The organism is Paraliomyxa miuraensis, from assembly GCF_026337845.1.
GTDB lineage: Bacteria > Myxococcota_A > Polyangia > Nannocystales > Nannocystaceae > Paraliomyxa > Paraliomyxa miuraensis.
In genome coordinates this window covers 287,854-402,135 of record NZ_JAOVZF010000156.1, presented here as the reverse complement: position 1 = coordinate 402,135, position 114,282 = coordinate 287,854, and the positions used below count along the sequence as shown (strand labels likewise).

The window sequence follows — 114,282 nt, the reverse complement described above, 5'->3', positions numbered from 1 at the left end:
GATCGGACCTCGACGAGCGATCCGGGCCCGAGTCGGGCTCGGGCAGATCGGGCCCCTCGTCGGTGAACAGCCGCGCCATCTCGGCCACGACCAGCGAGCACGTCTCGCACTCGTCGAGGTGGGCCTCGAGCGCTGCCCGCTCGGGCTTGGGGAGCTCACCGCGCACGAAGTCGACGATGACGTTCTCTTCGGGGCACTCCATCATCGGGCCGAGCCAGCGGGCCTCGCACGGGATCGTCGCACGGGACGGGAATGGCAGCGAGGGGCCGAGCCAGCGGCAAGGCCCCCTCGCTCGTCAGTCGAACTTGCCGAACGCGCCGAGATCCTCGAAGGCCTGCACCAGGCGCGCCGCCATGCCCTTCTCGCCCAGGTGGACCCACGCGCGCGGGTCGATGACCTTCTTGTTGGGCTTGTCGTCGCCCTCGGGGTTGCCGATCTGCGACTGCAGGTAGGCGCTCTTGTCGTCCATGTACTTCTTGATCGGGTGACAGAACGCCCACTGCGTGTCGGTATCGATGTTCATCTTCACCACGCCGTAGGAGACCGCCTCGCGGATCTCCTCGGGCGACGAGCCCGAGCCGCCGTGGAACACGAAGTGCACGGGCTTTTGGTCGGACCCACCCCCGAGCCCACCCCCGAGCCCACCCCCGAGTTTGGCAGCGATCGCCTCCTGCGAGCGCGCGAGGATCTCGGGCCGCAGCTTGACGTTGCCCGGCTTGTACACGCCATGGGTGTTGCCGAACGAGGCGGCCACCGTGAACTTGCCCACCGGCTGCAGGGTCTCGTAGGCCTGCAGCACCTCGGACGGCTGGGTGTAGAGCTTGGCGTTGTCGACGTCGGTGTTGTCGACCCCGTCCTCCTCGCCGCCGGTCACCCCCAGCTCGATCTCGAGGGTCATGCCGATCTTGGTCATGCGCGCGAGCGTGGCGCGACAGATCTCGAGGTTCTCGTCGAGCGGCTCCTCGCTCAGATCGAGCATGTGCGAGCTGAACAGCGGCTCGCCGTGCTGCTGGTGGAATGCCTCGCCGGCCGCGATCATGCCTTCGACCCAGGGCAAGAGCTTCTTGGCCGCGTGATCGGTGTGCAGCACCACCGCCACGCCGTAGGCCTCGGCCATCGAGCGCACGTAGTGGGCTGCCGCCACCGCACCGGCGATCTCGGCCCGGTTGCCTTCGTTGGGCAGCCACTTGCCGCCGAAGAAGTGCGCCCCTCCATTGGACAGCTGGATGATGACCGGAGCCCTCGCCTCCCGAGCCGCCCACATCGCCGCGTTGGCGCTGTGCGACCCGATGACGTTGACGGCCGGCAGCGCACACTCGCGATCCTGACAGTAGTCGAACAGATCGGTGAGCGCGGTGCCCGTGACGATGCCCGGCTTGAGCTTGAAAGCGGCCATGCGGGTACGTCTACCAAGCCCCAGGGTCCGCGGGCGCCCGGCCCACGACACGGGCGTGTGAGGAAGCGCGGCCGGCTGGGGCCGACGCGTGGGCGGCTCGTCGTCCGGGACGCGGTGGCGGAACGGAAAGTGCCGATGTCACGGAGGACCGGGGAGGCGGCACGGCCTCACAGCTCGTGGCCCACGTAGACCTTCACCTCTGGGTGCTGCTCCACGAACGCGCGCAGGCGCTGCAGCACCTCGGCATTGAGCGCGTGGTCACCACTGGTGAACTTGCCCGGCTCCACCCCGTGCTCCCAGCCCCAGCGCGTGTGCGAGGAGTCGCCCACGAACAACGCGGGGCCCTCGGCCGCGTTGACCAGCCACGCCATGCTGCCCTTGGTGTGACCCTCGCAGAGGATCCCCCAGATCGAGCCGTCGCCCAGCAGATCGATCACCGCGGGGAACGGGTCGAGCGCGATCATGGTCGCGGGGTCGAGCTCCCGCACCGGATCGCGCCCGTCGAACAATCGCCGGTGGGTCGGTCGCAGCAGACCATTGAGCTTGCGGCGATCGGACAGCTCGCCAGGACCCACGTAGATCGGAACCTCCGGTGCGAGGTCGGGCAGGCCCAGGATGTGATCGACGTGCGAGTGGGTCAGCAGCACCCCGCGGACCTCCAGCTCCTCGCGGGCCACGATCGCGGCCAGCGGCTCGAGCGGCTCCATGGACTTGGTGAACGAGCGCAGCAGGCCTCGCACCGCGCCGTCACGGTCGCCCTGGGCCAGCGCGGTGTCGACCCCGGTATCGACGATGAAGTCGCCCGCGTCGGGATGCCGGATCACCCCCACGTGCAGCACGATGGGGATCGTCTCGTTCTTCAGGCCCGCTTCCTTGGCCACCGGGTGCCGCAGGTTCACCAGACCCTTGCGCTTGGCCTCCCAGCGTGCGGAGACCACGGTCCGGACCTCGAGGTCGACGGGCGCATCGAGCACCTCGTCCCAGCTCTTGGGGGTCGAAGCCGCGGCGGGAGGCGCGTGGGGCTCGGTGGGGTGCGAGGTGACGCGGCACGCGGGGAGGACTACGAGCCCGATCGCGGCGAGGCCGATCGCAGCAATGCAGGGGTCGAGGCGGCGAGCGGCGCGGGGGCGGGCAGCGGCAGCGGGCACGGGCGGCGACGGTAGCACGGGTTCTTCACGAGGAGACCCTGGCGTGGCGCTCGGACGAGCCCTCGTCGAGGCGCTCGCCGGTCACGATGGCCTTGGCCATCTTCAGCAAGTACCGCAGGCCCTTGGTGCCCGAGGTGTCCCAGTACGCCCCCTCGATCGGGACGAAGCGGATGGCCACCAGCTCGGGATCGTCGAGCCCGTCGGGGAACCACGCCTTGGCCGCAGGCGACCATAGCTCGATGAGTCGCTCGCGCTCGCGAATCACCGAGGCCATCCCGCTCAGGCTCGCGTAACGACCCTCGCCCTGCAGGGTGATCGCCGCTCGGATGTCCTCCGTGAGGTCTTCGGCCTGGGTCGACTCGCGGGAGGTCAGAAACCACATCTCACCATCGTCGCACAGCTCGGCGATGCGCATGGGTCGGGCCCGAATCATGTCGTCCTCGCTCGTGGTCACGAGCATGGCGGTGCCGAACCGGCCCACGATCTCGCTCAGTTTCTGTTGCTCGTCTCGTTCGGCGGTCATCTTGGGGGGCTACCACCTCGCCGGAGCCACGCAACCGGCCAGCGCGGCCACGATGCTCAGCGCCGCCACGCGCCTGCGCGATGTGCTCTGATCCCCCGCCGTCGCAGGCCCGTGAGCACCCGGCTCACCCCGACTCGGCCGCCGCGTAGAGCCCCGCCAGATCGTGCCACCGCTCGTGGTCGGCATCGACGGCCCGCGCGGGCTTCTTGCGCACGAACAGCCGCCGCATCATCGTCGCGCCCCGGCGGTTGGGCCACGCGGTCACCTTCTGGTCGAGCTCGCGCCGCAGGCCACTGGCCGAGCGCACGGTGCCCCAGCGGCACTCGCCCAGATCGGCCCAGCCATCGTCGCGCACACCCACCACGTCGATCTGCACCTTCTTGTCCCAGTACTCGCCGATGTCGAACCCGGCCGAGATCCCCTCGGCTCGGTAGAGGACCGGCAAGGCCTCGCGGCACAGGCGTTCGAAGCACAGCCCCTCGTAGGCCGGCAGCTCGGGGGCGATGCGCTCGCGAAACGCACGGCGCGGCCCCACCTGCTGGATGAAGCTCTGGTTGGGAAACACGAACCGAAACCAAAAGCGCAGCAGGGGATCCTCGAGCACGTAGCGCACCGTTCGCTTGGGCACGGCCGCTCCCGTCAGCGGGTGACGACGGGCGAGGTAGCCCAGCTCGTCGAGCTGCGCGATGTAGTAGTGCAGGCTTCGCTCGGGCAACCCGGTGTGCGCCGCGATCTCGGCCGCGGTGCGGCTTCCTGCCGCCAGCGCGCGCAGCACCGCGTAGTACCCGTCGATCTCGCGCAGCTCTTCGCGCAGCAGGAACTCGGGCTCGCGCGAGAGCGCCGAGAATTCGTCGAGGATCTGATCCTCGATGTTGTGCTCCACCGAGCGCGACGGATCGAAGCGCCGCAGATAGGCCGGGATGCCGCCGCACACGAAGTAGGCCCGGGCACGCTCCGAGAGCGACCAGCCGGGGTGGAAGCCCGCGGCCTCGTGGTAGGCGAACGGCCGCAGCTTGATCTGGCTCGTGCGCCGCCCGAACAGCGGGCTCTTGCGGCCGAGCACCTCGCGCTCCATGAAGCCCACGAACGAGCCGCACAGCACGAGCACGAGGTTGCCCGCGTCGCGCCAGTGCAGATCCCACAGCTCCTGCAGCACGCTGGGCAGCTCGGGGCTCGCTCCCGCCATCCACTGGAACTCGTCGAGGATGAGGATCAGCTTGCCCGGTCCGCGCCAGCGCGAGACGATGGCCGACAGCGCCTCCTTCCACGAGGTGGTGTGCAGCATGGCCAGCAGCGGCTCGTCGAGCACGCGCGCGGCCTCCTGCAAGAGCTCGCGCAGCTGCAGGGGCGCCGCCGCGGTCTTGCCCATGAAGTAGAGGCCACCCGGGTGATCGCTGAGCGAGTGCAGCAGCAGCTCGGTCTTGCCCACCCGACGGCGACCGTAGACGACCACGAATTCCGAGATCTGCGAGCGGTAGGCCTGCTGCAGGTGACGCAGCTCGGCGGCACGACCCACGAAATCGTCGTCGTCGAACACTGACAAGTCGTAACTTGCCTAGTCGTGACTTGTCAAGTCATGACTCGGCAAGTCGTGACCCGACAAACCACGCGGAAGTCGCGCCACCTCGGCTCGTGCTTCCCTTCCGCCATGCGCACGCTGGATCAGCTCGCCCACACCCTGGCCCAGCTCGATGGCCGCGGCTACCCCAGCTACAAGCAGGTGAGCGGCCCCTGGGGCGACGCCGACCTGATGCTCGCCCTCGACCACGTGCAGGGCGATCCCTTCGCCACCCCCTCGCGGCTGCGCGTTCGGCTGTCTCCGGCGATCCACGAGCTGCCGCGCGAGCTGTACGCCACCGCGACCCGTCGCATGGCCCTGTGCGACTTCCTGCTGCGGCGCTTTGCGGGCGCGGTGTCGGGGGCCACCGATCGCCATGGCAGCGGCAAGTCGGGCGAGATCTGGGTCGATGCCGGTGACGCCGAGATCCTGCTGCGCTCGGGCTGCGCGTTCGTGGGCGACGACCTCGAGCTGCGCTTGCGCGTGGGCCTGCCCGCGCAGGGCCGCCGCATCCTGGGTCGTCGGGCCGCCCGCCTGCTCACCGACGAGCTGCCCGCCGCCGCCCGGCGCGTCGCCTGGTCGCACGTCGACCAGGCCGCCGCCCAGCGCTTCGTCGAACTGGCCGAGGACCACGCGTACGTGCAGTCGCTGCTGCCCGAGCGCGGCCTGGTGGCGTTCGTCCGCGACGGCGCGCTCCTCCCCCGCGCCTCGGGGGTGTCCTCTCGACCGCTGCGCAACGCGGTGCCCTTCGAAAGCCCACCCTCGTTGCGCGTGACCCTGCCCACCCTGCACCACGGCGACGTCACCGGCATGGGCCTACCCGTGGGCGTCACCCTGATCACCGGCGGCGGCTTCCACGGCAAGACCACGCTGCTCGAGGCGATCTGTCACGGCATCGACCCGCACGTGCCGGGCGACGGCCGCGAGTGGGTGGTGACCTCGCCCGACGCCGTGGAGCTCCGCTCCGAGGACGGCCGCAGCGTGGTCGGCGTGGACCTGCGCCCGTTCATTGCAGACCTCCCCGGCGATCATGGTACCGAGCGCTTCTCCACTCCCGACGCCTCGGGCTCCACCAGCCTGGCGGCCTCGATCATGGAGGCGCTCGAGCTGGGCGCCACCGCGCTGTTGCTCGACGAGGACGGCTGCGCCACCAACCTGCTGATCCGCGACGCTCGCATGCAGGCACTGGTGGCTCGCGAGACGATCACCCCGCTCATCGATCGCGTGCGCCAGCTCCACGGGCAGGCGGGCGTGTCCACCGTGCTGGTGGTGGGCGGCAGCGGCGACTACCTCGAGGTGGCCGACACCGTGATCCTGATGCAGGACTACCGCCCGCTCGAGGTGACGGCACGGGCCAGGGAGGTGGCCGCCGCTCACCCCACCGGTCGGGCCGTGCTGCCACCCCGCGGGGAGATCGTGCCCACGCCTCGACATCCTCGGCTGCGCTCGTTCGACCCGCGCCGCGGTCAGCGAACCAAGGTACGGGCCCGGGGCCTGCGCGAGCTGCAGCTCGGCGAGCAGACCATCGATCTGGGCGCGCTCGAGCAGCTCTGCGACGACAGCCAGGCGCGGGGCATCGGCGCGCTGCTGTCCTGGCTGCACGCGCACGGTCGCGCGGGGGCCTCGCTGCGCGCGCTGGTCGACCAGGCCCTGGAGGCCGCGCAGGAGCACGGCCTCTACGCCATCGATCCCCTGCCCGAGCTGGCCGGGGTGCGCCGCCACGAGCTGGCGGCGGCCATCAATCGCCTGCGGAGCCTCGAGCTGGAGTAGCCAGCCCTGTCCACCCGCTCCGCCTGCTCACCCACACCGCCTGTCCACCCGCCCCCCTGCTCACTCGCCTCGCCTGGGCGCTTGTGCCGCCTGAACACTTTTGCAGAAAATTGGACTGGCCCCCCGGTACTGATCGAATGTGGGGTCACCATGATGCGAACCCCTGATTTCGCCGCCCTGGAGCTCTTGCGTGCGCTCTTCGATCTGGCCGAGGCGGACATCCGGCCCTCCGTAGACTTGCTGGAGCGTCTGCTGGATCTCGATGTCTCCCAGTCGCATGCGCTCGTTACGCAGCTCCGACGCGCCAAGCTGGTGCAGCAGGACCGGCTGGGCCTGACCATGGCCGGGTTGGCCGTGGCGGCCTCGATGCCCGAGACCGAGCCTCGGCCCATGCGGTCGCCCCTTCCGGCCCTGTGCGCCGCCTGAGCCACCGCGCTCACCGTCACGGCAGGCAGGCCTCGAAGCGCTGATACTGCTGCGACGCCCCCTGGGGCACGCCGGCGTTCAGGAAGATCACCGACGAGAGCGGCCCCCCGAAGTCGCCGCACGCATCGTCGGAGCCTTCGGCGATCGGGGTCCACGTGACCTCGTCCTGCGAGAACTCGAAGCGAACCTCGCCATCGGTGAGCACGCGGAGCTGCAAGGTGACCGGCAGGGTGGTCAGGTCCTCGCTCGCGATCGACGTCCCCGCTTGCATCGGAACGTTCCAGACGAAGGCGCCCACCGTCTCGGCGGTCGTGAAGATCTGCAGCTCGCACGTGCCGTTGCCAAGGGCGAGCCCCGCGTTGGCCTTGGGCTCACCGATCTCGTCGAGCCGGACCCTCGCCCATCCCCCGGCCACCACGCCGAGCTCGGTGGTCACGTAGGTCGCAGCCTGATTCATGCCGTTGGGGAGCGTGAGCAGCAGCTGGCCTCCGTCCACCGTCACGCTGCCTCCGGCCGTCGTCGTCTCGACCCACCTGCGGTCGAGCGCCGTGCCGTCGAACTCGTCCACGATCACCTGGCTGCAGCCGTCGGTGGAGCCTCCGCTGGAATCGGCCGACTCGGCCGACTCCGTCGGTGCGGTCGAACCTTCGTCGACCATCACCGTGGCCGATGCATCGGTCGCGCTGCTCGAGCTCGGGCCGCTCTCGCCAACGGTGGTCGAGCCCTCCGTACCACCGTGCTCGACGCAAGCGTTGGCCACTCCGGCTGGCGCTGCGTCGCCAAAGCGCTGACCCGAGGGGCAGTCCTCGTCGGGAAAGCTGCAGTAGCCGTTGCCCTGACACACGCCGGTCGCTGCGCCCGACTGACACTCGTCGTCGCTGGCGCACGCAAAGGCGGCGCCGCAGCTCGCGGTCACCGAGCCGAGCGCCCCCAAGGTGAACCCGAACACGATCCAGCCCTGACGCATGCAGCTCCATCATCGCCCACCTCACGGCCCGATGGGTACCGCGCACGCTACGCGACGCATGGACGCGGGCGGGGGCGACGTGCGACAGTGAAGCCCATAATGGGGGTGATCATGAGTAATGCACGCGTGCGGTGGGTTGGGTTGGGAGCCGCGCTGCTCGTGGCGGCCTGCGGCGGTGGCAGCGAAGGCGAGGAGACCGGCGTACCCCCCTGGACGACCACGGGGCTCACCTCTCAGCTCACCCAGTCGACCACCAACGTCACCGAGGGCGACGACATGGCCGACGAGACGGCGGGCAAGCTCGACGTGGGTGGAACGGACCTCGGGGGCAACGGCGGTGACTGCCCCGGCGGGGGCGGGATGATGGGCGGCGACGTGGAGTTCAGCTACATCTGGATCGCCAACTCGCCCCAGGGCACGGTCTCGAAGATCGACACCATGTCCGGCATCGAGGTGGCGCGCTACGCCACCGGCCCCGCCACCCAGGCCGAGCCCTCGCGCACCTCGGTCAACCTCTACGGCGACGTGGCGGTGAGCAACCGCGGCTCGCAGGGCGGCGGCGGCGGAGGTGTGACCAAGATCGCGGCGCGCCTCGAAGACTGCACCGACCTCAACGGCAACGGCACGATCGAGACCTCGAGCGGTCCCACCGACGTGCTGCCGTGGGGCACCGACGAGTGCGTGAAGTGGAACCTGCCGATCCCCTCCGATTCCTATGAGCACGGCGCCCGCCCGACCGCATGGGAGGGCTCGATCTCGCAGAACGGCTGCGCCTCGCCCAACCCGCGGCTGTGGGTGGGCTGGTACGACCATCCGACCCAGGGCGTGTTCCACCGCATCGACGGTGCCAGCGGCACCATCCAGGACACGGTCAACGTGCCCTGGAACGGGCTCAACTACGGGCCCTACGGCGGCGCGGTCAACAAGGAGGGCGACCTGTGGGTCATCGGCTGGCAGCTCGGCCCGCTCATCCGCATCGATGGCAGCACGCTCGCGGTGCAGAGCGTCCCCATGCCGTCACCACCGGCCGATCAGCAGTGGTCGTATGGCATGTCGCTCGACCAGTACGGCAACCCCTGGGTGGCCAGCGCGGGGGCGGCCGCCATGTACGACGTGGCCGCGGGACAGTGGCAGTTCATCAGCACGGGCAACCTGTCCATGCGCGGGGTCATGGTCGACGTGGAGGATCGGGCGTGGTTCGCGGTCGACTACTCGGGCTCGGGCGGCTGTGGCCTGGGCCTGGTCGACGTGGCCACCAAGACGCTGATGGCCCCCGCCATCACCCTGCCCGGCTGCTTCACCCCGGTGGGCGTGAGCATCGACGTGGAGGGCTACGTGTGGGTGGTGGACCAGGCCGCCAACCAGGCGTTCAAGGTCGATCCCGACACCTATCAGGTACAGCTGGCCGTCTCGGGGTTGGTCGCGCCCTACACCTACTCGGACATGACCGGCGCAGGGCTGAACCTGGTGGTCAACCCACCCGCGGGTTGACGCCGATCCCGTGCCCGGGCGAACCCGGGTGGCCAACCGTTGGCCGCCCTTTGGCCAACCGGTTGGCCACTGCGTGCTCGACGCGCGCGCAACGTCGCGAGATCACGAGGTCGAGCGATCGGCACGACTCTCGCTGATCGATCGCGGCATGAACGGCCGAACCGGTGACGATCATCAGCTCTCGCTTCCCATCGAGCCACGAACGGCGGACGTGTTCGCCCATGCATGGCCCGCGATGCCCGAACCCGTCCGCGACGTGCTCGTGTTCCTGCGCTGTCCCCAATGCCAGCAGCGCAAGACCGTGCTGGTGCCGCGGGCGAGCCGACGCCAGCTCCGGCTCGAGCGCATGCTGCCCGCACTGCCGCTGCGGCACTGGGTGTTCTCGCTCGGCGAGTCGGCGCAGCCCCGGCTGGCGGCCGAGCCTCGCGTGCGCACGCGGGTGGCCCGGGCCTGCGTGGCCGCAACGTTCGACTGCCTGCGACGCGTGGCCGCTCGGCACGGTGTACCCGGGCCCCTGCGCTGCGGAGCCGTGAGCGCGATCCATCGCGTGGGGGCGACGCTCGAGGCCAACGTGCACGTGCACGCGCTGGTGCTCGATGGCGTGCACGCCTGGACTCCGAACGGTGCGCTCGCCTTCCACCCGCTGCCCGCTCCACGCGCTCGGGATCTGCAACGTACGCTGGCCGAACTGCGCGGCACCCTCGATGGCCTCCTTGCCCGCATCACCCCTCGCCCCACGATCATGCGCACGTCCACCCCGAGGGCGCATCGCGTGGCACGGTCCGCTTCGAACCGTCCCCTCGTGCGTCCGGTGCTCGATCCCGCTACCGATGTGCTGATCCAGCGCCATGGCGAGCTCGACGTACGAGCCGGGCCCACGGTGGCCGCGGACGATCGAGCCCTGCGAGACCGGCTGTGTCGCTACGTGGCGCGAGCCCCCTTCGATCCCTCCGCGGTCGAGCCCGGCCCGCGCGGACGCCTGCACTATCGAATGCACCATCCGTTCGCCGATGGTTCGACCCACGTGGAGCTCTCGCCCGAGGTCCTGGCCGAGCGACTGGCCGCGCTGGCCGAGGGCGAGCTGCGGCCACCGATCGCCTTCCACGGCGTGCTGGCAGCCGCCGCGGCCGCCAAGGCCGCGGGCACGGGGCCGAGCCGACAGCTCGCGCTGCTCGAGCTGCCGCCTCGCGGCGGGCGCTCGCGCTCGCGCCCGCCGTCGCTACGGTGCCCCCGCTGTCGGAGTCCGATGGAGGTCGTGGGCGTCGAGCCCGCGTTGGCCCTTCGGGTGGCCTGAAACAGGACGACCGCAGCTCTTCCCAGCAACGGTAGAGGCCCGCACGGCTCTTGGGATTCCTCACGGAGCCGTGATCCTCCGAAGTTTTGCCATGGTCGTGGCCTGTACGACCATCATCCCTGCCCGAGGTCGAGCCCAGGACCTTCGTCGCCCCCCAGACGGCATGCGTCAACGCGTACGGCAGGTCCTCGTGATCGCCCTTCCGATCATCGGAGGGATGACATCACAGAACATCCTCAACCTGGTCGATACGGCGATGGTGGGGAGCCTGGGTGACGAGGCGCTCGCGGCCGTGGGGACGGGAAGCTTCGCCAACTTCCTGGCGATGGCCTTCATCACCGGCCTGTCGGCTGGGGTGCAGACGATCGCCTCGCGGCGCATGGGCGAGGGCCGCGACGCGGAGACGGCGGTCTCGCTCAACGGCGCGCTGCTCATCGCGCTGCTCATCGGCCTGCCGCTGTCGATCGTGCTGCTGCAGCTGGTGCCCTACGTGTTCCCCGTGCTCAACCCCGACCCCGCGGTGGTGGAGCAGGGCGTGCCCTATCTGCAAGCGCGCGTGCTGGCCATGGTCGCGGTCGGCATGAACTTCTCGTTCCGCGGCTACTGGAACGGGGTCAATCTCTCGCAGCTCTACCTGCGCACGCTGCTGGTGATGCATGCGGCCAACATCCTGCTGAACTGGGTGTTGATCTTCGGCCACCTGGGCGCGCCGGCCATGGGGGCCGTGGGTGCGGGCGTGGCCTCGGCCATCGCCACCTACGTGGGCACCGGGTACTACTTCCTCCTCGGCCTTCGGCACGCCCGCAAGGGCGGATTCCTGCGCAAGCTGCCCGACGCGGACGGCATGCGCACCATCGGGCGCCTGGCCCTGCCCAACGCGTTCCAGCAGCTGTTCTTTGCCGCGGGCTTCAACGTGCTGTTTTGGATCATCGCGCACACCGACGTGGCCGACCAGGCGCATGCCACCGCCGAGGTGGCCGCGGCCAACGTGGTGCTCAACGTGACCCTCGTGTCCGTGCTCCCCGGCCTGGGCCTGGGCCTGGCCGCCGCCTCGCTGGTGGGCCAGGCCCTCGGCCGCAGCGATCCCGAGGACGCCAAGGCGTGGGGCTGGGACGTGGTCAGGATCGGCGCCGCGGTGATGACGGTGCTGGGCCTGCCCATGCTGCTCTTCCCCGATCTGATCCTGGGGGTGTTCCTGCACGAGGCCGACACCCTCGAGCTCGCCCGGGGCCCGCTGCGGCTGGTCGGCGCCACCATCGGTGTGGATGCGGTGGGCATGGTGTTGATGAACGCGCTCATCGGCGCCGGGGCCAGCCGTGCCTCGATGGTGGTGTCGATTGCCACCCAGTGGCTCCTGTTCCTCCCGGTGGCCTACCTGCTGGGGCCCGGGCTGGGACTGGGCCTCATGGCGATCTGGACCGCGCAGGTGAGCTACCGTGGGCTCACGGCGTTGATCTTCGCGCACCTGTGGAAGCAGGGGCGCTGGATGAGCATCAAGGTGTAGCCCGCGATATCCTCCCGCCATGTCTCGCGTTCGCGGCTCGGTGGTGGTCGGGGCTTGGGTGCTCGGGGCTTGGGTGATGCCCGGAGCTTGCGTCATGATGGCCGCGTGCGGCCCCACCGTGGAGCTCGACACCGACTCGGGCACGGAAGGGACCACCCAGGGCTCGGCCGATGCGTCCGCCTCCGCCGACGAGACCACGACCCCGCCCTCGGGGCCGTGCGGGGAGAACGACACCGAGCTGATCGGTGGTGGCCCGCCTGGGCCTTCGGGCTATCCTCCGCCGTGCAATCCCCAGCAGGAGCCGGGCATCAACGGCTACCGCTGCTGCTCCGATGATCCCGCGGCGGTCGGCGGGGCGCTGCCCGCCTACCAGGGCAAGGGGATCGATGGCGACGTGCCCTACTTCTCCGAGATCAACAACGACCTCTCGCAATTCGGCCAGTGCGTGCGCGTGGGCGATCTGCAGGGCCAGGGCCTGCTCGCGGGTGGGGTCGAGGGCTGTCCCATCCCGTGCAACCCCACCTGGTCGGCCGACGAGGTCCAGACCGTCTGCGGCGCCTCGCGGGTGTGCTGTCAGACGGTGGAGCTGCAGGCCGACGACTGCGTGCAGGACTCGACGACCGGGCTGTTCCGCCCCGTCACGGGCGACGACATCGGCGTGCTGACCCAGTGGCGCCCCGTCGATCACGACACCCATCAGGATCCCAACGGCAGCGCCTGCCTCGCCCTGGCCGGAGGCGACGTCAGCGGCAGCGCGTTCCAGGACTGCGTGCGCCAGCTGACCGTGGCCAACCAGCGCGGCTATTGCATGGCGCTCGGCCCCGGTCAGCTCTGTCCGCTGGAGAGCCCCGGCTACGTCGACGCCTGCGAGGCGCTCAACGGCGGCTGAGCAAAGGCATCCCCGCGCCGCCGATTCCGCGCGGGCCGTGCGCCCTGCTTGCCGACCCCTCACGACTGCGACACGCTTGGCTCCCCCATGCTTCGCCGAGGCCAGCGCTTGGGCAAGTACCGCATCCGCGGTCGCCTCGCGCAGGGCGGCTTTGCGGACGTCTACCGCGCTCACGACACGGTGGAGGGGGTCGACGTGGCGCTCAAGGTCCCGCTGCCCAGCAGCCTCACGCCCACGATGATGGATGCGTTTCGCCGCGAGGCACGGATGGCCGCGCAGCTCGATCACCCGTGCATCCTGCGGCTCAAGAACGCCGACAACACCGATGGTCACTTCATCATCTCGTATCCGCTCGGCAGCGGGTCGCTCGACGATCGGCTCGCGCGGCGGCTGGCGGTGCCGCTGGCGCTCTCGTTTGGCGAGCAGCTGCTGTCGGCGCTGGCCTACGCGCACGAGCAGCACGTGATCCACTGCGACGTGAAGCCCGAGAACCTGATCCTGTTCGGCGAGGATCGCCTGCGGCTGGCCGACTTCGGGCTGGCCAAGGTGGCCGCGAGCACCATTGCCGCCTCGGCCTCGGGCACGATCGGCTTCATGGCCCCCGAGCAGGCCCTGGGCCGCCCCTCGGCGCGCTCCGACGTATTCTCGGCCGGCCTGGTCATCTATCGCATGCTCACCGGCGTGCTCCCCGAGTGGCCCTACGACTGGCCGCCCCCTGGCCACGACAAGCTCATGCGCATCGCCCCCGAGCTGTCCGAGGTGCTGCAGCGCGCGATCCAGGTCGACGCGCGCCGCCGCTATCGCGATGCCGGCCAGCTGCTCACCGCCTACCGCAAGGCAGAGCGCAAGGTGCTGCGGCGTCGCAAGGCCAAGTCCGAGGCCGCCGCCGAGCGCAACCGGAGCCTCCGCGACTGGCGATCGGTCCGGCTGCGACAGCTTCGCGGCATGCTCGACGGGCGGCTGGCGCTCACGCACACCTGCGGCGCCTGCCAGCAGCCAGTCGACGAGCGCATGCACGTGTGTCCCTGGTGCGGGGCCGATCCGCTCGGCCTCCAGGGCGAGACCACCTTCCCGGCCCAGTGCCCCCGCTGCGAGCGAGGCATCAAGCTCGACTGGAGCTACTGCGCGTGGTGCTACGGCCCCAAGGTCGGCCCGCAGTCCAGCCGACGCTTCACCGATCGACGCTACGCGGCCGCCTGCGGCTCGTGCGGGGGCAAGCTGATTCCGTTCTCGCGCTACTGCCCCTGGTGCCACGTGCGCGTGCGCGTGCGCTGGCCGCTGGTCAAGACGGCCCGCCGCTGCACCAAGTGCGAGCAGCCGGTGCTGCCGGGGTTCTGGGCGCACTGCCCCTGGTGCGGCGACGGGCTGCGCGAGCGAGGCCGCCAGCGATGAACGACCCGAGAGCCGAGCGCATCACCGGCGTGCTCGCCCCGAGCGTGGTGCAGATGGAGGGGGCCTTTGGCACGGTGGTGGCCCACGCCGAGCCGGCGCCCGATCGCGGCCCCAGCGACGCGTGCCAGGATGCCGTGGCCGTGATCCCCACCCCGCAGGCCCTGGTGCTCGCGGTGGCCGACGGCGTGGGCGGTACGCGGGGCGGAGCCGAGGCCTCGCAGCTCGCGATCGATGCGCTCCACGATGCCCTCGCCTCGATCACCAGCGACGACGAGAACGCGGTGCGCGGTGCGATCCTCGATGCGTTCGAGCGCGCCGATGCGGCCGCCCAGGCCACGCCCGCCGTGGGCAGCACCACCCTGCTCGTCGTGGAGATCCAGGGCGGCGTGCTGCGAACGTACAACACCGGCGACTCCGAGGCGGTGATCGTGGGCGGGCGAGGCAAGCTCAAGCTTCGCACCGTTGCCCACTCGCCGGTCGGCTACCAGGTGGCCGCGGGGGTGCTCGACCCCGCCGAGGCCCTTCACCACGACATGCGGCACTACATCACCAACGTGGTGGGCGACGGCAAGATGCGCATCGACGTGGGCCCCAGCTACACGATGGCCGATCACGACACCCTGCTGATGGCGAGCGACGGGCTGTTCGACAACGTGTCGCTCGAGGAGATCTCCATCATCTTGCAGCGTGGTCCGTTGACCGAGGCCACCCAGGTGCTGGTCGAGCTGGCGCGCCGACGCATGCAGTACCCCGAGCCCGGCGAGCCCAGCAAGCCGGACGATCTGTCACTGGTGCTCTACCGCCTGCCCCATCGCCAGTAGTCCTTCGCGGCCGCGATCGTGCTGGAGCGCGCAACAGCGTGTTGCAGGGCTCGGGCCCGCCCGCGCGCGGCTCGGGTGATAGGTTCACGTGCACCGTCATGCCCAACGTCGCCATCATCTACTACTCGTCCACGGGAACCAACGAAGCCACCGCCAGGGCCGTCGCCGAAGGGGCCGCAGCCGCCGGAGCCGAGGTGCGCGTGCGTCTGGTCGCCGAGACGGCCCCCGCGGCCGCGATCGATTCCAACCCCAAGTGGCGCGAGTTCGTCGACCGCACCGCCAAGGAGCCGCGCGCCACCGCCGACGATCTCTCGTGGGCCCACGCGATCGTGTTCGGCTGCCCGACCCGCTTCGGCAACGTGCCCTCCCAGCTCAAGCAGTTCGTCGACACGCTCGGTGGTCTGTGGTTCCAGGGCAAGCTGGCCAACAAGGTCTATGCCGGCTTCACCTCGGCCATGAACGCCCACGGCGGGCAGGAGAGCACCCTGCTGGCGCTCTACAACAGCATCTACCACTTCGGCGGCTACATCGTGACGCCCGGCTATACCGATCCCTCCGTGTTCGGTGCAGGCGGCAACCCCTACGGCGTGTCGGTGACCACCGGGCAGGCCGGCAACGGCCCCACCGAGGCCGACGTCGGCCATGCGAAGTACCTCGGCAAGCGCGTGACCGAGGTGGCGGCCAAGCTCGTGGGCTAGCGCCTGGACTGACGCCTGGGCTTGGGCTTGGGCGAGCTCGAACCCGAGCCCTGGGCCGGCGTGCGTCCGGCGATGAAGCGGCGCACGTGGTCCTCGACCACCAGGACGGGGGGACTCAGCGCCTCGTTGGTGCCGCGCACCAGCTCGAGCACCATCAGCGGCGCGAGCAGGCTCGCCACCGCCAGCAGCGGCGGCTCGGGCTCGAGCACCCCCTCTTGCTGGTAGCGGGCCAGCACGACGGCGACCGAGGCGATCACCCGCTGGGGGATCTCCACCACCTCGCGCAGCTCGGGCCAGCGCGGCAGCTCGGCCAGCAGCACCGGGATCAGCCGACCGCGGCGCTCGACGAGGCCCCGATAGAGCTCCACCACGCGACGCAGATCGGCGTGCACGTCACCCGAGTAGCGAGCCCCGCCTGCATCTTCGAACGCCGCGAGCTCGCGCACCATGGCCTCGCGCAGCAGGTTGGCCTTGGTGCCGAACTTGCGAAACAGCGTGACCTCGTTGACCTCGGCAACCGTCGCGATCTGGCGCGTGGTCGCGCCCGCGAACCCATGCTCGGCCACCGTGGCCACGGCGGCGTCGAGGATTCGGTCGTCGGAGATGAGCTTCGGCATCGGCGGGACGGTTCGGGGATCGCGGGAAGGAGCCCTGCGTCGACGGTGCCGGGAGCGTAGAGCCCCGCGGCGTTTGAAAGCAAGCGGGCGCTTTCAAACGCCACGGGGCCACGGCACTGCGCGTGTTCTCGTCGAGCCCCGCCAGCGACGACCGTGCCGACCGCCCATCGTGGATGCGGCGGGATGATCAGTGATGTACCGCGTGGGCTCCCCCCAGAACCTGACGAAGCATCTCCGCGCCAAACGTTTCACACCCGAGAAATCGTCGTAACGATGACCATGCTACTCGACATGTCCCACCATGATGTAGATCATGCCCGTCGACGTGCTCGGGGGAGCACGCCGGGGGATGACGACGTGACACGACGAATTACGCACTCACGACTACGACGCACTGGACTCTGCGCCGCCGGGCTCGGCACCGCGCTGTGCCTGGGCGCAGGGCCGGTGGTGGCCAACAACGGCAACGGCCACACCAAGTACAAGGGATCCGAGAGCCTGAACCTGATCTCGGTGGGGATCGATCTCGACCGCTGCGGCGACTTCCCGAACTTCGAGGCCGTCTTCGAAGGCCAGGGCATCGACACCGCCGGGGGTCTGTTCTCGGTGGTCTCTTCGGGCTGTCAGAACATCGAGACCGGCGAGGTGTTCGATTTGGTCGCGGTCGACACCTACGCCAACGGCGACTCGGTCACCATCGAGGCCTCGAGCTTCTTCTTGGAGTTCGATCCGCAGACCTGTGCCTCGGCCACCGTCGATCCCGTGCACTACACGATCGCAGGCGGTACCGGCTCGTTCGCCGGCGTCATGGGGCACGGCAAGTTCGAATTCGCCTCCAACGATTCCGCCTGCAATGGCGAGATCGCGCCGGCCTTCGTGTGGTTCCACGGCAAGTACAAGTGACTCCACGGGGAACCGTACGGCCCCGCTAAGGGCATCCACTACACGAGCCCATGGCTGCGCTCGCGGCCGCTCTCGGACCGCGGGCGCGGCTGCGGGCTCGTGCAGCGGCTCGTGCTCGATCCGCGTTCCACTCTCCGGGTTGCGATAGGATCCCAAGGAAAGCGGGGCACGATGACCACCGATCTCTGGATGTTGCTGGCCAGTGCGGCCCTGACGTGGGTCCTCATCATGCTCGTGGCCTTTGGCCAGCTGTTCGACAACGGGCTGGCGTGGGGGCTTGGCAATCACGAGGAGATCCCGCCGATGGGTGGGTGGCTGGCTCGTGCCAAGCGGGCCAGCAACAACATGAACGAGAACCTGGCGCTGTTCGCCATCGTGGTGATCGTCGTGCACCTCGCGGGCAAGGCCAACGAGACCACTGCGTTGTGGTCGCAGATCTACGTGCTCGCCCGCGTTGGACACGCGCTCGTCTACATCGCAGGCCTCACGGTGATCCGCACGGTGGTGTTCCTGGTGTCGATCCTCGCGGTGTTCATGATCACCTCGGCGCTGTTCTGATCGGCGAATGCCTCACGCACCCGCTGGGCTGGAGGCACGGGTGGAGCCGGCGCGCCGCTCGCATGGTCTCGTAGTGCGAAATTTCCAGGGTTCTCCGACCACGCAAGCCATTTGACGTCGCCCTCGAATCAGCTTGGCTGTAGGCGACGAACGATGGCGACGTCCTCGTTCTCGCTCCTCAACCGGCGTCGGCGAAACCATGTTGGTGGACGGTATCCCTCCGAGGTCTCCCATGAAGCAGCCCATGCGAACGAAGGCGAGCACCGCTCTCCTGCTCGCTGTGGTGGCATCGTCCTGCGAGATCGTCGACGATGACCAGCCGACCACGAGCGGCACAGCCGGCGACACCGACGGAAGCGACGCCCAGGCCTGCATCGATGGGTTCGCGGAGCTACTGAACCAAGGCTGTCCCCATGGTTCGTATCCTCAAGTCCACTATGACGGCGGCTCGAGCACCGTGGTGCAGCTCGACGATCCTGTTGTGGCGGCGAGTCTCGCACTGGGACTGCTCGTCGACTTCGGGGCCGGAACCGGCGCGGATTGGGTCGGCTACCATGTCTCCCAGAACGGCAACTGCACGCTGGGCTGCTTCGTTGCGGGCTGTGCGCTCGGGCAGTACGGCTGCTACGCCACCAACGCCGATGGCGAGCTGTGCTCTTATTGGTGCAACGATGTCCACGACCCCGAAGCGTGCGCGGAGCTGGCCGCCGTGTGTCTTGGGGATGGCTTGGATGACACCGGAACGGGCGCAGTGAACGAGGATGACGATGGATCGGAGGATGACGATGGATCGGAGGATGCGGAGCAGAGCCCGGCTCAGTACGACTGCGCCAGCTGGCATCCCGAGACCGTCCAGTCCTTGGGCAACGACCGCTACCTCGTGCCCCGGTCCCTGCTCGAGGCGCTCGTCCGCGACCACGCGGCTCCCCTGATCGAGTGCGACCGGGTTCGCCTGCGGCAAGGGTCGGAGGGGTACTGGCACATTTCGAGGATGGACGCCCCCGACGGGATGCTGGGTAGGCTGGGCTTGCAGGTGGGCGACGAGCTTCGCTCGCTCGACGGCGTCAGCCTCGGCTCGCTCGACGGCGTGCTGGTGGTCATGCACGACCTCATGCGCGACGATCGATCATACGTGCTGGGCGTGCACCGACGGCACGCGGATGTCGGCATTCGTTTCCGCGTCGTCTCCAGCGCGCCGAGTGGAGAGTAGCGTGCGCACGGCATCGCTCGCCTTGGCCTGGATGCTGGGTTGTGTACCCGACCACGACCACGACTCCGCGGCCGACGGTGGACGGATCCCACCCAGCGCCGCCGACCAAGCCGTCTGCGATGATCCCTCGTGGGCTCAGCTGGAGTGCCCTGCGGGCTATACCCCGCAGAAATTCACCGCAGACCTCGAGATCCTCGAGCTCGAGGACGTGGCCCATCCCGTATGCTCGGGTCGCGGGATGTTCGTCCACGCGGCCGAGCTCGAGGATGTAGATCATGCCGGCTTCCACGTCACGAAGAACTCGGTGTGTGCGTTCGGCTGCTTCGGGACGTGCGGCACCGGCTTGAGCGTCTGCGTGACAGAGCACGCCGACGGGTCTCCCTGCTCCCGCGTCTGCTCGATCCTCGACGAAGATGACTGCTTCGACGCGGCCCAGCGCTGCGATCCCGATCGAGCGTGCGAGCGCTGATCGTCCGGAGCGCGCGGGCGGCAGAACGTTCCGATACCGCAGGGACGATCGTAGCTCTCGCGGGTCAGCCCGCCCCGGCCAGCAGTCCCACGCGGCGGCGTACGACCATCGCGGCTTCGGACATCCACACGCGCATGAGGTCGGCCACCACCGGTGAGCGCGCGAGCAGGTCGGCGCCGCGCTCGGAGCCCAGCTTCTCGGTGCGCCGCACCACCTCGACCACGCCCACGAGGTCGTCGGCCACCAGCGCGGCCAGCCGCCCGGCGGTCTGATGCAGCCAGTGCACCAGCACGTTGGGATCGGGCACCAGCATCGTGGCGCAGGTCTGTGCGGTGGCGGTGAGCATGGGCTTCTTGCGACGCGGTACGCCGCGCGCCACCAGCCGCGCCCGGTCGTCGAGCAGCTCGGCCGGGGCCACCTTGCCGCCGTAGCCGGGCACCACGCTGCGGATCGACGCGATCACGGTGAGCGCCAGATCCTGCGGCGGCAGGAAGTGCACGGGATAGGTTCCGCGCGCGATGTGGGCCAGCGCTTGTGCCACCAGGAAGGTCTGCTGCGACTCGGTGAGCTCCGACAGCCAGATCGGCAGCAGCAGCGAGGGCTTGGGCGTGTTCTCGATGCCCACGCCCTGACCCGCGTGCCGATGCACGTAGACGTCGAGCTCCTCGAGCGCGAACGCAGCGCTGAGCCGATCGACGAGCATCCGCAGGGGGTGATCGGTCCGCGGCGGAATGCGGTCGCGGCTGGCCACCCCCCATGCGCCGAGATCGGGAGGCCGCAGCTTGCCCAGCCCATCGCATACGGCCGCGAGCAGGTTGGCGATCGCGGTCTGAGGATCGCCGCCGAGCTGCAGCTCCACCCAGGACGCGGGCACCAGCGCGGCCGGACGGATCGCCCGCGACGCGGGCCGCCATCCCGACAGGGGCTCGAGCTCGTCGGGGCGCGCCTCGCCCAGCGCGGCCAGACCGGCCAGGGCCAGGCCTTGCTCGCGCACCCGACCCAGATCGCCGAAGCAGCGCGACAACAAGCGCCAGGTCTCGCCTCGCGCGGAGTCCTCGACGGTGAGGACCTGCAGCTGGGGAATCGCGTCGGCGGGCCGATGCACGTGGACCAGGCGCTGGGCCAGACGCAGGCGCAATCCGGGATCGCCCTCGCTCTCCCTCAGACCTCGCACCAGCGTCGCCAGCGAGGCATTGTCGTCACCGAGGCGCTCGTGTTGGAGCTGGGCGATCTCCTCGAACAGCGCGATGCGAGCCCGGCCTCGCTGCGCTCGCTCGGCGAGATAGGCCTTGAGCGCCTCCACGTAGCGATCCCAGTGCTCGGGAGTGCTGGCGCGATCGGTCATCTCCTTGGCCGCCGGGCTGCGCGGACCCTGCACGGCCACCGCCTCGGACAGCGTGTCCATGGCCTCGTCGATCTTGCCCAGGCCCAGCTGCGCCTCGGCCACCCAGCGCAGCGCCTCCACCCGCTGCGCGGTCTCGGTGCTCAGCTCGAGCAGCCGCGCCGCCACGTCGGCCGCCGCCGCATGGTGCCCCTGATCGAGCTGCAGGCGAGCCACCCGGCGCAAGAGCACCACGTCGTCGGGGCGCGCCTCGAGGGCCGCCGCATAGTGCGAGAACGCCTCGTCGGCCCTTCCGGCCCGCTCCTGGGCCTCGGCCAGCAGCGAGTGCGCGGCGTGGGCGATCTCGCCGTCGGGCTGCGTCCCAAGGCAGCGCTCGAGCAGCGCGGCGGCCTCCTCGGCTCGACGGTCGGCCACGTAGAGCCGTCCCAGCGCCAGCATCGCGGCCGCGTGGTCGGGCTGCTCGCGAAGCAGCCGCTGCAACGACGACTGCGCCGCGCCCGGGTTGTCGAGCTCGCGCGCCTGCAGCTCGGCGAGCTCGAGCCACAGCGCCGCGATGCGCTCGGGCTCGGTCGCCGCCTCGGCGGTGCGGATGAGCCGCTCCACCAGCGATCGATGGCGCCCCAGATCGCGCATGGTGCCGATCAGCCACTGCGCCGCCTCGGCGTGATCGGGGGCGCGGGCCAGCGCGCGATCGAAGTCGCCCACCGCCCCGTCGCGGTCGCCCAGGCGCTCGGCCTTGAGCTGGCCCGCGCGAACCCAGGCATCGGCCGCGGCCACCGGATCGGTCGCGATCTCGGCCGAGCGCTCGGCTGCGTCGGCCAGGGCCTCGTCGTCGCGCAGCAGATCGGCCACGCGCGTCAGCCCGCGCAGCGCTCCGCGGGCTCGAGGATCGAGGCGCAGCGCCTCGCGGTAGACCTGCAGCGCCTCCGGGTTGCCGCCCACCTCCATCGCCTCGGCCCGACGGGTGAGGTAGGCCGCGCGCAGCTCGGCCTGCGGGGCCAGCCGCGCCAGCCGAGCATCCACCCCGGCCAGGGCCTTGGGCTTGCCGCTGCGCATGGCCAGCCGCTCCAGGGCCTCGAGCGCGCGCAGATCGTCGCTGCGCATGCCGAGGATCGAGGTGTAGACCTCGATGAGATCCTCGCCCGCGCTGGGTCGGTAGCGCTCGCACAGTCGCGCGCGCTCGTGCAGCGCGGCCACCTGGGCCCCCGGGTCCTGGAACTCGCTCACCTGGCGCTCGTAGAGCTCGATGAGCGCGTCGTGCTGGCCAAGCTGCTGCAGCAGCGGCTCGAGGCCCAGGAGCGCGTGCAGGTTGCTCGGGTCGCGCTCGAGCACGCCCCTCCAGCAGGCCACGGCCCCGCGAAGATCCCCGAGCCGCTCGCCGCGAACCTCGGCGGCAAACGAGAGATCGGCGATCGCCTGCAGCGGATCGCGCTGCTGGGACGCATCGTGCTCGAGCTCGTCGGCCAGCGTCGCCCAGTCGGCCATGCGCGCCCGAACCCGCCGCAGGGCCTCGGTCGCCGGTCGGTCGTCGGGGCGCAGCTCGTGGGCCAGCGCATAGGCGGCCGCCGCCCGCTCGAGATCCTCGAGCTTGTTCTCGCACAGCTCGCCCGCCTGCATGGCCAGGCGCGCCTCGTCGTTGGGATCGCTGGCCAGCTCGCGCTGCTGCTCTCGTAGCTGCACCAGGTCGTCCCAGCGCTGCTGCCGATCGAGGATGCGGGCCAGCCCCAGTGCGGCCACCGGAGCCCGGGCATCGACCTCCAGCGCCCGACGATAGCAATCGGCCGCCGCCGAGGGATTGGACAGCTCGCGCTCGTAGACGTCGCCCATGCGCTGGAGCACCGCCACCGCACTGGGGCCGCCGGCATCCAGCTCGAGCTGGCGCTCGTAGACGCGCACCACGTCGCCCCAGCGCTGCTCGGCCGTGTACAGCCGCGCCAGCGCAGCCAGGGTGCCGCGGTGGTGAGGATCGATCGCCTGGGCCTTGGCGTAGCGCTCGATCGCATCCGCCCGACGCCCCAGGCGGAGCTCGAGCACCTCCCCCGCGCGGCACCACAGCACCACCCGCTGGTCGGCGGCCTCGGAGATCTCGATCTCCTGCTCGATCGCCCGCAGCAGCGCGTCCCAGCGCTCGGCGGCCTCGGCCACGCGCTGCATCGCCTGCACCGCCCCCAGGTGCCGCGGCCGCAGCCGAAGCACGCGCAGGTAGGTGCGCTCGGCGGCCTCGGGATCCTCGAGGGGCCCGGCGTGGAGCGCCCCGATCTCCATCAAGCAGGCGACGCGGCGCTCCTCGTCCATGCGATCGATGAAGCGCTCGTAGAGCAGCACGCGCTTGCGGTGCGCCAGGGCGTGCGTGTAGAGGCGCTCGAGCGCCCGCATGGTGCCCAGCGGCTCGGGGTCGAGGTCGAGCGCGCGCTCGTAGTGGGGAATGGCGGCCGCCTGACGACCCATCCGCTCGAGCACCTCGGCCGCACGTGCGTGGGCCAGGGCGCGCTGCGGCGTCTCGGTGGCGGCCTCGGCCGCCGCCTCGTACATCGCCACCAGCTCGTCCCAGTGCTCGCGCGCCACGTAGAGCGAGCCCAGCAGGTCGAGCACGGTGGGGTCGGCCGGAGCGATCGTCCGCGCCGCATCGAGCGCCGCGATCGCCGACACGTCGTCTTCGAGGCGCTCGTGGCACAGCTGCCCGAGCTGCATCAGCAGGCCCAGGCGCTCGCGATCGTCGGGCACCAGCTCGACCAGCTCGGTGAGCGTGGTGGCCAGCGCCGCCTCTTCACCCCGACACGCGTGCAGCTCGGCCAGCGCCTGGAGCGTGACCGCCCGCGGCACCGATTGCGCCGACGCTTCGAGCGACGCCACCGCATCGGCCAGGTTGCCCAGGCGCTCGGCCTGTACCCGCCCCACGCGGTAGAGCGCCGCGGCTCGAGTCGTGGGATCGGAGGTGCGCTCGGCTTCGCGGCGCAGCGTCCTGACCAGATCGAGCCAGCGCTGCTGCTGCTCGTGCAGGCGTCGCAAGACCGGCAGCACGCTGGACGCCGCCCGCAGGTCGACCGACAGCGCCGACTCGTACAGCTCGACCGCCGCATCGGGGTCGTCGATGTGGATCTCGTGCAGTCGCGCCCGCTCGACCATCACCGCCGCCCGCAGCGGCGGATCGCCTTGCACGGCGTCGGCCATCGCCGCCAGATCGTTCGACAGCGCGCCCCAGTCGCGAAGCCCCCGGTCGGTGTGCTCGAGCGCCTTGATGATCCCCGGCTCGGCCTCGATGAGCCGCGCCGCCGCCTGGTAGGCCTCGCGGGCCTGGGCCACGTCGCCGAGCTGATCCTCGAGCACCCGCGCCTTGCTCAGCCACAGCGCCGCCTTGCGGGTGCGATCGGGGCACTGATCGAGCTCCCGATCGAACAGCTCGATCGCACGGCCATGGTCGCCCTTGCGCACCCGCACCCGGCGGCCGGCGACCACGATGGGCAGGTGCTGGGGCAGCACCGCCAGCGCCCGGTCGAGGTGCATGGAGGCCCGATCGAGATCCCCGAGCGCCGTCTCGTACAGGCGAGCGATCTCGTAGTGGAGCCGGCCGATCCGATCCGCGTCTCGCTCGCCCTCGAGCTCGCCCTCGTACTCCGCGATCGCCCGCATGGCGTCCTCGGCGTAGGCATCGAGCACCGCGGTCGGCGTGCGCAGCGGCGCGACCACGGCGATCGTGGCTCCATCGTCGTAGGGCATCGCTGCGCGATCGCCCTTGACCACCATCTCGCCCGCGGTCGCCCGGGGTCGATCGTCGCTCTCGGGCGGCGTCGACGGCTGGCGACGCCGCGGCGGCAGCCCCTTGATCCGACGCACCGGCGAGCCCTCCGGCGGGTAGTCGTCGTCGCTCGGCTTGGCCACGCGCGGCAACGGAGTCGTGCTCCGCGGTCGGCCTCCATCGGGGCCGCTCTTGGGCGGCGGCGGCCCGGGGCGAGGCCCCGACGCTTCCCTCGGGCGGGCGACCGAACCGTCGAGGGGCGGAGGAGTCACGGCGCGTGGACGAGGCGCCGACTCGGGCCTGGGCTTGGCGATCGGCCTGGGACCCGTGGCCTCCCGGCCCACGGGAGGAGGCGGCGGCGTGCCGCTCGACCGCGTGACCGGAGGCGGTGCCTTGACCCCAGCGCTGGTCGACTTCCTGGCCCGGATCTGATCGAGCAACGGGACCGGCGGTGGCGGGGTACCGTGGATCGTCGGCTGACCCCGTCGTTCACGACCGGCCTCGGTGGCCGGAGCGGGCGGCGGAGTCGGACGCCGCACCGGTGGCGGCTTGGGCGGGGAGGAATCGTCGTTCGACACGCGGTCGTGGGATCATACGGCCACGGACGACCCTCCGGACATCCCCGCAAGCCCCTCGAGGCGGGCTTTTTGGGGGCTCCGATGGCCACGTCCGTAAGCCCCTACCACGTGAGGATCAGCTGGATCACGCCCAGTGTCGTCAGGCTGGCCATGATCACGGCGGGCAGGGTTTGCTGCTCGAGCGTGGTGGCGCCTCTCAGCGACCGCTCCGAGACCCGTCGCACCGACAGCGTCGCCCGTTGCCGCGCCCCCTCCATCCCCAACGTTCGCTCACGCTCGACCCACCCCATGCCAGGCACCATGCATGGGCGGATCGGCCCTTCCAAATTTTCGACGGAAAACGAGCGGCCGAGGCGACGAGCAGGAGCGACGCTCGGCCTCACGACCGCGGGAGCTGCTGCCCCGCGCGTCAGCCCCAGGCCAACGCGAGCTGGATGGCGGCCAGGGTACCGAGCGCGGCCAGGATGACGCCGGGCAGCGCCACCGACTCCATGGTCCGGGCGCCGCTGAGCGCCGACGAGGGCAGACGCGAGAGCGGACCCGTACGGATGCGCGCCCCTCGACCCACTGCCAACGTCGCCTTGCTCGACATCATCTCCCCTCTCCCCACACTTGGTTTGAAGGGGACCCCGCGACTACGCAAGGTCCAGGGATGAAAAAAATTTGCGCGCGGGCACCTGGCTGTCGATCGCGTGCCGACGGGAACGGGGTCGACATCCGATGATGCCCCGATCGCGGCGAAATGCCCCGATTCCTAGGGCGTACGAAGGCGCAGCTGCACGAGCGGACCCGCGTCGTCGAGCGTTGCTTCGCTCCAGGCCGCCCAGCTCTGATCGGGCCGCTTGCCCAGCGCCTCGACGAGATCGAGCACGTCGCACGGTCGATAGAGCGGACGGCCCGACTCCACGCGCGGCGAGAACCGAGCCGGCAGTCCCAGGCCGATGTGCACCCCCAGCGCGTCGCCCCAGCTCGCGAGCTCGGCCAGCAGCTCGCGCGACAGCACCGGGATCCGTCGATGCACCTCGTCGAGCGGCAGCGGCGCGGCCGCGTCCCGAAAGGCCCGAGCGAGCGTGATCGCACGAGACCGCACGGCCTCCGCCTCGGGCAACGCGAGCTCGCCGATCACCGCCACCGCCGCGGCGCCAGCCTCGATCGCACGCCGACCCAGCTCGAGATCGAGCCCACCGATTGCGATCAGCGGCCGAGCCGCCACGCGACATCCATCGAGCAACCCCTGCCAACCGACCACCGGCTCGGGGTCGACCTTGGAGCGAGTGGGGGCAACGGGCCCCAGCGCCAGGTAGTCGGGGCCTCGCCGACCAGCCGCCCGAAGCTGCCCCAGGTCGTGCGTCGACAGCCCCACCTTCAGGGTCGGATGCCCGCGCTCGGCGGCTCGCGCCCGCACGCCCGCGACGTCGTCGGCTCCCTCGTCGCGCTGACCCAGGTGCACTCCGTCGGCCCGTCCCTCGATCGCCGCTTCGAGATCGTCGTCGACGATCGACGTCGTCCCCGCCGCCCGGCACAGCGGCACCAGCTGCTCGAGCCATCGCACGCGCTGCTCGGTGGTCGCGTGCTTGGCCCGCAGCTGGACCACCGAGGCACCGTCGCGCCCTCCCTCGAGCCGATCGCCCAGCACGGCCCGCGTCGCGTCCTCCACCGACAGGCCGTGGCGGTGTGGCACGTCGACGATCGCGTAGAGCCCCTGCACGCCCGGGGATGATGGTCTGCTGCCAGCGTTCTGTCAGCACCCGTGGCCAGGACCCCCGCCGTCGGCTTCCTGCGCCGAGCGCCGCTGCTACCCTGCCGCCACCATGCCCGCCACCCCCAAGGTCCCCGCCGCCATCGACCTGGGCGATGACTGGACCCCCGGTCAGTTCGAGCTGCCCAGGATCTCCGACGACCGTCCCTTCGAGCTGAGCGCGCCCTTTCCCCCCGCCGGGGGTCAGCCCGCCGCCATCGAGGGGCTGGTGCAGGGGTTGCTGGCCGGCGATCCGGCGCAGTGCCTGCTGGGCATCACCGGCAGCGGCAAGACCTATACGGTGGCCAACGTGATCGCGAAGGTGCAGCGGCCCACCATCATCCTCGCGCACAACAAGACCCTGGCCGCGCAGCTCTACAGCGAGTTCAAGGCGCTGTTCCCCCAAAACGCGGTCGAGTACTTCGTCTCCTACTACGACTACTACCAGCCCGAGGCCTACATCCCCTCGACCGACACCTTCATCGACAAGGACTCGGTGATCAACGAGCAGATCGACCGCATGCGGCACGCCGCCACGTTCTCGCTGCTGTCGCGACGCGACGTGATCATCGTGTCGAGCGTGTCGTGCATCTACGGCATCGGCGCGGCCGAGGCCTACCTGGGCATGACCGCGCAGGTCTCGGTGGGCGACGAGATCGACCGCGACGACCTGCTGCGCCGGCTGGTCCAGATGCAGTACGAGCGCAACGACGTCGACTTCCACCGCGGCACCTTCCGCGTGCGCGGCGACGTGGTCGAGGTGTTCCCCGCCTACGCCGACGACATGGCGATCCGCATCGAGTTCTTCGGCGACGAGGTCGAGGCGATCCGCGAGATCGACCCCCTGCGCGGCCAGCCGCGCGAGACGATCCGCCGCACCACCATCTTCCCCGCCAGCCACTACGTGACCCCCAAGAGCCAGCTGCGCCGCGCGCTCGAGGGCATCAAGATCGAGCTGGCCGAGCGCCTGCAGGCGCTGAACCAGGGCATGCGGCTGGTCGAGGCCCAGCGGCTCGAGCAGCGGACCATGTACGACCTCGAGATGCTCGAGGAGATGGGCCACTGCTCGGGCATCGAGAACTACTCGCGCCACCTCACCGGCCGCAGCGTGGGCCAGGCGCCCCCCACCCTGCTCGACTACTTTCCCTCGGACTACCTGATGGTCGTCGACGAGTCGCACCAGACGGTCCCCCAGGTCGGCGCGATGTACCGCGGCGATCGGGCGCGCAAGGAGACCCTGGTGGAGCACGGCTTTCGCCTGCCCTCGGCGCTCGACAACCGGCCGCTCAAGTTCGAGGAGTGGGAGCAGCGGGTGCGCCAGGTGATCTTCATGAGCGCGACCCCGGCCGACTACGAGCTGCAGCGCACGCAGGGGGTGGTGGTCGAGCAGATCATCCGCCCCACCGGCCTGCTCGACCCCACCATCGAGGTGCGCCCCATCACCGGTCAGGTCGACGACCTGCTCGACGAGATCAAGGCCCGCGCCGACCGGGACGAGCGCGTGCTGGTCACCACCCTCACCAAGCGCATGGCCGAGGATCTCACCGAGTACTACGCCGATCTGGGGATCCGCGTGCGCTACCTTCACTCCGACATCGACACGCTCGAGCGGGTGGAGCTGATCCAGGGCCTGCGGCGCGGCGAGTTCGACGTGCTGGTGGGCATCAACCTCTTGCGCGAGGGCCTCGACATCCCCGAGGTGAGCCTGGTGGCGATCCTCGACGCCGACAAGGAGGGGTTCTTGCGCTCGACCACCAGCCTCATCCAGACGATCGGCCGCGCCGCTCGCAACGAGAAGGGGTTGGTGGTGATGTACGCCGATCGCGTCACCGCCAGCATGCAGGCCGCCGTCGAAGAGACCGACCGCCGCCGCGCCGTGCAGGCCGCCTACAACCAGGAGCACGGCATCGTGCCCAAGAGCACGCGGCGGGCCCTGTCCACCCTGCACAACGAGAAGAAGGCTCCCGGCGAGGCCAAGCCCGGGCGCAAGAAGGCCGCGCCGCAGATGCTGCCGGTGGGGGTGGGCGAGCTCACCGACGCCGACCTGCTGCCGCTGGAGATCGGACCGCGGATCCAGGAGCTGAAGAAGGAGATGCAGGCGCTGGCCAAGGGGCTCGAGTACGAGCAGGCCGCGCGGGTGCGGGACCGGATCCGGGTGCTCGAGGCGCGGCAGCTCGAGTTCGTGGCGGAGGGGTGAGCGCGACAGGACGCATCGGGCTGCGAGCCTCTTGTTCGCGGCGTCGAGCGCGAGAGCGGCGAAATGCTGCCATCACCGCTCCTCCACGCAGCCGCGCGCGATGGTTTGCAGGAGCAACAGAGACGACTAAGATCGCTCCTCGTGGAGCACGAGTATGACCGCGAGCTCGCTTCGGCCCCGTCGCCATCCAGCGCCGAGAAGCTGCTCCAGGCGCTCGAGCTGATGGATGTCGGCTTGCGGCTCAAGCGCGCGGCGTTGACACGCCAACACCCGCATGCCTCGGCCGCAGAGCTCGAGCAGCTCTTTCGAGAATGGCTGCTCGGCGATGACTGAGCCGGTCGTCATCGAAGCGCTCGCTGCCGCAGCTCGAGCTCTGCGGCAGCGCCAGGAGCGGTTTGCGTTGATCGGCGGACTGGCCGTCTCTGTTCACGGAGAGGTCCGCTTCACACGGGATGTCGACTTGGCCGTGGCCGTGATGGATGACGAAGCGGCCGAGCGCCTCGTCTACGGCTTGCGTGCGGACGGGTTCGAGCCCTTCGCGAGCGTGGAGCACGGCGAGCGGGAACGCCTCTCGACGGTACGCTTGCTCTCACCCCAGGGCGTCAAGATCGACTTGATCTTCGCAAGCAGCGGGATCGAGACAGAGGCGGTGGAGCGGGCGACGGTCATCGACGTCCCTGGTACCGGACCCTTGCCCGTCGCGTGCGTCGAGGAGCTGGTGGCGATGAAGACCCTCTCGATGACCAACCGACGGCTTCAGGATCGGATCGATGCCCAGCGTCTGCTGGAACATACGAACGGCCTGGACCTCGACCGCGTTCGTGCGAACCTGGGCCTGATTCGACAGCGAGGTTACGACCGCGGTGAGGATCTCGAAGCCAAGCTCGCGTCGTTGCTCGCGGAGATTCGTCTGGGCTGACTCCCTCGTGTTGCTTCCTCGACGCGGGTGCTCGAGGCGGTGAGGCTATGACTCGCGCGGGTCGGAGCCGACTTCGCCTCCGAGCCGTCGCGCGAGCGTCTTGCGGTCGACGCCCAGGATCCGCGCGGCCACCGACTTGTTGCCTCCCGTGACCGCGAGCACGTGGCGTACGTAGCGACGCTCGAGCTCGGCAAGCGTCACCAGGTCGCCCTCGCCGATGATCGTGGGCACCGATGCCACGTGATCGCGCACCCGGGGCGGCAGGTCCTCCACGGTGAGCGTGGTGTAGCGCGTGAGGACCACGGCGCGCTCCATGCAGTTCTCCAGCTCGCGCACGTTGCCCGGCCAGGGATACGCCAGCAGCCTCGCGCCGGCCTGGGGCGTGATGCCGGTGACCGGACGCCCGTGCTTGGCCGCCGCCTGGTCGACGAAGGTCTGCGCGAGGAGCAGCACGTCGGTGTCGCGGCACCGCAGGGGCGGGATCTCCAGCGTGACCACCGAGAGCCGAAACAGCAGATCCTCCCGAAAGCGCCCGGCACCGACCTCCTGCTCGAGGTCCCGGTTCGTGGCGGCAATGATGCGCGCATCGAACGGCACCTCCTCGTCGCTGCCGACCGGGCGTACCGTTCGCTCCTGCAGGGCGCGCAGCAGCTTGGCCTGCAGGTGCCCCGGCAGCTCGCCGACCTCGTCGAGGACCAGGGTCCCTCCGTGCGCCCGCTGCAGCAGCCCGCGCCGGTTCGCCTTGGCGTCGGTGAACGCCCCGCGCACGTGACCGAACAGCTCGCTCTCGAGCAAGGGCTCGGGAATCGCCGCACAGTTGACGGCCTGCCACGGACCGTCGCGACGCGAGCTGCGATCGTGAATGGCCCGCGCCAGCAGCTCCTTGCCCGTACCGGTCTCGCCCGTGATCAACACGGTGACGTCGGAGCCCGCCACGCGGTCGACCAGGTCGAACAGCGAGCGCATGGCCGGGCTGCGGCCCACCATCCGCTCGAACGATGGGCGCGGCGCAGCCTCTCGCAGGCGAGCCAGCTCGAGGCGCATCGCCCGGCTCGTCACCGCCCGTCTCACCGCATGGGCCAGCAGCTCCACGTCGACCGGCTTGGGGATGAGGTCGTGGGCGCCCGCGCGGAGCACCTCGATCGCGGTCTCGAAGCTGCCGAACCCGGTGACCACCAGCACCGGGACGTCGGGTCGGGTGGCGGCGACCGCCCGGCACAGGTCCACGCCGCTTCGGCCCGGCATCCGCAGGTCGGTGACCACCGCCTCGAGGCTCGGATCGTGGAGCCGCCCCTGGGCCTCGGACGCGTCCGGGCACCGCACCACGTCGAACCCTCGCCGGCGGAGGCCACCGCCCAGCACGCGGCTGAGGGCCGGGTCGTCGTCCACCAGCAGGATTCGGGTCGGATTCGGACGGGGAGCCCCTCCCGCGCCTGGCACGCCGAGTGCATCATCGCGTCGCAGCTCGTCATGCGCCTCGTCTTGCGTCTCGTCCTGGCGTCGCTCAGCGCCACCGTCACGGTCCTGGCGATCTACGCCTACATCAGCATCAGCGCTCATCGGCAATCACTGGTCGCAGACATGCAGGTCGACCATCGCGCGGTGGTCGGGGTGCTGGTGGAGGCGATCGGGACCGTCGCCGAGCGGCACGGGCTCGAGCAGGCCCAGCACCTGGTCGAAGACATCAATCGCCGCAAGGACAACATCCTCATCGAGTGGCACTTGGAGGGCGGCCATGCCTCGCAGGCAGAGCAAACCACCCACCTCATTATCGACGAGGGCGAGCCCGGAGGCGAGCCCCGGCTCGAGACTCGTGCGCAAGTCTCGCTCGACGGCGGGGTCGCAGGAACCCTGGTGATCGTGGAATCCCTCGCGGCCGGAGAGCAGGTGCTGCAGGGAAGGGTCGTGCGGATCGGCGTGACCGCCCTCATCATGCTCGTCTCGGGCACGCTCGTGGGCGCGGCGGCCGGGGTGGTCCTCGTCGGCCGGCGGATCAACGCGATGGTGGACCACGCCCGCAGCGTGGCCGAGGGCGATCTCGATCGCCGGATCGAGCGCGTCGGAGGCGACGACGAGCTGGGCCGGCTGGGCCGCGAGATGAATGCGATGACCGACAAGCTCGCGGAGGCCCGCCGTCAGCTCCGGGCCGAGACCGCGGGTCGGTTGCGGGCCCAGGAGCAGCTGCGGCATGGCGAGCGCCTGATGACGGTGGGCAAGCTCGCCGCCGGCCTGGCCCACGAGCTGGGCACCCCGCTCAACGTGGTCACCGAGAGCGCCAAGATGATCGCTCGCAGAGAGACCACCGAGCCGGAGACCGTGGAGTACGCGCAGATCGTGGTGGAGCAGGGCGAGCGGATGACCCGCATCCTCGGGCAGCTGATGGAGTTTGCCCGCCGGCGAGCCCCGAAGCGAGAGGACGCCGAGCTGCAGGTCCTCGTCGAGTCGACGGCGGCGCTGCTGCGCCCCCTGGCCGACAAGCGGGCCGTGTCGATCACCGTCGAGGGATCGGGCCCCTTCACCGCCCACGTGGACGCGGGGCAGATCCAGCAGGTGCTCACCAACCTCATCGTCAACGCGATCCAGGCCTCACCCCGCGGCGGCCGGGTCGACGTGACGGTCGACCACGCCATGCTCCGGCACCCCGAGCGCCCCGACGAGCCCAAGTCCCGGTGGTTGTGCATCGACGTTCGCGACGAGGGCGAGGGCATCTCGAGCGAGAACCTGCCGCACGTGTTCGAGCCGTTCTTCACCACCAAGGACGTGGGGTCGGGCACCGGCCTGGGGCTCTCGGTCGCGTATGGCCTGGTCGAGGAGCACGGGGGGTGGATCGAGGCAGAGAGCCCGCCTGGTCGGGGCGCGACGTTCCGGCTCGCGGTGCCCATCGCGAATGCGAGCGCTCGCGCACCAAGCGCTTGACCTGCGGCATTCGTCCCCACCTGGCCCGATGCTCCCATGCCCATCGGGCTCAGCACGCCGAGTCCCTGTCGTACGGGGCGCTGGCCCGACACGTGCATCGAGCGTTGCCCGTGCAAGCCCAAGCCTCCGGATCCTGTGTGCTCGTTGCCGAGGACGATCCCAACCTTCGCCGCCTGATCTCGTGGCACCTTCGAAGAGAGGGTCACGAGGTCATCGAGGCTCGCGACGGCAACGATGCACTCCAGCTGCTCGCTCGCCACGCGCTGCGGGGGACCCACCTGACGGCCATCGTCATGGACGTCCGCATGCCGGGTCACACCGGCCTGTCGATCCTCCGCAACCTCCGCGACGCGGCCTCCACCACGCCCGTGGTGCTCATCACCGCCTTCGGTGACGACAAGACCCACCAGCGAGCCGCCGAGCTCGGCGCCCGGGCGGTCCTCGACAAGCCCTTTGCCATGGAGACGCTGTGCCGCGTCTTGAGCGACACCGTGCCGACCACGCGGGCCCAGGACTAGCTGCGGATGCGCCAGCCGGTCTTGAAGATCCACCACACGATCGCCAGGCACAGCGCGAAGAAGCCGAGGATCGCGAGGGCCGAGCCCATCAGGCTCACGTCGGCCACGCCGAAGAACGCCCAGCGAAACCCCGAGATCAGGTAGACCACCGGGTTGAACAAGGTCACCGTCTGCCACGCAGGCGGCAGCATCTTGATCGAGTAGAACGAGCCTCCGAGGAACACCAGCGGCGTGATCACCAGCATCGGGACCAGCTGCAGCTGCTCGAAGCTCTTGGCCCAGATCCCCAGGATGAACCCGAGCAGCGCGAACGACAGGCACGTCAGCAGCAGGAACGCGATCATCCACACCGGGTGCTCGACGTGCAGGTCCACGAAGAACGTCGCGGTCACCAGGATGATCGTCCCGATCACGAGCGACTTGGTCGCGGCCGCGCCCACGTAGCCGATGACGATCTCGATGAACGACAGCGGGGCCGAGAGCAGCTCGTAGATCGTGCCGATGAACTTGGGGAAGTAGATCCCGAACGAGGCATTCGAAACGCTCTGCATCAGCACCGTGAGCATGACCAGCCCCGGCACGATGAAGGCGCCGTAGCTCACCCCATCGACCGTGTCGATGCGGCTGCCGATCGCCGAGCCGAACACCACGAAGTAGAGCGACGTGGAGATCACCGGCGAGATGATCGACTGCAGGATCGTGCGGAAGAACCGCGCCATCTCGAACACGTAGATCGCCTTGATCGCGGGCAGGTTCATGTCACGTCCTCCTTGACGAGATCGACGAAGATGTCCTCGAGCGAGCTCTGGTGGGTGCGCACGTCGGCCACCGCGATCCCGGCCTCGTGGAGGTCGCGCAGCAGCACGCCGATGCCGCTGGTCTCGGCGTTGGCCTCGTAGGTGTACACGAGCGTGCGGCCGTCGTCGGAGCGCTGGAGCTGGTAGCGCGACAGGCTGGCCGGCAGCTCGCGCAGCGGGGTCGGCAGCTCGATCTTCAGCTCCTTGCGGGCGAGGCGGTGCATCAGCTCCGCCTTGCGCTCCACCAGCAGCAGCTCGCCCCTGGAGATCACGCCCACGCGGTCGGCCATGGCCTCGGCCTCCTCGATGTAGTGGGTGGTCAAGATGATCGTCACCCCCTCCTGCTTGAGCCCGTGGACCATCTGCCACATGTCCTTGCGCAGCTCCACGTCGACGCCGGCGGTCGGCTCGTCGAGGAACAGCACGCGGGGCTCGTGGCTGAGCGCCTTGGCGATCAGCACGCGGCGCTTCATGCCGCCCGAGAGCGCCTTGACCTGGGTGTCGCGCTTGTCCCACAGCGAGAGCTGCCGCAGGACCTTCTCCACGTGCGCGTCGTCGCGGCGCTTGCCGAACAGGCCTCGCGAGAAGCGAACCGTCCACATCACCTTTTCGAACGGCTCGAGCGAGATCTCCTGCGGCACCAGCCCGATGAGCGAGCGGGCCGCCCGGAATTCGGTGGTGACGTCGTGCCCGCCCACCGTGATGCGCCCCGAGGTCGGCGTGGTGATCCCGCAGACCGCCGAGATCAGCGTGGTCTTGCCCGCCCCGTTGGGCCCGAGCAGCGCGAGGATCTCCCCCTCCTCGATGTCGAGCGACACCCCCTTGAGCGCCTCGAACCCACCGGCGTAGGTCTTCCTCAGGTCGGTGATGGAAACGATGGCCGCCATGGAGCGCGGGCGATGATGCACCGGCGGGCCGAGCGGAGGAAGGGTGTGCGATGCCGGCGGCGCTCGTGGCACGCGAGCCTCATGGCACCGGCTCGTCGAAGTGCACGCACCAGTTGTGCAGCGCGTACCCGTGGCGGCTCTGAGTCGCGTCGGAGTCGCGCAGGGTCCCGCGGGCGCCGGTCATGGGCCCGGCGGGTTGACCGGGGATTCCATTCATCGCATAGGTCAGCCGCCGACTGCCGCCCACCGGCGCCGCGCTCAGGGTGATGCGCACGGTGTCCTCGCCCATCAGGGTCACGGCCGTGATGGTCGGCGGGGCACCGCTGTCGTCGGTGTAGCCAAAGCCGTGGTTGCCCGGGTCGCTCACCGTCACGTCGTCGAGCACCAGCGGCGGCGCGGGGACCCAAAGCCGCAGCGTGAGCTCGGCCCCGTCGCGGGTGAGCTCGCGCGGCGACACCGGGTGCCACGGCTCGCCGTCCACCAGGATCCGCTCGAGCACCTTGGCGTGCATCTCCCCCAGCCAGCGCTCGCCCTCGCCGCTCAGGTGCACGCCGTCGGGCACGTACGACTGCACGTACTTGGGCCCCATCAGCACGATGCGCTCGGGCTCGTCACGCGAGGCCCGGAGCTGCAGCAGCGGGATCACCGAAGCCGACGCCCCGTAGGCGGTGAAGCTCGACATCTGATCGGTCACCAGCGGCACCGGCAGCGTCTGCCCGGTCATGGCCTGCACGTCGGCCTCGTAGTCGCTCTGCCACTGCAAGAGATCCTCGTCGTAGGTGATGTTGCCTCCGAGGTGATCGCTCTCGCCGTGGATCACCACCACCGCTCGAATCGCATGCACGTCGCCTTGCGCCTGGGCCAGCGCCAGCCCGGCCGCCACCTGGGCCATGCCGTTGGCGTAGGGCGCGGTGCCCTTTTGCAGCGCCGCGTAGGGCTGGCCGCTCACCCCGTGGGCCGACAGCAGCGAGCGATGCTCGCGACCCGCCGCGATCGCCCGCTCGCTCATCAGGTTGGCCAGGCCCGACGCCAGCGTCTCGCCGTGGATCCCCCCGTCGGAGGTCTCGACCAACGGGACGAGCGAGTCCAGGCCCACCCCACCCGCCCGCACTCCGGTGACGAACGAGACGTTGTCGAACGGCTGCTCGATGCTCACCACCTCGGACAGCGCCCCCTGCGACAGCGACTGACCGGTGATGAGCACGTGGTGCAGCGACGCGGCCACGCACTGGCCGCCCACGCACGGCTGGCCCGCGGGGCACGGCGCATCGCAGCCGCCGCAGTGCTGCTCGTCGTTGTCGACGTTGCGGCAGCTTCCCGCGCAGTCGACCTCCGGCGGCTCACAGCTCGCCACGCAGGTGCCCGCCTGGCACACCGCCTCGGGGGCGCAGGGTTGGTCGCAGCCGCCACAGTGCGCCGGGTCGTGCTGCGAGTCCACGCACGCCCCCGCGCAGGTGAGCAGACCCGGGCCGCAGGCCACGTCGCACGCACCAGCGATGCACGCCAGGCCGTCGCTGCACGCCTGATCGCAGCCGCCGCAGTGCGCCGGGTCGTGCTGCGGATCCACGCACGCTCCCGCGCACGACAGCAGCGGCTCCGCGCAGGCACCGTTGGTCTCGTCGGCCTCCTCGGTGCTCGACACGGCGGTGGTGCCCGCGGTGCCTCCATCATCGACGGACGAGGGCGGGTCCCCGCACCCGAGCACGGCGGTGCACGACCACGCGAGGAGCCAGAGCGAACACGGAGGAAGGCGCGACATCACCTCCAATGGTCCAACCTCGAGCGCGCGGGCGAAAGCCCCCGCGCGCTCACCCCCGCCGACGGTCCAGCCGCACGCGCAGCGCCTCGTCGTCGAGCCGCTCGGCGATCGCCTTGGCCCGCTGTCGCGCCGCCTCGGCGGCCTGCCCCTCGAGGGTGGCAGCCAGCAGCGAGAGCGCCATCGCGCGCAGCCGCAGCGAGCCACCATCGCCCGCGGCCTCCACCGCCCGCACCGCACACGCGTGGGCCCCTTCGCGGTCCCCGAGCCGCAGCAGGCTCCAGCCCAGGCCGTTGTCCCGTCGCACCCGACCGAACGGCGGGCCATCCCGAGGCAGCTCCTCGTAGCGCGCCCGCGCAGCCGCATGATCGCGCCGCACCACGTTGTCGTGCCACCCGTGGTGATCCACGCACCGCGCCCGGTAGCACGCGCGATCGTCCGCGCTCATCTCCAGGCGACCGAGCAGACGCTCGGCCTCCTCCACCCGCGCCTGCGCCTGCCGTGGCTCCTCGCGGCTGATCGCGAACGACGACGCCAGCAACCACTCGAGCCGCGCGAGCCCCTCGGCTGCGCGCTCGGCCCGGCGCAGGTGCTCGCGCGCCAGCTCCTGCTCTCGCCCGCGCAGCGCCACCCCGGCCAGCCCCAGCTGCACCCACGCTCGCGAGGGCGACTCCGACACCGGCGGGCGATCCCACGGCCGCAGCAGCTCCAGGCACAGCGAGCGCGGCAGATCGGAGAACCGCGTGTGATACTGGCCCATCCACCGCACCCGCGAGTCCACGTCGTCGGGCACCCCGAACGCCCGCAGCACCCGCGCGCCCCAGGTGCCGCCGTCGCGCCCCTGCCGTGCCCGCAGCCGCCGAAGGGCCCGCTCGATCGTCCCCACCGACTCCGCATGCCCCCGCTGAGCCGCCAGCGCATCGGCCACCGCGGCCAGCGTGCCGTGCCGCTGCGCCAGCCAGGCCACGTACGACCCCCAGTCGAACCCCTCGGAGGCCCCAGCCGAGTCGCCTTCGGCACGGCGTCCGGGATCGTGTCCGGGCTGCTCGTCCGGCGACGTCGTATCACGGGGGCGAGAGGACATGAGAGATGAACCGACCCTACCTCGTCGTCGACCTCGAGGCGACGTGTGATCGACCCGAGAGCTTCCCCCGTGACGAGAGCGAGATCATCGAGATCGGCGCCGTCCTGGTGGATCCCACCTCGCTCGCCCCCCTCGACGAGTTCCAGACCTTCGTGCGCCCGGTGCAGCACCCCGAGCTCACGCCGTTTTGCACCGAGCTGACCTCGATCACCCAGGAGCAGGTGCGGCACGCCCCCATGCTCCGCATCGCCATCGAGCGGCTGCGCCGGTTCCTGCCGCAGCCGGTCACCCTGGCCTCGTGGGGCGCCTACGATCGCAACCAGTTCCGTCGCGAGTCGCAGCGCAAGCGCATCGGGCTGCCGTGGGACCAGCAGCACCTCAACATCAAGGAGTCGTTCGCCAAGCTCGTGGGTCAGCGCATGGGCGTGGGCCAGGCGCTGCACCGCGTGGGCCTGCGCTTCTCGGGCACGCCCCACCGCGGCATCGACGATGCACGCAACATCGTGCGGCTCTTGCCCTTTGCGCTGGGTCGCACGCCGATCCCCTCGTGACCCCACCTTCCCGTGGATCCTCGCTGGAGATCATGGGTCGTCGTCCACCCCGCTGGTAGAACGGGCATGCGGATCTCGTGCAGCGCAGCAACATCAACGGCCAAGCCAGTAGAGCGGCCGCCGCTTGTGATGCTTGACCGCCAGCACGCGGACTCTCCCACCCTCCACTGAATAGATCAGCGCAAAGGGGAACTTGCGAAACAGCGCCCTTCGCACCCCTGGAAGGATCTCCGCCCACTGCATCGGCGCATCCGCAACCAGCCCCTTGACGCGCTTGAATTCATCGACGAAGCGCCGCGCCGTCACCAGTGAGCGAGCAGCGTACCACTCCGTTGCCTCTCGGAGCTCCAGTCGAGCCTCGGAAACCAGGACGACGCGCATCGCTCAACCGACGGCGCGCCGCGGTCCGCTGGCTCGGTCCAAGATCTCCTCCAGCTCGCGTTCCACGTCCTCGGCGGGAATGAGTTGTGCCTCGCCCGACTCCACGGCGGCCATCCGACGCCGAATCTCGACGAGCCAAGCCGCTTCGATCTCCTCCTCGGACGAGCCATCCCCCAAGCTGTCCTCGAGGATGACGGCGAGCACGGCACGCTCGTCGTCGGACAGCTTCATCGCCTCGTCGAGCAGACGTTCGACTTCCGGGCTCATGGCCCTACCGTAGCCCGAAATTCGTGGTCGGGGCGAGCCCGAAGACCGCAAGCCGGGAGTGGCGCCGACGCGCCTTGCTCGCGCCCATCCCCTCCCGATCGCTCTTGGTTCATTGGTCGTCACCCCGCTGGCAGAACGGGATCACCCCAGCGCCTGCTGAAGATCGGCCACCAGATCGGCCGGGTCCTCGAGCCCCACCGACATGCGGACGAGCCCGTCGCCGATGCCGAGCCCGCGCCGGACCTCGGGGTCGAGACCCGCATGGGAGGTGACGGCGGGACGGGTCACGAGCGTCTCGGGCCCTCCCAGGCTGGGCGCGTCCACCGGCAGCCGCAGCCGTGACACGAAGCGCCGGACCACCTCGACCTCGTGCCCTGGCTCGGCGCGCAAATCGAAGCTCAGCATCGCCCCAAAGCCCCCGTGCAGGAGCGCCTTGGCCCGCTCGTGTCCGGGGTGCGAGGGCAGGCCCGGGTAGTGCACGCGCTGCACGGCCGGGTGCTCGTGCAGCGCCGTCGCCACCGCCAGCGCCGAGGCGCACTGCCGACGCACGCGCACGCCCAGCGTCTTGAGCCCACGGTGCAGCAGGAAGCACGCATGGGGATCGAGGCTCCCGCCGAGCAGGTTCAGGGTGTGGCGGATCTCTTCCACCCGCGCCGCGCCGCCGATGATCGCCCCGGCCACCAGATCCGAGTGACCGTTGAGGTACTTGGTGGCGCTGTGCAGCACCAGGTCGAAGCCCAGCGCGATCGGCCGCAGCAGCACCGGCGTCGCGAAGGTGGCGTCGATGAGCGACACCAGCCCGTGTGCGCGAGCGAAGCGAGCCACCGCCGGCAGGTCGGCCACCTCGAGCAACGGGTTGGTCAGCGCCTCCACGTAGATCGCCCGCGTGGTCGGTCGCAGCGCCGCCTCCCATGCCTCCGGCTCGGCCGCATCGATGAAGTCGTGCGCCACCCCCCAGCGCGCGAGCATCCCGGTGAACAGATCGTGGGTGCCGCCATAGAGCGTGCGCTGGGCCAGCACGTGATCGCCCGGTCCGAGCGTGGCCAACAGCGCCGCGCTCACGGCCGCCATCCCGCTGGCGGTGACCAGCGCCGCCTCGCCGCCCTCGATGGTCGCGAGCTTGCGGTGCAGGGCGTCGTGGTTGGGCGAGTTGCTGAGGCGAAGGTAGCGAACGTCGTCGTAGCCGCCTTCCGCGTGGTGCTCGAAGGTCGACGACTGGAACACCGGCATGGTCACCGCCCCACCGAAGCGGGGCCTGGGCTCGCCGGCGTGGACCAATTGGGTGTCCTGGTGATCGTCGTGGTCGGACATGGTCGAATTGGCCCCGGTTGTACCGCGGGTTCGAGACGCCGCTCCCAGCCGCGGCTTGGGCTCGCATCCGCCCCGGCTTCAGCCAGATCCGCCCGGATCCACGGCCGATCTCGAGCCTCGAGGTCACGGTGTGGCGCAAAGCACGCGAATTCTCCGCTACGCTTGCGCCTGCGCTCTCAGCGCATCCCTTGTCGGGCCGATTCCGCGCCGCTGCTCATTGAATTGGCCGATCAAAATCCTTGCCGTCGCCCGAGCCCACGGCTACCTTCGAAGCAGTCGTTGAAAACGACTTTCAAAGCCGCGGTCAACGCATCATGATCGTCTGTCTGTGCAAAGGGGTCTCGAGCCGCGTCATCCTCGACGAGGTGCGGCGGGGCAACTGTACCGTCAAGGGCATCGCTCAGGCGTGCCAGGCGGGGCGCAGCTGCGGAACTTGCGTCTCGCAGATCCGCGAGATGATCCAGACCGCCGGTGGCGGCAGCCGTGCCCACGACGATGGCGTCGGCTCGACCGGCTCGCGCTGACTTGAAAGTGCTTTTCAACTATCCCCACGCGAGCGTCCACCGAGGCCTCGCATGGTGGTGACCTCGATTTCCGTTTTCGTCGTCGGGTCGGCCGGCCGAGTGCTCGGGCGTCACGCTGTGGAGCTCGTGCTAGCTTCCCGCCGCCATGAAGGGCTCCGCCAAGGTCATCGAGTTGCTCAACGAGGTCCTCACCGCCGAGCTCACGGCGATCAACCAGTACTTCATCCACGCCAAGATGTGCTCCAACTGGGGCTTTTCGCGGCTGGGCAAGAAGATCTACGCCGAGTCGATCGACGAGATGAAGCACGCCGACACCTTGATCGACCGGATCTTGTTCCTCGAGGGCGTGCCCAACGTGCAGCGCTACGGCAAGGTCAACGTGGGCGAGACGGTCAAGGAGCAGTTCGAGCTCGACCTCCAGCTCGAGTACGCGGCGATCGAGCGCCTGCGCAGCGGCATCGCGACCTGCCGCGAAGAGAAGGACGAGGTCTCTCGCGACCTGCTCGAGCACATCCTGCAGAGCGAGGAAGAGCACACCGACTGGCTCGAGACCCAGCTCGAGCTGATGAAGCTGGTCGGGGAGTCGAGCTACCTCGCCGAGCAGATCCGCGAGTGATCTCGCGACCGGCTTCCGGCACGAGAGCTTCCAGCTCGTCCCATCGAGGGCGTGTGAGGCCACGCGCGACGATCGAGCGTCAGGCGATCCCGATGGCGCGCAGCAAGAGCCACCCCGCGAGCACGGCGAGCACCACCCCCACCACCGCCGCGATCTTGCGGTGGTCCAGCGGAGCGCGACCGGTGACGGCGCCGGTCTGGCCGTTGATCACGAACCGCCACGGCCGATCGCGAAAGCGAAAGCTCCCGATGTAGATCGGCACCATCAAGAGCCGCGCCTCGCGAACGCGCACGAGGACGCTGGTGTTGCAGCGCCGCAGCTCGTGCGACCGCATGATCCGCCGCCGGTGCTCCTGCTCGAGCTGGCCTCGCGCAACCTCGGCCGCGCCGCGCTCGGACAGCGCGGGCACCTCGTGCGGCAGCGCCTCGTCGAAGCGGGCCGCCGTGCCCTCGCGAAACGGCTGCAGCGCCCGCAGCTCGGCCTCCGCAAGGCCCATCGACGCCGGCACCAGGGTCGACAGCTCCGCGTGCTCGAGCCCCGAGCGCGGCACGTGGCCGCTGCGGGTCCGCGCCGAGACCAGCCCGGCCCAGTGCGTCTCGAGCCCCGCGTCGAAGCGCCACACCGGCAGCAGCAGCGGGTGCAGCTCGATCGCCAGGTGCCGCAGCGGCGCGGCGTTCCACCACGACGAGCGGGCCCAGCGGCGAAAGCGATCGTCGGCCACTGCGCGTGCGATCTCGAATGGCAGCATCGCATCGGGGGTGAGCACTGCTTCGTCGCGATCGTCGGCGTGCACGGCCACGCTGCCGCAGAACAGGCACCGCGCCGCCTGGCGACCGGCATCGAAGGCCACGCTGCCACCACAGGCATCGCACTGGATCACCGTGGTCACGACGACCACCTCCAGGCCAGGAGCACCGCCACCAACACCACCACGATCACGGCCACGGTGACCTTGACCGGAGACACCGGGGCGCGGCCGTGGCAGCGACCGGTCTGGCCGTTGACGACGAGGCGATGGACCTTGCCGCCGTAGCGCAGCGCGGCCACCCACACCGGCAGCAGCACCAGCTCGGCCTCTCCCAGCTCCACCTGGCACGACACCCGCGTGTCGCGGTGGGTGTCGCCGGGCAGGTGCTCTCGACCGATGCGCTGGATCTCCGCGGCGCGGATCTGGGTGGCCGCATCGTGATCGGTCTGGGTGCGCGTGCGCGAGGGCAGCTCGGCGGGCCACCCGGCCATGAGCCGCGGATCGAACGGCCTCGCGCGCCCCAGGTCGAACGGGCACAGCCCCGCCACTTCCGTCGCCGACAGCCCCACCGAGGCCGACACCAGGTGATCGCGGAGCTGGGTCACCGCCGTGCCCCGCAGCGGGAACCACTCGGTGTGGCGCTCGACCTCTCGCTCGGTCTTGCCCTTTCGAACGACCTTCTTGGTCTCGTACCAGTAGAGCCCCACCCGGGTCTCGTAGCGGCTGCGGCAGGTGGCGTCGTAGGCATGGAACGGCACCAGCACGCCCTCCACCAGGCGCATGTCGAGGCCGTGCCGGCCGTCTCGCGCGCTGCGACGCAGGCGCTCGGGTGCCCACCAGCGCGTGGCCAGGTGCTGGCGCAGGCGCTCCTGGGCCGCCGCGGCCGACAGGCGGAACGGCGCCACGCGGTCCACCACCAGCTCGCCGCGCTCGGCTTCGACCAGGGCCGAGGCACAGTAGCTGCACGCATGGCTGATGCGCTCGGGCGGCTGCGTCACCACGGCCCCGCACGAGGGACACGAGCGCATCGACCAGGCGTCTACGGACTCGGCAGCGGCGGCGGACATCGGACGGGCTCGATCCTAGCAGCCCCTCGGGCCGCGCCCGCCCATGGTCGGCTCGCCTACGAAAAAAGCTCCAAGACGCCCCGTAATGCTCGGCCGCGTCGTGCCGTTGTTCCGGGTGAAGGAGGCCGACGAGGCTCCACGAGGCCCGTCCCAAGGGCCCGAGCATCGAAGTCCCCCCGTCTTTCGCTCTGTTCCGTCCGATTCCAACGAAGACCACCGACGCGGTGCTCGAGCGTACGTCCCTTCCGCTCGAGTGCCGCGTCTTCCTTTTGGTTTCACGCCCCCGTGGCTACGGCTGGGCTCCCAGCCGCACGCCCGCCGCCACCAGCGAGGCGTGACCGGCCACGCGCCGCCCAAAGGCCAGCAGCTCGCCGAACGGCACGTGCATCACGCCACGCGCGTCGGCCAGGAATTCCGCCGTGGTGTCCTCGACCACCCCGCGGCGCGAGAGCGATGCATGGATCACGCTGCCGCCCGCCGCGATCCCCACGTGACACATGCCGCGCAGGCTCTCGCGGGCGCTCCACACGAACACGAGATCGCCCGGTCCCGTCCCCTTCCCCGGCCGCGGCGCCACCAGGAGCTGATCGCTCGAGTGCCGCGGCACCAGCACGCCGAGCTGGTCGAAGAGCAAGCGCTGCACCAGCGCCGAGCAATCCACGGCCTGCTTCGTGACGCCGCCCAGACGGTAGGGCACGCCGAGCCACGAGCGCGCCTCCCTCACCAGCCCCTCGGGATCGTCGCCGTGCGGCGCGGGCAAGCGCGGGGCCGGCACCTCGACCCCGCCCCCGCCCTCGAGCCATCCCACGGTGCCATCCCGACCGCGAGCCACCGTCCAGCCCGCATGGGCCCCCAGGCGCTGCAACGGCCCGTCCTCGGGCCGCAGCTCGGTGGCCACGCGTCGATCCGCCGCGCGCTCGGGGCACGCGGCCCAGAGCACCACGGGATCGAGCTCCACCAGGGGCAGCGCATGCCACGTGCCACCGTCCATCACCCGCAGCGCCTCGGGCTCGATCGCCCACCCCGGCGCGGCCGCGGCCGCGACCTCCACCACCCGCCCAACCAGGCGCTCGACCGCCACCTCGCCGCGCAGCACCAGCCGCCGCGCGTCCGCGTCGACCCCCACCGACACGTCCACGTGCGTCCAGCCATGGCGCGCCCGCAGCTCGTCCCGCAACGCCGCGAGCGCCGACATCACTCGCGAGCCCGGCTCGCTCACGCGTCGAGGCCCCCGGTCAGGCGACGCACCACGTCGTGATCGGAGAACGGCAGGATCTGCCCCTCCACCTCCTGACCGCTCTCGTGGCCCTTGCCCGCCACCACCACCACGTCACCCGACCCCGCCCGCTCGAGCGCACGCTCGATCGCCTCGCGGCGGTCCAGGCACACCTCGATCCGCGCGCGACCGCCGGCCACCAAGCCCTCCATCAGCATCTCGGCGATGATCTGCGGATCCTCTCCGCGCGGATTGTCGTTGGTCACCACGGCCACGTCGGCCCGCGACCCCACCGCCTCGCCCATGGGCAAGCGCTTGCCCGGCGTGCTCTCGCCTCCGGCCCCGAACACCACGATCACCTGGCCATCATCGACCAACTGCCGCGCCGTGTCGCACGTGCGTGCCAGTGCATCCGGGCTGTGCGCATAGTCGATCACCACCAGCGGATCGCGAGCGACCACCTCGAAGCGGCCCATGACCGGAGTGCAGCGCGCCAGGCCCTCGACCACGTGCATGGGGTCGAGGCCCGCGGCCAGCCCCGCGCACGCGGCCGCCAGGGCGTTCTCGGCGAAGACCTCACCCACCAGGCGCACGCGCAGCTCCCCGCCGAGCGCCTCGGCCCAGGGCGAAGGGCGGAGCTGCACGTGCGTGCCCGTGCCGTCGACGAACACCGAGGCCGCCGCCAGATCGGCGCGGTGGAGCAGCGGTCCTCGCGTGGGCGAGCCAAAGTAGCGACGCTCCACGTCCGCGGGGATCACCCGATCGAGCAGCAGGCTGTGACGATCGGCGGCGTTGAGCACCGCCGTGCGCCCGGGGCCCAGGTGCGTGAACAGCTGGGCCTTGGACGCCAGGTAGTGCTCCCACGAACCATGGGTCTGCAGGTGGTCGGCCGAGAGATTGGTGAACACGCCCAGGTCGAAGCGCCAGCGCTTGGCGTAGCCCTCGGCCAGGCTCTTGCTCGTGCACTCCACCGCGGCCCAGCGCCCCCCCGCGTCGCGCAGCCGAATGAGCGCGTCCACGAAGCCCTGGGCGCTGCGCGACAGCGGCAGGGCCACGCCATCGAGGAAGTATCCCACCGTGCTCACCGCCAGCCCGTGCTCGCCGCTGGCCGCGATCACGCTGGCCAACAGGTGCACCGTGGAGGTCTTGCCGTTGGTGCCCGTCACCCCGAAGGTGAAGAAGTCGCTCGCCCAGGCCACGGGCGGACGGGTGGGTCGGGGAATCTGCACGCGACCGAAGGGTAGCAGCACCCGCTGCGGCACCACTGCCGCGGGCGCCGTGCTCGACGCCGCGCGGCCCGTACCGAGGACCCCGGGCGGTGTGGCCGGCCCCACGACCCGATCAGGGCCGCAGCTTGGCCACGCCGAGCCTGGCCGCATGATCGAGCATGCGCAGCGCCACGTCGCGGCTGGCGTTGGGATGCCGGCGATCGGCCGGCAGCGGGATCTGGCCCGACGCGACCATGGCCGCCAGCTCCTCCTGCCCGGTGCCGACCTTGGAGAGCACCTCCGACACGGAGATCGACATCATGGGGATCGGCGCCGGCGGGCGCGGATCGTCGAGGTAGGCGGGGTCGATCGCGCTCGAGACGTCGTTGGTGGCCGTGACGCGATCGTTGAGCGGCGGCAGGCCGAAGCGGCGCGAGGCGGTGGCGATGACCGAGACGTGCTCCATCGGGCTGCTGTCGATGCAGCCGCGCCGCACGTGCGGACCGATGACCAGCGAGGGCACGCGGAATCCGAGCTGCTGGAACTCGGGATCCTCGTCCACGGTGGTCGGTGGGCTCACGTGGTCGTAGAAGCCACCGTGCTCGTCGTAGGTGATGATGAGCAGGCAGCGCTCCCACTGCGGGCTCTGGGCCAGCGCCTGGTAGATGCTGCCCAGGAAGATCTGCCCCAGCGTGATGTCGTGCGAGGGGTGATCGTCGTTGCCGCCTGCGCCACCGGGAAGGATGCCGAAGTTGGGATCGACGATGCTGAACGCGGGCAGCGTGCCGGCCGCGGCCGCCGTGAAGAACTCGTCGAGCGACTCGGTGTAGCCGAGCGCCGGGTTGGCAAAGCCACCCCAGGCCCACGCGAGGTCGGAGTAGTAGTTGGCGTGGCTCAGGCCCGCGGTGGCCAGCTGGTCCCAGATCGTGGGGAACCCCAGCGCAGGCGCGTTGTTCATCGTGCCGCCGGAGGTCGCCGCGTGCAGATAGAACCGGTTGGGCCACGTGGGGCCCATGACCGAGGAGTACCAGTGGTCGCACAGCACGTACTCGTCGGCGAGGGCGTAGATCACCGGGAGCTGGGCGCGGACGTGGTAGCCCATGACCTCGTCGTAGAAGGAGGGGTGCTCGAGCTCGTGCTCGATCACGAAGCCGTCGTTCGCTCCGAGGTTCCACTGCAGGTGGCACGAGTCCCAGCCGTGCGGAGGATCGGCCGGCTGCAAGTTGGCCATCTCGAACACGGGGACCGGCGTACCGTCGATGCGCGGGTTGGTCTCTCGCCCCGTGAGCCCGTCGACCGTGGAGCCCTCGAGGAAGGTGGCCGAGCCGAAGTAGTGGTCGAGCGAGCGGTTCTCCATCATCACCACGACGATGGTGTCGATGTTGGCGAGCAGCTCCTCAGGGGTCAGGCCGCCGTTGTCGGAGCAGTCCGCGGGGGGCTCGCCCGTGGTGTCGCTGCTGCTGCTGCCGTCGGCACCGGTGCTGCTGTCACCGCTTCCGCCGGGTCCGGTCGAGTCGACCATGCCCGAGGAGCTCGACGTGGTCGTGTCGCCCTCGCTCGTCGACCCGCTGCTTCCACCGCTGCCATCACCCGAGGTGTCGTCGCCACAACCCACGGCCACGGCCCCGAGCACCGCCCCCATGCCCTGCAGGGTGCGTCGTCGGGTCAAGCCAGCTCGATCGTCATCGTCGTTGGGAACCACGGCCTCGGAGGATAGCCCTCCTCGACCACCCAGCCGCCCGCAAACGACGACCCCTGGATCGCCACGAACGAAGCGTGCTCACGCAGCACGGCACTCGGTGCGTCGGCGTCACGCCGACGAAAACGATGTCACATCGCTCGGTCCACGCGTCGACCTCGATGTCACAGTGGCGCCCCGCCGGGTCGATTTCGACGTCCCGGCCGCGTCCGGCGCCACCGAGGCCCGCGGCCTCGAATCGCGCCACGACGGTCTAGAAGGTGAAGTGCTGCGAGATGATCTCGTCGGGGTCGTGCTGCGGCTTGGCCGCCACCGGCTCGGGCCGCGGATCCACGCGCTCGGGGACGGGCACGTTGGCCTCGTCGAGCCGATTCGCGATGATGTCCTCCAGATAGCCACTGACACTCAGGCCCTGCGCCTCGCAGAAGTTCTTGAGTCGCTGGTACGTGATGCCCTTGACCGAGATGCTCCTGCGCGTTTGTCGCTTCGCCATCGTCCGATCTCCCAGGTCGTTGCTCAAATACCCGTAGACCACTGCACTCGCGCACGCAAGGGTCATTCCACAACATCTTGTGTCGCGTATAGCGCGCAGACACTACATCCTGTGGATGAATGGTTGGAATCACCGTGAATCGTTGACGAAGTCGGCCGATGGTCCCCTGTTTCGTGGATTGTCTTTCAACATATTTTCAACTTGGTATATCCAACATTTTTTTGCCAAACCGAGCAGATCTCCGAGATCTCTTCGAGGAGATCTCCGCACTGGTCGATTTTTTGCAGTCCCGACACGTGAGGTAGAGCGCGACCTGCGGCATTGGTCGCAAGCGTGCGCGCCAGGTTCGCGGTGTGCGATTTCGCGCCGAGGGTCCCTCGAGGCGACCTGCTCTGCAAAGCTGCCGAGCATCGCATGTCGATCACGGAACCTCGGGGCCAGGCCGGTGATCCGTTGGCCACGCCGGGACCCCAAACCAGACGAAGCCTACGAAGCCCGCGCGAGGCTCGTGGAGCCATCCATTGGCTCGTGCCCGCCTCGGTGATCGTCACCGCCGTTTCGCGTATGGTGAGGGACGCCCGTCGGCCAGTCTCGGCCGTACTCTCACATCGCCCCGGGTCCGATGGAAGCCGAGCCCGAAACCAAGGTCCTCGCACGCGAGTCGACCACCAAGGACGAACCGGCCTCGGTGCGCGACCCGCTTGGGGTGGGCAAGACGGTCGGTCGCTACGACCTGGTCCATCGCCTCGGTCACGGAGGGATGGCGGTCGTGTATCTCGGGCGCGCCACGGGTCGCGCGGGCTTCGAGAAGCTGGTGGCGGTGAAGGTCATTCACCCACACCTCGCGGCCGAGCCCGAGTTCGTCGAGATGTTCCGCGACGAGGCCCGCATTGCGGCTCGCCTGCACCACCCGCACGTGGTGGACATCCACGACCTCGGCGAGGACCAGGGCGTGCTCTTCATGGTGATGGAGTACGTCGAGGGCGAGACCCTCGCGTCGCTCATCCGCACGCTTCGCAAGCAAGGCGAGCACCTGCCGCTGTCGGCGGTGCTGCAGATCGTGGCCGATGCCTGCGAGGGCCTGGCCGCGGCCCACGACCTGACCCACGCCGACGGTCGACCGATGCACCTGGTGCACCGCGACGTGTCGCCCCACAACCTGCTGGTCAGCATGGACGGCCGCGTGAAGGTGGTGGACTTCGGGATCGCCAAGGCCACCGGACGCCGCAGCAGCACCCGCACCGGGCAGCTGCGCGGCAAGCTGGCGTACATGTCCCCCGAGCAAGCGGGCGGGACGACGATCGATCACCGCACCGATCTGTTCGCGCTCGGAGCCGTGCTGTGGGAGCTGCTGACCAACGAGCGTCTGTTCATGGCCGACACCGAGTCGGAGACGCTGGCTCGCGTGAACGCGTGCGAGGTGCCCGAGATCCAGGAGCGTCGCCCCGACGTGCCGCGGGGCGTGGCGGCGCTGCTGACCCGGGCGCTGGCCCGCGATCCCGAGGAGCGCTTTCCCACCGCGCAGGAGATGCTGCGCGAGCTTCGGGCGCAGCTGCGTCAGCTCGACGACGTCGATCCACGCGCCGAGCTGGCCGCGGTGATGGACCGCTCGTTCGCCAAGCGCATGGGCTACATCCGGGCCGCGGTGCGCCGCGCGGGCGAGTCGGGCGTGACGCGAGAGCGTGCGGCCAATGATCCGATCTCTCCCGAGGACGCCACGCGAGCCACCGATCGCCCCCTGGAGATCTCGACCCTCTCCGGCCTGGCCCGACGCTCGTCGGGCTCGATGCCGGCGGTCGCGGACCTGGGCGTGGGTCCGGGGACCAACACGCACACGCTGACCGCGAGCCTGGCCACGGCCCCGGCGCGCCACTGGAGCCTGTGGCTGCTGCTGCCGCTGCTGGGCGCGGTGGCGGGGGCCGCCATCGTCAGTCGCGGCTTGAACGAGCCCAGAGACGAGATGCCACGCCTGCCCGATGCCTCGCCCACGGCATCGACCCTCGAAGGTCCCGTGGTCGACCCCGAGATGGTGGCCGCGGCCACGATCAAGTGGCGCTTCGACACCGAGCCCAACGGGGCGACGATCATCCTCGACGGCAAGCCGCATCCCGAGCCGTCGCCGGTCACCATCGAGATCCCCCGAGGGGACGAGCCGATCGAGGTGGTGATCTCCAAGACGGGATACCACGATCGCACCGCGCACCCGGTCCCGCTGGCGCCCGGCAACTTCAACTATCGGCTCGAGCCGCTGGCGGTGACCGAGCCCGAGCCGACGACCGAGCCCACCCGAGATCCACCGTCGACCTGGTTGACCGCACCGACGCGCAAGACCTCCAAGAAGGGCAAGGACGCGGAGGGCAAGGCCGACGAAGACGACGGGGACGACAAGACCAACGGAAACGACGGGGACGGCAAGACCGGCGCAGATCATCCCCAGCTACCGCCCAAGCCGAACTTCTCGGCGCTGCGCAACGAGCCCGGGAAACCCACGCCCACGCCTCCGGCGCCCTGAGGTGGCCACGGGGACGGACCGAGATGGGCGTACCCGAGGCTCGAGGCTCATCGTAGACTGGCGGCGGTGACGAGCGCGGCCCGGCGATCGATGCGACGGCTTACGGCAGCGGTGCTGTGCCTGACCGTGGGCCCGGCCGTGGGCCGACCGCAGACGGCAGCGGCAGCTCCGGGCGCGGCGGTCGAGCCAGCCGAGCCGGCCGAGGGTCGCGAGCCGTCGACGGAGGCCGAGCCGTCGGGGATCGAGCCACCTTCGCCGACCGAGGCCACGGCGAGCTCCCCCGAGCGCTCGCCGACGGACCCGAGCCCGGAGGAGATCGCACGACGACTGTTCGAGGTGCGGCTCGAGAAGGCGGAGGTGCACTGGCAAGAGGGCGACCGCCTGTACAACAACGGTGAGTATGCCGAGGCCGCGGTGCAGTTCGAGCGCTCGTACTCGGCGGTGCCGGCTGCATCGGCGCTCTACAGCGCGGCGCTGTCGTACGGGCGCGGAGGCAAGCCGGTCGAGGCGGTGCGAGCCCTGCGGCGCTACCTCGCGCTCCCCAACTGCACCCGGGAACAGCTCGAGCGCGGCGACCTCTACTGCACGGCCCAGCGCACCGAGGCCGAGCAGGCGCTGAGCGAGCAGGCGCGTCGCGTGGGTCACCTGAAGCTCGAGCTCGGCGAGGGGGTGGAGTTGCGCGAGGTGAGGGTGGCCGGACGCACGGTGCCGCTGGACGACTTCCCGGTGCTGCTGCTGCCCGGCACGGTCGACGTGGAGGTGTTCGGCATGGGACCCGACGAGCGCCGCAGCCGACCGGCCTACATCACGGCGGGCGAGACCTACGAGCTCTACGTGGCGCCGTTCGATCCCCTGGTGGTGCCGAAGGTGGGCGCCCCGGAGGGCACCAACCGCGAGTTCGATCAGCTGCGCTGGGAGCAGCGACAGCGACAGCTGCGCACGACCTTCTGGGTGGGGGCGGGCCTGACCGCGGCGGCCGGGGTCGCGCTGGCGGCGACGGGCGGTCTCGCGCTCTACCACCAGCGTCGCTACGACACGGAGCTGTGCGAGGAAGAGTGCTTCCTCAAGGACGAACTGGGCAACCCCATGCTCGACGAGAACGGTGACTTCCAGTACCTCGATCGGCCATACCCCGCCGATCACGAGGCGGCAGTCGGGCGCCATCGGCCGCTGGCGAATGCGATGCTGGGGGTGACGATCGGCCTGGGGGTGGCAACGGCGCTCGTGGGCGCGTTTGCGTTTCGCAAGAACGTGCAGCCGACGGGCTCCTCACGTGCCCGCGCGCACGTGAGGCTGGGGGGTTCCGGGCTGGTCGTGCGGTGGTAGCTTCTGCTGCATGCAGGATCGCCGCTGGCCGACCTACCCGGCACGGAACATCACCCTCGACGCCGCGGTGCCCCCCGATGACGGAGGCAAGGGCTCGATCTACGTGCGGGACACCGATGGCAAGGTGTACCTCGACGCAATGTGTGGGATCGGCTGCTTGCCGCTCGGCCACGGCCACCCCGGCCTGGCCGATGCGATCCGCGAGCAGATGATGCGGCTGACCGCCGCCGCGGGCACGCTCTACACCGAGCCCCAGCAGGCGCTGGTGAACGAGATCGTCGAGCGCACGCCGATCGCCAACGGGCGCGTGTTCCTGGGCAACACCGGCACCGAGGTCAACGAGGCGGCGATCAAGGTCGCGCTGCGAGCCACCGGGCGCGACGTGATCATCGCGTTCGGACGGGCGTTCCACGGACGCACGCTGGGCTCCATTGCGCTGACCGCCAACCCGGCCTATCGCCAGCCCTACGTCAGCTGCATCGACGAGCCCGACGATCGCTTCGCGCGCATGAACGTGGTGCGGGCGGTCGACGGCGAGCTGGGCTCGGTGGAGGCGCTGCTGCAGCGCTTCGAGGGTCGCGTGGCCGCCGTGTTCGTGGAGCCGGTGCAGGGCGAGGCGGGCATCTACCCCTGCACCCGCGAATTCCTGGTGGGTCTGCGGGAGCTGTGCAGCCGCCATGGCGCGCTCCTGGGCGCCGACGAGATCCAGTGCGGGTCGGGGCGAAGCGGACGCTTTGCCGCATGGTCGCGTCTGGTGGGCGACGACCCGGAGCTGGCCCCCGACCTGCTGTGGTACGCCAAGGCGCTGGGCGGAGGCTTCCCCGTGGCGGTCTGCGTGGCCCGGGGCGATCTGGCCGAGCACATGGTCAAGGGCAGCCACGGCTCGACGTTCGGCGGCAACCCGGTGGCGTGCGCGGCGGCACTGGCCACGTTGCGCATCTTCGAGGACGAGGGCTCGATGGCATCGGCGGGCGCTCAGCTGGAGACGCTGCAGGCGATCGCGGCGAAGGAGCCCCACCCGCGCGTGGTGGAGGTTCGCGGGCTCGGCTCGATGATCGGCATCGAGATCAACGGCTCGGGCAGCACCCCGGCGGCCGGGCTCGACGCGATCCTGCAAGAGGAGGGGATGCTCGTGACCGTGTGCGCCGGCAAGACGGTGCGGTGGCTGCTGCCCTATCGCGCGGGCGAAGCGATCTTGCGCGACGCGTGGTCACGGCTGCGGCGCGGTCTCGATCGCCACGGGTGATGCCGGCCGCTCCCAAACAGCAGTGGCGCGTGATCGAGGTCCCGGCGGACCAACGGCAGGCCTACCAGGACCTGCTGCGGCTCGCCGACGACTCGGACCGCGAGATTGCGAGCTATCGCGAGCTCGGTGCGCTGTTCGGCCTGGTGGATGCCGACGGCGAACCGAAGGGGGAAGCACTGGTGCTGCCCACCGAGGAGCGGCACACGATGGAGCTGCGCAGCTTGGCCATCGAAGACGCGTTCCAAGGTCGGGGGCTCGGCCGAAGGCTGGTGCAAGACGTGCTCGAGCGACTGCGCGCGGCCGGCATGCGGCGCGTGGTGGTGGGGACCGCGAGCTCCAGTCTCGATGCGCTCGCGTTCTACCTGCGACTGGGATTTCGCCCGTGGCGGATCGAGCGCGACCGCTTCACCGAGGCGCGTGGGTACCCGCCCGGCCTGTGCGAGGACGGAATCGAGGTGCGCGACATGATCTGGCTGGATTGCACGCTGGAGTGAGCGTGGGCGGCCCGCTGGCGCACGCGTCGGCGGGGCTGCTAGCTTTCGGGCATGCGAAACGCGTACGCCATGGCGATCGCGAGCGTGGTGCTCGGTTGCAAGCTCCAGGCCTCGACCCAGCCTCCCGAGGACGCGGGCGCAGCCGAGGACGGAGCGCAGGCCGATTCCGTCGCGGAGAGCAAGCCCATCGATGACGGTGCCACGGCCAGCGCCGATGGTGGAGACGTCGAGAGCGACGGCGGAGCACCCGGCGACGGTGGAGCGGTGGCGGTGGCCGACGGCGGTGCGGCGAGCGACGGCGGTGCGGCGAGCGATGGTGGGGAGGAGGCGAGCGACGGCGGCCCGTCGAGCGACACGGGCCCATCGAGCGACACAGGCACGACCGACTCGGGCTCCACGCAGCTCGCGAGCAAGCCGGTGGTGGCCACGCTCGAGCTGCCCAGGCCGCTGCATGCGGGCACCGATGCCAAGTGCGGCAAGGATCCCGGGGTGGGCGAGCGGCTCAAGGCGTTCTCGCTGCCGGGGCTCGAAGAGGGCAAGTCGGTCACCCAGGGCACGTTCCGCGGGCGCGTGCTGGTGGTCAACTTCTGGGGCACGTGGTGCAAGCCCTGTCTCAAGGAGCTGCCCGAGTTCGATCAGATCTATCGGCGCTATCGCAAGCACGGCATGACGCTGCTGGCCATCGCCACCGACGAGGACGCAGCCGCGGTCAAGGACGTGGTGGACAAGCGCAAGCTGGGGGCCAAGATCGCGATCGCGGGCGAGGACTACGCGGGGCAGTACGGCAGCGCCAAGTTCCCGTTCACGTTCGTGGTGGACTACAAGGGCGTCATCCAGGCGTCGTATCGCGGCTACAAGCCCGAGTGCATGGGTCAGCTCGAGGCCGACATCCGCCAGCAGCTACAGGTGCGAGCCGACGCCAAGGCCAAGCACGCCAAGGGCGGGTGAGGGGCATGCTTGCTCGCTGGGCCCTCGCCTTCGCCCTGCCGCTGGGAGGCTGCGCGGCGCCGGGGCGAACCGACTCGACCACCGCCCCCGTCACGCCCGAGGCGCCCGCGAAGACCTACGACGGCACCTGGTCGCGGATCGCCGACGAGCCTCGCGTGGGCCGCTACGTGTCCTCGTCGTGGGGCTTCTCCACCGTCTCGTACTGGATCGAGGGCGACGACGGCGTGGTGCTGGTGGACACCCAGTTCCTGCCGTCGGCGGCGGAAGAGTTCCTGGAGATCGCCGAGCGCGAGACGGGCAAGCCGGTGGTGACGGCGATCGTGCTGCACGCCAACCCCGACAAGTTCAACGGCACGGCCACCTTGCAGGCACGCGGGATCGAGGTGCTGACCTCGGCGCAGGTGCTGGCGTTGATCCCCGAGGTGCACGAAAAGCGCGTGGCCGCGTTCGGCGAGCGCTATGCACCGGACTACCCGACCGCGCTGCCCCAGCCCGACGGCTTCGGCGATGCCGACGTGACGCTCGAGCGCGCGGGCCTGCGCCTGGGCCTGCACGTACTGGGGCCCGGCTGCAGCGGGGCCCACGTGGCGCTGAGCTGGGAGGGGCACCTGTTCGCGGGTGACCTCGTGGCCAACGGAACGCACAGCTGGCTCGAGCTGGGGCTCTCGGGTGAATGGTTGCAGCGGGTGGAGGAGCTGGCGGCGCTTGGGCCCACGCACGTGCATCCCGGCCGCGGTGACTCGGCGGGCCCCGAGCTGCTGGTGGCCCAGCGCGAGTACCTGCAGCGGGTGCGCACGCTGGTGGCGGCCGAGCATGCCGAGGTCACGGCCGGCGGAGCCACCCCGAGCAAGGACGAGGTCGATGCCGCGCTGACCCGGCTGCGCGCAGCGCTGGAGCGCGAGTATCCCGAGCACCGCTTCGCGGTGTTCCTGCGCATCGGCCTGCCCGCAGAGTGGCGCCGCGTGGCGGGCGAAGGCCAACGATCGACCACCAGGTGCAGCAAGAACGCGTCGGGACAACCCTGCTGACCCGCCACGAGCAGCGAGCCATCGGGGAGGGCCAGCCCCAGGTGAGATGACGAGCCGAACCGGGTCGTCGACCTCAACCGCCGCATCCGGCAAGCTCCACTTCGGCCGACCAGGGGTTGGGATCGAGCAGGAACGCCCCGGTCTCGGTGGGATCGGCGACGCGAAACACGAGCTCGGTGGTGCGCTCGTTGCCGTAAGGGGCACACGCCTCGGTGTCGCCCTGCATCGCGAAACAAGCCGGGGCCCCGGCGGGCACGGTGAAGCCGGGGTACTGACCCTCGCACCCGGGAATCTCGATCGGCTCCTGCCCCGGGGGCTCGAAGGTCACCGTGACCTCGGCCGCCTCGCAGGGGCGCAGGCAGAAGGGGTCGGTGTACCCCAGGTCCCGCAGGGGCTCGGAGTAGTCGGGACTGCACGCGGAGCTCAGCATGGAGGTGAGGCCGCGCAGGCGCACGGGCGGCAGCGCGGTGATGGTGCCGTCGCTGCAGCCGGGGTCGATGCCGTGCTCGAGCAGCCACGCGGGATCGCCCACGGCCGAGTAGGTCGGCTCGTCGGGATCACCGACGGGAACGCCCGCGATCACGCGGAGCTCGAGATCGGCCGAGGAAAAGTACCGGGTCACGTCGCCGTAGGAGATCAGCACCGGCTCGCCGTCATCGGGCACCGGGGCCCCGTCGAGGCCGATGTCGGCGGGCCAGCACTCGTCGAAGCCGGCGGGATCGCCCTCGCAGGACACGCCGGCGTTCCAGCACACCGCGCTGGTGGGCTCGTCGGCCGTGGGGTCGGACCACAGCGCCCGCGAGCCCGCGGGGTCGAACGCGGCGACGCCTTCGTCGCTCACCGAACAGTCGACGCCGTCGGTGACGACCACGGCCTGTGTCAGCCAATGGCGATGCCAGTCCTCGCGCCCTTGCGCGCCTGCGAGCGCGCGAAGCGGCGCCGCATGCTCGCAGCCGGCGATGCCCTGCGGCACCAGGCATGCGAGCGCCTCGAGGCGATCGATCCCCTCGGGCAGCGCGTGCACGTCGAGCCACGGCCGCTCGGGGTCCAGCCCGAGCTCCGCGGTGGTGTACGAGCAAGCGTCGGTGCACAGCCAGCGCGCATCGGTGCCATCGGGGGCGACGAAGCGGTCGAGCCGATCGAGGCAGCTGGTGCCCACCAAGGCGCCGTTGGAGAGCTCGGCGGGGGCATCGCACAGCTCGTCGTTGGTGGTGTTGGTCACCGCCACCCGCAGGTCGCTGGGCGCGTCGAGCAGCGCCCCGAGCGAGGCCACCAGCCGCGCCTGCAGCTCGGCCGTCGTCGGGCCGTCATCGACCACCAGGAGCACGTCGATCACGGGGGGCGTTGCGAACACGCGCAGCGGTGGCGGTGGATCGTCGCGACCGGGAGCATCGAGACACACACCCTCTTCGGTCGCGGCGTCCACCAGGCACGCCTGCCCCTCGGCGCAGTCCGCCGAGGTGAAGCAGGGATCGGAGGCCGTTCGGCCGCCGCATGCCACGAGCACCAGCACCCCACTCCATCCCAACCACCGTGCGGCCTTCATCCCTCGACCTCCAGGCTCATGACGAACGAGTCGCGGCAGCCCTGGCGACCGACCACGAGCAGCGTGCCATCGGGGCGAGCGACGGCACCGGTGGCCCACGATCCGAGGATGGGGAGCTGATCGACGTCCGAGGACGGGCACTCGCCGCGCGCCGTGGTGGCCGGCTCGGAATCGGAGTCCTCGAACGCCTGGCGCACCGTGCCTTCGTGCTCGCCCTCGGCCGACCAGCGCTGCAGCATCATGCGAGCGCGATCGGTGGTCCGCGACTCGTAGGGCACGAACAGGGACTCCGCTCCCACGACCCACGCCGCGTCGCCGTCGGCGACGGGTAGTCCCCAGGATGCCTCCCACGTGGGCTGCTCGACCTCGAGGTAGAGGTCGCCCGAGGGCGGCACGACCTGTCGATCCCATCGCCGTCGACCATCGAGGTCGAAGGACGTCAGGTACTCGGGGGCACCATACGAGTACCCCGTCTCGACCGAGGAGAGCAGCAGCCCGTGGGCGGTCGCGACGAACCAACCCGGAAACCGCGGCCCTTCGAGGTCCAGGGGCACTTCCTCGGTGGCACCGTCGCGGGCATCGACGCGCCAGGCCACCGCCTTGGACTCCGGCGGATCCACGAAGGCGAGCACGGGGCCCATGAAGACGGTGTCGCCGACGGCCGCGAGCCTCCCCACGTCGTCGAGGAGGGATCCTTGCCAGCGCGGGCGGCCATCGAGATCGAAGGCTCGCAAGCGACGGCCCTGGTCCTCGTACACCGACACGACGATGGCATCGCCCGCAACGGCAACGTCGATCGGACACTCGCCCTCGGCCCAGGGCAGCGACCACCGCTCCTGCCCGTCGCGATCGAGGGCTCGCAGCTCGCAGTGCTCGGGCGAGCTCCAGTACTGGTCGTCGCGCAGCCCGGCGAGCGCCACGTAGGCCCGCCCGTCCTCGTCGATCGCCGCCGCATGGGCACGGCCATGGAACCCGATCCAGTCGTGGAGGAGCGTGCCGTCGGCCCCGATGCGAGCGATGAAGGGGCGCGAGGTGTACTGACCGTAGGGGGCGAAGCTCGCGCGCTCGTCGCTGGTGGTGTGGCCCACCACGACGGTCTCGCCGTCGGGGGACACCGCCTGATCGGAGACCATGCGGTACGACAGCCACTGCACCCACTGGGCATCGGCCGACAGCGAAGGGCCGCAGGCGGCCACACCCAGGACCAGCACCAACCCGAGACGCGCGTGCACGACCGCGAGTGGTTGCAAGCCGCGATCCATCGCGCGCGCGCCCATCGGATCGCGGGGATGGGCGATCGCACGGAGCCGAGTGTCAACTCGATTGGCTCCCGGGCCCGTGGCAGTCGGCCAACCGCAGAGGCAGCCGTCGTGCGGGCCGAGACCATGGTGCAGGCGCTATCGCCCGCGGTGGCCCTTGCCGCGCTTGGCCTTGGGCGCCGCGGGAGGAGCGGGAGCTTCGGGCGGACGGGGAGCCTCGGGGGCTCGGGGCGCATGGCCTGGTGCTTCGGCGTGCGGGATCTCCAGCGCCTCGAGCTGACGCTGGGCCTCTCGCAGCTCCTCACGCGCTCGCTCGAGCTCGCGCTCGATCTCCGCCTGCTGCTCCGGGCTCAGGAAGCGGCGCGCCTCGGGGGGTAGCTGCAGCTCGAGGTCGGGCATGGGCGGCACCACCATCGCGGTGGGTCCGGCTTCGGCGGTCAGCGTGGCCTTCAACGTCTTGCGCTTCTTCTTGCGCACCACCACCACGTCGACGGCGTCGCCCTTGGAGCGGTCGGACAGCGCGTCGCGAACATCGGAGACCGCGGCGATCGACTGGCCATCGACCTCCACGAGCACGTCGCCCACCTGCACCTTGGCCGCCTCGGCCGCACTGCCCGGCTCGATGCGCTGGACGAGCAAGCCGGCATCCTGGGGCGCGCCAAAGAACGAGCGCAGCTCCGGGGTCATGGTCGAGACCTGAGTGCCCAGGCGCGCCCTGGAGCCCCCGTGACGCATGGTCCACATCGCTCCCCCGTGTTGGTGGTGGCGAGACGGTGGCGTGGGCGCGGCGGGAGCCACCACGGCGCTGGGGGGCGACGGTGGAGAGGGCGGAGCCGGCGGCGCGGGGGCGGGGGCACTCATGGAGAGCAACAGACCGAGGACGAGGTTGGGAACGGGCATGACGAAGCCTTTCGGGGAATCGAGGGAGGGGAGGAGCGCGCTACCCGGGCCAGGTGACCCACACCACGGGCGACTCCTCCGGGGCCGGGGGCGACGGCGGAGATGGAACGGCAGGCGCGGCGGGGGCCGGCATCACGCGGCGCGATGGGTTCACCCGCGGAGCCGCCCGAGGACGAGGCACGGGGGCCAGCGCAGGCGCGGTCGGGGCGGCCGGAGCCCGGTGTACGTGGGCGGGTGGAGCCGGAGGAGCCGGAGCGGCCGGCGGAGACCCGTGTCGATTCCACACCGTGGGCAGCTCGGCCTCGTGACGGCGCTCTTGCTCCCGCCGTGCGCGCTCGATCTGACGCTGGATCCGCTCGACCTCTCGGTGAGCCCGCTCGACCTCGCGCTGGACGTCGCGCTCGCGCTGCTCCTGGACGTGGCGTAGCGCCCTGGCCTTGGCCTCCGTCTTCTCGTGATGGTGCCGCGCTCGCTCGGCGTCGCGCAGCGCTCGATCACGAGCCCGCGCATGGTCGGAGGGCACCACCACGTGGAGCTGGGGCGCCACCTCGCCGTCGTGGTGGCGAATGACCACGTCGATGCCGGACTCCTCGAGCTCACGCTCGATCTGCTCGAGCATCGGGGTGAGATCCTCGATCTCTTCGAGCATCTCGAGCGCCTCGAGTTCCTCGACCCCAAGCGGCACGCGCCCGTGCACGGCCACGCCATTGGGGCCCACCACGCGGATCTCCACGTGCTCGGGCATGGACTCGGAGTGCGCGCCGCCGCGGTGACCCCGATGCGAGCGATGCGGCTGTTCGCGTCCGTCGGCCTGACGAGCCCGCCGGAGGATCGCCTCGACCTCGCGACGCGAGGGGGCTGTCTCGCCGCGCTGCTTGGCGTCACGGAATGCCCGGCGCAGCTCCTTGCGGGCCTGACGTCGGGCGTCGTCGCGCTCGCGCTCCTGCCGTCGCGCGGCCCGACGGGCCTTCCGCGGCGAGGGCTCCTCGTCGGCGAGCGCCTCCTCGTCGTCGAGCGTCTCCACGTGCAGCGTGCCGCCGTGCTCGCGCACCACCACCGCCCCACCGGCGGGGGCCACCACCTCGTGCCGGCGGCCGTCCTCGTCGATGATCACCAGGGGCGCCGGCTCGCCGCTGCGCTTGGGCTTGGCCGCGTTGGCATCGACCCCCGGGGCCATCGCCACCACCGCGAGCAGGGGCAGGCCCAGCGCGGCCGACAGCCACCACGGACGCGTGCGTGCGGGGCCCGGCTGCAGCAGGCGCTGCACCCGACGGCCCAGGATCGAGCGCGGCCCCGCCATGGTGGCCGCCACCGGTCCCGGACGCGCCACCCAGGTGGCGATCTCGGTGAGGCAGCTCGCCAGCGCCAGCGGCTGCTGGGTGTGGCGCGCCGCCCAGTCGTCGCACAGGTACTCGGCCGCCTGGGCGATGCGGCGCGAGGCGAGACGATTGAGCGGCTGGAAGAAGAAGACCCGCTCGACGAGGAGGGCAACCAAGCGCCAAGCCGGGTCATGACGGAGAACGTGGGCCAGCTCGTGGGCGAGCAGGCTCTCTTGGTGGGCCACGGTCAGACCGTGCGCCGCCTTGGGCGGCACCACGATCTCGGGCCGCAGCACGCCCACGGCCATGGGCACGTCGACGCGCGACGCCACCATCAAGGGCACGCGCTGCGAGAGCCCCGCACGCCGACGCAAGCCATCGAGCAGCAAGGGCAGCGAGCCCTCGGACAGCGCGCGACGATCGGCCAGCCGCTGACGCAGCGCACCGAAGGCCACCAGCACCGAGGCCAGGCCGAGCAGCGAGCCCGCACCGAGCAAGCCCAGGCCCCACGCGCCCGCGGTGGCCCACCCCGAAGGTGCCGTTTCGAGTGCGGAGGTGCCCGCCCTCGCGGCGCCCGGCGTGACCGTACCCATCGCCAGCACCGGGGCATCGGCGAGCGACGTGACGACCGCCGCGCTCGGCAGCGACTCGACCGCCGGACGGGTGCTCGGGCTCGAGGGCGCAGCCGCAGCGGGCACGATCACCGTGGACGTGCGGGCATCGGGGCCCTCGATCACCTCGGAGGCATCGCTCACGGGCCCCATCCGGAACCAGTCGGGCGGCGGCCACGAGGGCGCGTCGGTGATCACCACCGACGGCTCCGTGGTCATCGGGCTCGGGGCGGTGCTCGAGCTCGCGCTCGCGAGCTGCGGCGACAGCTCCAGGCGTCCGGCCGCCGGTGCGATGCCCAGCCCCGTCTGCACCGTGGCCGTGAGCACTCCGCCCACGAGCGCGGTCTTCCACACCGCCGACATTCGCTCGGGGCGATCGGCCCAGCGCCGCTCGAGCAACCATGCGCCCAGCACCAGGATCGTGCTGTGCAGCAAGTAGGTCACGATCCACGCGATCATCGAGGCTTGCATCACCGCTCTCCTCCGCTTCGGTCGGCGTCGTCTTGGGCGCGCTCGATCTGCTGCCGCAGCGCGGCGAGCTCGTCGTCGTCGACCTCGTGCGACTGCAGCAGATGGCTCACCAGGGCCACCGCGCTGCCGTCGAACAGGCGCTCCTTGAGGTCGGCCACCATCGAGCGCGTGACCGCGTCTTCGCTCAGCGTGGCGCGGTAGATGAAGCGCCTGCCCTCGGTGTGGTGTGCCACCACCCCCTTGGCCTCCATCTTCTTGAGCATGGTGGCGATGGTGGTCGGCGCGAGGCCGTGCGAGGGCTCGAGCGAGCGGTGGACCTCTGCCACGGTGCTCTCACCGTCGGCCCACAGCACCCGCATGATGGCGAGCTGGAGCTTGCCCAAGTGTGCGGTCGTCATGACTACCCGGGTAATACTACCGTGGTAGTACATAGGCAAGGACGAAGATCGAACTTCCTGGCGGGTTCGCCTCCGACCGTGGTGGTCCGGGGTTGGTTTCGAGGTCGTGAGACGACGGGACTTGCCAAGGGCGCGATCGCAGACCTACCGTCCGCCGGATGTCGGTCACCCTCGGCCTGCTGCTGACCCAGCACAACGCGCGCGCGCGCCGGGATCCCGACCCTCGGGTGGGGCTCGTGCTGCTCGAGCGCACCTTGCTCGATCCCCCGCGAGCCGCCGCGGCCAAGCGATGGGGCGACCAAATTCGCCGAGCCTTTCCGGCCGCGGAGTTGATCCCCTACGCCTGGCACTTGTTGAGCCACGGCCCCGACGAGCGCATGGCCGAGCGAACCACGCGAACCATCGCCGGACCCGCGCACTCGTTTGGTGGGCTGCAGGACAACCCGCAGACCCGGCAGGCCTGGGAGGTCACCCAGCTCTGCATGGAGGCGATGGGCTCGACCTCGGTGGCCGTCCGCACGCCGCCCAGCCTCACTCCCGGCGCACTGGGACGCGCGCGCTTCCGCGCCTTCGTGGAAGCGCGCCGGGCCGAGGGCACGCGAGTGATCTGGGAGTCCGAAGGGCTATGGGAAGCGCCCGTAGCCGCTGCCTTCGCGTCCGAGCTCGAAGTCCCGCTGCTGCTCCCCGCCTTCGCCGGCGGCCGTGCCCTACGAAACGAAGATCTCGGCGGCCTGGCCGTTCCGGGAGCATGGCTCCGCGTCGACGGATCAGGCCCAAGGCAGGGGATCCACGGCGGAATCATTGACGATCTGCTCGATCACGCCGACACCGCCGACCAAACCGTACTCGTGTTCGCAGGCCCCCGAGCCCACAACAACCTCGCCCTGGTCGCCGAAGCCCTCCTCTAACCGCCCGGTCGCCGAAACGCCCCGCCGACTGGCGCCGCCCCAGCCCCCCCACTCGCCCCGGTCGCCGAAATGGCGCCGCCCCAGCCCCCGATCCACCCACTCGCCCCGGTCGCCGAAATGGCGTCGGCCCGCGGCGCCGCCCCCGAAACGCCACCACCCCCACGCAACGCCCCCGCCCCTTCCGAAGCCCCCTCTTCACCGAGCCACCCGCGCCGCCGCCCCCGAAGGGGCCGACGCCACTTAAAATGGCTACGCCGCCGAGACCCGAAGGTCGCGACGGCGCAGCACTCGCATTCCGCGAAGCTCGCGCTAGGCGCTACTTCTTGGTCTTGCGCTTGGCGGCCTTCTTCTTGGTGCCCGCCTTGGCGGCCTTCTTGGGGGCCTTCTTGGCGGCGGCCTTCTTGCCGGCCTTCTTGGCAGCCTTCTTCTTGGCAGCCTTCTTCGGTGCCTTCTTGGCGGCCTTCTTCTTGGCAGCCTTCTTCGGCGCCTTCTTGGCAGCGGCCTTCTTGGCAGCCTTCTTCGGCGCCTTCTTGGCAGCGGCCTTCTTCTTGGTGGCCTTCTTCTTGGCAGCGGTCTTCTTCTTGGCGGCCTTGCGACGCGGCTTCGCGGCCTGCGCGGGCGCCTCTTGGGCGGTATCAGCGTCGAGCATCGTGAGTGGACCCTCCTTCAAGGGCAACGGTAGTCGGGACCTTACGGTCGCGATCAGCGCGTGTCAATAACAATTATGCATCATTGGCACGCAATTAGGTGAAGGTGAATGATCCTTAGGGGAAGGTGAGTGATCGTGATGCCCCGTTAAGCATAGTTATCCATGACTGATATCCCACCTTATCACACATGAACAAAGCCGAATGAATTCAATGGGTTGATCCTCTCCGCGCGGCTCTGGTGCGGGTCCGAACGCGGTTCGTGCGCGGTAATTCCCGCGACCTCGGAAGGGGTCGATGCGCGCTGGGCGGAAGGTGACGGCTGTGCGATAAAACCGAGCGCCGGTCGGGCCGCCTGGTGGTTGCGCGTTGGGCGCAGGCCCGACCGCCACACCGAGAGGACGACGGATGCTCGACATCGACTGGACGACGGAGGAACCGGCGGTGACGGCCGGCCAGCTCCTGGTGGTGCCGCTACGCAGCGGACACGATCCCGAGGCGATCACCCAGCGCTTCGGCGCGGCAGTGCGCGACGCGGTGGCGCGGGTCCCCTTCGCGGGCAAGCCCGGCGAGAGCTTCGCGTTCACGCGCGAGCGCGACGGCGTGATCCAGCACGTGACGTTGATGGGCGCCGACGCGCTCACCGAGCCCGCCTCGCTGCGCCAGCTCGCCCACGATGCCGCGCGCGAGGCCCAGCGCGTGGGTGCATCGCAGCTGGTGCTCGATCTCCACGGGGCCGACGGCCTGCCCGCCGAGGGCGACGACGCGCTGCGCGTCGGCAACCTCGTGGCGCAAGGGGTGCAGCTCGGCACGTACGTCTACGACCGGTTCTTGAGCGAGAGCAACCGCCGTCCTTCGAGCCTGCGCTCGGTGACCGCGTGGGGCCGCTCGGCGGCGCCCACCGAGGGTTCGAATCGCGGCCGCATCGTCGCCGACGCCATCGCGCGCGCGCGCGACCTCGGCAATGGCCCGCCCGCCCTCGTCACCCCGAGCTACCTCGCGCAGGTGGCCGCCGACATGGTCGCCGCGCTCGCGGCCGAGGGCCACGACGTGAAGCTGACCGTGCTCGACGCCGACGAGTGCAAGGCGCGAGGCATGGGCTGCTTCCTCGGGGTGGGCCAGGGCAGCGACGAGCCGCCCAAGTTCATCCACCTCGCCTACTCGCCCAAGGGCGAGTCGAAGGCCCGTGTGGCGCTCATCGGAAAGGGCGTGACGTTCGACTCGGGTGGCTACTCGCTCAAGCCCACCGACGGCATGCTCGACATGAAGCTCGACATGTGCGGTGCGGCGGCCGTGATCGGGTCGTTCGAGGGCGCGGTGCGGCTCGGCGTGCCCTACGAGCTCCACGCGCTCGTGGCCGCGGCCGAGAACCTCGTCAGCGGCAAGGCCTACAAGCTCGGCGACGTGCTCACGGCCAGCAACGGCAAGACGGTCGAGATCAACAACACCGACGCCGAGGGGCGCCTGACCATGGCCGACGCCATGGTCTACGCCTCCAAGCTGGAGCCCGCGCTGATGATCGACTTCGCCACCCTCACCGGTGCATGCATCATCGCGCTCGGGCCTCGCATCGCCGGGGTGATGACCAACGACCAGGCCCTCCACGACGACTGGATGGCCGCGGCTGCTCGCAGCGGCGAGGACATGTGGCGGCTGCCGCTGCCCAGCAACCTCAAGGAGCAGCTCAAGAGCAAGGTCGCCGACATGCGCAACACCGGCGAGCGCTGGGGCGGCGCGCTCACGGCAGGCCTGTTCCTCAGCGAGTTCACCGAGGGCATCCGCTGGATGCACATCGACATCGCAGGCCCCGCCATGGCCAGCAAGGCCTACGGCGTGACCACCCCCGGTGCCAGCGGCGTCCCGGTGGCCACGATCCTCGAGCTGCTCAGCGGTCCAATCCAGCTCGAGCAATCGTAGCGCCCGATCAATTCGGGTAGACGATCTCGACCACGACCCCGTTCTCGATCGAGACCTGCGTCTCGCTCGAGGTGCCGTCGCAGTCGAGGTTGCTCCGCACGTAGCGGCCGCGCTTGGGCCCGCTCGAGCAGCGGATGAACGTGTGGAGCTGCAGCGGGCGACCGTTGGCATCGCGGTCCTGCGTGTCGGCCGGAGGCCCCCACGCCATGAACACGGCGAACTCGTGGAAGCCGACCTCCACCTCGCCATGGCTGGCGGCCTCGCGCTCGGCCTTGGGCAGCGACTCCCACTGACTCCAAAGACCCTTGTCCTCCAGGAACGCCTGACGCTCCGAAGACTTCACGTGCAGGAATTCCTGCTGGTCGGCTCCGGTGGACAGGTTCTCGTAGAAGCGACGATCGAGCTCCGGGAGGCGATCGGGATCATGCGCGCAGCTGGTGGCGATCACGCTCGCGACCATCATGGTGGCCGCAAGCCCTGGGCGGCGCGGCCAGAGCCGCGAGCTGACTGGGGCCGAAGTCATCGGTCGACAATGATACGGCCCGAGCCCCGTACGGCAAGGTTTGCAGGTGCCTGGCCTGCGACCAGACGCGTGATGAGCGGGCGGGTCCCGCTCCTGCGCGTTCGTTCGCCATTGGGCCCGATCGCGCTAGACTTGACCCTCTCGACTCCCGGCAGCCCGTCCTCCGCCCGACCCGAGCCCGGTGACCCAAGCCCGGTGACCCAGTCCCTGTGACCCAAGCCCGGTGACCCAGTCCCGGTGACTCAAGACCAGTCCCGAAGGAACCACCAGGGCCGATTCGTGCCGACGCTTGGCGCTCCCAACCCCCAACGAACCCGAGCGCGCCCCTGCCGACATCCCCGAGATCCTCGGCTCTCTCGCCAAGAACGCCAAGAGAACGCCGTTCCCTGCCCCATCTTGACCGGTCGTGACACCATTGCTAAGCATACGCCCCCTACGTTGCCACAGGTGTGCCCTGTCCCCCCAGGTCTTGCTCGCCGTGCGAGCCCAGTGACGAGCGACGCTCAGGAGTTGGAGCCATGGCTCAGACGTTCAGCGTAGGCGACAAGGTGGTGTACCCAGGCCATGGGGTGGCCGAGATCACCGGCCTCGAAGCGCGCGAGATCTCCGGCGCCAAGCTCGAGTTCTACGTGCTCAGCGTGCTCGAGAACAACATGAAGGTGATGGTGCCCAAGCACAACGCCAAGTCCGTGGGCCTGCGCAAGCTGGTCGACGAGGCCGAGGTGGAGCGGGTCTACAGCGTGCTCGCGCACCGCGGCGGCAAGATCAGCACCGCCACCTGGAACCGCCGCTATCGCGAGTACATGGAGAAGATCAAGACCGGCTCGTTGGTCGAGATCGCCTCGGTGCTGCGCGACCTGTGCATCCTTCGCTCCGACAAGGAGCTGAGCTTCGGCGAGCGCAAGATGCTGGACACGGCGCGCTCGCTGCTGGTGCAGGAGCTGGCCCTGGCCAAGGGCCAGGAAGAGACCGTGGTCGCCAGCGAGCTCGACGCGATGTTCGCCTGAGCCGATTCCCCGAGCCGATTCCCCGAGCGGCCCCATGACCTGCCCCATGTCCCTGGTCTTCGGGCGGCGAGCATCGACTGCGCTCGGGCTGGCGCTGCTCGTGGCGAGCGGCGCGTGCAAGAAGGACGAGGCCGCCACCGGCACCGCCTCGACCGAGGCCGACAGCCCCGAGACCACGCAGCGCCGCGAGTGCGAGCGCTTCGCCACCGACATGGCCCAGACGGGCGCGCTCGCGGGGCAGATCCTCGTGACCGCGCTCGACGACGATCCGGAATCGGCCCGTGAGGGTCGGCAGGAGATGGCCAGCGAGGCTCGCAAGCTGCGGCAGCAGCTGCTCGACAAGTGCATGAAGTGGCCGCAGGAGGTGATGGAGTGCCTGCCTCCGCTGGGCGTGCTCAAGGACGGCTGCGAGGAGCGGCTGCTGGCTGCGCTCGACGGCGCCACGCCTCCGCCCCAGGACGTCCCCCCCGGGCCCAGCCCCGCGTGGAGCTTCACGCTGGAGAGCGACCCCCGGGCGCTCGCGGTGGCCGACGACGGCACCGTGGTCGCCGTGGCGGGCGTCGAGAGCAACACGCTCGTCGCCCTGCGCGACGGCAAGGTCGCATGGCGCAAGGAGGGCGACTTCGTGGGCTGGCTGCTGCCGCTGCCCGGCGAGCCGGCCACGTGGATCACGGCCGAGGAGAACCGCGTGCTCGCGATCGATCCCACCACCGGGGCCGAGCGCTGGACGGCGTCGCTGCCCGTCGAGCTCGACGGCGAGGGCGACGAAGCCGAGCCGAGCCTTCCCCCGGTGAGGGTCGCCGCGGTGCAGGACGGCATGCTGCTCGTGGGAGACGACGAGGCGCGCTTCTTCGTGCTCGACCCGGCGTCGTGCGGCGCTGCCGGGCCGGGCGTGCCCAAGCCAGGGACGTGCGTCACTGCGGCGGGGGGGCTGCCCGACGAGGTGCTCGAGAGCGACGCCCGCCTGCTCGTGGGCGCGGGTCGGCGGCTGCTCTGGGAGGATGGCACGCTGCGGGCCTTCGACGCCGAGCAACCGAAGGGGTCGCCACCGGACCGCGCATGGAGCCCGACCCTGACCCTCCGCCCCCACGACATGCTCTCGCACGTCGGGCTGCATGGTGATCGCCTGGTGCTCGTGATCGACGACGACGTGGTCGAGCTCGACGCCGCGCAGTGCCGCAGCAGCACCGATGTCGCGCCCTCGGGCTGGCCCCAGCCCGGGGCACTGCGCGTCGAGGACGAGTGCGAGGGCTGCTCTCAGCCCCCCACCGGCTGTCGACGCTGGCGCGCCTACGTGGAGGACGTGACCGGCGAGTCCCCGGCCGTGCTCGACGATGGCGTGGTGGTGGTCAACGCCGACGGCTACACGCTCGCGCTCGACGAGGGCGACACGCGCTGGAAGGCGTCCACCGGCGGTGGCGGTCCGCTGGCCACCGATGGCCGGCGAGTCTTCGGCTTCAGCACCGCCCTGCGCGAGGACGACCCTCCCGGCGTGTTCGAGCTCGACGCGAGCAACGGCCACCTGCGCTGGCGCACGCCGCTGCCGCTGCGGGTCGGCGACATCTACTCCAGCGACGACATCCGCCTGGTGCAGCGCGGCTCGTGGCTCGTGGTCTGCTACGAGCAGACCATCATGGCGCTGCAGCCGAGCTCCTAGCCGAGCGGGGCTCCGCTCGCGGAGCCCCGTGTGCATCCCCGCGGGGAATGCTCGCTAGAACGCGCAGTGGATGTGGTCCTGGTGGTGCGAGTCGTTGTGGGGCCCGAGCGCCTCGACGGCTCCCATCGCGCGGCAGGCGTCGACCATCGCGCGGGTGGTGCTGGTGCTGCCACGGATCACGGCGCCGTTGACCACGCCGATGTCCACCGCCCGGCCGCGGTAGTGGTACGAGTTGGTCGAGTGACGCGCGCCCGAGATCGCGGTCACCACGTAGCTGAAGCCGTACTCGTCGTGGAGCGAGATCATCGCGTCGATGAGCTGGGCGTCGAGCATCACGGTGCCGCACGGCAGCCGGGAATCGCGGCCACCACCGGGGAAGTTGCAGCTGCGGTTGGACTCCTGGCCGCCGGCGGCATCGGTGATGTTGGCGAGCGGGTCGGCCCCGTCGTTGCGACCGAAGTCGGTGGACAGCAGCTGGATCTTGCCCTCGTTGTGCAGCTGGAGCAGGCGACCGGCGTTGCTGCAGCTGTCGACGTCGGCCACCAGCGAGTTCCAGGTCTGCATGCCCACGATGCCATCGACGGTCAGGCAGTGCTCCTCCTGGAACGCGCGGATGGCCTGCTCGGTCACGTCGTTCACGTTGCCGTCGATCTCGACCGCACGCCCGTAGCGATTCTTGAGCAGGTCCTGCACGCCACGCACGGCCCAGCGATCCTGGTCGCCGGGGCGCACCGTGAGCACCATCGCCTCCCAGGTGAAGTTGCCGATGAGGCCGTCGTCGTCGAGGCCCTTGCTGGCCTGGAACGCGACCGTGGCCAGCTCCGTCATGGTGTCGAAGTCTCCGTTGACCTCGAGCTCCTGGCCGTGCTCCTGCAGCAGGTACTGCGCCGCGAACACGTCCTGCCCCTGGTCGCCGAAGCGGGTCAGCGGCCACGCGTAGCGCGGGGCCGAGACGCCGTCGGCCTTGCCCAGCGGCTGCGTCCCGTCGTAGGCGCCCTCGAATTCCTCGAGTTCCTCCCCGTCGCGCCCGTCCTCGGCGTCGCAGCCAAACGTGGCGGTCAGGGCCAGGCAAAGGGAGACGGTCAGGCTTCGAAGGGAGATGTCGGTGCGCATGGTGTGGTCGCTAGCCTCACCATGTAATGACACCTGCTCCTCGCGGGTTTCCGGGAAAAGGAGCCAGTTTCTCCCCGGAAAATTCCTTGCCGGCTGTTGGCTCGGCGATCACGCTCACACATGTTTCCAGAACATCGTTCTGGCGCCCGAGCTAGGCCAGGCCGATGGCGCGCAAGCGCTCCATCAGGAACGAGCCGGCGGTGACCTCGGGAATCGCGCCCTGCTCCCGGGCGGGTCGGAGGACGGCGTCGGGATGCGGGTGGCAGAACAGCGGCATCGAGTAGCGCGAGCGCTGGGTGTCCAGCGAGGGGTTGACCACGCGATGCGTGGTGGCGGGCAGCCGGCCGTCGGTGAGCAGCTGCATCATGTCGCCAGTATCGCAGACCATCGCGCCCGGGGGCGGGACGACCTCGAGCCACTCTCCGTCGCGCGTCATCAGCTGCAGACCCGGCTCGGTGGATGCGGGCAAGATCGTGAGGAGGTTGATGTCCTCGTGCTCGGCCGCTCGCACCGCACCCTCGGGGACGTCGTCGGGCAGCGGTGGGTAGTGGATGATGCGGAGCACCGAGTTGCCGTCGCGGGTGAGGTCTTCGAAGAATCCCGTTGGGCGACCGAGGTGGATCTCGATCGCCTCGAGCAAGCCCATCGCGAACCGGTCCATCGCATCGAAGAGCGCCTGCGCGGTCTCGGAGAAGCCGGGCAGCTCCTCGACGTAGCGATTGCGAGGAATGGCGCCGCTCTGGGTCCGCGGGTGATCGACCGGCAGCAGCCGGCCCACGTGCCACAGCTCCTTGAGGTCGGCGACCGAACGATCCTTGGCATGCTCCACGCCGAACGACGTATAGCCGCGCTGACGACCGTCCTGCGGGGTCTCGTAGCGGCGCTTGAGCGCCTCGGGCAGCGCGAACAACCGCTCGGCCAGCGCATAGGCGCGCGCGAGCAGGGCCTCGTCGATCCCGTGATCGCGGACGAACACGAAGCCGAGCTGCTCGAGCGCCCGACCCAACGCCGTCACGAAGCGCTCGCGAGCCTCGCCGCCCGCGACGAAGTCGTGGAAGCTCACCGTCGGAATGCTCGCGCGCTCCATCCTGCGGACGGAGGGTAGCGCCGGCCCGTCGCGCCGGGGAAGCGGCACGAATGCGAGGGAACGCGCGACGAATTTGCGTGTCACGGGAGCGTGACGGCGCAGGGGGCTCTCCCTGACATCGATCGAGACTAGAGCGCCTCGAGCACCATGCGGATCTCGGCCAGGTCCTCGTCCTCGGGGTTGAGCGCCTCGGCCTGGGCCAGGGCATCCATCGCGCGCTCGATGCCGGCGACCGAGCCCTCCTTGAGCTCCTTCAGCGCCTCGGCGTAGGCGAACACGGCCGCCCCCTTGTGCAGCAGCGGATCGGTCTGGCCGAGCAGCTCGCCAAAGGTCACGCGGGTGCGGAGCTCGTGCGAGGCGAAGGTGGTGCCGTCCTGGTAGCGCACCGCGATCTCGAACGAGGTGTCGTCCCCGACCAGGTGGGGCGCGCAGGTCCGGATGTCCTGGTGGAACACCATGGTGTCGTTGGGCGCGAGGTGCTGGGGCTCGACCTCGGTGGGATCGGTGCTGATCTCCTCGCCCGAGAACCGCACGACCTCGAAGCCCGGCGGCATGTCGAGCTTCACCGAGACGTTGCGCACCGCGACGTCGAGGGTGCTGATGAACTGCTCGCCGAACACCTTCTGGGCCTCGTCCACGTCGTTGATGAACACCGAGGCGCCCTTGCCCGCATCGGTGACGGTGTCCATCAGGTCGTCGTTGTAGGTGCCGGCCACGCCGACGCCCACGCCCACCATGTAGATCCCGTCGCCGTCGTTGCCCGCCGCGTTCTGCCCGATGAGCTCGATGTCGGTGACGCCCGCGTTGGCCCCCCCGTCGCTCACCAGCACGATGCGGTTGATGCGGCTCTTGTCATACCACTGCTCCGCGAGCGTATAGCCGGCGGTCAGGCCTCCGTTGAGATCGGTGCCGCCGCCCGCCGAGAGCGTGTCGATGGCCGCGAGCAGCACCGGGTCGTTGGGACCGTCGACCACGCGACCGGCGAGGACCTCCTGGTTGGAGGTGTCCCACGTGACCATCGAGATCACGTCGCCCTCCTTCAGGCTGCTGGCGATCGCGCGGCAGGTGGCGATCTCCATGTCCATCGCGTGGCCCGACATCGAGCCCGAGGTGTCGAGCACCAGGGTGATGTTGAGCGGCGCGCGGGTCTGCTGGATCACCCGCTCGCTGCTGACCGCGATCTGCAGGGTGTATGCGCCGCGCTCCTGCCCCGCGATCAGCGAGGGGAAGATCCGTACCTCTCCGGGATCGGCCGCCGGGTAGTCGAACGCGTAGTAGTTCATGAACTCCCACGGCCGGATGGCGACGGCGGAGAGGGAGCTGAAGCCCTCGAGCACCGTCTCGCGCGCCTGCACCGGAGACGACATCGAGTTGGAGTCGTCGGGCGAGAGGTAGAGGGTCACGTCGTCGGCGGTGTTGCACGCCATGGGCTCGTCGGGCGCGACTTCTTGGTCGTCGGGGATCGGGGCCGGCGGCTGGTCGGGACCGGGCTCGTCGCCGCCGTCCTCGGCCGCCCCGTCGCCCTCGCCTTCGTCCTCGGGGAAGTACCCGTCGCCGGTGTAGCCCGCGTCGAGCGATTCGCCGGCAAGGCACGCACCGGTGCTCACGGCCAGGGCCAACAGCGTCGGGATCGAGCGAAACGACTTCGTCATGAGCAAGCCAGGTGCCTCCGCGGGGGGAAGTGCCCCCACGCGGGCGAACGATCACGATGGAGCGAAGAAAGGCGTTCGCGTGGTCTCTACGGCCCGATCTCCTGGATCCGCACCACGTTGGGCCCGCGCCGCCAGGTGCTGGGGTCGTCGGGCGTGGGCGCGGGCGCGTGCTGCGGGCCGCCGTCGCCCAGGTCGACCACGGTGGCCGTGAGCGCACACGTGTCGGACCCCGACAGCGAGCCCCACAACACCTTGCCGTAGCCCACCCCGGCGGGATCGGAGAGGTACGGCCCCGCCCCCACCGCCAGGTGCAGCGCATCGCTGGTCACGTCGACCGAGTAGGGCTCGATGAAGCCGCCGTGTCCATCCGTCCACGCGTTCTCGAAGCCCGCCAGGGGCTCGGGGCACAGCTGGAGCAGGTCGTTCTTGTTGCGCGCCACGAACACCCCGCGCACGGCGCTGGCGTCCTGTCGCGAGGAGCCGGCCGCGAGCAGCCAGGTGGGATCGGCGGCCGGAAGCTTGGCGATCTCCCCCAGGTGCCAGTCGCCGTTGGCCCCCAGGTCCAGCGGACCACCGCCCAGCACCGCGCAGCCGGCCGGGTTCATGTGCCACAAGCGAGCCGTGGCCTGGGGATCGGTCCCCGTGGGCCCCTCGAGCACCGCAAAGCCCCCCGTGCCATCGGGTGCCAGGTACCGCACGCGCTTGCCGGGCAGCGCCCCGGGGATCGGGCACAGCACGCCCTCCTCGAGCTGGGCCGCCCCGTCCTGTACCGAGAGATCATCGAGGTTGGACGCATCGACCACCGCCACCGCCTCGTTGCCGTCGCAGGCCACGCCCAGCGCCGTGTTGCTCAGCGGCACCAGCTGCCCCAAACCCTGGCAGATCCCGCCGTCGAGCGCGTCGAGCTCGGCCTGGCCGAACGGGCCATTGATGTTGGCGGGATCGACCACCAGGATCCGGCCCGTCTGCGTCCAGGTGTCCTCGCCCGCGAACAGATCGTTGTTGAACACGCCCACCAGCAGGCGCCCCGACTGGTGCGCCAGCATGAAGATCGGCTCCACCTGCTCGAAGTTGCGCCCGATCACGGGGTTGGTGAACTGCCCGCCCATGAAGTAGTCCTCGACCGCGATCACGTCCTCGGTGACGGTGGTGTCGAAGAAGAACAGCGGGAACGAGATCAGGCTGCCCTGGGTGCGCGAGGGGTAGTGGCCCGCGAGCACGTGCAGGTGGGTGCCCGTTCGTACCAGCCCGAACGGCTCGTCGAGCAGCTCGCCATCGATGTCGCCGTTCACGTTGGGCTTGAGATCCATCGAGATCGCGCCGCGGTAGGCCGAGTCGGGATGCTCGGGCACGAACACCTCGATGCGATCGTCGAGGGTCTGGGCCGCCAGCACCATCACGCAGCCGCCCGGCGGGCAGCCGAGCAGCGCGCCGCCGGGGCCCTGGTTGCTGCTGCCGGTGGTGTCCCCGGTGCCCATGTCGTCCGCGGGCTCGTCGGGCGTGCAGGCGGCGAGCGGCACGAGGAGCCACGGCAGGAAGGCGAGCAAGCGAAGCTTCATCGGAGCAACGCTAGCAGCCCCGGGGGCCGGGCTCCATCGCGGACGACCCGAGGACTCGACGCGTGGATTCGATGGCCCTGGCCACGCGGCTCGTCGCTCCCTCGGGCCCGCCGCGGAGGGGCGAGCGGGGCTCGCCGCGGCTGACCACGGACTCAAGCGGCCGCCAGCGCCACCACCGTCATGTAGAACCGTACCGCGTTCGCGAGGTCCTCGACGGCGATCTGCTCGTCGGTGCCGTGGATGCGCGTGCGGTCGGCCGCACGCAGGCGGATCGGCAGGAAGCGATAGGCCTGCCGCGCCACCTCGGCGTAGTGCCGCGAGTCGGTGGCGCCGCCGACCAGGAACGGCACCGTGACCGCCTCCGGGTAGACGTGGGCGACCGCCCGCTTCACCAGCAAGAAGCCCTCGTCGTCGGTGCTGGACACCGCCGATGGGTTCCAGCACTCGTCGATGCAGCGCACCTCGATCCCGGGGTCGTCGATCACCTCGCGCACGTAGTCGAGCACGCCGTCGATGGTCTGTCCGGGCAGGATGCGAGCGTTGAGCGTGAGCTCGGCATTGGCCGCGAGCACGTTGGGCGCAATCCCGGCGTCGATCATGGTGGGTGCGATGGTGGTGCGAATGGCCGCGTTGCTCGGGGGCTCCGCGGCCATCACCTGCTCGATCACCGGCGACAGGATCCACAGGTTGGACAGCGCCGTGCGCATGGGGAAGCTCATGTGGGGCGCCATGCCCTCGAGCATCATGCGGGTGCCTCCGTCGATCCTCGCCGGCATGGGCTCGTCCTGAAGGCGCGTGATCGCGGTGGCGAGCCGGCCGATCGCCCCGGTGGGCGGAGGCATGGAGGCGTGGCCCCCCTCGTCGTGCACCGTGAGCACGACCTGGGCGTAGCCCTTCTCGGCCACCCCCACCAGCGCCACCTCGCGCTCGAGGCCGGGGATCGCGTCGCGGACCAGCGAGCCGCCCTCGTCGAGCACGAACGCGAAGCGCTCGCCTCGGTCGCGAAGCGTGGCGGCGATCGCCACCGCCCCTCCGAGGCCGCCGCGCTCCTCGTCGTGGCCGAAGCCGAGCACGATGGTGCGCCGCGGCATGAAGCCCTGCGCCAGCAAGAGCTCGATCGCTTGCAGGATCCCCACCACGCCGAGCTTGTCGTCGAGCGCACCGCGGCCCCAGATCACGCCGTCTTCGATCGCCCCCGAGAACGGCGGGTGGGTCCAGTCGCCCTCGGTGCCGGGCTCCACCGGAACCACGTCGAGGTGACCGGTGAGCAGGATGGGCTCGGCGGAGGGATCGGTGCCCGGCCAGTGGTAGAGCAGCGAGAGCTCGCCGACCGTCTCGCGCGCAAGCGTGCGGTGCACGAGGGGAAAGTCGGCCTCGAGCTGCTGGTGCAGGGCCTTCATGGCGGCCACGTGCGCGGCGTACTGCGGCGCGTCATCGCTCGACGAAGGGGTCACCGACTCGATCCGCACCGCTCGGGCCAGGCGCTCGGCCGCGGCCATCGGGTCGACCTCGGGCAGGGATGGGGCGGGCCCGGCATCGAAGGACTCGGGGCCGTTGAGCAGGCCGCGGAGCACCATCACGCCCACGAGCCCGCCAAGGCCCAGGCCGACCCAGCGACGCCAGCGCCACCTGCGCGGTCGAGGAGCGTCGTTCACCGGCGGGAGCGTACCGCGAACGCGGAGGGCTGAATTTTCCTAGATCGCCGTGCCATGCGGTCCGTAGCAGCAGCCCGTGCGAAGCCAGGACATCCAGATCCCCGAGCCCTGCCATGCCGACTGGGATGCCATGCGCCCCGAGGATCGCGGAAAGTTCTGCTTGCAGTGCCAGACCAAGGTCCACGACCTCTCGGCCATGACCAGGGACGAGGCGCGTGCCTTCTTGCGGGGAAACGTCGGCAACGACGTGTGCGTGAGCTTCGAGCACCACGAGGACGGCGCGTTGGTGTTTCGCCAGCCCGCTCCGCGGCCCGCCCCCATCGTGCCACTGTCGCGATTGCGTCGGCCGCGGGTGGTGGCGGCCGGGATGGCCGTGGGGATGGCGGCGGCGCTGGCTGCTTGCGCGCCGCACGGGGAGCCCCAGGTTCGCAGCCATGCCGCCGAGGCTACCGTGTTCCAGGAGTCCAGCGTGGTGATTCCGGTGGGCGAGGCCGCCCCGGCCGAGCCGCTGGCCGAGGTCGAGACGGTGGAGGACGAGCCGTGCGATCCGCAGGTCGAGACGCCGGAGACCGAGCCCGAGCGTCCGCGGGTGCGAGGCCGGATGATCTCGCCCAGGCGCACCGCCGGCAAACCGGTCGTCCGCAAGGCTGGCGGCCTGGGGGGCTACGTCGATCCGTCGTCGTTGTGAGGCGATCGACCGCGGGTCGCGGGCCGCGTCGACGGCCCGCCTCCGCTCACTCGGGCCAGCACCCGCTCCACCGTCCCCCACGCCCCGCCGATCGACGCCTCGCTCCGCTCCGCGGCCAGTGCCTTGCGCACCGCCTCGTCGAAGCGCATCCGGTCCGGGTGCTCCACGAGTCGCCAAAAGCGATCGTCACTGGCAATCAGATCACTGGTTAGTCCGATCACCACCTCGCGCGCCACCGCCCAGTCGGCACGGGTGACGAAGCGGATCCACAGCGACGACAGCCGTGGCGTGAGCAGGGGGACCTCGAGCATGAGTGGGCGATGCAACCCCATCTCCCGGGCGGTCAGCTCCAGGATCTCTCGCCCCGACAGTATCCGAGGCCCGGGCAGATCGAACCATGCGCTGCCCTCCAGGGGCAGGTCGACCGCACGCACGAGCGCGGTCGCGACGTCGTCGATGGCCACCGGCTGAGTACGAGACTCGAGCCAGCGGGGCAGCACCATCACCGGCAGCCGCGCCGCCAGGTCGCGCACGATGAGCCAGCTCAGGCTGCCGTGGCCCACGATCATGCTGGCGCGCAGCTCCAGCGCTGGCACCGGGCCGGATCGCAGCCGCTCCCCCACGTCGAGACGGCTTGCCAGGTGCGGCGAGGCGCGACCGGCCGGGGCCACGCCGCCGAGGTAGACGATCTTCGAGAGCCCCGCCTCCGCGGCCAGCCGGGCGAAGCGCTCGGCGGCCGCCCGCTCGCGACGGCGAAACCCCGGCCCCTCGCTCATGCCATGCACGAGGTAGAGCGCAGCGGCGCAGCCGTCGAAGGCCGCTCGCAGCGAGGCCTCGTCATCGACGTCGGCCTCGACCCAGTCGAGCTCGGGCCACCTGCGGCGCGCCCGGTTGGCGCTGCGACTCATGCCGCGGACGCGCCAGCCGGCGGCCTCGAGCCCGGGCCGCACGGCGCGTCCGACGAAGCCGGTTGCACCCGTCAGGAGGATCGGTCCTGGTCGCATGACGAGGGCCGATGCAATCCGTGGTCCACGACATGATCGACGCGAGCCGGCCCGCGACCGAGCGCCTGCGCCCGCATGGACCGTTCCGCACGCGCCGAGGCCGGCAAGCCTTCCAACCGGGAGCGTGCGCTCCCCGACCGCGCGGCCCGGCCCGCCAGGATGGTCCATACTGGCGGGGTGACCGTGACCGAGCAGGCACTACGGCTTGCCCCGAGCGAGCGACTCGACCTCATCGGAGCGCTCTGGGATTCGCTGGTGGATGAAGGGGCCTGCCCGAGCCCGCCGGAACGGGCGGCTACCTGCCCTTGCCCGTGTTCTTCTTGCGGCGTGCAGACCGGATGTCCGGCGTTCCGTCGAGGTTGATCTGCTGTGCTCGCGGCGGAGGAGGATACTTCACCTCGACGTCGCTCACGTGTTCCCCAAGCGCGAGCACTCCCTTGTCCCACGAGTACAGAACCCGGACCTCGGGCACGACGTCCGCCGTCGCGACCATGACGATGTCGTTCGACCGCTGCGGTTCGGATCGATGATTGCCGCAGGCATCGCACTGCAAAGCCTTCTGGAACGCGAAGCACTTTGGGCAGACCTTGCCCGACTTCCGAGCTGCGGCGTAGATCTCCGCAGCACGGGCCGCCACGCGAGAGTCAACGGGAAGGATCTTGATGTGGCCCCGCCACTTGGCCAGAACGTCGCGCTGCGGACCGTCCATGCCCCGCAGAACCTCGAACCAATTGATCGCGCTCATGGTCATCGCGTCAGCGTGCTCCACGAGGTCGTGACTCGTGCGCGCGCTTTCCCAGTGACGACTGTGTTCGTCGATGCGACCGGTCTCGACTCCGAGCGAGTGGATCAGCACTACGGCATCGATCATGAAGTCCATGATCTAGTCCTCCGCACCGGGATGGAGGTCCGACAGCATTCGGTCGAAGTCCTCCGCGGCGAACAACGCGGCATGCTGCTTCACGTCGTCCAGAAGCTCCCGTCCCGACCATGGATCGAAGGTCGTATCCACGCCGATGATCTCGGCCTTGTCGAGCCGCAGCTCACCGGTCTTGCCCTCGATCCACTCCCCCCGCACGCGCAGAGGAACGACATCCCCCGTCTTGGCCGCGTCCCAGATGTGTTCCACGAGATTCGGGACGATATCGACCTCCAGCGGTCGGCCTTCGAGGCAAATCCTTGCTTGGACTCGCCCGCCTTCGGAGATTCGACCAACGCGGAGGATTGGCGAGTAGGTGACCGTCTCGCCGCTGAGGTTCCCAGAACTCGACGGGACCGTGGACTGCCCCGCCGCTCGCATCGTCCGTACGAAGACATCGTCGATGGCACGAAGCTCCTTGTCTCCGCGCCAGAATTTCGCATGGTAGGGGGTCAATACATCCGCGTGGCGAGCGAGCGTACGAGCAGCGGCCGCCAAGCGCTCATCCTTCTGCACGGCATCGGTTGCGTTGTCGACGAGGTCCGCGGCCAAACGAACCGCGCGCTCACCTCCACCTTGCCACCCTCGAAGCTCCGCGCTCGCGACATGGTTCCCGACGACCATCGTCACGTCGCCTTCGCGGAGGTCGGGCTCGATCTGAGAAAGCGTGTCGTGAAACAGAGCAGCGACCTGCCCGACCCGCTCGGGCGTCGCAGCAACGTCGAGCGTCAGACGCAGCACTTGCTTGGGTTGGGTAGCGCTCTTGGGCGGACGCGCGGGCACGGCCGCAGTGTAGCCGGCCCCGGCCACCGTTTCGAAAAAGAGCCGTTCCGCGCGCTCCCACCCCTACCTCCCCCTTCTGAAGGCCGGCGCCGGGATCGCTCCCGGGTTCAGCGTGCGAATGCGTGTCGTCCAGTTCACTCCTGAGAGATCGCCCGCGGATCGGAGATCCTGTGCTCGAACACCGCTGGGCGCCACGACTGCCGGAGGCGCTCGGCATCACATCGCTCGTTTGAAGCAATATGCGACGCCGCTGTCTGGGACGCAGGGCGACCGCGAGATGCCGCTGCCACCGCCCGCCAGGATGGTCCATACTGGCGGGGTGAGCGTGACCGAGCAGGCACTACGACTTGCCCCGAGCGAGCGACTCGACCTCATCGGGGCGCTCTGGGATTCGCTGGTGGATGAAGGGGCGGACCTTCCAATCTCCGATGAGCAGCGCACCGAGCTCCGGCGACGGCTGCTCGACCACCGAGCCAATCCCGACGCGGTGATGAGCTGGGACGAAGCCAAGCGGAGGCTCACCCGCCGGTGAGCCCGGCGTTGATCGTGGAGAGTCCGGGAGCCTACGCCGTGGTAGAGAACACGATCCCGACGCGCCGTGGTGAGGACGTTTCCCTATTCGGTCTTCTACATCGTCGAAGATGCCCGCGTGGTGGTGCTCGCCGTGTTCCACCAAGTCGACCGACGGGCCTGCGCGCCCGTCGAGCACGTCATGGCGGTGGGGTCGCCCGACCTTCGCGAGCTTGGACAGGTCCACGATCGTGAGCCCTCGAAGCTCCATCGCTTCGCGAAGTCGGTTCGCGAGCCTCGCTCGAATCTCGTCGGCGTCCACCGGGGGCCTTGGGGCCGCGGCCGGTGCCTCACAGCGCATCCGGGCACTCGGCTGCGACCTTGTACCAGGCCGCCTTGATCGCCTTCACGCTCACCTTGCGCGCCTTCGCGGCCCGCTTGAAAGCCGCGCGCTCGGCACGGTCGCTCACGTCGTCCTGGGGAAGTTCTCGGTCGAGCGCTCGGGCATGCTCGATGTCGGTCATGGTGCAGCCCGCCGAGCCCTCGGGCGCAACGCGGGCCTTGCCGAGCGCGGCGGCGCGGATCCGGTCGTCAATGTTCGGCATACCAGGGCACGCCATGGTGGCCGCCCCGTTGGCGGTGAGCACCTGGCCGTCACTCGAGACGAACCACTCGAAGTGCCCCCCGAACGTCACGAAATGCCCAGCGCCGAGCAGGAGCACGCGCTCGGTCGGCAGGCTGACGACGGTCGGGAAGTTCGTGGCCTTGCAAGTCTCAAGCTTCACGTCGCACCGGGACACGACGACGGGGAGTGCGGTCTCGCAGCTCCGCTCCTCTTTGGAGGTGTCGATCCGCGGCTCACCGGGCGGCGGCTCGTTGGGTTTCGGCCCCGCTGGCGCCCGATCGGACCCAACGATCGGCCGCGGCTGGCCTCGGTCGTGGCTCTCGATCAGCATCCACGCCACGAGGCCCACAAGCCCACCGACGCAGCCCACGACGATCACCCGCTCCATGGTGAGGGCCATGGCTCGAAAGTTTCACCTAGGGCGGTGTGCACATCAAGCCCCTTCGGCGTTGATTCGGTTCGCCGCAACCTCGGCGGTGCTGCTCACCACGCGATCGGCCATCCACTTCTCGAGGTCGGCCACACGGTAGCGCACCGCGCAGCACCACCGTAGGCGGCTACCCTCTACCCGATTAGCCGTCGGGTGGCGTTCCAATCGGCCAGCTCCGCGGCCGTGGGCGACGCGCTCGCTGTCGTCGTGCTGGCCCACGCGGGCTTGGAGAGGGGTTGGGCGACCTGTCCGAGCGCCCAGCTCCACGGGCCGTGGAGGCCCCCAGAAGCGACGACGCTCTGCAGGTTGAAGCCTGGCTGCCGTCGACAGTACCCGAGCCAGCCTAGAAGTTCGTAGACGGGGCTCGTCTTTTGCGCATCGAATTTTGCAGTACCGGCGGCGAGCTCCACCCACCGCTCGATCACTGCGCGCGGATCGACCCCCACGACCAGCCCGTGGTAGTGCTCGTGCTCCGTGTCGCTCGCGGTGTGCGGCACGAGCCACAGCCCACCGCTCCAACGCTCGACGGCCTCTGCTACGCGAGGCACGAGATCCGGATTGCTGCTGCCGACGATGGTTGTGAGATTGAGGGTGTCCAATTCCAACCCCCATCGATTCAGGCACGTACCGAACGCTCGCACGGCCGCCTCGCGTTGCGTCGCCCGAGGGATGACGGCTTCGCTTCGCTGGCCGTCATCAAGTAGGGAAGGCCCGCGAGCTCTCGTGCGTTCCGATGACTTCCCGCGCGCGGCGGGCGTTGCCTTGCTGTGCGTCGTTTTCGAGGACTTGCGCGAGCGCTTCCCCGTTGTCATCACTTCCCGGGTGGTCGAGTGCTCCGGCCGAGTAATCAGGATCTCCGGATTGGTTGTCATCACTTCCGACCGCAGCCGCCACCATCGAGTCGGCACCGTGCTCCCGGATTCGCGAGGAGATTCGACGCTGTAGAGGTCACGCCCATACCGCGCGATCGTCTGGCGCGACGCCCCCGTACGCCGCCGAATCTCATCGAGTGCTTCTCGAGCGAGCACAGGCCCTCTCGCGAGCACATCGAGGATCGCGCGGCGCACTGGCTCGCGCTGTGTGATGGGGCGTCCCATGAGAACTCGTCGCGGTCGCTCGCTCCCGCACCGGAGCACACGGTGCGGCGGCTCGCGGGTGATACCGGCTCGCCAAGGAGGTCGGCCCAACCGCGGCAATGGCTGTCCACACGGCCACGCTGGGGGAGCACTCAGAGGCTCACCGCGCAGTCGCTCACCGCCCATATCGGGCACGGTATCACTCACGAATCGACAATCGCGGCACGGTGGCCGCTCCAGTGGCTCACCCCTCCGTGGTCGACTGCCGCACGCGGCTGGCGATCCAGGCATCGAGATCCCCCTTGCGGTAGAGCACGCGACTCGAGCGTCCGTCGCCCAGCTTGGCGAAGGGAGGCCCGCCACCGCGCGTCCGCATGGTCTCGAGCGTGCGGTGCGAAAGGTACAGGTACTTTGCGGCTTGTTTGGGTGTGAGCACGTCGGAGGATGGCTCGGGGCGATGGGTTGCGGGCTCTGTTGCCATGTTGAAAATCGCTAGCAGGGTCGAGATCGATGTCGAGCGATTTTTCGCTGCTCCACGCTCTTGCAGCTTCAACGCCCTGATCCGCACCGTTGACCGACGAAAACGTCATGCACCTCCATGACCAGCGGTCGCGACCACGGCATGCGGAGCACCGGAATCCGTCGAGCCTCGATCGTAGCGGGGAACCAGTCGAGCACGGATTGCGCAACCATGGTTGGATCCCACAGCGTGTTCGTGGGGTCCAGGAACGGATCCCTTGCCACGGCCGGCCCTTCATGCCCCGCGCCCGGCCGCGCGCTGCGCATGCCCTCGCGACCACCCGACCCACCGCGATCGGCCGGATCGGATCTCGCCCCTGAGCCCGCCGCTCGCTCGCCTGAACTCCAGGTGAACTCCCGGCCCCTACCCCGAAAACAGAAAACCCCGTCGAACGGGGTCTGTGATGTGCGCCCGGAAGGATTCGAACCTCCGACCCTCGGTTCCGAAGACCGATGCTCTATCCAGCTGAGCTACGGACGCGCACCCGCTGCATACCAACTTCGCCCGACCCCGACAAGCGGGGCCCACCGGCCTCCGCCCCCCTTCCGAGGACGGTTCCCGCCCGCTCGCCCAACCCGCCCTACCGGTCGCGCCCGCGATAGTCCCTATCCCTATCCCGGTCCCGCTCCCGCTCCCGGTCCCCCCGCGGTCGCTTGCCGAACATCTCGCGCACCGCGTTGGTGACGTCGAGATCCAGCTCCGGTCGTGGGGCGTGATACCAGAGCACCTTGGCCTCGGCGCCCAGCGAGTCGAGCACCTCGGCGGTGGCCTCGACGCGCGAGCGCGGGACCCAGGGGTCGTCGAGGGCACCGCCGAGGATCACGGGCACGCCCCGCAGCGCACCTTCGTGGTGGAACGCCGAGCGCAGCGGGCCCAGCAGCGCGCCCGCCAGCGCGATGACCCCGGCGTAGCGACCCCCACGACGCGCAACGTAGTCGAGCACGATGCACGCCCCTTGCAGCTCGCCACACAGCACCACCTGATGGCGACCGAAGCCGAGCGCACCGAGCCGCTCGAACACGGCGTCGAGCTGGTCGTGCGCAGAGGTGATCGCCTGCTCGTTGTCGCGGATCGGTGCGTCGAAGCGGTGGGGAAACCAGCTGCGATCCTCGGCCTGCACGGCGACGAAGGCCGGCTCCTCGAGGGTCTCGAACAGGCGCGCCCCGGTCATCAGCATGCGCTCGGCCGTGTTGCCCTCGCCGTGCACGAGCACCACCACCCGGCGCGCTCGCTCGAGGCTGCGACCGCCCAGCGCGGCCTCGAGCGAGCCGTGCGGCGGGCGATAGGGCGACAGCGCCGGCCAGCGCCGCGCATCGACGGAAGGCCGACGACCAAGCCGAGTGTCGTGCAAGAGCGACTCGAGCTGGGCGGCAGTGGGCCGACGCGGGTTGTCGAAGCGAGCCGCCGCGACCTTGAGCGCGGTCTCGCGCACGCGCTCGGCGGTCAGGCCCAGGCGATCGAGACGCGTGGGTGCGTCGACGATGAGGGCGAGATCGAACAACGAGGCCGAGGGATCGCGCGAGCCGAGCGCCCGCCCCAGCGCCTGCGTGGCCCGGCGAGCGATCGAGGCGTTGAACGCCACCACGTGGGGCAGCAGCACGGTGTGCGTGTCGGGATACGGTAGACCCAGATCGCCGGCCACCGACCGCGCGAGCTGGTGGTGCAGCGCCGTGCTGGCCGAGCCGTGCACGGTGCCCGCCTGGTAGGCGCCCCGCATCACGTTGGCCCGCACCTCGAGGTTGTCGGGCTCGTCGCACGCGCGAGGCAGGTTGACGGCCAGGCGGGTGATGGCCGAGGCCGCCATCGCCTGCAGACGAGCGCTGGTGGTGCTGGCATAGAGCGCGTCGACGGCATGGGCCAGCGCGGTGAACAGACTGCACGCGGTGATGCTTCGCGGCAGCGCCAGCGTCAGCGACGGATCGTAGACCACCACGGTGGGGCGCACCCGATCCTCGCGGCCAAAGATGGTTTGGTTGCCCTCGCGGATGCCGAAGGTGTCGGTCATCTCGAAGCCCGAGTAGGTGGTGGGGATGGCCACGAACGGACGACTGCGCGAGAGCTGGGTGGCCTTGCCCAGCGAGATCGCCGAGCCCCCGCCGATGGTGACCAAACCATCGGCGCCCAGGCCGTCGAGACGAGAGCAGGTCTCGTCGACGATCTCCCGCGGTGTGTGGCTGCACGCGATCGGCAGCACGCCCACGCCACGATCGGCCAGCAATTCCTGGGCGCGCTCGGCGAGCTCGTAACGGCCCGGCGTACAGATCACGGCGACACGACGCAACCCCAAGCGCCGCACGTGCTCGAGCATGGCGTCGGACCACGCGCGACCGAAGCTGATCTGGCTCCCGTTGCGCGTCTCGTCGAAGGTGGGAATCGTCGGCATGGGCCGGGGGCTGCCCGGTTCATCATCACTCGGAGGCACGCCTTGGGTCCAGGGACGGAAGGCGCGATCCTCGGCACTCATGCGATCCCCGGCTCGCCCGACATCGAGCCCTTCGATGGAACGTCGCTTGGAGGTGCCCGCCTCTCTCACCTGACCACCTGAGCGGCTAGGGTTGGACTGGGACTGGACTGGGATTGGACTGGGACTGGGGCTGGGGATTGGGGGCAGGGACCCTCGCTCGTGCACGCTGCGCGAGTGCGGGCTATGCTGGGCCCGATATGGCGAAGGCTCTCACCTCTCTGCTACGGCACCGCGGTTTGGTCGCGGGCGCGGGTCTGCTGGCGTCGTTCACCGTTCTCGCGCTCGATCATGGTTCGGCCGACGAGGGCCTCGCGGCCGAGGACATCACCCCGCAGGCGGTGATGACCATGGCATCCGGGCTGGGGGTCGATCCGATGAGCCACACCTGGCTGGTCGACTTCGTCGAGCCGGCCGACGGCGAAGGCGGCTCCGAAGAGGAGATCGCGGCCATGGTGGCCGAGCTCCAGACCCGGCTCGGGCCCGATGCGATCGCCCCGGCCGGCTTCTACAGCGAGGGCGAGCACCTGTTCCGCCTGCAAGGCACGCTGCGATCCGCCACCGAGCTGCTCGATCACCCGCTGGTCGAGGGCGTCGAGCCCGAGATGTTCTACGGCCTGCCCGAGCAGGCGATGTCGGCCCTCGACGGTCCCAGCGTACGACCTGGCTCGAGCGACGACGACACCGACGCAAAGAAGGGCACGCGCTTCGAGCCCAACGACCCCATGTTCGGCCTGCAGTGGCACATGGAGCAGATCCACGCCCCCGAGGCATGGACGCTGGGCAACGGCGACGGCGCGGTGGTGGCGGTGATCGACACCGGCGTGGCCTGGAAGGACGCCAAGGGAGCGCGCCGCCTCCCCGACCTCGCGGGCACTGCGTTCGTCGAGGGCGAGAGCTTCATCAACGGCCTGCCCGAGGGACTCGACGACCACGCGCACGGCAGCCACGTGGCGGGCACCATCGCGCAGACCACCAACAACGGCGAGGGCGTGACCGGAGTGGCGTTCGGCTCCACGATCATGCCGCTCAAGGTGCTCTCCAAGGACGGCCGGGGCAGCGTGGGCGGCATCGCCAACGCGATCCGCTACGCGGCCGACCACGGGGCCCACGTGATCAACATGAGCCTGGGCGGGCCCCTGCCCTCGCGCGTGCTGGCCAAGGCCATCGAGTACGCGCACGGCAAGGGCGTGACCACGGTGTGCGCGGCGGGCAACGAGCGTCGCAGCAAGGTGGGCTATCCCGCGGCCAACAAGTACGCAGTGGCCGTGTCCGCGGTCGACGAGGCCCGCGATCTGACCTGGTACAGCAACTGGGGCAAGGACATCGACGTGGCCGCGCCCGGTGGCGACACGCGGGCCGACAAGAACGGCGACGGCCATCCCGACGGCGTGCTGCAGAACACGATCAAGATCCAGGATCCCTCGGCCAACGACTACTTGTGGTTCCAGGGCACCTCGATGGCGTCGCCCCACGCGGCCGGCGTGGCGGCGCTGATCGTCGGCGCCGGGGTGACCAACCCCGACGAGGTCGAGCGCATCATGAAGGAGACCGCCACCAATCCCACGGGCAAGGCGTGGGACGAGAAGTACGGGGCGGGCATCGTGGATGCGAACGCGGCCCTGCAGAAGGCCAAGGGCCACTACTCGGGGGAGCGGGCGGGCCTGCTGGGCCTGCTCGGCCTGATGGGTCTGTCGGGCCTGGGCCTGGCGGGGGTGATGGGCCGGCGACGTCGATTGCTGGCCACGGCGGGTCTGGGCGCGGGTGCGCTGGTCGGCAGCGGAGCGCTGGGTGGCTCGCTGGCCTACGGCCTGGCTGGCGCCTTCGGCGGGCTGGGCTCGCCGCTGTGGCTCTCGGCCGCGGTGCCGCTGGGTCTGGCGGCGCTGCTGTTCGGGCGCAAGTCGCTGCGCGGGGCCCTGACCGGGGTGAGCCTGGGCTACGCGGCGCTCCTGGCCCATGGCGCGGTCGTGCTGCCCACGCTGCTCACCGGCCTTCCGGGAGGTCCCACGGTCGACCGGCTGTGGCTGGTCGGCAACGCGGCGCTCGCCCTGTGGCTGGCGCGAGCCATCAGCCGCAAGTAGGGCCGCGGCCGCTCGTTGGCCCGCGCAACGCGGGCTAGCCCGCGCGACGCCGGGAGATCCAGCGCCCAAACCCGATGATCAGGTAGAGGCAGGTGAACCCGAGCAGCGCGGAGCCTCCCGGCAGCCCCAGCGCGAGCATGAGCAGGCCGCAGGCGATGAGCGTGTAGAACACGGTCTTGGTGACCCGGTTGCGAAAGCGCTTGTAGCTCGGAAGCGGCAGCCGGCTGACCATGAGCAGCGAGCACAGGACCAAGGCCGAGGCCATGATCCGGGGCTCGCGTACCGCCTCGATGCCGAGCTCGTAGTTGGACATGACCATGGTGGTCACGAACATCGCCGCCACCGGGATCGGCATGCCCTCGAACTCGTCGATGGGACCACCAGGGGACGAGCCCTGCTTGGTGTTGAAGCGGGCCAGCCGCACCGCGCCCGCGGCCACGAACGCGAACGCCACCAGCAGCCAGGGGTCGAAGCCGCCCGGCAGGGTGGGCGAGAGGCTCCAGCGGTACACCAGCCACGCGGGCGCCAGCCCGAAGCTGACGATGTCGGCCAGGCTGTCGAGCTCGGCTCCAAAATTGCTGCGCGCGCCCACCACCCGCGCCACCCGGCCGTCGATCATGTCGCACAGCGAGGCCCCGATCAGCGCCAGGCATGCGGCATAGGGCTGGTCGGCGGCCAGCGCGATCGACAGCAGGCCGAAGAAGATCCCCGTCAGCGTGACCGACGAGGGGACGGCGATGCGCCACGGCGGGGGCTCGGAGGAAACGGTGGCGGTCATGGAGAGCTCGTCGCTAAGCCCAGAGCCCCGGCGGCCAGGTACGCAACGAGTTGCGCAGCACCACCAGGTTGTCGTCGAGGGGTGCGCCGGTATCTAGCACGAGGTGCTCCTGCGCGGGTAGCTCGTCGATGGGCTCGAAGCTCGCCACGAAGTCGTCGAAGATCTCCAGGCGCCCGTCGCTGACCGACGCCCGTTTGGCTCGCTCTCGCAGGCGCTCCCGGCAGATCTCGGGAGATGCGCGACACTCGACCAGGCGGAACGGAACGCCGTGCTCACGCGCCAGCGCCCGGGCCCGCTCCCGCTGGGCCCGGCTGCGAAACGACGCCTCCACGATCACCGGGCGCCCCGAGGCGAGCACGACCCCCGCTCGGCGCAGGACCTCGGCGTAGACCTGGTCGGTGAACGACAGATCGTAGGCCCCCTGCCATGCGCCGTCGTGCACGGGCTGGGTGGCGCGCACGCCCAGCAGCTGCTTGCGGGTGCGGTCGGCGTCGACGACCGGCGCCGACATCTCGAAGCCGAGCAGCTCGGCCACCGTGCTCTTGCCGCTGGCGATGATCCCCGCGACGGCGACGACCGCGGGCTCGAGCAGCGAGCGGCGCTCGGTCGACAGTGACAGCAGGAAGTAGTGGCGGGCCGAGGCCTCGGCCCGCACGCGGCGATCGTGATCCACCGAGGGATCGTCGGCCACGAACGCGGCGATCTTGCCGCGCACGTAGGCCCGATAGCCCTCGTAGAAGTCGAGCACCGCGTAGAGATCGTGGTCGCCCGCGTGCTGGGCGTAGCGAGCCACGAGGTGCTCGGAGAGCTCCACGTGGCCGTGCTCGCTCAGGTCCATGGCCAGGAACGCCAGGTCGGCCGCGACGTCGGCGTAGCGGAAGCGATCGTTGAACTCGATGCAATCGATGATCGTCACCTCGGCCTCGCCCGGCCCGTCGTCGCGGATGTAGACGTGCTCGAGGCGCAGGTCGCCGTGGCCGTCGCGCACGCACTCGGCCTCGATGCGCGCGAGCAAGAGCGCGCGCTGCTGCTCGAGGAAGCCGACCTGGGCCTGCTCGATCTCCTCGGCCTGGGCGGGCGTCACGAAGCGCGCGATCGAGGCGCGGGTCTGGTCGAAGTTCTCGCGCACGTTGACCGCGATGGCCTCGGGGCGACCGAACGCGGCGGTGGTCTCGTCGCAGCGCGCCGCTGCGTGGAACTCGACCATGCGCCGCGCAACGAGGTCGATGTGCTCGCGGCGCAGCCGCCCCTCGCGAAGGCGCACGTCGGCGCGATCGCGATCGGGCAGCCGACGCATGTGCACCACCCAGTCGACGAGCTCGCCCGGCCCTTCCCCGCCGTGATCGGGGCTCCCTGGTGCGAGATGGCCGCTGGCGTGGCGCAGCAGCGGGAGTACGCCGAGGTACACGTCGGGCGCGAGCCGGCGGTTGAGCGCGACCTCGGCCTCGCACGCGGCCTTGCGCTGGTCGAGCGTGCCGAAGTCCAGGAAGCCCAGGCTCACCGGTCTCTTGATCTTCCAGACCTCGCGCGACCCCAGCAGCACCCAGGAGATGTGGGTCTGCACGAGGGTGATGGAGGGCTCGAGCCTCTGGAACTCTCGCAGGAGGGTGGTGCGGTCGAGGGCGGGGGCCACGGGCGACATGATGACCCGTGCCCCCACTGGTGGGGCGCGCAAGCTCGGCGCGGGCTTGCTCACGATTGCCTCGGACCGCCGGCCGGGCGGATGATGGACGGCATGGAACCTCGACGGTGGGCGGGCTTGGGAGTGCTGGTGCTGGGCTGCGGGACCCCACAGGTGGACGACGACGGAACCACGGTGCCGACCACGACCCTCGGTCCGGGTACCCAGACCGGCACGCAGACCGGCACGACCACCGGCGAGACCGACGGCACCGTCACCGCGTCCGGCAGCGCGACCTCCGGGATGGACACCACGGCCGACTCGGACACCGGCCCGGGGATCCTGTTCGACCTGAGCAATGACAGCGACCTGAACGTGCCGCCGATCGACATGTGCACGGTGACCGACGACATGAACGCGGTCGGCGACTGTCGCGTGCAGGCCCCGCCCGACAGCTTCGAGCCGGTCGAGCAGTGGAGCTTCACGCCGCCCGGCGAGCCGCAGGGCTACGTGACCCCGCTGGTCGTCAACCTCACCGACGACGACGGCAACGGGGTGATCGACATGTGCGACGTGCCCGACGTGGTGCTGGTGGCGGGCGCCAGCACGGGTCCGCCAGGGGCATCGGGGCACATCTACGTGCTCGACGGGGCCACGGGCAGCCTTCACTTCCAGATCCCCGACGCGGTCAACGGCAACTTCACGCCCGCGCTCGGTGACATCGACGGCGACGGGATCTCGGAGATCGTCACGCTCACCCAGGCCAATGCGTTCGTGGCGTTCGAGCACGACGGCACCAAGAAGTGGGAGACGCCCACCACGTGGGGCTCGGGCGACTTCGGGCAGCCGCTCTCCTACTCGTCGGCGGCGGCGCTGGCCGACCTCGACAACGACGGCACCGTGGAGATCGTGGCCGCCAACAAGATCATCGATCACGACGGCAACAACCTGATCACGCTGGCCGAGCTGTCCGGGAACTGGTCGGCCACCGTGCCGGCCGATCTCGACGGCGACGGCGACCTCGAGGTGGTGCTGGGCCACGCGGCGTTCCATCACGATGGCAGCATGCTGTGGAACACGGGGCTGAACCGCGGCTATCCGCAGGTGGCCAATCTCGACGGCGACGCCCAGCCCGAGGTGCTGCTGACCAACGATCAGGGGCTGAACCTCATCGAGCACACCGGCGCGGTGACCTACTCGGGCCTGCGGCCCACCGGCGACCCCGTGTCGTTCACCGGGTGGCTGCGCCCGGCCACGGTCCACGACTTCGACGGCGACGGCATCGCCGAGTTCGCGGTGAGCTCGGCCAACAACTACACGGTCTACGAGGCCAACGCTTCGATCGTGTGGAGCTCGCCCGTGCAGGACTTCTCGGGCATCGCGGCCGGCACCGCGTTCGACTTCCTCGGCGACGGCATCGCCGAGGCGATGTACACCGACGAGGTCAACCTCTACGTGTTCGACGGCATGGGCGGGGTGCTGTTCCAGGTCCCGCGCGGCAGCGGCACGCTCAGCGAGTATCCGATCGTGGTCGACGTGGACAACGACGGCTCGGCGGAGGTCTTGTTCGTGAGCAACTCCGGGGCAGCGCCCACGCTGCAGGTGATCGCCGACATCCAGGACCGATGGATCCAGGCGCGGCGGATCTGGAACCAGCACGCCTACCACGTGACCAACGTGCGCGAGGACGGAACCATCCCGCAGAACGAGCCGCCGCACTGGCTGGCGCTGAACACCTTTCGCACGAACGCGCAGATCGAGGGCGGAGGGCTGTGCATGCCCACGCCGCCGGGGTGATCGATCAGTCGTCGTCCTTGAGGCCCGGCGGTATGGCGATCGTCGGGTTCTCGTCGATCCGCGGCCGGCGGGACCGGACCTCGCGCTCCTTGGCCGCCGCTCGCAGCCGCGGGTCGACCAGCTCGCCCAGCCGGTCGCGCGCATAGCCGGTGATCTGCGAGTCCTCGAGCGCGAGCTGGATGACCGTGTCCTCGCCCAGGCTCACCAGGGCGTGCTCGTCGACGAAGGCATCGATGATGCGGCAGTTGCGAACGTAGGTGCCGTTCTTCGAGTCGAGGTCGTGGACGATGATCCCCTGGGCGCCGGGCAGGATCTCGAGCTCGACGTGCCGTCGCGAGATGTGCTGGTCGTCGATGGTCACGTCGACCGCGGTGTCGCGACCGATCACGACCCGTGACTCGCTGAGGCGAACCTCGGTGCCCTGGGCGGGTCCTGCGAGCACCGTGAGGACGTAGGGCCGAAGCGGGGACTCGAGCCGGGGCTTGACACCCGCTGTCTCGTCCAACGTATCCTTTGGTTTTCTCATGGTGCGCGCCGGGTCGGATGCTAGCACGTACCGAACCAGGGCACGTCCGAAAGGGGCTGCGGCCACGCCGGGGCCACCCTCCCCATGGGTGACGCTCACATGGCGCAGGCCATGGCCTCGTCCTCGCAGCCGACCGTGGTGGGATCGAGCTGGCCATTGAGGCGACACGCCACGCATGCCGGCTGACCAAAGCCTCCGGGTGGGCACGAGCCATCGAGGATGCACGCGAAGATGATGCAGGTCTCGAGCGCAACGAAGTCGCCGTTCTCCCCCGGCGGCAACCCGTCGTCGCAGGCATTGATGCAGCCCGGAGAGGGGCCGCCGCAGGCGATCACGCAATCGACCGCATCGAGGCACGTGGGGTCGCCCCCGGTGGTGCCGCCATCGGTGGTTCCGCCGTCGGTGCTGCCACCGTCGGTGGTCCCGCTGTCGGTATCCGTGGAGGAGGTGCCGGGTCCGGTGGTCGAGGGATCGGTTGGGTCGGGTCCGGTGGTCGGGTCGGGTCCGGTGGTCGGGTCGGGTCCGGTGGTCGGGTCGGGTCCGGTGGTGCTCGTGCCTGGCGCCGTGGTGCTGGTACCCGGGAAGCCCGTGTCGTCGGGTCCGGTGTCGAACCAACCGGTATCGAACACGCCGCTATCGGCGGTGGTGATCGGCCCGGTCGTCTCCGGCCGCCCCGTGTCGTCGGGTCGGCTCGTGGTCCCGTCGGTCGGATCACCCGTGGTGCCCTGGGAGCTCACCTCCGTATCGGCGATGGCGAACACCAGGTCGGTACGGCCGCATGCCCCCGACGCAAGAGAGGTTGCGAGCATCACCGTCACTGCCACCGTCCATGCGGCCGGGCTCGCCGGGCGGCACGATGGGCGGCGAGCCAAGCGAAGGACCATGGGGCCATGGTCGCATGGCGTTCCACGGCTCGACAACCGCGGTTTCCGTCCCCCCTTCGAACCACGACGTTTGCAATCGATCGCCCCTAGGGTCTCGCGTTCCGTCCCAAAGGCGTTATCCTCGGGCCCTTCTCGCGAAAGGATCTCCGGTTGGCGCGCTCGATCATCGTGTCTCATCAGGGCAAGCCCTCGACCTTCGGGTACTCGAGGGTGTCCCGCAAACAGCTCTATGGTGCGCGCAAGCGCATGCCGCTCGACGCCAAGGGCGAGCCCTGCCAACGCGCCGAGCTCTCGGACGATGGCTCCATGCTCATCATCAGCGGCATGACCGGCCAGGGCTACTTCGACGAGGGTGGTCGCTGGGTCACCAACGAGGAGCTGGTCGGTCTCGACGCGAGCGGCAAGGCCGTGCCCGAGCTGCCGTCCACCCTCGATGCTCCGCAGGCGCTGCAGGAGGTGGAGCCCGAGGCGCTGTTCGATTCCACCGCCTCGGCCGTGTATGCGCTCGACGCCGAGTCGCTCGACGCCGCGCTGCGCAAGGATCTGGATGCGGGCAAGCTGTTCCGCTTCGACTTCAACGCGCGCGCGGGCTACCAGATGGACAGCGCGGTCTTGCTGGCCAACGAGCACGGCACGTTCGCGATCGTGGGCAGCAAGCTGCAGGTGCCGTGGTCGGAGCTCGAGAAGCCCGAGGTCGACATCGACGACGACGACGGCAGCGACGACGACGATCTCGACTTCGAGATGTTCTAGGAAGGCAGGACGACCACCATGCGCAACATCAAGATCGCAAACGCGGCCGGTCGCGACGCCGACATCAAGTACATCGGGCCTCCCTCCGAGCCTCCCCCCAAGCTGGGCCTTCCGGGGCACGAGATCCGCTTCAAGCGCTATCTGCTGTGCACCCCCGAAGGCCTGCACCCCACCATGCAGGCGGCCCACGGCGATGACTACGCCCAGGCCCTCATCGACGGCGACCCCGAGGTCGACGTGGAGAAGGTGGGCCGCGAGGTCAACGCCTCGGCGCGGGTGTTCCTGACCGCCGACGGCCACGTGATGCATGCGGTGCCCACCGTGGTCGAGGTCATCTCCGATCCCGACGGCAACGAGCGCGAGCGTCGCGAGCCCAAGGACGTGCACGCCAACATCCTGGGCGACCTGCCGGTGGTGTGGACGGGCAAGACCATGGCCAAGCGCGATGCGGTGCGCCGCTTCGTGTTCACCCGCACGCTGGCCCTGCGCCACACCAACGGCCTGTCGTTCGACTTCCTGCACGGCATGGCCAAGGAGCTGGCCGAGTCGGGCGAGGTGGTGCTGGTGGGCGCGGGCAAGGGCGGCAAGCAGCCGCTCATCCTGCAAGACAACGGGACTCCCTACCGTGGATTCCTCGAGGGCCGCGTCGACGGCGAGCGCTTCGCCCTGCTGCTGCACCTGTCCAACATGGAGCTCAAGCGGCCCGCCGCTTCCACCACCTCGCCCACGCCCAAGAAGGGATCCTGATCATGTCCAAGTACACGCTGCAAGGAGCCCGTACCGTCGGCCAGGGTCATCACGCGCCTCCGGGCTCGGTGACCGACCCCGAGCTCGCCCTCGCCATCAGCCGCTACAAGCGCGGCGTGGCCAGCCGCTACGACGCCATCCTCCCCGACGAGCTCGACGGTGGGATGGTCAAGGACAGCGGCTACTACGTCTCGCCCAAGATCGACGGCGAGCAGTGGTGCCTGGTGATCGACGGCGACGACGTGTTCTTCGCCAACCCCAACGGTCGCGTGCTGGCCGGGGACATCCCCGTGCTCGCCGAGGCGCGCAAGCTGGCCAAGCGCGCCGTGGGCACCACCGTGGTGGCGGGCGAGCTCTACGCCACCCGCGAGAGCGGGCGCTCGCGCCACGGCGATCTGGCCGCGGCCCTGGGTTCCGACGGCAGCAACGCCGGGGTCGACCGCGTGGAGTTCTCCGCGTTCGACATCGTGTGGGGCGGCGACAGCACCGCCCGCATGCCGCTGGGTCCCTACGAGGACCGGCTCGCGCTCTTGCAGCGCCTGCTCGACGGGACCGAGCGCCTGCACCCGGTCCAGACCAAGGAAGTCGGCGACATCGCGCAGATCGACGCGCTCTACAAGGACTGGGCCGCCGACGGCAAGGCCGAGGGTCTGGTCGTACGGCCCAAGAACATCCCCAAGGTCTACAAGGTCAAGCCCAGCATCACCATCGATGCGGCGGTGATCGGCTACACCCTCAGCTCGGTCGACCAGGGCCGCTGCGGGTCGCTCTTGATGGCGCTCATCCGCGAGGACGGTCAGTTCCAGGTGATCGGCCACTGCGGCAACCTGGGCTCCGAGGACGTGCGTCGCGAGTGGCTCGAGCGGGTCAAGCCGCTCGAGTGCCAGAGCAACTACAGCGAGGCCAACTCGCGCGGCGCCATGTTCCAGCTGGTGCGTCCCGAGCTGGTGATCGAGGTGCGGATCTCCGACGTGCAGGCCGAGAACACCTCGGGCGACATCGTGCCGCGCATGGTGCTCGCGCACGAGGAAGGCCGCTGGGTCGCGCGACAGCGCATGCCGGGGGTCAGCGTGCTGCATCCCCGGCTCGAGCGGCTGCGCGAGGACAAGCGCCCCGTCGCGGGCGACGTGCCCATGCGGCAGGTGCTCGACCGCGTGCTGCTGCCCGACGCCGACAAGGCCGCCACCGCCGCCGACCTGCCCAAGAGCGAGATCCTGCGGCGCGAGGTCTACACCAAGGTCAGCAAGGGCCAGACGGCCGTGCGCAAGCTGGTCCTGTGGAAGACCAACAAGCAGGAGATCGACCCGGCCTATCCGGCCTTCGTGGTGCACTTCACCGACTACAGCGCGGGGCGCAAGGATCCTCTCAAGCGCACGGTGAGGCTCGCGCCCACGCTCGAGCTGGCGACGAAGATCGCGGACGAGATGATCGAGAAGGAGATCAAGAAGGGCTGGGTGAGTGTCTAGGTCCGTCTAGGCCCCCCGCAACCGCCTCGGGCTCGCCAGCACCCAGCTTGCCCCCCTGAAGGGGGCATTGGTGAGGCCCAGCGGGGCGCCTTTGCTCTGCGCACCCCGCAACCGCCTCGGGCTCGCCTGCACCCAGCTTGCCCCCCTGAAGGGGGCATTGGTGAGGCCCAGCGGGGCGCTTTTGTTCTGCGCCCCCCGCAACCGCCTCGGGCTCGCCTGCACCCAGCTTGCCCCCCTGAAGGGGGGCATTGGTGAGGCCCAGCGGGGCGCTTTGCTCTGCTCACTCGGCCGCTGCTTCGGCGTCCTGCTTGCGTAGCAGCACCACCCGGCGGTCGAACGGGATGTCGATGCCCTCGCGGTCGAACGCCTCCTTGATGCGCTGACGCAGCTCTCGCTCCACGCCGCCCTGCTGGCCGGCCCCGACCTTCACGACCATCCGCACCCCCACGCTCGAGGCGTCGAAGCTCAAGATGCCCTGCACGGAGGGCTCCTCGAGCGCGAGCTCGCCGTTGTCGGCGTGCCAGGCCTTGCCCACCTCGGCCATGATCTCCATGCCGCGCTTGACGTCCTGCTCGTAGGCCAGGCCCACCGTGACGATGGCCCGCATCCACGTGCGACTGGTGTTGCCCACCGTCTTGATCTGCCCGTTGGGCACGTACCAGAGCTTGCCGTCGAACGCCCGGATCGTGGTCATGCGCAGGCCCACGGACTCGACCGTGCCCGAGTAGCTGCCCAGGTCGACGGTGTCGCCGGTCTCGAGCGCGTTCTCCATGATGATGAAGAACCCGCTGATCACGTCGCGCACCAGCTCTTGCGAGCCGAACGCGACGGCCAGGCCGACCACGCCGGCCCCGGCGATCACGGCGGTGAGGTCGAACCCGAGCTGCTCGAGGCTCAGCACGATGCCCACCGCCATCAGGGCGATGGTGGCCACCGTCTCGAGCACCGGCTGGACGGTCTTGGCCTCGGACGAGGTGCGCATGTGGGTGAACACCCGGCGCAGCGCCATGCGGGCCACGCGGGAGAGGATCCACGCCAGCAGCAGGATGACGAAGGCGATGAGCAGGCGCCAGGCCATCTCACCGGCGTTCTGTTTGGCGTAGTCGAGGAAGTCCTTTGCGATGTCCATCGATCGACCCTCGGGCCTCGGCCCGGGGTCGCATCATGACGCAGGATCATCGAGGCTCGAAGAAAGGTGCACGCCGGACGAGGTGATCACCCGAGTGTGCTATCCCGTCTGTCGCAGCGACACGTCGACCCGCGAGGGCTGCATCAGCGTGATCTCCTGCGCCGCCGAGGCGATGCCCACGCGCCCCTCGCTTCGCTCGATGCGGACCGCGATCGCCTCGAACATCGCGTCCTTGGTGGTGCGCCGCCGGTCGTAGGCCACCACGTAGCGCAGCCGAAACGTCATCCAGTTCTCGTCGAACTTCATCGAGACCATCGGCGTGAGCTGGGCGTGCTCGATCACGTAGTCCTTGGTCATCTGCTTCCACTGCGCCTCGATCTCCTGCACGTACTCGCCGACCTGCTCATGCGCGACCTCCAGCAGGATCGCGCGGGCCAGCGCGCGGTCGCTGCCGTGGCGCACGGGCACGGTCAGCTCGTCCCACAGGAACGGGAAGTCACCCGAGTAGTTGTAGACCGGCTCCTTGAACACGAACGAGTTGGCGATCCGCACCACGCGGCCGTTGTAGAGGTCGCCGTCGACCCACTCGCCGAGCTCGAACACGGTGGTGCGCAGCACGCCGATGTCGATCACGTCGCCCTTGATCCCGCCGAGCAGCACGCGGTCGCCCACCTTGTAGAAGCCGGCGAAGGTGATGGCGATCCAGCCGGCGGCCGAGGCGATGACCTCCTGCAGGGCAAAGGCGATCCCGGCCCCGGCCACCCCGAAGGCGACGGTGAAGCCGCCGAGCTCCTCGTTGAACACGGTGGTCAGCACCACCAGCGCCGCGAGGTAGCTGGCGAACGCGACCACCTTGCGGGTGCGGTAGCGCGTGGTCTTGTCCTGCAGGCCGCGGATGAGCGCGCTGCGGATCAGCCGGCGCAGCACGAACACGAGCACCAGGCCCACGGTCGCGAGCAGCAGCTTGCGGGCCAGGGGGCTCTCGAGCATGGCGATCGGGTCCATGAGCGGTGATCCTCCGTCGATCCGGCTGGGCCGGGCTCAGTCGCTCCCCGTCGCCTGCATCGCCGACACCGGCCGCAGCTTCTCCCACGTGCGGTGCAGCACCGCGGGCGGGGCGATGTGCTCGGTGGCGAACGCCTCGAGCACGCGCATGTTCACGTCGGTCTCGAACGCCTTCTCGTAGCGCGTGTCGAGCACGTAGGCCTTGAGCCGCAGGCGGATCGCCACGTGGCTCTCGAGGATCACCTGGTTGGTCAGCACGACCACGGGCTTCTCGAGGAACACGAAGCGGCTGGAGACGGCGGCCTCGGTGACGAGCTCGCGCGCGAGCTGGACGTCCTGGTCGGGGCCGATGTGGAAGTCCATCACCACCATCATGTCGAGCGCGCCGTAGTTGCCGTTGGAGGTGATCTCGTTGAGGAACTTGTTGTTGGGGATCGTCACCGTGTTGTCGTCGAGGGTCTGCAGTCGCACCGAGCGCAGGCCGATGGCGGTGATGTCGCCGTACTGACCCCCGAAGGTCACGCGATCGCCCACCTGGAACGGACGATCCACCATGATCATGATCCCGGCGATGAACGAGGCCACCACGTCCTTGATGGCAAATCCCACCGAGACCGCAACCGTGCCGCCGATGAGCGCAATCGCGGCGTCGGTGAGGCGAAAGCTGAGGGCCACCACCGCCAGGCCGGAGATGATGTAGACGAGGAACTGCAGGATGGTGGCGATCTTCTGCAGCAGCAGGCGGCGGCTGGTGAACCGCCGGCTGAGGCCCGCCACGGTGTCGTGCAGGAAGCGCATGGCGATCGTGACCGCCGCGATCAGCACCAGCGACGAGAGCACCCCGCTCCAGCGCACGAGGCCGGCGATCTGGCTGAGGCTGTCGAGATCGGTGTCTTCGGCGAGGGCGGCGCTCGGGACAGCCAGGACGACCAGGCCCGCGAGCACGGGAACCAGTCCGGCCAGCCCCAGTCCGGCCAGCCCGATGGAAGACGACGGGATGAGTGAGCAGGAGCGCTTCATGTCGACAACAGGTGCTGCCGCTGCAGCACGGTGGTGATGGTTCGGTACCAGGGCCAGGTGACGCGAAAGCCCTCGTCGTAGGGCTCGAGATAGCCGCGGGTCACGCAAAAGCGCAGCGCGTCGCTCACGTCGGTGCGGGGCAGCAGGGTGGCATTGGCCAGCTCGCTCTCGCGGGCCAGATCGAGCTGGATCACCGCACGCAGCACGAACAACAGCGGCAGCGACAGCGCCTCGATCTCCTTGGCGGGCGGCTCGCGGAACAGGCGAACGATCACATCGCCGCTCGGCCCCACCAGCAACGACTCGCGGAACGCATGCAAGACCACCGCCGGGTTGCCGCGCGCGAAGTCCCACAGCAGGCGGTAGTAGCTGCTCTCGGTGCGCTGGCCCTCGGCCGGCCCGCCGATGTGCTCGGTCTGCCGTGGCACCACCAGGCCGTCGAAGCTGGGGGTGATGCCCGCGATCGCCATGCGGGCGCGCAGCATCTGACCCAGCTGCTCCTCGGTCCAGCGCGGCAGCTCCACCACCTGCTCGAAGAACACCCGATCTCCACGAGCTCGCTGGAGGTAGTGCCAGGCCGCCGAGCCCATGGTGATGACCCAGGAGACCTCACCGCCCACCTCGCGGGCGAACGCGGTGAGGCGATCGAGCTCGCGCAGGCCGCGAATGGCCGGCTGGATCAGCCGCTGGGCGTCGTCGATGGCGATCACCAGCGGCCCCTGCTCGCGCAGCGCACGGACCAGCGCCTGGCCCTCGAGGGCCTCTCCGTCGGCCGCGCCGTCGGATCGCCCTTGGCCGGCGATCGCGGCGATGCGCTCCATCAGGCCGGCCAGGCCGACCTCGGGGCAGGAGATCACCTTGATGCGATCCTCGCCCACGCGTTGCTGCAGCCTGCGCAAGAACGTGGTCTTGCCCATGCCGCGCTCGCCCACCACGGCCGAGAGGGTGGAGCGTGGCGTCGCCACCTGCCCCACCACGCGCTCGAGGTCGTCGTGCGCCACATCGGCCAACGGCTCGGGGTCGGGGCGCTCCGGATCGAAGGCCGCGTAGCAGGTCGGGTCCACCTGCTCGTAGGTGGCCTCGACCGCGGCCGAGGCCGCCGCCAGCTTGGCCACCTCGCGGCGGAACAAATAGGCGAGCACCCGACGCGTGGTCTCCAGCCCGCCCAGGTGACGCATGAACCAGCGACTGATGCCATCGATGAGCAGGAAGCCTGCCGCCGCCATCGCCGCCACGAACTGGACCAGGCCCGTTTGCTGCGAGCGAGCCCACTTGACGAACGATCCCTGCGTGGGTCGCTGGGCCAGCCGCTCGGCGATGGTGGGGCGCCAGCGGTACACGAGATAGAGCACCACCGGTACGCTCAGCAGCCAGCAGGTGGACCAGACCCAGTCGTAGATCGCTCCGCGGCCCACCATCGCCGAGGTCAACGAGAGCAGCAGTCCCACCGCGATCACGTTGATCCCCACCACGCGCAGCGAGTGGATCCGCAGGGCCGAGGAGTCGGAGGAGTCGTCCTGGCGAGCCAGGGTGTCGCGGGCGGCCACCGCGTCGAGCAGCAGGATCACGGCCAGGCCGATGAGGATCCAGCGCACGATGATCCACAGCAGCATCAGCTCGGGCACGTCCTCCACCCCGCCCGCGAGCTCGATGAGCAGCCACAGCACCAGCAGCATCTCCAGCGGTCGCCGGATCCGCTCCGCGTACCACAGCGTCGAGAGCGCCAGCACCGACGAGCGGGGCAAGGGGCGGCGGCGGAGCAGGTGCTGGCGAATGCGTCGCTCGAGTCCGGGGGCGTGGCGGCGCCACCACGAGAGGCCCAAGAGCACCACCAGCAATTCGAGCACGCCCACGGCCACGCGGAACGGGGAGGCGCGCAGGCTCTCGACCAGGAGGTCGCCGTAGCGCGGGATCTTGAGCACGTGGAAGCCCAGCTCCACCGAGATCTGGTCGAGCTCGCGGCGCACCTGGTCCAGGCCGCGCTCGCCAAAGCCGGTCACCTCGTCGTGCAGCTCCGGGCTGGCCAGCTCGAGCAGCTGCAGGCGGGTACGGTTGAGCAGCACCACGTCGTCGCGCAGACCCTGGGCCAGCTCCCACTCCACCGCCTGCTCGAGGCGGGTCAGCTCGTCCTCCTTGGCCCGCAGCTGCTCGCGCAGCTCGGTGATCTCGCCGCGGTCGATGTCGGGTGCGAGATCGCGGTCGAGGCCCTCGCCGACGGTCGGGATGTCCGAGCCCACCTGGCGAATGCGGCGCAGCTCCTCGCGCAGGCGCTCGCGGGTCTTGGCCAGCTCGGTGCGGATGCCCTCGTACATCCCGTCGGCCTCGGCCTCGCGCTCGGCCCCGAACAGCGGGCCCTGGGCCAGGTCGGTCACGCGGCTGCGCCACTCGAGGGCCCGCTCGTGATTGTCGATGCGCTCGGTCTTGCGACGGTTGAGGTCGGCCTCGGTGCGGGCCTGGGCTTCCTTGATGCCCAGAAGGCGCGCGCGCTCCTCGGCCAGGATCCGCTTGGCCTTGGTGCTCGCCTGCTTGGCCGCCTGCAGCGCGCGCTCGCGCTCGACCGCGGCGGCATCGGCCTCGGCCTCGGCCGTGTGGATCTGGGCGGCCGCCTCCTCGTCGAGCTTGGTTCGTTCGGCCTCGGCTTCCGCCGCAGCCGCCGCCTCGGCCTGAGCGACCGTCGCCGCCTTGGCCTGGGCCTGCTCGGCCTCGCGACGGCGGCGATCATGGGTCTCGAACAGGGCGGCCCGATCGGCCTCCGGCAGGGCGAGGAAGCGGCGGCGCAGGGCATCGAGTCGCGCTTCGGCCTGGGCCAGCGCCTCGGACGGCGGGAGCTCCGGCCCGGGGTCGGCGGACTCGGTTGGGGTGGGCCCGGTGGGCGTGATCTTGGTTGGGGCGGGCCCGACGGGCGTGGGCTTGGTCGAGTCGGGCTCGGTGCGCTCCACGGGCGTGGGCACCCCGGCCTCGGACCACGCATGGCGCCGCGCGCTCGACAGCGCGGCCTCGTCGGGATCGGCCAGGTCGACCGTGAGGAGATCGTGGGGGCTCAGGTTCAGGTCGAGGGTGCCGGAGAGGAAGGCTTCGAGCCGATCGGCGCGGCGAGTCACCGCGGCCAGGCGAGCTTCGCGGCGCGACGCGGCCTCACGGTCGGCGACGATGTCTTGCTGCCGCCGCCGATGGGTGGCGAGCACGGCCGCCCGCTCCTCGACGTTCAGCGAGAGGAAGGCCTCGAGGGCCTCGGCGAGCTCGGTGGCAGGGTCGGGCGGAGAGGTCGGCTCCGTCTTCGTCCTGGACCTGGTCGGGCGTCGTCGCTTGGGCTCGGGCGGGGCATCGAGCTGCGCCAGCAGGTTTCGTAGGCGCTCGCCGCTCGGCCCCACGAAGGCCGGATTGGCGAGGTCCACCACGAACAACGATGCGGGGTCGACCTCGACGTCGAGGGTGCCTTCGATCAGCGCGCGGATCTTGGCGGCGCGCGCTCGCAGCGGGGCACCAGGCTCGGGCGGAGGCTCCACGACGGGGGTGGGCTCGGTGGCCGGCTTGGTGATCGAATCGATGGCCGGCTTGGTGCCTGGCTCGGTGGGGCCAGGCCCCGGCCGCGTATCATGCGCAGGCCCGTCGTGGACCTTCGGCTTGGGTTCGCCCTTGCCCTCGCCCGTAGGGGTGTCCGGAGGAGCCGCCACGGCCCGGGCCGACAGGCCCATCAGCATCCCGAGGAACGCGAGCAGAACCAGGAGGGACGAGGGGAGACGTGTCACGGTCGGAGGATCTAAGGTGCGAGCTTATCCCACACGAGAGCGCGCTCGAAGAAACCAGCGCGCTGGCGAAGCCGACCCCATGGTCTCGACGAACACCGCGCCGACACCCCGATGTGCGGCCCGAGTGAGAGTCGTGAGCATGACCGAGGACGGCGGTGATGCACCCCATTGCCCCGACAACGGCGGCCAACGTCACGTCAGGAGCTTCGGCGGCCCGTGCAACCGCGGCGAGCGGTGTAACATCTTCTGCGTGGGGTACTTCTGTGTTTGAGCCCGCGACTCGCCGCGCCCGCTCCACCGCCGCGTGGTTGCTGGGCCTCTCGATCGTCACCATGACCGGCATGACCGGCTGCAAGTTCGAGCCCAAGGGCGTGGAGCTCGAGCCCTCCAACGGCGTGTTCCTCGATGCGCCGGTCGATCTGGTCGAATTCGACAACGATCGCGGCGAGTCGCTGCTCGGCGTGCTCGTCGGTCCCGAGTCGTTGCCCCCGCCCGAGCCGATGCCCGCGGTGGTCATCCTGCACGGCTCCGGCGGGCTGTTCTCCACCCCCGATCGCGACGACGAGCTGCTCGAGGTCTCGCCGCAGTATGCCGACTGGGCGGCCATGCTCAGCCCGCGCGGCCACGTGGTGATGCTGCCCAGCAGCTTCTACTCGCGCGGCTACTTCGAGTGGGACGACCACCCGCGCGACGTCGACGAGCTCGAGCGGATGATCATGCGCACCTACGACGCCTACGGCGCGCTGCGCTTCCTGTGCGAGCAGCCGTTCGTCGATTGCGAGCGCGTGGCCTTGCTCGGCTTCTCCAACGGCGGCTCGGTGACCCTGATGACCATGCACGAGGGGCTCGACGGGGTCTCCGGCATGTCGCAGCTCACCCCGGCCGAGCAGCGGGAGCGCTTCGTCCGGGCCGTGTCCTACTACCCCGGCTGCGAGCTGCAGGGGCTCGCGGACGACTATTTCCCCGCCGTGCTCACCACCATCGAGCATGCCAGCAAGGACTCGCTGGTCGAGGACTGCCCCGGGCTCTTCCACCAGGTGGACTCCACTGCGCAGGCCCGTGCGGTCGACAACCCGCTGACCCTCACCATCCACGAGGGCGCCGACCACGGCTTCGACGGCGATCCCGACAACGACGCCGAGGTCCGCGCGCGCGACGAGGCACGCGCGAGCACCCTCGATGCCTTCGAGCAAGCGCTCATGCGCTGACCTCGGGGATCGACGTGGCCGATCACCGGTAGGATCTAGTCCGTCTTGGTCGCATGCATGCCCGCCACCCCGGTGCGCCAGTCGGCACCGTCGGCGCGGGCGGCTTCGAAGGTGCGGCGGATGAGCGGCGCGTAGCGAACCACGTCCGAGCCCACCCGGCGCACGCGCTCGATCACCTTTTCGTTGACCAGCACGGTGCCGTCGAAGTCCTCGGGGCGCGCGGCGGCGTGGAACGGCAGCGTGAACCCGTGGCACCAGTTGAAGCTGTTCTTGACGGCGGTGATCGACATGTCGCCCCCGCCTCCGCCCGTGACCGCGAGCACCCCGGCGAACTTGCCGGCGAGCTCGAGGTAGAGGAAGTCGAACCAGTTCTTGAGCGCCCCGCTCATGTTGCCGTGGTACTCGGGCGTGAGGATGATGAAGCCGTCGGCCTCGGCGGCAGCCTCGCGCACCTGCATCACCTCGGGCAGCCGGCGCTGGCGCGGGTCGGTCAGCGACATCACCGGCAGCGGCGAGTCCTGAAGATCCCACATGCGGATGTCTCCCCCGGTCTGCTCCGCCGCCTCGCGGGCAATGTCGGCAAGCGAGTCGAGCCTGCTCTTGTGCGCGGTCGATCCCTTGACGATGAGGACCTTGGTGGACATCCGGCTCGCATCATAGCGCAGGCACGTGTGGCCTCCGGCGTGGCTGGGAGTCGCTCGCGTGCAGGCCGGGCTCAGCTCGGGCCTTGCTCGTGCGAGCGCACGCTCAGCCCGGGCAGCGGCGAGTCCTCGTCGAGCAGCAGCCCGGCCACGTGAAGGCCAATGGCGGGCGCGAACTTGAAGCCATGGCCCGAGAATGCGCCCGCCACGATCACCCGCGGATCGCCGGGCAGTCGGTCGATCACGAAGCTCATGCTCGGCGAATTGGTGTAGAGGCACGCGTGGGTGGTGGTGAACGGCCCCACGCCGATCGGCAGATGCTCGGCCAGCACCCGGGCGAGCGGGTCGAGATCGGCGGGGTGCGCCTCGCGGTCGACCGCGTCCGGATCCACCGGCGTCTGCAGCCAGGGCTGCTGCTTCGAGGTGTGCACGGCGAGCTTGAGCCCCGTGACGCCCTCGCTTCCGTGGGGGAAGCCGTAGAAGAATCCGTCGGGCAGGAACGCGCCCCACACCGGGATGGTCGACAGCGCCGCCACGTGCTCGGGTGCCGGGGTGGTCCAGGCCAGGATCCGGCGCTGCCGCACCAGACGACCGGGCAGGAGGGCGGGGCAGAGCGAGGGCAGCCACGCCCCCGCGGCCACCACCAACCGATCGGCGGTGAGGCGCGAGCCGTCGGCCAGGCGCACCGCCAGCGTCGGCCCGTGCTCGAGGCCCGCCACTGCGACCCCATGGTGGATCCGCGCCCCCGCGTCGCGAGCCTCGCGGGCCAAAGCGTCGAGGCAGGGGCCCACCCGCAGGTAGCCGCCCGAGGGGTCGAAGCAGGCGAGCCAGTCGTCGGGCATGGTGAACGGCCAGCGAGCGCGAGCCTGTGCGCCAACGAGCCGCTCGTACGGAAGCTCGCACGCGCGGCAGGTCTCGAGCGCGGCGAGCAGCTCGTGGTCATCGGGGGGACCGAACAGCAAGAGCCCCACACGAGCCAGCAGCTCCCGACCCGCGCGCTGCCCCAGCGCCAGCCACTCGCGGTCGGCCTGCTGGATCAGAGGCACGTACGACGAGCCCTCGTGGTAGGCCTGCCGGGTCACGCGGGTGTGGCCGCTGTGGCTGCCGCGATCGTGCACGTGGCCGAAGCGCTCGAGCACCGTCACCGCCGCGCCGCGCCGCGCCAGCGCCCAGGCGCTGGCCAGGCCCATCGTGCCACCGCCCACGACGATGATGCTCGGGGCCCTGCCCACGACCGATGGTCTCTCACGTTCGGCCGGACCCGGCCAACCCTCGGCTCCGCGGCCCTGCTTGGCCCCGCGCGGCGCTCGGCCGCTCCGTCCCTCGTTCCCCGACGGCGTCGCGCCCATGCCGCAGGCCGATTCTTGGGACGCTGCTCGGTGGCTGCGGCCTACGGGCTTGCTAGGCCGTCCCCATGCACGGCACCACCCGTCCTGCCCCCACCCTGGCCAACGCGTTTCGGTTCACCTACCGCGACCAGGAGCTGTCGTTCAGCGAGACGAGCTTTGGCGGGCAGCCGCTGCTGAGCCTAGGGCAGCGGCAGTTCATCGGGGACGAGATCACCATCGAGACCACTCGCCTCGGCACCATCGTCACCGTGGCGCTCGAGGTGGTGGCCGACGGCGACTCCACCATCCTGTCGCTGGTGCTGCCGCCCATCCGCCTGCTGGGCTGGGCCCAGGCTCACGTCAAGGCGCTGGCGATCCGGTCGGTCGTGCGCGGGACCATCGCGGGCCCACCCCTGGGCCCGGGCCTGCGGTACGACGCCCAGGAGATCGAGGGCACCGCCGCGTTCATCGTCACGTGACCACATTGCGTGGAGCGCAGGCGCGGGTCCATGCTCGGCCGGTCCCGCGATGCTCCAGATCACCTTCCTTGGGCACCAGGGCTTCATGGTCGAGACCGACTCGACCCGGGTGCTGATCGATCCGCTGCTCGGCGACGGCTTTGGCCACAGGGGCCTTTGCGGGGTGCTCCATCCTCCGCGCCGCATCGACATCGAGGCGTTCCCGCCGGTCGATGCGGTGGTGATCACCCATGAGCACGATGATCACTTCGACGTGCCCAGCCTCGCGTGCCTGGACCGGGCGATCCCCATTCACCTGAGCGCGCGCTCGTCCGACGCCGCGCATGCGCTGCTGCGCGAGCTGGGCTCTGGCGGAGAGCCGCTGCAGCCCGAGGCCGAGCTGGCGATCGGCGACCTTCACTTCCACACGTTCGTCGCCGATCACAGAGACGGGCGCAACGGCGACGAGTGGGACGTGGTTCCGTTCCTGGTTCGCGACGCGGCGGGCCACGGGAGCCTGCTGTCCTCGGTCGACGTGCGGCCCAGCCCCGCCATGCTGGCCCGGCTGCCCCGGCTGGCGGCACGCGCGGGGATCTGGGCCCACGCCAACAACGTCACCAGCGACGCCTTCCAGCGCGCGACCCCGCTGCTGCCCGCGGACCCCGACGCGGATGACGCGAGCGTGCAGACCGAGCAGGACGCGATGCTCGGCGTGGTGGCACGACGCCATGACGCGCTGGAGCGTGCCTGGGGCACACCCGTGGCCGGGCTGGTGGTCGGGGGCGGCTGGAGCTTCGGGGGCGAGCGGGCGTGGCTCGATCACCACGCGTTTCCCCTGTCGTGCGAGCGGATCGCCGCCGACCTCGCGGACCGATGCCCCCGCGGGCGCTTCTTCGCCCCCGCGCCCGGTCAGGCGTTCGTGATGCGCGAGGGCCGGCTCGTGGCCGAGCGACCGCGCGGCGACTTCATCGCGGCGCTGCCCCGCGCGCAGTGGCCCGCCCGCGAGTTTCGTGGCGACCATGCCCGGCTGTCCGACTACGCGCCCGCCTGTGGACGCCGCACGCTCTGCGCGACCGCGCTCGAGCGCCTGCAGCACGAGCTGCGCGACCTCGCTCGCCACCTCCACGGCTCGGCCGTGTTCCGCAGCCTGTGCTCGCTGCCGACCGGTCCCGTGGAGGGGCGACTGCCCGCGCTGGCCCTGTCGCTGCGCAACGGGAGCGAGCCCGTGGTCCTGCGCTACCACCCCGGCGGCTGTGGCTTCGTCGTGCACCACGCCGCCGATCCCATCGAGGCCTTCATGTCGGGGCTGGAGCTCTGGGCCAGCGATCTGCTCGCGCTGATCGATGGGGAGCTGAGCCCCTCGGCGCTGTGCTACGTGGGACGCATGCGGACGTGGAACCACGATCCGCAGCGGCTGTGGGTCTCGCCGAATCTGCTGTGGACCCTTGCCCATCCGCTGCGCCGACCCGAGGCCGCCGCGGTGCTCTACCGCCGGCTGCTCGCCGACGTACCGCCCGGGGCTCCGCGGATCCGGGCGCGATCGCCCCGCGAAGGTCTTGGTTCGTCCGAGCAATCGTGACCAAGCCCTGGACCGGCGCGCGCAGGTGACCGATGCTGGTCCGCCGAACCGCCGCCGCTCGATCACTCCGGCAGCTCGAGCACCGGCGGTTCCGCGGCCATGGCCCCGGCCAGCTTCGAGCGATCGCGGTACTTCACCACGGCCGGGACCGCCACCGCGGCCAGCACGCCCAGCGTGGCCACCGACATCAACACGCCGGCGTTGTTCTTGCCCGCGCGGGCCTCGTAGGCAAAGGCGTGATCGGAGCCCTTGAAGCGCTCGGCCAGCGCCCCGTAGGTGGCCGCGGGATCGGCCCCGCCCTGCACCGCCGCCACCGCCTCCAGGGCGGCCTTGCCCTCCTCGGTCCGGGGATCGCCGAACGTCGAGACCGCCAGGTGGAACACCAGGCCGTCCTTGGGCGGCCCCATCCACATCGACAGCCCGCTCATCGAGGAGATCATGCCGAAGGCCGAGCGCATCATCTGATGGGCGTCGATCCCCGCAGGCAAGTCGCCGGCGGGAATCTGCTCGGCGATCTGGTCGATCGACGAGGCCACCACCGGACTCTGCAGGCCATCGAGCGGCACGTGCATGGCCATCGACACCTGGCCGTCCACCAGGCCCTGGGCCAGCGGCTTGGGCAGCGCTCGCACCCCGTCGGGCATCATGCCGCTGCCCGTGTAATTGGCCACCGTCTTGGCGACCTCCTCGCCGCCGCCGAACACCACCGCCACGTAGCCGCCCGCCGCCACCAGCCAGGCCTCGGGCGTCAGCCCCAGCGTGCTGAATTCCTTGGCGCGCTCCGCCGTCGGCGTGACCGTGGCGTGCAGCACCTGCGTGGTCTTGCCGCCGAGGTCCAGGCTCTGCGTCTGGATGTCGAGCTTGGTGCCGTCGGGCAGCTCCTTGGGCAGCGCAGCGGCCTGCATCCCGGCCAGCGCCACCAGCCCGCCGGCGGGCGCCGGGTCGGTCACCCCCACCAGCACCACCAGCGCCCCCGACTCGGGCAGCGTACCCATCATCACCTCGCCGGTGAGCGTGCCCAGAACGTTGCGCACGGGGAACGGCGCGCTCTTGGCCTGCTCGGCGATCATCGAGGGGTCGAGCTTGAGCCACCAAAAGCCGCTGCCGGGCGCGGCCAGGCCCAGCGCCGGGCTCGAGCCCTTGCCCAGCGCGCGCGCCAGCTCCTCGGGCGCACTGGCCACCCCCACCGTGAAGTGCAAGAGCCCCGGCGTGGTGGCCACCGCAAAGGTCACCTGCTCCTTGGGGTCGTCGTCCTTGGCCACGTGGGCGAGCACGTTGGCGTGGTCGATGTCCTCCACGCCCAGCCGCGTCGCCAGCGAGCCCCGCAGCCCGGACGCTCCCTTGCCGGGCGCGTACTTGCCCAGCACCACCGCATCCTTGGCGCACACCGCATAGCCCGCGACACCGTCGACCGCCTTGCACTCGTCGGGCATGTCGTCGCCCGAGGCACCGAGGGCTCGCAGCAAGGTGGGCAGCGCGTCGGGGGTGCTGGTGCCGTAGATCACCACGCCCTCGCCCTCGAGGTCGGCCACCACCACGCCCTTGCTCGCATCGAAGCTCGGGCCGCGCAGGCTCGTCGTCAGCGAGCGGTAGCCCTCGAGCGCCAGGGCCACGTCCTTGCTCGCATCCCCGCCGATCCCGCTGGCAAACGTCCGCAGGGTGGTGTCGAGCGGGTTCATCGCCGCGTCGGCCATGGCCAGCAGCCCTCCCATGTCCCGCACCACCATGAACGCACGCGATCCCGCCGGCACCAGATCGAGCAGCGGGTCGAGCTCCGCTGCATACTCGACCTCGACCTCCGCCATCTCGGCGACCGCAGCCGCCAGCGAACCCTTGTCGGCCGGAGCGGTGGTCGTCGTGACTCCGGTCGGCGTCGGGGTGGTCTCGGCCGTCTTGGTCTCACCCCCGGGCGTGGCCTCGGCCGAGCCGTCGGCCTTGGCCTCGCCAGCCGCAGGCGCCTTGCCCTCCGACGGCTCGTTGCAGCCCGCGGCGAGCAGGGCAGTGGACAGCGAAAGGATCAGCAGGGGGCGCAGCGATCGGGCGAGCATGTCGAGCGAACCCTACGCGGGTCGTGCCGGGTCGAGCAACCGCCAAGAGCTGCGGCTAGCGGAACATGTTGCGGATCCACCGTCCCGCCCAGCGCACGAAGGCCACCCCGAGGTCGACCTCGGCCAACAGCACCTGGTTCGTCATGCCCGACATCGGGTCGACCGGCGTGCTGAGCAGCGAGCCGGTGGTGGTGGGCTGGGGGGTGGTCGCGCGCTGGCGCTCGCGCTCGAGCGCCTCCGTCTCGCGCCTTCGCGCCAACAGCAGCCCCCCGCTGCGCACGAACCCGAGCACGTCCTCGAGCTCCCCTGCATCGAAGAACGTGCCGTGGTTGCGACACTCGTCGACGATCACCCCCGAGATCCGCGCGAAGTTGCGGCGGTTCATCGTGTGACCGCACCCCGGGCACGCGCGATAGGTCACCTTGCCCTGCATCGTCAGCTCGCGGCGATGCACCCCCACCGAGCGCCCATCGCCCACGCCCTGATCGACCGCCGACTGCACCATCACGTCGAAGGTCTCGCGATCCACCCACACTCCGCCGCAGCGCCGACACCCGTGCACCGCATGCCCCTCGAGCCGCTGCGGCGTGGGCATCAGCCTCCAGGTGACCATCATCGAGCGGTTGCCCTCGGCCTGGCACCCCGGGCACTCGTGCTCGGCCGTCGCCGCCTGCTGCTGCGCCAGCGGATCACCGCACTGCGGACAGAACGACGCCCCCGCGCTCACCAGCGCCGAGCAGGCCGAGCACCGCACCGAGTGCCGCGGATCCGGCGTGCCCATGGGTAGCAGCGGTCCCTCGCAGAACTCGCACACGCGGGATCGAGCGTTCCCGCAGGGCCCGCCGCACGACGGGCAGTGGAAGATACGTGGTGCGGCCCCAGCCATCCCTGCTCAGAGTAGCAGCCCCGCGCGCGCCGGGTGCAGTCCACGCACCACGGTTTCCGACGAGGGCCCGCAGGGCGTGCGGACCCGTCCCAGACCGTCCTCGAGTCGCTTGGTTGACCCCGCCGCGTCGTTCTGAAAGTCTGGACCCATGCTTGGCTCGAGGTTCAGTCGGCTCGTGCACGCAGCGCTGGCCGGTGGCACGTTGGCGCTGTCGGGCTGCGTCGACCGGGCCTACGACTTTGGAGACGGGGGCGCGGACGACTCGGATCCGACCGAGGGCGAGACCGACACCGACACCGGACCCGACACCACCAACGGGACCGTCGATCCCACCACCACGCCCACCACCGAGCCACCGCCGCCGCCCGACGTGCCCGGGCCACCGCAGCTCATCGCGGTCGGCTTCGCCGACAACCTCACGCTCGCGCTCACCTTCTCCGAGGCGCTCGCGCCTCCCACCGCGGTCGACCCCCGGCAGTTCCGCCTCAGCGCCGCGATCGCGCCCCAGGGGGAGCAGTACTACTACACCTACGGGACCTACTACTCCGAGGTGGGCCGCTGGAACGGAGCCGACTATCACTGTGACGAGTACTGCTACGAGTATTGCTACGAGGACTATTGCAACGAGCGCTGCTGGGAGTACTGCTACACCCCGCCCGGTCCGCCCGTGCACGTCGCGGCCATCACCCAGCTCCCCGATCGTCCCGACATCTTGCTGCTGACCCTCGACAACGGGGTCGGTCCCGGCGTGTGTGCTCACTTGAAGCAGTACCCCGAGCAGTGGGTCCACGACCTGTTCGTGCACTACACGACGCAGGGCGCCGCTCCGGTCACCGACATCGTGGGCGAGCCCCTGGCCCAGATCGCCGAGCACTGGGTGCTGCAGCCCGAGCAGGAGTACTCCTACCTCGAGGGTACGCTGCCGTTCATGCAGCCGGTGCTGCCGATCCCGTGCGTCTTCTAGCGCTAGCGGTGTAGTGGCGCGATGATCATCGTCACCGGGACCAAGCGCTCGGGCACGTCGATGTGGATGCAGATCCTCGCGGCGGCCGGGCTGCCCGTGTTCGGCGAGGCGTTTCCTCGCAACTGGGGGCAGACGCTGCGCCAGGCCAACCTCGAGGGCTTCTACGAGTCGATCCTTCGCAGCGGGATCTACTGGCGCACCAACCCGCACCCCCAAAGCGGCGCCTACTTCTTTCCCGAGCAGGTCGCCACCCATGCGGTCAAGGTGTTCATCCCCGGGCTCGTGCGCACCGATCGAGCCTACATCGGTCGCGTGATCGCCAGCCTTCGCCCCTGGCGCGAGTACGTTCGCTCGCTGCGGCGGCTTTGGGCCATGGAGGACGAGGCCCTCGCCGCCACGCACCCCGATCGCAAGCCGCCGCCGCGGCTGTCGCCTGCGCTCGAGTGGTGGAACGAGAACTACATGCTGCTGCGCGACGTGGCGATCCGTCGCTACCCCGTGCACCTGCAGACCTACGACGGCCTGCTCGAGGATCCCCAGGGCGTGCTGCGGCGGACCTTCGAGTGGCTCGGCCTGCCCGAGCCTGCCACGGCCCTCGCTGCGGCCCTCGATGCCGTCAAGCCCGAGCACCGCACCCAGCGGGTCGATCCTTCCATGGCGAGGGCGAGCGAGCCCACGCACGAGCCCGGCCACGATCGCGAGGAGGCCGAGCTCGATCCCGAGGTGGTCGCGGTGTTCGATCGCCTCTACCACACCATCCACGCGAGCGAGCCCGTGGGGGCCGAGCTGCTCACCGCCCTCAATGCCGCCCACACCGTGCTCGCCCCCCGCATCGCCGAGCAGCAGCGTGCGATCTCGAGGGCGCGGCAGCGCCAGCGGGCGCGGCGGCGCGAGGACGAGCACGACGCCGAGGCCGCCGCGCTCGACCCACTCGACCCACTCGACCCACTCGACCCACTCGACCCACAAGAGGAGCTGCCGTCGTGGTAGCCCGGCTCGGCCCCGGCTCGCCGGCTCCGCGCAACCCCGACGAGGTCGAGCTGCTGCTGCGCATGGTGCCGAAGCTGGCCTACTTTCCCGAGCTGCACGCGCTGCTGCCCGCGCCCCTGCCTCCTGGCCCCCTGAGCCCTCGGGCGGTGGCCGAGGGCGCCGAGCCGCAGTGGCTCTTGCGTGTCGTGGACGCGCTTTGGGCCCTCGAGCAACGCGCCAGCGACCACGACGACGGCGGCCTGCGATTCCTGGCCGTCACCCTACGCCACTTCCTGCAGGAGCAGCGCATCGATCCCGCCGAGCATCCGCTGGTCGTCGCGCTGTTCGTGCGCACCGCGGCGCGGCGCGGCGAGCTACCCGACCATCCGGCCCACGTCGCGCGCGTGCTCGACGGCTGGTAGGGCGCGCATGCGCCCGAGGCCCGGGGGGGTGACCATGGGTCGACGCGATGGTAGCTTGGTCGGCCAATGCCCAAGAGCCCATGGTGGGGGCGCAAGGTCGCCCACTTGCCCGACCACGGTGTGCTGCTGGTTTCCACCGACCTGCAGGGCAACTACGTCGACTACGTCGCGCTCAAGCAGATCCATGCGCGCGAGGCCGAGGCCGGGCACGACCCGATATTGCTGCTGTGCGGCGATCTCGTGCACGGCCCCGGGCCGATCTACGCGAACCCGGCGAACTGGCCCGACTACCTCGGCACGTTCTACCGCGACCAGGGCGTGGAGTTGCTGCTCGACTACGAGCAATGGATCGAGCACGCCGATACTCTGGCGCTGCTCGGCAACCACGAGCACGCCCACATCGGAGGGCCGATCGTCAGCAAGTTCCACGCCGACGAGGCCGGGGTGCTCGACCGTGCCCTCGGCGAGCATGCGCCGCGGATCCACGATCTGTTTCGTAGCTTCCCGCTGCTGGCCGTGGCGCCGTGCGGAGCCGTGTTCACCCACGGTGCCCCCCGGGCCACCGAGCCCACCCTCGAAGACTTCGAACGGCTCGACTACGGCGGCTACGACGAGATGGGTGTCAACGAGATGTACGAGCAGGGCACGCTGGGCTTGCTGCTCTGGTCCCGCTACGCCGAGCCCGAGCACGCCCGGGCGCTGCTCCAGGTCGCGCACGGCGAGCCGCGTGGGTTCGTGGTCTTTGGGCACGACGTGGTGCGCGATGGCTACGAGAAGGTCGGAGCCGAGCAGATCTGCGTGTCCACCTCGTTCGGGTGCGACGATCGCAACAAGACCTACCTGCGGCTGGACCTGAGCCGCGAGTATCGCTCGGTCCACGACCTTCGCGAGGGCCAGGAGATCCTGCCGCTCTATCCGGGCCGGTGAAGGCCCGAATGTCGTTTTCGCGCCCCGAATGCACGGCCGGCCAAGGCGACATGGTCGCGATGACCCACGGCGTGCGTCGGAGTATGATCGGGCGCCATGGCCTCCGAAGATCGCAGCTCCAACCTCCTGTTCTTGCTCTCCCTCTCTCCGCTGATGGCGGGCTGTCCCGCGGGTGACGACACCGCCTCGAGCGAGACCAGCGGCACTCCGACCACCACCGGCCCCGTCACGACCACCGAGGACGACAGCACCGGGATGCCCACCACCACCGCCTCGAGCATGGAGGGCACGGGCACCGGCAGCACGACGATGGC

Annotated in this window: 103 protein-coding genes and 1 tRNA gene (2 of these 104 cut by a window edge); 47 read left to right on the top strand and 57 right to left on the bottom strand. The window is 70.2% G+C overall.

Annotated elements, in window-relative coordinates; translation table 11 throughout:
• The 5 genes from OEB96_RS27185 to OEB96_RS27165 form a co-directional block, all read right to left on the bottom strand.
• On the bottom strand, positions 1-205 hold the start of the coding sequence (locus OEB96_RS27185) for a protein kinase domain-containing protein (RefSeq protein WP_266219666.1). Its footprint begins 2,558 nt before the window's first position; only the first 205 of its 2,763 coding nucleotides appear in the window; it begins with the start codon at positions 203-205; its stop codon lies off the left edge, out of view.
• A 90-nt stretch (positions 206-295) separates the two neighbouring features.
• Positions 296-1,396, bottom strand: coding sequence for a class II fructose-bisphosphate aldolase (gene fbaA / locus OEB96_RS27180; RefSeq protein WP_266219665.1), 1,101 nt, complete (start codon positions 1,394-1,396; stop codon positions 296-298).
• Positions 1,397-1,563: 167 nt separating this feature from the next.
• On the bottom strand, positions 1,564-2,544 hold the full coding sequence (locus tag OEB96_RS27175; protein WP_266219664.1) for an MBL fold metallo-hydrolase: 981 nt from the start codon (positions 2,542-2,544) through the stop codon (positions 1,564-1,566).
• A 25-nt stretch (positions 2,545-2,569) separates the two neighbouring features.
• Complete coding sequence (locus tag OEB96_RS27170) at positions 2,570-3,067, bottom strand: pyridoxamine 5'-phosphate oxidase family protein (protein WP_266219663.1); 498 nt, start codon at positions 3,065-3,067, stop codon at positions 2,570-2,572.
• Between the two features lie 124 nt (positions 3,068-3,191).
• Positions 3,192-4,604, bottom strand: a complete 1,413-nt coding sequence (locus OEB96_RS27165) for an ATP-binding protein (protein ID WP_266219662.1) — start codon at positions 4,602-4,604, stop codon at positions 3,192-3,194.
• A gap of 111 nt (positions 4,605-4,715) precedes the next feature.
• Here OEB96_RS27165 and OEB96_RS27160 point away from each other — a divergent pair, with 111 nt between their 5' ends.
• Entirely contained in the window at positions 4,716-6,395 is a 1,680-nt protein-coding gene (locus OEB96_RS27160) for an ABC-ATPase domain-containing protein (RefSeq protein WP_266219661.1), read from the top strand.
• A gap of 150 nt (positions 6,396-6,545) precedes the next feature.
• Positions 6,546-6,821, top strand: a complete 276-nt coding sequence (locus OEB96_RS27155; protein ID WP_266219660.1) for a hypothetical protein — start codon at positions 6,546-6,548, stop codon at positions 6,819-6,821.
• Between the two features lie 16 nt (positions 6,822-6,837).
• On the opposite strand, the gene OEB96_RS27150 is transcribed toward OEB96_RS27155, so the two are convergent.
• Positions 6,838-7,788, bottom strand: a complete 951-nt coding sequence (locus OEB96_RS27150; protein WP_266219659.1) for a hypothetical protein — start codon at positions 7,786-7,788, stop codon at positions 6,838-6,840.
• A 111-nt stretch (positions 7,789-7,899) separates the two neighbouring features.
• On the opposite strand from OEB96_RS27150, the gene OEB96_RS27145 reads away from it, so the two are divergent.
• The 7 genes from OEB96_RS27145 (at position 7,900) to wrbA (ending at position 15,877) form a co-directional block, all read left to right on the top strand.
• Entirely contained in the window at positions 7,900-9,279 is a 1,380-nt protein-coding gene (locus OEB96_RS27145; RefSeq protein ID WP_266219658.1) for an NHL repeat-containing protein, read from the top strand.
• A 148-nt stretch (positions 9,280-9,427) separates the two neighbouring features.
• Positions 9,428-10,573, top strand: a complete 1,146-nt coding sequence (locus OEB96_RS27140) for a transposase (RefSeq protein WP_266219657.1) — start codon at positions 9,428-9,430, stop codon at positions 10,571-10,573.
• 91 nt (positions 10,574-10,664) lie between these two features.
• Positions 10,665-12,077 (top strand): MATE family efflux transporter, encoded by a 1,413-nt coding sequence (locus tag OEB96_RS27135; protein ID WP_323137436.1) that lies wholly within the window; start codon positions 10,665-10,667, stop codon positions 12,075-12,077.
• Between the two features lie 19 nt (positions 12,078-12,096).
• Positions 12,097-12,966 (top strand): hypothetical protein, encoded by an 870-nt coding sequence (locus OEB96_RS27130; protein WP_266219655.1) that lies wholly within the window; start codon positions 12,097-12,099, stop codon positions 12,964-12,966.
• An 87-nt stretch (positions 12,967-13,053) separates the two neighbouring features.
• Positions 13,054-14,358: a serine/threonine-protein kinase gene (locus OEB96_RS27125; RefSeq protein ID WP_266219654.1), complete on the top strand. Its 1,305-nt coding sequence runs from the start codon at positions 13,054-13,056 to the stop codon at positions 14,356-14,358.
• Positions 14,355-15,179 carry a PP2C family protein-serine/threonine phosphatase gene (locus OEB96_RS27120; RefSeq protein WP_266219653.1) on the top strand — a complete coding sequence of 275 codons (825 nt, stop codon included), beginning with the start codon at positions 14,355-14,357 and terminating at the stop codon, positions 15,177-15,179. Before OEB96_RS27125 ends, OEB96_RS27120 begins: the two co-directional genes overlap by 4 nt.
• A gap of 98 nt (positions 15,180-15,277) precedes the next feature.
• Positions 15,278-15,877, top strand: a complete 600-nt coding sequence (wrbA, locus tag OEB96_RS27115) for an NAD(P)H:quinone oxidoreductase (RefSeq protein ID WP_266219652.1) — start codon at positions 15,278-15,280, stop codon at positions 15,875-15,877.
• Here the strand turns inward: wrbA and OEB96_RS27110 are convergent.
• The gene (locus tag OEB96_RS27110; protein ID WP_266219651.1) at positions 15,874-16,494 is read right to left on the bottom strand and encodes a TetR/AcrR family transcriptional regulator; all 621 of its coding nucleotides are present in this window, start codon (positions 16,492-16,494) and stop codon (positions 15,874-15,876) included. The genes wrbA and OEB96_RS27110 overlap by 4 nt on opposite strands.
• A 357-nt stretch (positions 16,495-16,851) precedes the next feature.
• Here OEB96_RS27110 and OEB96_RS27105 point away from each other — a divergent pair, with 357 nt between their 5' ends.
• The 4 genes from OEB96_RS27105 to OEB96_RS27090 all read left to right on the top strand — a co-directional run bounded on the left by OEB96_RS27105 (position 16,852) and on the right by OEB96_RS27090 (position 19,634).
• Positions 16,852-17,397: a hypothetical protein gene (locus OEB96_RS27105; protein WP_266219650.1), complete on the top strand. Its 546-nt coding sequence runs from the start codon at positions 16,852-16,854 to the stop codon at positions 17,395-17,397.
• 171 nt (positions 17,398-17,568) lie between these two features.
• Positions 17,569-17,955 carry an MAPEG family protein gene (locus OEB96_RS27100; RefSeq protein WP_266219649.1) on the top strand — a complete coding sequence of 129 codons (387 nt, stop codon included), beginning with the start codon at positions 17,569-17,571 and terminating at the stop codon, positions 17,953-17,955.
• Between the two features lie 283 nt (positions 17,956-18,238).
• Positions 18,239-19,165 (top strand): hypothetical protein, encoded by a 927-nt coding sequence (locus tag OEB96_RS27095; RefSeq protein ID WP_266219648.1) that lies wholly within the window; start codon positions 18,239-18,241, stop codon positions 19,163-19,165.
• 1 nt (position 19,166) lies between these two features.
• Positions 19,167-19,634: a hypothetical protein gene (locus OEB96_RS27090; protein ID WP_266219647.1), complete on the top strand. Its 468-nt coding sequence runs from the start codon at positions 19,167-19,169 to the stop codon at positions 19,632-19,634.
• 64 nt (positions 19,635-19,698) lie between these two features.
• Here OEB96_RS27090 and OEB96_RS27085 read toward each other — a convergent pair whose 3' ends face one another.
• The 4 genes from OEB96_RS27085 to OEB96_RS27070 form a co-directional block, all read right to left on the bottom strand.
• Positions 19,699-24,855 carry a tetratricopeptide repeat protein gene (locus OEB96_RS27085; protein WP_266219646.1) on the bottom strand — a complete coding sequence of 1,719 codons (5,157 nt, stop codon included), beginning with the start codon at positions 24,853-24,855 and terminating at the stop codon, positions 19,699-19,701.
• Positions 24,856-25,391: 536 nt separating this feature from the next.
• Entirely contained in the window at positions 25,392-25,580 is a 189-nt protein-coding gene (locus tag OEB96_RS27080) for a hypothetical protein (RefSeq protein ID WP_266219645.1), read from the bottom strand.
• Positions 25,581-25,699: 119 nt separating this feature from the next.
• Positions 25,700-25,885, bottom strand: coding sequence for a hypothetical protein (locus OEB96_RS27075; RefSeq protein ID WP_266219644.1), 186 nt, complete (start codon positions 25,883-25,885; stop codon positions 25,700-25,702).
• A 159-nt stretch (positions 25,886-26,044) separates the two neighbouring features.
• Positions 26,045-26,998 (bottom strand): thiamine phosphate synthase, encoded by a 954-nt coding sequence (locus tag OEB96_RS27070; protein ID WP_266219643.1) that lies wholly within the window; start codon positions 26,996-26,998, stop codon positions 26,045-26,047.
• Positions 26,999-27,101: 103 nt separating this feature from the next.
• Here OEB96_RS27070 and uvrB point away from each other — a divergent pair, with 103 nt between their 5' ends.
• From uvrB to OEB96_RS27055, 3 genes are all read left to right on the top strand, one after another.
• On the top strand, positions 27,102-29,225 hold the full coding sequence (gene uvrB / locus OEB96_RS27065) for an excinuclease ABC subunit UvrB (RefSeq protein WP_266219642.1): 2,124 nt from the start codon (positions 27,102-27,104) through the stop codon (positions 29,223-29,225).
• 141 nt (positions 29,226-29,366) lie between these two features.
• A complete protein-coding gene (locus OEB96_RS27060; RefSeq protein ID WP_266219641.1) occupies positions 29,367-29,558 on the top strand; it encodes a hypothetical protein in 192 nt (63 codons plus the stop codon).
• Positions 29,551-30,144: a nucleotidyl transferase AbiEii/AbiGii toxin family protein gene (locus OEB96_RS27055; protein ID WP_266219640.1), complete on the top strand. Its 594-nt coding sequence runs from the start codon at positions 29,551-29,553 to the stop codon at positions 30,142-30,144. Before OEB96_RS27060 ends, OEB96_RS27055 begins: the two co-directional genes overlap by 8 nt.
• Positions 30,145-30,189: 45 nt before the next feature.
• Here OEB96_RS27055 and OEB96_RS27050 read toward each other — a convergent pair whose 3' ends face one another.
• Complete coding sequence (locus tag OEB96_RS27050) at positions 30,190-31,533, bottom strand: sigma-54-dependent transcriptional regulator (RefSeq protein ID WP_266219639.1); 1,344 nt, start codon at positions 31,531-31,533, stop codon at positions 30,190-30,192.
• A gap of 81 nt (positions 31,534-31,614) precedes the next feature.
• Between OEB96_RS27050 and OEB96_RS27045 the strand changes: the two genes are divergently transcribed.
• Together OEB96_RS27045 and OEB96_RS27040 are read left to right on the top strand one after the other, a co-directional pair.
• The gene (locus OEB96_RS27045) at positions 31,615-33,060 is read left to right on the top strand and encodes a sensor histidine kinase (protein WP_266219638.1); all 1,446 of its coding nucleotides are present in this window, start codon (positions 31,615-31,617) and stop codon (positions 33,058-33,060) included.
• A 110-nt stretch (positions 33,061-33,170) separates the two neighbouring features.
• The gene (locus OEB96_RS27040) at positions 33,171-33,578 is read left to right on the top strand and encodes a response regulator transcription factor (protein WP_266219637.1); all 408 of its coding nucleotides are present in this window, start codon (positions 33,171-33,173) and stop codon (positions 33,576-33,578) included.
• On the opposite strand, the gene OEB96_RS27035 is transcribed toward OEB96_RS27040, so the two are convergent.
• From OEB96_RS27035 to OEB96_RS27020, 4 genes are all read right to left on the bottom strand, one after another.
• A complete protein-coding gene (locus tag OEB96_RS27035) occupies positions 33,575-34,336 on the bottom strand; it encodes an ABC transporter permease (protein WP_266219636.1) in 762 nt (253 codons plus the stop codon). The two genes, OEB96_RS27040 and OEB96_RS27035, sit on opposite strands and share 4 nt — an antisense overlap.
• Entirely contained in the window at positions 34,333-35,262 is a 930-nt protein-coding gene (locus OEB96_RS27030) for an ABC transporter ATP-binding protein (protein WP_266219635.1), read from the bottom strand. The genes OEB96_RS27035 and OEB96_RS27030 overlap by 4 nt, the downstream gene beginning before the upstream one ends.
• A 79-nt stretch (positions 35,263-35,341) precedes the next feature.
• Entirely contained in the window at positions 35,342-37,021 is a 1,680-nt protein-coding gene (locus OEB96_RS27025) for an MXAN_6577-like cysteine-rich protein (RefSeq protein WP_266219634.1), read from the bottom strand.
• Positions 37,022-37,070: 49 nt separating this feature from the next.
• Complete coding sequence (locus tag OEB96_RS27020) at positions 37,071-38,102, bottom strand: hypothetical protein (RefSeq protein ID WP_266219633.1); 1,032 nt, start codon at positions 38,100-38,102, stop codon at positions 37,071-37,073.
• A gap of 5 nt (positions 38,103-38,107) precedes the next feature.
• On the opposite strand from OEB96_RS27020, the gene OEB96_RS27015 reads away from it, so the two are divergent.
• Positions 38,108-38,653 (top strand): 3'-5' exonuclease, encoded by a 546-nt coding sequence (locus OEB96_RS27015; protein WP_266219632.1) that lies wholly within the window; start codon positions 38,108-38,110, stop codon positions 38,651-38,653.
• 93 nt (positions 38,654-38,746) lie between these two features.
• Here OEB96_RS27015 and OEB96_RS27010 read toward each other — a convergent pair whose 3' ends face one another.
• From OEB96_RS27010 to OEB96_RS27000, 3 genes are all read right to left on the bottom strand, one after another.
• Positions 38,747-39,034 (bottom strand): type II toxin-antitoxin system RelE/ParE family toxin, encoded by a 288-nt coding sequence (locus tag OEB96_RS27010; RefSeq protein WP_266219631.1) that lies wholly within the window; start codon positions 39,032-39,034, stop codon positions 38,747-38,749.
• 3 nt (positions 39,035-39,037) lie between these two features.
• Positions 39,038-39,301 carry an addiction module protein gene (locus OEB96_RS27005; RefSeq protein WP_266219630.1) on the bottom strand — a complete coding sequence of 88 codons (264 nt, stop codon included), beginning with the start codon at positions 39,299-39,301 and terminating at the stop codon, positions 39,038-39,040.
• A 141-nt stretch (positions 39,302-39,442) separates the two neighbouring features.
• Complete coding sequence (locus OEB96_RS27000) at positions 39,443-40,612, bottom strand: trans-sulfuration enzyme family protein (protein ID WP_266219629.1); 1,170 nt, start codon at positions 40,610-40,612, stop codon at positions 39,443-39,445.
• 239 nt (positions 40,613-40,851) lie between these two features.
• On the opposite strand from OEB96_RS27000, the gene OEB96_RS26995 reads away from it, so the two are divergent.
• A complete protein-coding gene (locus OEB96_RS26995) occupies positions 40,852-41,136 on the top strand; it encodes a (2Fe-2S)-binding protein (protein WP_266219628.1) in 285 nt (94 codons plus the stop codon).
• Between the two features lie 145 nt (positions 41,137-41,281).
• Positions 41,282-41,752, top strand: coding sequence for a bacterioferritin (gene bfr, locus OEB96_RS26990; protein ID WP_266219627.1), 471 nt, complete (start codon positions 41,282-41,284; stop codon positions 41,750-41,752).
• Positions 41,753-41,831: 79 nt separating this feature from the next.
• Here the strand turns inward: bfr and OEB96_RS26985 are convergent, their stop codons facing one another.
• From OEB96_RS26985 to OEB96_RS26960, 6 genes are all read right to left on the bottom strand, one after another.
• On the bottom strand, positions 41,832-42,641 hold the full coding sequence (locus OEB96_RS26985; protein ID WP_266219626.1) for a hypothetical protein: 810 nt from the start codon (positions 42,639-42,641) through the stop codon (positions 41,832-41,834).
• Positions 42,638-43,567, bottom strand: coding sequence for a hypothetical protein (locus OEB96_RS26980; protein ID WP_266219625.1), 930 nt, complete (start codon positions 43,565-43,567; stop codon positions 42,638-42,640). Before OEB96_RS26980 ends, OEB96_RS26985 begins: the two co-directional genes overlap by 4 nt.
• A 289-nt stretch (positions 43,568-43,856) precedes the next feature.
• Positions 43,857-44,786 carry a C40 family peptidase gene (locus tag OEB96_RS26975; RefSeq protein ID WP_266219624.1) on the bottom strand — a complete coding sequence of 310 codons (930 nt, stop codon included), beginning with the start codon at positions 44,784-44,786 and terminating at the stop codon, positions 43,857-43,859.
• Positions 44,783-46,012 carry a Mur ligase family protein gene (locus OEB96_RS26970; RefSeq protein ID WP_266219623.1) on the bottom strand — a complete coding sequence of 410 codons (1,230 nt, stop codon included), beginning with the start codon at positions 46,010-46,012 and terminating at the stop codon, positions 44,783-44,785. Before OEB96_RS26970 ends, OEB96_RS26975 begins: the two co-directional genes overlap by 4 nt.
• A gap of 112 nt (positions 46,013-46,124) precedes the next feature.
• Complete coding sequence (locus OEB96_RS26965) at positions 46,125-47,660, bottom strand: alkaline phosphatase family protein (protein WP_266219622.1); 1,536 nt, start codon at positions 47,658-47,660, stop codon at positions 46,125-46,127.
• 283 nt (positions 47,661-47,943) lie between these two features.
• Positions 47,944-48,183 (bottom strand): hypothetical protein, encoded by a 240-nt coding sequence (locus OEB96_RS26960; RefSeq protein WP_266219621.1) that lies wholly within the window; start codon positions 48,181-48,183, stop codon positions 47,944-47,946.
• 622 nt (positions 48,184-48,805) lie between these two features.
• On the opposite strand from OEB96_RS26960, the gene OEB96_RS26955 reads away from it, so the two are divergent.
• From OEB96_RS26955 to OEB96_RS26930, 6 genes are all read left to right on the top strand, one after another.
• Entirely contained in the window at positions 48,806-50,695 is a 1,890-nt protein-coding gene (locus tag OEB96_RS26955; RefSeq protein WP_266219620.1) for a serine/threonine protein kinase, read from the top strand.
• 90 nt (positions 50,696-50,785) lie between these two features.
• The gene (locus OEB96_RS26950) at positions 50,786-52,021 is read left to right on the top strand and encodes a hypothetical protein (RefSeq protein ID WP_266219619.1); all 1,236 of its coding nucleotides are present in this window, start codon (positions 50,786-50,788) and stop codon (positions 52,019-52,021) included.
• Between the two features lie 10 nt (positions 52,022-52,031).
• Entirely contained in the window at positions 52,032-53,267 is a 1,236-nt protein-coding gene (locus OEB96_RS26945) for an aspartate aminotransferase family protein (RefSeq protein WP_266219618.1), read from the top strand.
• Positions 53,267-53,761, top strand: a complete 495-nt coding sequence (locus OEB96_RS26940) for a GNAT family N-acetyltransferase (protein ID WP_266219617.1) — start codon at positions 53,267-53,269, stop codon at positions 53,759-53,761. Before OEB96_RS26945 ends, OEB96_RS26940 begins: the two co-directional genes overlap by 1 nt.
• Positions 53,762-53,812: 51 nt before the next feature.
• On the top strand, positions 53,813-54,709 hold the full coding sequence (locus OEB96_RS26935; RefSeq protein WP_266219616.1) for a TlpA disulfide reductase family protein: 897 nt from the start codon (positions 53,813-53,815) through the stop codon (positions 54,707-54,709).
• Between the two features lie 5 nt (positions 54,710-54,714).
• Positions 54,715-55,737 (top strand): MBL fold metallo-hydrolase, encoded by a 1,023-nt coding sequence (locus OEB96_RS26930; RefSeq protein ID WP_266219615.1) that lies wholly within the window; start codon positions 54,715-54,717, stop codon positions 55,735-55,737.
• A gap of 73 nt (positions 55,738-55,810) precedes the next feature.
• On the opposite strand, the gene OEB96_RS26925 is transcribed toward OEB96_RS26930, so the two are convergent.
• The 5 genes from OEB96_RS26925 to OEB96_RS26905 all read right to left on the bottom strand — a co-directional run bounded on the left by OEB96_RS26925 (position 55,811) and on the right by OEB96_RS26905 (position 62,241).
• Positions 55,811-57,283 carry a hypothetical protein gene (locus OEB96_RS26925; protein ID WP_266219614.1) on the bottom strand — a complete coding sequence of 491 codons (1,473 nt, stop codon included), beginning with the start codon at positions 57,281-57,283 and terminating at the stop codon, positions 55,811-55,813.
• Entirely contained in the window at positions 57,280-58,515 is a 1,236-nt protein-coding gene (locus tag OEB96_RS26920) for a hypothetical protein (RefSeq protein ID WP_266219613.1), read from the bottom strand. The genes OEB96_RS26925 and OEB96_RS26920 overlap by 4 nt, the downstream gene beginning before the upstream one ends.
• A 165-nt stretch (positions 58,516-58,680) precedes the next feature.
• Complete coding sequence (locus tag OEB96_RS26915; protein WP_266219612.1) at positions 58,681-59,442, bottom strand: PDZ domain-containing protein; 762 nt, start codon at positions 59,440-59,442, stop codon at positions 58,681-58,683.
• Positions 59,443-59,482: 40 nt separating this feature from the next.
• Complete coding sequence (locus OEB96_RS26910; protein ID WP_266219611.1) at positions 59,483-61,843, bottom strand: M56 family metallopeptidase; 2,361 nt, start codon at positions 61,841-61,843, stop codon at positions 59,483-59,485.
• On the bottom strand, positions 61,843-62,241 hold the full coding sequence (locus OEB96_RS26905) for a BlaI/MecI/CopY family transcriptional regulator (RefSeq protein ID WP_266219610.1): 399 nt from the start codon (positions 62,239-62,241) through the stop codon (positions 61,843-61,845). Before OEB96_RS26905 ends, OEB96_RS26910 begins: the two co-directional genes overlap by 1 nt.
• 158 nt (positions 62,242-62,399) lie before the next feature.
• Between OEB96_RS26905 and OEB96_RS26900 the strand changes: the two genes are divergently transcribed.
• Positions 62,400-63,149, top strand: coding sequence for a hypothetical protein (locus OEB96_RS26900; protein WP_266219609.1), 750 nt, complete (start codon positions 62,400-62,402; stop codon positions 63,147-63,149).
• 316 nt (positions 63,150-63,465) lie between these two features.
• Here the strand turns inward: OEB96_RS26900 and OEB96_RS26895 are convergent, their stop codons facing one another.
• Positions 63,466-63,798 carry a hypothetical protein gene (locus OEB96_RS26895; protein ID WP_266219608.1) on the bottom strand — a complete coding sequence of 111 codons (333 nt, stop codon included), beginning with the start codon at positions 63,796-63,798 and terminating at the stop codon, positions 63,466-63,468.
• A 406-nt stretch (positions 63,799-64,204) separates the two neighbouring features.
• Here OEB96_RS26895 and OEB96_RS26890 point away from each other — a divergent pair, with 406 nt between their 5' ends.
• Positions 64,205-65,713, top strand: a complete 1,509-nt coding sequence (locus OEB96_RS26890) for a leucyl aminopeptidase (protein ID WP_266219607.1) — start codon at positions 64,205-64,207, stop codon at positions 65,711-65,713.
• Between the two features lie 7 nt (positions 65,714-65,720).
• Here the strand turns inward: OEB96_RS26890 and OEB96_RS26885 are convergent, their stop codons facing one another.
• Positions 65,721-66,176 (bottom strand): hypothetical protein, encoded by a 456-nt coding sequence (locus OEB96_RS26885; RefSeq protein ID WP_266219606.1) that lies wholly within the window; start codon positions 66,174-66,176, stop codon positions 65,721-65,723.
• A 578-nt stretch (positions 66,177-66,754) separates the two neighbouring features.
• On the opposite strand from OEB96_RS26885, the gene OEB96_RS26880 reads away from it, so the two are divergent.
• Entirely contained in the window at positions 66,755-67,243 is a 489-nt protein-coding gene (locus OEB96_RS26880) for a CarD family transcriptional regulator (RefSeq protein ID WP_266219605.1), read from the top strand.
• Positions 67,244-67,289: 46 nt separating this feature from the next.
• Positions 67,290-68,900 (top strand): outer membrane protein assembly factor BamB family protein, encoded by a 1,611-nt coding sequence (locus OEB96_RS26875; RefSeq protein ID WP_266219604.1) that lies wholly within the window; start codon positions 67,290-67,292, stop codon positions 68,898-68,900.
• Positions 68,901-68,954: 54 nt separating this feature from the next.
• Here the strand turns inward: OEB96_RS26875 and OEB96_RS26870 are convergent, their stop codons facing one another.
• From OEB96_RS26870 to OEB96_RS26850, 5 genes are all read right to left on the bottom strand, one after another.
• Positions 68,955-70,013 carry a peptidoglycan-binding domain-containing protein gene (locus tag OEB96_RS26870; protein WP_266219603.1) on the bottom strand — a complete coding sequence of 353 codons (1,059 nt, stop codon included), beginning with the start codon at positions 70,011-70,013 and terminating at the stop codon, positions 68,955-68,957.
• A gap of 151 nt (positions 70,014-70,164) precedes the next feature.
• A complete protein-coding gene (locus tag OEB96_RS26865; protein WP_266219602.1) occupies positions 70,165-71,076 on the bottom strand; it encodes an isopenicillin N synthase family dioxygenase in 912 nt (303 codons plus the stop codon).
• 152 nt (positions 71,077-71,228) lie between these two features.
• On the bottom strand, positions 71,229-72,752 hold the full coding sequence (locus tag OEB96_RS26860) for a vWA domain-containing protein (protein WP_266219601.1): 1,524 nt from the start codon (positions 72,750-72,752) through the stop codon (positions 71,229-71,231).
• Positions 72,753-72,838: 86 nt separating this feature from the next.
• Complete coding sequence (locus tag OEB96_RS26855; protein ID WP_266219600.1) at positions 72,839-74,311, bottom strand: hypothetical protein; 1,473 nt, start codon at positions 74,309-74,311, stop codon at positions 72,839-72,841.
• A gap of 152 nt (positions 74,312-74,463) precedes the next feature.
• Positions 74,464-75,966, bottom strand: a complete 1,503-nt coding sequence (locus tag OEB96_RS26850) for a M20 family peptidase (RefSeq protein WP_266219599.1) — start codon at positions 75,964-75,966, stop codon at positions 74,464-74,466.
• 76 nt (positions 75,967-76,042) lie between these two features.
• On the opposite strand from OEB96_RS26850, the gene OEB96_RS26845 reads away from it, so the two are divergent.
• Positions 76,043-76,654: a hypothetical protein gene (locus tag OEB96_RS26845; protein WP_266219598.1), complete on the top strand. Its 612-nt coding sequence runs from the start codon at positions 76,043-76,045 to the stop codon at positions 76,652-76,654.
• On the opposite strand, the gene OEB96_RS26840 is transcribed toward OEB96_RS26845, so the two are convergent.
• From OEB96_RS26840 to OEB96_RS26830, 3 genes are all read right to left on the bottom strand, one after another.
• Positions 76,630-77,658, bottom strand: coding sequence for an NAD(P)H-binding protein (locus OEB96_RS26840; protein WP_266219597.1), 1,029 nt, complete (start codon positions 77,656-77,658; stop codon positions 76,630-76,632). The genes OEB96_RS26845 and OEB96_RS26840 overlap by 25 nt on opposite strands.
• Before the next feature lie 295 nt (positions 77,659-77,953).
• A complete protein-coding gene (locus OEB96_RS26835) occupies positions 77,954-78,538 on the bottom strand; it encodes a hypothetical protein (protein ID WP_266219596.1) in 585 nt (194 codons plus the stop codon).
• A gap of 3 nt (positions 78,539-78,541) precedes the next feature.
• Entirely contained in the window at positions 78,542-79,360 is an 819-nt protein-coding gene (locus OEB96_RS26830; protein ID WP_266219595.1) for a hypothetical protein, read from the bottom strand.
• Positions 79,361-79,679: 319 nt separating this feature from the next.
• Between OEB96_RS26830 and OEB96_RS26825 the strand changes: the two genes are divergently transcribed.
• Entirely contained in the window at positions 79,680-79,892 is a 213-nt protein-coding gene (locus tag OEB96_RS26825; RefSeq protein ID WP_266219594.1) for an addiction module protein, read from the top strand.
• A 328-nt stretch (positions 79,893-80,220) separates the two neighbouring features.
• Here OEB96_RS26825 and OEB96_RS26820 read toward each other — a convergent pair whose 3' ends face one another.
• From OEB96_RS26820 to OEB96_RS26800, 5 genes are all read right to left on the bottom strand, one after another.
• Entirely contained in the window at positions 80,221-80,895 is a 675-nt protein-coding gene (locus tag OEB96_RS26820) for a hypothetical protein (RefSeq protein WP_266219593.1), read from the bottom strand.
• A gap of 164 nt (positions 80,896-81,059) precedes the next feature.
• Positions 81,060-81,524, bottom strand: a complete 465-nt coding sequence (locus tag OEB96_RS26815; RefSeq protein ID WP_266219592.1) for a hypothetical protein — start codon at positions 81,522-81,524, stop codon at positions 81,060-81,062.
• Positions 81,525-82,245: 721 nt separating this feature from the next.
• The gene (locus OEB96_RS26810) at positions 82,246-82,482 is read right to left on the bottom strand and encodes a helix-turn-helix domain-containing protein (RefSeq protein WP_266219716.1); all 237 of its coding nucleotides are present in this window, start codon (positions 82,480-82,482) and stop codon (positions 82,246-82,248) included.
• Positions 82,483-82,927: 445 nt separating this feature from the next.
• Positions 82,928-83,001, bottom strand: a tRNA-Arg gene (locus tag OEB96_RS26805).
• Positions 83,002-83,101: 100 nt separating this feature from the next.
• Positions 83,102-84,904, bottom strand: a complete 1,803-nt coding sequence (locus OEB96_RS26800) for an iron-containing alcohol dehydrogenase (RefSeq protein ID WP_266219591.1) — start codon at positions 84,902-84,904, stop codon at positions 83,102-83,104.
• A gap of 278 nt (positions 84,905-85,182) precedes the next feature.
• Here OEB96_RS26800 and OEB96_RS26795 point away from each other — a divergent pair, with 278 nt between their 5' ends.
• On the top strand, positions 85,183-87,063 hold the full coding sequence (locus OEB96_RS26795) for a S8 family peptidase (protein WP_266219590.1): 1,881 nt from the start codon (positions 85,183-85,185) through the stop codon (positions 87,061-87,063).
• A gap of 34 nt (positions 87,064-87,097) precedes the next feature.
• Here the strand turns inward: OEB96_RS26795 and pssA are convergent, their stop codons facing one another.
• Complete coding sequence (gene pssA, locus OEB96_RS26790) at positions 87,098-87,841, bottom strand: CDP-diacylglycerol--serine O-phosphatidyltransferase (RefSeq protein WP_266219589.1); 744 nt, start codon at positions 87,839-87,841, stop codon at positions 87,098-87,100.
• Between the two features lie 13 nt (positions 87,842-87,854).
• The gene (locus OEB96_RS26785) at positions 87,855-89,474 is read right to left on the bottom strand and encodes a bifunctional aminoglycoside phosphotransferase/ATP-binding protein (RefSeq protein WP_266219588.1); all 1,620 of its coding nucleotides are present in this window, start codon (positions 89,472-89,474) and stop codon (positions 87,855-87,857) included.
• Between the two features lie 102 nt (positions 89,475-89,576).
• On the opposite strand from OEB96_RS26785, the gene OEB96_RS26780 reads away from it, so the two are divergent.
• Positions 89,577-91,259, top strand: coding sequence for an FG-GAP repeat domain-containing protein (locus tag OEB96_RS26780; RefSeq protein ID WP_266219587.1), 1,683 nt, complete (start codon positions 89,577-89,579; stop codon positions 91,257-91,259).
• 4 nt (positions 91,260-91,263) lie between these two features.
• Here OEB96_RS26780 and OEB96_RS26775 read toward each other — a convergent pair whose 3' ends face one another.
• Together OEB96_RS26775 and OEB96_RS26770 are read right to left on the bottom strand one after the other, a co-directional pair.
• Positions 91,264-91,701: an FHA domain-containing protein gene (locus OEB96_RS26775; RefSeq protein WP_266219586.1), complete on the bottom strand. Its 438-nt coding sequence runs from the start codon at positions 91,699-91,701 to the stop codon at positions 91,264-91,266.
• A gap of 179 nt (positions 91,702-91,880) precedes the next feature.
• The gene (locus tag OEB96_RS26770) at positions 91,881-92,594 is read right to left on the bottom strand and encodes a hypothetical protein (RefSeq protein WP_266219585.1); all 714 of its coding nucleotides are present in this window, start codon (positions 92,592-92,594) and stop codon (positions 91,881-91,883) included.
• 225 nt (positions 92,595-92,819) lie between these two features.
• Between OEB96_RS26770 and OEB96_RS26765 the strand changes: the two genes are divergently transcribed.
• The 3 genes from OEB96_RS26765 to OEB96_RS26755 are packed head-to-tail and all read left to right on the top strand — an operon-like array spanning position 92,820 to position 95,635.
• The gene (locus OEB96_RS26765; RefSeq protein ID WP_266219584.1) at positions 92,820-93,422 is read left to right on the top strand and encodes a hypothetical protein; all 603 of its coding nucleotides are present in this window, start codon (positions 92,820-92,822) and stop codon (positions 93,420-93,422) included.
• Between the two features lie 18 nt (positions 93,423-93,440).
• Entirely contained in the window at positions 93,441-94,169 is a 729-nt protein-coding gene (locus OEB96_RS26760) for a hypothetical protein (protein ID WP_266219583.1), read from the top strand.
• A gap of 2 nt (positions 94,170-94,171) precedes the next feature.
• Complete coding sequence (locus OEB96_RS26755) at positions 94,172-95,635, top strand: ATP dependent DNA ligase (protein WP_266219582.1); 1,464 nt, start codon at positions 94,172-94,174, stop codon at positions 95,633-95,635.
• 280 nt (positions 95,636-95,915) lie between these two features.
• On the opposite strand, the gene OEB96_RS26750 is transcribed toward OEB96_RS26755, so the two are convergent.
• The 4 genes from OEB96_RS26750 to OEB96_RS26735 form a co-directional block, all read right to left on the bottom strand.
• Positions 95,916-96,764 carry a mechanosensitive ion channel family protein gene (locus tag OEB96_RS26750; protein WP_266219581.1) on the bottom strand — a complete coding sequence of 283 codons (849 nt, stop codon included), beginning with the start codon at positions 96,762-96,764 and terminating at the stop codon, positions 95,916-95,918.
• Positions 96,765-96,863: 99 nt separating this feature from the next.
• On the bottom strand, positions 96,864-97,769 hold the full coding sequence (locus OEB96_RS26745) for a mechanosensitive ion channel family protein (RefSeq protein ID WP_266219580.1): 906 nt from the start codon (positions 97,767-97,769) through the stop codon (positions 96,864-96,866).
• 36 nt (positions 97,770-97,805) lie between these two features.
• The gene (locus tag OEB96_RS26740; protein ID WP_266219579.1) at positions 97,806-98,789 is read right to left on the bottom strand and encodes a mechanosensitive ion channel family protein; all 984 of its coding nucleotides are present in this window, start codon (positions 98,787-98,789) and stop codon (positions 97,806-97,808) included.
• Entirely contained in the window at positions 98,786-102,538 is a 3,753-nt protein-coding gene (locus tag OEB96_RS26735; protein WP_266219578.1) for an AAA family ATPase, read from the bottom strand. The genes OEB96_RS26740 and OEB96_RS26735 overlap by 4 nt, the downstream gene beginning before the upstream one ends.
• Positions 102,539-102,671: 133 nt before the next feature.
• Here OEB96_RS26735 and OEB96_RS26730 point away from each other — a divergent pair, with 133 nt between their 5' ends.
• Both OEB96_RS26730 and OEB96_RS26725 read left to right on the top strand, forming a co-directional pair.
• Positions 102,672-102,809 carry a hypothetical protein gene (locus OEB96_RS26730; RefSeq protein WP_266219577.1) on the top strand — a complete coding sequence of 46 codons (138 nt, stop codon included), beginning with the start codon at positions 102,672-102,674 and terminating at the stop codon, positions 102,807-102,809.
• A gap of 70 nt (positions 102,810-102,879) precedes the next feature.
• Positions 102,880-103,746, top strand: coding sequence for a dienelactone hydrolase family protein (locus OEB96_RS26725; protein WP_266219576.1), 867 nt, complete (start codon positions 102,880-102,882; stop codon positions 103,744-103,746).
• 35 nt (positions 103,747-103,781) lie between these two features.
• Here OEB96_RS26725 and OEB96_RS26720 read toward each other — a convergent pair whose 3' ends face one another.
• Together OEB96_RS26720 and solA are read right to left on the bottom strand one after the other, a co-directional pair.
• Positions 103,782-104,390 (bottom strand): NADPH-dependent FMN reductase, encoded by a 609-nt coding sequence (locus OEB96_RS26720; protein WP_266219575.1) that lies wholly within the window; start codon positions 104,388-104,390, stop codon positions 103,782-103,784.
• A gap of 71 nt (positions 104,391-104,461) precedes the next feature.
• Positions 104,462-105,619: an N-methyl-L-tryptophan oxidase gene (gene solA, locus OEB96_RS26715; RefSeq protein ID WP_266219574.1), complete on the bottom strand. Its 1,158-nt coding sequence runs from the start codon at positions 105,617-105,619 to the stop codon at positions 104,462-104,464.
• Positions 105,620-105,801: 182 nt separating this feature from the next.
• Between solA and OEB96_RS26710 the strand changes: the two genes are divergently transcribed.
• Both OEB96_RS26710 and OEB96_RS26705 read left to right on the top strand, forming a co-directional pair.
• Positions 105,802-106,194, top strand: coding sequence for a hypothetical protein (locus tag OEB96_RS26710; RefSeq protein WP_266219573.1), 393 nt, complete (start codon positions 105,802-105,804; stop codon positions 106,192-106,194).
• Between the two features lie 49 nt (positions 106,195-106,243).
• Positions 106,244-107,752: an MBL fold metallo-hydrolase gene (locus OEB96_RS26705; RefSeq protein ID WP_266219572.1), complete on the top strand. Its 1,509-nt coding sequence runs from the start codon at positions 106,244-106,246 to the stop codon at positions 107,750-107,752.
• A gap of 62 nt (positions 107,753-107,814) precedes the next feature.
• Here the strand turns inward: OEB96_RS26705 and OEB96_RS26700 are convergent, their stop codons facing one another.
• Positions 107,815-109,800: a hypothetical protein gene (locus OEB96_RS26700; RefSeq protein WP_266219571.1), complete on the bottom strand. Its 1,986-nt coding sequence runs from the start codon at positions 109,798-109,800 to the stop codon at positions 107,815-107,817.
• Between the two features lie 55 nt (positions 109,801-109,855).
• Positions 109,856-110,614 carry a zf-TFIIB domain-containing protein gene (locus OEB96_RS26695; protein ID WP_266219570.1) on the bottom strand — a complete coding sequence of 253 codons (759 nt, stop codon included), beginning with the start codon at positions 110,612-110,614 and terminating at the stop codon, positions 109,856-109,858.
• Between the two features lie 220 nt (positions 110,615-110,834).
• Here OEB96_RS26695 and OEB96_RS26690 point away from each other — a divergent pair, with 220 nt between their 5' ends.
• From OEB96_RS26690 to OEB96_RS26670, 5 genes are all read left to right on the top strand, one after another.
• Positions 110,835-111,650 carry a hypothetical protein gene (locus OEB96_RS26690; RefSeq protein WP_266219569.1) on the top strand — a complete coding sequence of 272 codons (816 nt, stop codon included), beginning with the start codon at positions 110,835-110,837 and terminating at the stop codon, positions 111,648-111,650.
• Positions 111,651-111,671: 21 nt separating this feature from the next.
• Positions 111,672-112,640 carry a sulfotransferase family protein gene (locus OEB96_RS26685; RefSeq protein ID WP_266219568.1) on the top strand — a complete coding sequence of 323 codons (969 nt, stop codon included), beginning with the start codon at positions 111,672-111,674 and terminating at the stop codon, positions 112,638-112,640.
• A complete protein-coding gene (locus tag OEB96_RS26680) occupies positions 112,634-113,041 on the top strand; it encodes a hypothetical protein (protein ID WP_266219567.1) in 408 nt (135 codons plus the stop codon). Before OEB96_RS26685 ends, OEB96_RS26680 begins: the two co-directional genes overlap by 7 nt.
• Before the next feature lie 66 nt (positions 113,042-113,107).
• Positions 113,108-113,968, top strand: a complete 861-nt coding sequence (locus tag OEB96_RS26675; RefSeq protein WP_266219566.1) for a metallophosphoesterase — start codon at positions 113,108-113,110, stop codon at positions 113,966-113,968.
• 96 nt (positions 113,969-114,064) lie between these two features.
• Positions 114,065-114,282: the beginning of a hypothetical protein gene (locus OEB96_RS26670; protein WP_266219565.1), read on the top strand. It continues 355 nt past the right edge of the window; 218 of the gene's 573 nt are visible here — the first part of the coding sequence; it begins with the start codon at positions 114,065-114,067; the stop codon falls past the right edge of the window.

What these genes read in the sequence shown, in the direction of transcription:
- fbaA (WP_266219665.1), bottom strand. Translation starts at nt 1,396, where the DNA reads ATGGCCGCTTTCAAGCTCAAGCCGGGCATCGTCACGGGCACCGCGCTC.
- OEB96_RS27170 (WP_266219663.1), bottom strand. Translation starts at nt 3,067, where the DNA reads ATGACCGCCGAACGAGACGAGCAACAGAAACTGAGCGAGATCGTGGGC.
- OEB96_RS27160 (WP_266219661.1), top strand. Translation starts at nt 4,716, where the DNA reads ATGCGCACGCTGGATCAGCTCGCCCACACCCTGGCCCAGCTCGATGGC.
- OEB96_RS27155 (WP_266219660.1), top strand. Translation starts at nt 6,546, where the DNA reads ATGATGCGAACCCCTGATTTCGCCGCCCTGGAGCTCTTGCGTGCGCTC.
- OEB96_RS27150 (WP_266219659.1), bottom strand. Translation starts at nt 7,788, where the DNA reads ATGCGTCAGGGCTGGATCGTGTTCGGGTTCACCTTGGGGGCGCTCGGC.
- OEB96_RS27145 (WP_266219658.1), top strand. Translation starts at nt 7,900, where the DNA reads ATGAGTAATGCACGCGTGCGGTGGGTTGGGTTGGGAGCCGCGCTGCTC.
- OEB96_RS27140 (WP_266219657.1), top strand. Translation starts at nt 9,428, where the DNA reads ATGAACGGCCGAACCGGTGACGATCATCAGCTCTCGCTTCCCATCGAG.
- OEB96_RS27135 (WP_323137436.1), top strand. Translation starts at nt 10,665, where the DNA reads ATGGTCGTGGCCTGTACGACCATCATCCCTGCCCGAGGTCGAGCCCAG.
- OEB96_RS27130 (WP_266219655.1), top strand. Translation starts at nt 12,097, where the DNA reads ATGTCTCGCGTTCGCGGCTCGGTGGTGGTCGGGGCTTGGGTGCTCGGG.
- OEB96_RS27125 (WP_266219654.1), top strand. Translation starts at nt 13,054, where the DNA reads ATGCTTCGCCGAGGCCAGCGCTTGGGCAAGTACCGCATCCGCGGTCGC.
- OEB96_RS27120 (WP_266219653.1), top strand. Translation starts at nt 14,355, where the DNA reads ATGAACGACCCGAGAGCCGAGCGCATCACCGGCGTGCTCGCCCCGAGC.
- wrbA (WP_266219652.1), top strand. Translation starts at nt 15,278, where the DNA reads ATGCCCAACGTCGCCATCATCTACTACTCGTCCACGGGAACCAACGAA.
- OEB96_RS27110 (WP_266219651.1), bottom strand. Translation starts at nt 16,494, where the DNA reads ATGCCGAAGCTCATCTCCGACGACCGAATCCTCGACGCCGCCGTGGCC.
- OEB96_RS27100 (WP_266219649.1), top strand. Translation starts at nt 17,569, where the DNA reads ATGACCACCGATCTCTGGATGTTGCTGGCCAGTGCGGCCCTGACGTGG.
- OEB96_RS27080 (WP_266219645.1), bottom strand. Translation starts at nt 25,580, where the DNA reads ATGGGGTGGGTCGAGCGTGAGCGAACGTTGGGGATGGAGGGGGCGCGG.
- OEB96_RS27075 (WP_266219644.1), bottom strand. Translation starts at nt 25,885, where the DNA reads ATGATGTCGAGCAAGGCGACGTTGGCAGTGGGTCGAGGGGCGCGCATC.
- uvrB (WP_266219642.1), top strand. Translation starts at nt 27,102, where the DNA reads ATGCCCGCCACCCCCAAGGTCCCCGCCGCCATCGACCTGGGCGATGAC.
- OEB96_RS27055 (WP_266219640.1), top strand. Translation starts at nt 29,551, where the DNA reads ATGACTGAGCCGGTCGTCATCGAAGCGCTCGCTGCCGCAGCTCGAGCT.
- OEB96_RS27045 (WP_266219638.1), top strand. Translation starts at nt 31,615, where the DNA reads ATGCGCCTCGTCTTGCGTCTCGTCCTGGCGTCGCTCAGCGCCACCGTC.
- OEB96_RS27035 (WP_266219636.1), bottom strand. Translation starts at nt 34,336, where the DNA reads ATGAACCTGCCCGCGATCAAGGCGATCTACGTGTTCGAGATGGCGCGG.
- OEB96_RS27030 (WP_266219635.1), bottom strand. Translation starts at nt 35,262, where the DNA reads ATGGCGGCCATCGTTTCCATCACCGACCTGAGGAAGACCTACGCCGGT.
- OEB96_RS27025 (WP_266219634.1), bottom strand. Translation starts at nt 37,021, where the DNA reads ATGTCGCGCCTTCCTCCGTGTTCGCTCTGGCTCCTCGCGTGGTCGTGC.
- OEB96_RS27020 (WP_266219633.1), bottom strand. Translation starts at nt 38,102, where the DNA reads ATGTCCTCTCGCCCCCGTGATACGACGTCGCCGGACGAGCAGCCCGGA.
- OEB96_RS27015 (WP_266219632.1), top strand. Translation starts at nt 38,108, where the DNA reads ATGAACCGACCCTACCTCGTCGTCGACCTCGAGGCGACGTGTGATCGA.
- OEB96_RS27010 (WP_266219631.1), bottom strand. Translation starts at nt 39,034, where the DNA reads ATGCGCGTCGTCCTGGTTTCCGAGGCTCGACTGGAGCTCCGAGAGGCA.
- OEB96_RS27005 (WP_266219630.1), bottom strand. Translation starts at nt 39,301, where the DNA reads ATGAGCCCGGAAGTCGAACGTCTGCTCGACGAGGCGATGAAGCTGTCC.
- OEB96_RS27000 (WP_266219629.1), bottom strand. Translation starts at nt 40,612, where the DNA reads ATGTCCGACCACGACGATCACCAGGACACCCAATTGGTCCACGCCGGC.
- bfr (WP_266219627.1), top strand. Translation starts at nt 41,282, where the DNA reads ATGAAGGGCTCCGCCAAGGTCATCGAGTTGCTCAACGAGGTCCTCACC.
- OEB96_RS26980 (WP_266219625.1), bottom strand. Translation starts at nt 43,567, where the DNA reads ATGTCCGCCGCCGCTGCCGAGTCCGTAGACGCCTGGTCGATGCGCTCG.
- OEB96_RS26960 (WP_266219621.1), bottom strand. Translation starts at nt 48,183, where the DNA reads ATGGCGAAGCGACAAACGCGCAGGAGCATCTCGGTCAAGGGCATCACG.
- OEB96_RS26955 (WP_266219620.1), top strand. Translation starts at nt 48,806, where the DNA reads ATGGAAGCCGAGCCCGAAACCAAGGTCCTCGCACGCGAGTCGACCACC.
- OEB96_RS26950 (WP_266219619.1), top strand. Translation starts at nt 50,786, where the DNA reads ATGCGACGGCTTACGGCAGCGGTGCTGTGCCTGACCGTGGGCCCGGCC.
- OEB96_RS26945 (WP_266219618.1), top strand. Translation starts at nt 52,032, where the DNA reads ATGCAGGATCGCCGCTGGCCGACCTACCCGGCACGGAACATCACCCTC.
- OEB96_RS26940 (WP_266219617.1), top strand. Translation starts at nt 53,267, where the DNA reads ATGCCGGCCGCTCCCAAACAGCAGTGGCGCGTGATCGAGGTCCCGGCG.
- OEB96_RS26935 (WP_266219616.1), top strand. Translation starts at nt 53,813, where the DNA reads ATGCGAAACGCGTACGCCATGGCGATCGCGAGCGTGGTGCTCGGTTGC.
- OEB96_RS26930 (WP_266219615.1), top strand. Translation starts at nt 54,715, where the DNA reads ATGCTTGCTCGCTGGGCCCTCGCCTTCGCCCTGCCGCTGGGAGGCTGC.
- OEB96_RS26925 (WP_266219614.1), bottom strand. Translation starts at nt 57,283, where the DNA reads ATGAAGGCCGCACGGTGGTTGGGATGGAGTGGGGTGCTGGTGCTCGTG.
- OEB96_RS26915 (WP_266219612.1), bottom strand. Translation starts at nt 59,442, where the DNA reads ATGCCCGTTCCCAACCTCGTCCTCGGTCTGTTGCTCTCCATGAGTGCC.
- OEB96_RS26910 (WP_266219611.1), bottom strand. Translation starts at nt 61,843, where the DNA reads ATGCAAGCCTCGATGATCGCGTGGATCGTGACCTACTTGCTGCACAGC.
- OEB96_RS26905 (WP_266219610.1), bottom strand. Translation starts at nt 62,241, where the DNA reads ATGACGACCGCACACTTGGGCAAGCTCCAGCTCGCCATCATGCGGGTG.
- OEB96_RS26900 (WP_266219609.1), top strand. Translation starts at nt 62,400, where the DNA reads ATGTCGGTCACCCTCGGCCTGCTGCTGACCCAGCACAACGCGCGCGCG.
- OEB96_RS26895 (WP_266219608.1), bottom strand. Translation starts at nt 63,798, where the DNA reads ATGCTCGACGCTGATACCGCCCAAGAGGCGCCCGCGCAGGCCGCGAAG.
- OEB96_RS26890 (WP_266219607.1), top strand. Translation starts at nt 64,205, where the DNA reads ATGCTCGACATCGACTGGACGACGGAGGAACCGGCGGTGACGGCCGGC.
- OEB96_RS26885 (WP_266219606.1), bottom strand. Translation starts at nt 66,176, where the DNA reads ATGATGGTCGCGAGCGTGATCGCCACCAGCTGCGCGCATGATCCCGAT.
- OEB96_RS26880 (WP_266219605.1), top strand. Translation starts at nt 66,755, where the DNA reads ATGGCTCAGACGTTCAGCGTAGGCGACAAGGTGGTGTACCCAGGCCAT.
- OEB96_RS26875 (WP_266219604.1), top strand. Translation starts at nt 67,290, where the DNA reads ATGTCCCTGGTCTTCGGGCGGCGAGCATCGACTGCGCTCGGGCTGGCG.
- OEB96_RS26870 (WP_266219603.1), bottom strand. Translation starts at nt 70,013, where the DNA reads ATGCGCACCGACATCTCCCTTCGAAGCCTGACCGTCTCCCTTTGCCTG.
- OEB96_RS26860 (WP_266219601.1), bottom strand. Translation starts at nt 72,752, where the DNA reads ATGACGAAGTCGTTTCGCTCGATCCCGACGCTGTTGGCCCTGGCCGTG.
- OEB96_RS26855 (WP_266219600.1), bottom strand. Translation starts at nt 74,311, where the DNA reads ATGAAGCTTCGCTTGCTCGCCTTCCTGCCGTGGCTCCTCGTGCCGCTC.
- OEB96_RS26840 (WP_266219597.1), bottom strand. Translation starts at nt 77,658, where the DNA reads ATGCGACCAGGACCGATCCTCCTGACGGGTGCAACCGGCTTCGTCGGA.
- OEB96_RS26835 (WP_266219596.1), bottom strand. Translation starts at nt 78,538, where the DNA reads ATGGACTTCATGATCGATGCCGTAGTGCTGATCCACTCGCTCGGAGTC.
- OEB96_RS26820 (WP_266219593.1), bottom strand. Translation starts at nt 80,895, where the DNA reads ATGGCCCTCACCATGGAGCGGGTGATCGTCGTGGGCTGCGTCGGTGGG.
- OEB96_RS26810 (WP_266219716.1), bottom strand. Translation starts at nt 82,482, where the DNA reads ATGGCAACAGAGCCCGCAACCCATCGCCCCGAGCCATCCTCCGACGTG.
- OEB96_RS26800 (WP_266219591.1), bottom strand. Translation starts at nt 84,904, where the DNA reads ATGCCGACGATTCCCACCTTCGACGAGACGCGCAACGGGAGCCAGATC.
- OEB96_RS26795 (WP_266219590.1), top strand. Translation starts at nt 85,183, where the DNA reads ATGGCGAAGGCTCTCACCTCTCTGCTACGGCACCGCGGTTTGGTCGCG.
- pssA (WP_266219589.1), bottom strand. Translation starts at nt 87,841, where the DNA reads ATGACCGCCACCGTTTCCTCCGAGCCCCCGCCGTGGCGCATCGCCGTC.
- OEB96_RS26780 (WP_266219587.1), top strand. Translation starts at nt 89,577, where the DNA reads ATGGAACCTCGACGGTGGGCGGGCTTGGGAGTGCTGGTGCTGGGCTGC.
- OEB96_RS26770 (WP_266219585.1), bottom strand. Translation starts at nt 92,594, where the DNA reads ATGCTCGCAACCTCTCTTGCGTCGGGGGCATGCGGCCGTACCGACCTG.
- OEB96_RS26760 (WP_266219583.1), top strand. Translation starts at nt 93,441, where the DNA reads ATGCGCAACATCAAGATCGCAAACGCGGCCGGTCGCGACGCCGACATC.
- OEB96_RS26755 (WP_266219582.1), top strand. Translation starts at nt 94,172, where the DNA reads ATGTCCAAGTACACGCTGCAAGGAGCCCGTACCGTCGGCCAGGGTCAT.
- OEB96_RS26750 (WP_266219581.1), bottom strand. Translation starts at nt 96,764, where the DNA reads ATGGACATCGCAAAGGACTTCCTCGACTACGCCAAACAGAACGCCGGT.
- OEB96_RS26745 (WP_266219580.1), bottom strand. Translation starts at nt 97,769, where the DNA reads ATGGACCCGATCGCCATGCTCGAGAGCCCCCTGGCCCGCAAGCTGCTG.
- OEB96_RS26740 (WP_266219579.1), bottom strand. Translation starts at nt 98,789, where the DNA reads ATGAAGCGCTCCTGCTCACTCATCCCGTCGTCTTCCATCGGGCTGGCC.
- OEB96_RS26725 (WP_266219576.1), top strand. Translation starts at nt 102,880, where the DNA reads ATGACCGGCTGCAAGTTCGAGCCCAAGGGCGTGGAGCTCGAGCCCTCC.
- OEB96_RS26720 (WP_266219575.1), bottom strand. Translation starts at nt 104,390, where the DNA reads ATGTCCACCAAGGTCCTCATCGTCAAGGGATCGACCGCGCACAAGAGC.
- OEB96_RS26710 (WP_266219573.1), top strand. Translation starts at nt 105,802, where the DNA reads ATGCACGGCACCACCCGTCCTGCCCCCACCCTGGCCAACGCGTTTCGG.
- OEB96_RS26705 (WP_266219572.1), top strand. Translation starts at nt 106,244, where the DNA reads ATGCTCCAGATCACCTTCCTTGGGCACCAGGGCTTCATGGTCGAGACC.
- OEB96_RS26700 (WP_266219571.1), bottom strand. Translation starts at nt 109,800, where the DNA reads ATGCTCGCCCGATCGCTGCGCCCCCTGCTGATCCTTTCGCTGTCCACT.
- OEB96_RS26690 (WP_266219569.1), top strand. Translation starts at nt 110,835, where the DNA reads ATGCTTGGCTCGAGGTTCAGTCGGCTCGTGCACGCAGCGCTGGCCGGT.
- OEB96_RS26685 (WP_266219568.1), top strand. Translation starts at nt 111,672, where the DNA reads ATGATCATCGTCACCGGGACCAAGCGCTCGGGCACGTCGATGTGGATG.
- OEB96_RS26675 (WP_266219566.1), top strand. Translation starts at nt 113,108, where the DNA reads ATGCCCAAGAGCCCATGGTGGGGGCGCAAGGTCGCCCACTTGCCCGAC.